The following is a 112,194-nucleotide window of genomic DNA, read 5'->3' as shown; positions in this document are numbered from 1 at the left end:
CCTGGCCGATGCGCAGGGCTTCCTCGAGGTGCGGGTTGCCGGCCAGGATGAAGGTGGAAAAGCCGGCGTCCCGGTATTCGGCCAGCCGTTCGGCGACGTTCTGGTGGCTGCCCACCAGGCCGATGGCCGGCCCCGGCTTGGCCTTGCCGAAGCCGGCCCAGAGGTTGGCGCCGATGACCAGGTCGTCGAAGCGCTCGCTATTCTGATGGTAGGCGCTCTGGCGCGCAGCGCCGACCGAGTCGGAGCCGCTGGCGAAGTGCCGGATGGCGGCGCTGGTGTTGGCGTCGATGCGTTCGTACTGGCGGCGCAGCTCGCTCCAGGCGGCTTCCTCGGTTTCCCGGGCGAACAGGTCGATGCGGATGCCGAAACGTATCGTGCGCCCCTGCTTGTCGGCCAGTTCGCGCACGCGCTCGATGTGCGGGCGCAGCTTGTCGATCGGTTCGGCCCAGTTCAGGTACACATCGGCATGCCGCGCCGCCACCTCCAGGGCCGGCTCGGAGAAGCCGGAGAAGTACACGGCGGGTTTGCGTTCGTGGGCCAGGCCCGCTGGCAGCGAACCGTTCTCCAGTTGGTAGATGTCGCCCTGGTAGCTGAACTGTTCGTTGTTCCACAGGCCATCGATGATGTCGAGGAACTCGCCGGTGCGCTGGTAGCGCTTGTCGTGCTCGAGGAAGTCGCCGTTGGCGCGCTGGCTGGCCGGGTTGCCGCCGGTGATGATGTTCCAGTCCAGGCGCCCATGGCTCAGGTGCTGGAGGATGGCCGCCTGCTGCGCGACATAGGCCGGCAGGGTCCAGGTGGCCTGGAACGCGACCAGGAACCTGATCCGCCGGGTTTCCCGGGCCAGCGCGGCGGCGGCGATCCAGGGCTCGGGGCCGGTGGGCAGCAGGGCGCCCTGGAAGCCGGCCAGCTCGGCGGCCTTGGCCACCTGGGCGATGTAGTCGATATAGGTGAAGCCGTCGGGCTCGCCGTTGGCCAGCCGCCCCGGGGCGATATTGCCGGGGCGGTGGCGGGGGGCGCCGCGGTTGTTCTTGTCGGTGGCGAGGTGGGGGCCGTCGCTCCCCAGGGGTAGGCGCCAGAAGAATTCGGTACTCATTGGGTCAGTGCTCCAGTGGCTGCGTCGATATGCCGTTGCCGGTTGACAGTACTTGAGCAAGCCCTGTGCCGAAAGACGCAAAGCCAGCCATGGCGCGGCTTGCGGCCTGGCGGGCGGCGCTCGCGCGGTGGTGGCTGCTGGCTCAGCAACACCCGCCCAGCAATCTCTGCTGGGGCGGCAGCAGGATTTGCGCGGCAGGCTCGGGCTTTTACCTGGGTTTTCTACAAGCCATTGAAGGGAAAGGGTTTTCAGCGATGGCTCAAGTCTTGCTGGAGCGTCGTCAGTGCCATGCCAGAAGCCTGGCCAGACCCTTTCCAGACAGGAGACATGCCATGACCGCCAGCCTTACCAGCCAGCAGCTCGTTCATCTCGACCAGGCCAGGCGCGATTTCGCCAAGGCCACCCGGGTGCTCAAGGAAACCCGCACACTGACCGCCACCAACACCTTCCAGGCCTACCTGCGGGTGCCGGACAGCGACCTGGTGATCGCCCTGCACGCGCCCGGCCCCTGGGCCGACGACCAGGAAATCCGCGCCGTGGTCGCCAGCTACGATGGCCGGGTGGTGCTGGACGAAACCGTCGACAACGGCTCGCCGCTCAGCGGCAGCAAGGTCGGCGGCAACGGCCAGCGCTATGCGCAAGTGTTCCGCCGGCGGCCCGAGGTCAATGTGGTGATCCATGTGCATACGCCCTACCTGGGCGGCTGGGCCAGTGCCCACCGGGTGTTGCCGATCCGCTATGCCGCCTCGCAACGGGTGACCCTGGCCCGCGAGTTGCCGATCTATATCGACCGCCGCCAGCCGGAGTCCGCCTTCATCGTGGAGAAGATCGAGGAGAACCCGCATACCCCGGCCATTCTCGAAGCCAACGGCGGGGCGACCTTCTGGGGCCAAGGCATCCTGCAGGCCGCCAAGCTGATCCTGCTGGTCGAGGAGGGCGCCTACTTCCAGGGGCTGGCCGAGATATTCGGCGGTTCCAGGGAGTTCGGCCCCGGCGTGCTGGAGCAGCAATGGAAGATGACCGGCCTCTGGGAGCAGGGCCAGAAGCTGCTGGAAGCGGCGGCCTGAACCTCTGCCGCTGGCGCCAGGCGGTGCCAGCGGCAAGGCAGGTCGCTGTTCACGATCTCGCCGGCCAACGCCGCCGCAGGGGGCGCCATGCGGCACCGGTAAGCGATGCGATATCGCCCCCGGTGCGCACGGCGCAGTCTACGTGGGTTGCGCTTGCGGCATCTTCCCGCTAACCGTCTTTCGAGGACGTTGCACGCCATGCTCCTCAGGTCGGCTTGCGCAACAGCGGCAACACCTCTTCGCCGACCCGGTAGGCTTCTTCCTGGTGTGGCGCGCCCCCCCAGCAGGAAGCTCTGGATGCCGGCGGCGGCGTAGGCTTGCAGGCGTTCGGCGACCCATGCGTAGCTGCCCACCAGGGTCGCCGTGGCATCGCCCGGGCCGAGTGCGTGCCACAGGTCGTAGTCATCGGGCCGGCCTTGCCAGCCGGTCAGTTCGGCGGCGCGGGCGATCTGCTGGAGATAGTCGAGGTAATCGTGCTGGCGGGAGACGCAGGCCTCCTCGCCACGTTTGCGCGGCAGTGCGTCGGCATAGCGCGCGTCCAGATGGTTGGGCAGGTGCCAGAGGTACTCGGCCATTGTGCGGTGCTCCCGTTGGGGCCGTTGGCGGTGGAGGCGGCGCCTCCGTCACCCAGGCCAGAGCAGGGAAAGTGCCAGGCTCCGTGTCGGGGCCGGAAAGCGCCGGGGATCTTGATCGTGGCATCACCCCGGCGCGCACGGCGCCCGCTTGCACAAGGTTTCCGTCAGGCCGGCCTGGCCTCCGCGACCACTGGATCGGCCTCCCGGCGCAGCCCCAGCGGCAGCAGCAACAACGGCAGCAGGTTGGCGACCAACAGCGCGGCGAAGAACGGCAGCTTCGACGGCAGGGCGAACAGCGGGAACAGCAGTACCGGGCCGAGGAACATTGACAGGTAGAGCGCCTGTTCGGCGATGCCGCCGGCGCCCATCACATCGCCATGGCGGCTCATCTTCGGAATGCTGGTGAACACCCAGGCGACCACGAAGCTGCTGAAGAAGCCCTGCACGATCTTGATCGCCACCGCCGCGGCAGTACCGATGCCGGGCAGGAAGAAGATGATCTCCAGGCTGACGCCGACCACGGCCCCGGCAATCACGCTGAGCGGGCCGATGCGCGGCAGGTTGAGGATAAAGCCGGCGAACAGCCCGGCCAGCACGCTGGAGAGGATGCCCAGGGTGGAGATCACGCCGATGGTCGCCGGTGCCACGCCGAGCTGGCGGATCAGGTAGTCGGGGACGATCGCCACCAGGCCGAGGGCCACGGTCAGCGGCGCGCCGACCGCCAGGGCCAGGCGCAGCACCGACGGATCGGTGTAGATATCGAATACCCGCGACAGCGGCTTGCGTTCGCTGCGGCTGGCCAGGTTCACCGAGGGCAGCAGCGGCGTGGCCAGCAGCAGCGCCAGCAGCACCACCGCATGGCCGCTGAAGGCGACGCGCCACTGGCCGTTGCCGATATAGGGCGAGACGGCGAAGATCGCGATGGCGCCACCCAGCGGCGAGGCTACCGACCAGAACGCCAGGGCGCTGGTGCGGCGCTTGCCCTGGGTGGTGTGGATCAGCAGCGCCAGCGCCGCCAGCACCACGCTGATATAGCCGGCGCCTTCGATCACCCGCAGTGCCAGCAGGCCGGCGAAGCTCTGGCTGTGGCTGGCGAGGTAGCTGCAACTGGCGGCCAGCAGCAGGCCGAAGACGATGGCCCGGCGCTCGCCGACCCGCGCCACGGCCCAGTTGACCAGCGGCGAGGCGAGGGCGGCGACGATGGCCACCGCCGACACCACCCAACTGGCCTGGGCCGGGGTGACATCGAAGGCGGCGGCGATATCGGCGACCAGCAGGATGGTCTTGCCGTGGCAGGCCGCGATGATCACGGCGAAGGCCAGGGTGAGTAGCACGGATGGCCAGCTTCCGGCACGCATGGGGAAATCCTCTTGGGGTCAGGGAAAGGCGGCGCTATCAGCGCCGTGCCACATTGATTACTTGCAGTTCGCTGAAGGCCTCGTAGCCGCGCTGGCCGCCCTCGTAGCCGAGGCCGCTCCACTTGTGGCCGCCCTTGGGCGCGCCGGGGTGGATGTCGAGGTGCTGGTTGACCCAGGCCAGGCCGGCCTCCAGGCGCGCGGCGATGGCCGCGCCGCGCGTTTCGTCGCGGCTCCAGACCGAGGCGCCGAGCCCGTAGTGGCTGGCGTTGGCCTGGGCGATGGCGTCCTCGACATCGCGGAACGGGATGACCGGCAGCAGCGGGCCGAACTGCTCCTCGTCGACCAGCGCCACCCCGGCGCCAATGCCGCTGACGATGGTCGGCGGGTAGAAATGCCCGGGGCCTTCCAGGCGCTGGCCGCCGCTGTGGATGCGCGCGCCATTGGCGCGTGCATCGGCGACCAGCGCCTCGACCCGTTCCAGTTGCTGGCGGTTGGTCAGTGGGCCGAGTTCCGTCTGCGCGTCGAGGCCATGGCCGAGGCGGGTACGCCCGGCCCGCTCGGCGAGCGCCGCGACCAGCCGCTCGAACAGGCTTTCATGCACGTACAGGCGCTTGATCGCGAAGCACACCTGACCGCTGTTCCAGAAGGCGCCCCAGAACAGCGGCTCGACGATGGCGTCGAGATCGGCGTCTTCCAGTACCAGCGCGGCGTCATTGCCGCCCAGTTCCAGGGTCAGCCGCTTGAAGTCGTCGGCGCCGCCGGCGTACAGGCGCTTGCCGGTGGCCACGCTGCCGGTGAAGGTGATATGGCGCACGCGGGGGTGGCGGGCCAGCCGCTCGCCGACCTCGCCGGCGCCGGCGACCACGTTGAGCACCCCGGCGGGGAATACATCCTTGAGCAGCCGCGCCAGCAGCAGGGTCGACAGCGGGGTGTGCTCCGAGGGCTTGGCCACCAGGGCGTTGCCGGCGTGCAGCGCCGGTGCCAGCTTCAGCGCCAGCAGGATCAGCGGCACGTTCCACGGGGTGATCGCCGCGACCACCCCGAGTGGCCGCTGGACGATACGCACCAGGCGCTCGCCGTCGTCGCGCAATACCTGCTCGGGCGCCTGTGGCAGGCCGGCATAGTGCTCGAAGGTGGCGGCGACGCCGGCGACCTCGCCCTGAGTGAAGTGCAGCGGGCGGCCCTGCTCGCGGGTGATCAGCTCGGCCAGCTCGGCGGCATGCTCGCGCACCACGGCGGCGGCCTGGCGTAGCGCGGCGCGGCGGCTATCGGCAGCGGCGGCCCAGGCCGGCTGGGCGCGGGCGGCGGCCTGCACGGCCTGCTCGAGCTGGGCCTGGCTGGCGCGGGCGGCCTCGCCGACCGATTGCCCGTTGGCCGGGTCGAGCACTTCGTCGTAGTGTTCGGCGTCTTGCAGGGCGCCGTCGATCAACAGTGGGTAGCGGGACATGCTGGGCTCCTCAGGCGCCGGCGAGGATGGCGTCGGCGATCTTCTCGGCGAGCATCAGGGTCGGCAGGTTGGTGTTGGCGGTGGGGATCACCGGCATGATCGAGGCATCGGCGACCCGCAGGCCCTCGACGCCGTATACCCGGCCAGCCGGGTCGACCACCGCCAGCGGGTCGTCGGCGCGGCCGATGCGGCAGGTGCCGCTGGGGTGCCAGACGCCGCCGACCTGCTCGCGCAGGTAACGCTCCAGCGCCGCCTCGTCGGCCAGCAGTTCGGCCAGCGCCGGGCCGCCGGGTTGTGGCACGGCGAAGGGCGTCAGCCGCAGCTCGAGGCGGTAGCGTGCCAGGCGCGGGTGCTGGAACAGCCGCTCGATGGTTCGCAGCGCGACCTGGATGCGCTGGATGTCGCGACGCTCCGAGAGCAGGTTGAAGTCCACCCGGGGCGGGCTGCCCGGGTCGCTGTCGCGCAGGCGCAGGCGGCCATGGGAACTGGGCTTGTTCAGCCACAGCAGGGCATGTGCGACGCCGCGTTCGGCATCGGCGCCGATCGCCAGGTAAAGGTCGGACGGCGTATCCGCATCGACCCCCGAGGACAGGCGGATGCCCAACTGGTGGGAACTGCCCGGCTCGCTCAGGCGGGCATCCTCGGCGGCTTCCCGGCCCAGGGTCGCCAGTGTGCCGATCGAGGTGTGTTCCCAGAGATTCTCGCCGACGCCCGGGCGGTCGGCCACCACCTCGATACCCAGGTCGCGCAGGTGCGCGGCCGGGCCTATGCCGGCCCGCAGCAGCAGCGCGGGCGATTGCAGCGCACCGGCGCTGAGCAGGGTTTCGCCGGCTTCCACTAGCAGGCGCCGGCCGTCGCGCAACACCTCGACGCCGCTGATGCGGGTGCCGTCGCGGCGCAGGCCGAGGACCCGGGTGCCGCTCCAGACCGTCAGGTTGCCGCGGGCGCGCACCGCCGCGTCCAGGTAGCCGCGTGCGGCGGAGACGCGCTGGCCGTGTTCGAGGTTGACCGTCGGCGGGAAGTAGCCGTCCTCGAACACGCCATTCTGGTCACCGATATCGCGCAGCCCTTCGGCTTCCAGCGCGGAGATCACCGAGCGGGTGAACGGGTTCCATTGCGAACGCTTGACCCGGCTGATGGGAATCGGCCCGTCCTGGCCATGCAGCTCGTTGTCGTAGTCGGTGTCGCGCTCGACCTTGCGGAAGAACGGCAGCACGCCGTTCCAGTCCCAGCCATCGGCGCCCTGGGCGGCCCACTGGTCGTAGTCGCGGGGCAGGCCGCGATTGGCCACCAGCACGTTGATGCTTGAGCCGCCGCCGAGTACCCGCGCCTGTTCCAGGAAGCGTTCCTGGCGCGGCGTACCCTCCGGCTGGGCGCCGTGGAATACCTTCAGCCCTGGCCAGAAGTAGCGCTCGCGCAGTTCCAGGCGCAGGCGGAAGGGGTTGAGGCCGTCGAGGATTTCCGCCGGGGTGTCGTGCGGCGGGGTATCCGGCCCCGCCTCGATCAGCAGCACCCGGCGCGCGGGGTCGGCGGAAAGCCTGCTGGCGAGTACGCTGCCGGCGGTGCCGCCGCCGACGATCAGGTAGTCGTAGCTCATGTTCTGCTCCCTGCCCGGGGTGCTGCCCGGGCGGTGATTCGGATGGTCAGATGTCGATCGAGATGCCGGCGACCAGCGCGCGGGGCGCGCCCTTGTAGTACTGCGGCGCGTCGTAGAAGTCGGCGTCGACCGGGTCGGCGGATACCGAGCCGGAATTCACCCCGGACAGGTACTGCTTGTCGAATACGTTGTTGAGGTTGAGGGTCAGGGTGGCGTTCTTCAGGTAGCCGCCCAGGTTGTTCAGGCGGTAGCCGAGGTTGAGGTCGAAGACCGTGTAGCCGCCGATCTTCTCCTTGTTGGCCAGGTCGCCGTAGAAGCTGCCGGTGTGGCGGCCGAGGAAGTTGGCGTAGAAGGTCCGGTTGTCGTAGCCGACGCCCGCCGAGAGCAGGTTGCGCGGGGTGTCGTAGAGCCGCTTGCCGGAGGTGTCGAGGGTCACGCCGCCGGCGCTGTAGTCGTCGTCCTGGGTTGCGCGCAGCCAGGTCCAGGAGGCGAAGTAGTTGAAGTCGGCGGGCAACTGGCCGTTGACCGCCAGTTCCAGGCCGGTGATGGTGGCGTCGCCGGCGTTGAAGTAGGAGGTCACGCCGCTGACCTGCTCGTAGGCGGCCTGGCGGTCCTTGAACTTGTCATGGAACAGCGCCGCGCTGAGCAGCAGGTCGTCGCTGCTGTAGCGCCAGCCGATTTCCTGGTTCCAGGTGATTTCCGGCTTCTGCTTGGCGCTGCCGTCGATCCGCCCGTAGACCGAGGCCACCGCGGGCACGCGCATGTTGGAGGTGGTGTTGTAGTAGAACTGGTTGCGTTCGTCGCGCTGCCAACTGAGGCTGAGGCTGGGCAGGAAGCGATTGTAGTCGGCGCTGCCACGGAAGCCGCTCAGGCGGTCGTCACCCTTGTTCTCGGTGTGCTGCCAGGCCAGGCCGGCGGTCAGGATCAGGTCCTGGCGGATGTCCCAGGTGTCCTGGAGCCACAGCTTCTGGGTGGTGATCTCGTTGCGCTGGTCGGTGAAATGCACCGGGTTGCCGTTGCCGTCGCGCAGCGGCGTGCTGCCGTCGATGCTGGCCGGTTTGCCGTTGCCCTTGATCTCGATCACGCGCATCTGGTGGCGGCCATGGGTGTAGTCGGTCCACAGGCCGAGCTGCAGGGTATGGGCGTCGTTGAGGACCACGTCCAGGCTGTTGCTCGAGCCGATGCGGTACTGGCTCGGGTAGACGGCCAGCGCGCCGGTCACCAGCGGGTCGATGCTGTCGCCATCGCCGTTGAGGTCGTTGTTCACCGCGTTCTCGTTGACCGGCACCACGGCGACCGCGGCGGTGCCGTCGGTGACGCGCACGAAGTAGGGGTCGATCCTGAGCTGTACGTTATCGCTCAGGTTGAACAAGCCATTGAGGCCGTAGGTCTGGATCTTGAAGTCGGCGCGCGAGGCGGCCGCGCTGTCGCCGGGGATGGTGATGTCCGCGACGCCATTGGTGCCGCCGCCACGGGTGGGGAAGATGTCCCTGGCATGGCCGCTGTCGTAGTCGTTGGCGCGGTACTCGGCCAGGGTCGGGTTCTTGTAGCTGTTGGTGCGCATCAGGAAGCTGGAGAAGATGGCGTTGATGCGGTTGCCGTTGCCCCACTCGTATTGCAGGTTGCCCTCGTAGCGGTTGGAGGACAGTTCGCCGTCGCTGTCGTCCCAGAGTTCGCCGGTGGTCCGCGAGGCCGACAGCCAGGCGGAGAAGCCCTCGTACTCGCCGGTGTTGACCCGGGCGAAGGTGCGCAGCAGGTTGTTGCTGCCGACGTTCTGCTTGACCAGCAGGCCGCTGTCCCTGGTCGGCGCCAGCGACTTGATCTGCACGCTGCCGCCGCTGGCGGTCAGGGTCGGCGCGTTGATCGACGAGGAGCCGTAGAGCACGCTGACCGACTCGTAGTTTTCCGGGTCGCCGAAGAAGTCGGCGTGCGGGGTGAGGAACTGCGGGTCGTTGATCGGCACGCCGTCGCGGGTGAAGCCGATCTGGTCCTGGGAAAAGCCGCGGATGTTCAGGCTGCCTTCGGTGATGCCGGAGGCGTCGCCACCGCTGGAGTGCACGCCGGGCAGGTACTTGAGTGCGCCGGTGACCGCGCTGTCGAGGCCGACGAATTTCTCCAGTTGTGCCTTGCTCAGGGTGCCACGGGACTCGGGGACGACTTCCTTCTTGCTGTCGCCGACATAGGTGTCCTCGGCGGCGTTCTTGCCCTGGATCACTACGGTGTCGAGGGCCGTGTCCTGTCCGGCTGCCTGGAGCGTTCCGGCGGGCAGCGCCAGTGCGCTGGACAGTGCGATGGCCAGGTGCGTCCTGTTGAATTCTGTTCGATATTTCATGATGGTTCCCAGGGTGTTGAAAGCGTTGACGGAATAGACAGAGCAAAGCCTGTGCCAGTGGCTGAAGGCCCCGTGTTTACTGGGTTTCAGCAGGTCATGGCGCTTGTGTCGGGGCCACCTTGCTGCTCCGTCGGCAGCGGTTGCTTGTCGGGTGATGCTGGAGCAGCAATGCGTGCCGTGTGGTCAATGGGCGGCCGGCTGGAAGGGGCCGCAGCATGCAAAACGCCCCTGCTCGAGGGGCGTTGCGCTGTGTGCCGGCGGAGGGGGATCATTCGGCCTGCCAGTAGTCCTGCAGTTGCAACTGGCGCAGGCCCTGCTCGACGAATCCCGGTTCGAGCAAGCGCTCGGCATCCACTTCGCCACGGATCAGCCCGGCCTTGCGGCTGTAGGCGATGGCATCGACATAGTGTTGCCGCAGTGGCTGGTCGTAGAGCGGGCTGAAATGGCTGGACCAGGGCTCGCCTGCCACCTCGCGCTGCAGCACGCTGAGCGGCTGGCCGGACTTCGACAGGTAGCCCTGGTAGGTGTCCTTGTTCTCATCCTGGGCGGCCCAGTGGGCGGCCTTCAGGTACGCGGTGACCACCAGTTGGGTCAGCTCGGGCTGCTGCTCGACGAAGTCGCTGGCGCCCCACAGCTCCGCGCGCATCTTCCAGTCGCGGGGTGCCTGCTTGCTCGACCAGATGATCCTGCCGACCTGCTTGTCCTCCAGCAGGAAGGCGTCGCTGAGGGTGAAGAAGGCATCGACCCGCCCCGCGCTGAGGGCCGCGCCGCCCGCCTGGGGGTTCAGGTTGAAGATGCGGAAGTCCTTGAACCCCAGGTCATGGGCGTCGAGCAGCTTGGCGAACGACAACTCCCACGGGCGGCCGCGATGCAGGGCGATGCGCTTGCCCTTGAGGTCCTCGATCGAGCGCGCCTCGGAGCCCGGCGGTACCACCAGGTAGACATGGTTGCCGCTGCCGCCGGGGGCGATCAGCCGGGTCGATACGCCGGATGCGTTGGCGATGATCGACGGCAGGTCGCCGTAGAGGGCGAAGTCGATGCGCTGGTTGGCGAACTCCTCGTTGACGAAGGTGCCGACCGAGGCGGTGGCGGCCGGTACCCATTGCAGTTCGATACCGCGCTCGGCGAGCTGCCGCTGCAGCCACTGGTCGCGGGCGATCACCTCGGCCGGGCCGTAGAAGGTGGTCTGGCCGGCATTGACGTAGGCCACGGTGGCGATGCGTACGCTCTTGGGCGTTTCGCCGAGCGCCTGGCCGCTGAACAGTACCAGCGACAGCCACGCCACTCGGCGCCAGAACCGTGGAAAAAGGGATGCGGGCATGTAAATGACCTCGTTGGGGCTGGCGGCCCGCGGGCCGCCGCCGTGTAGTCAGAATTCGCTGGTAACGGACAGGCCCAGGGTGCGTGGGTCGCCGAACATCACCCCGGCGCTCTGGAAGCCGCCGGGCAGGGTGTGGTTGCGGTACTCCTTGTCGGTCAGGTTGTTGACGTAGGCGCTGATGCGCGTGGTTTCCCCCGGCAGCTCCCAGGTGACCCGGGCATTGCCCAGGGTGTAGCCGCCGCTGCGCATGCTCCGGGTCTGGTTGTTGGAGAAGAAGTACTGGCGGCTGCGGCTGTTCCAGTCGGTGCCGAGGATCAGCGCGCCGCCGACGTTCAGCGGAATGCGGTAGTCGGCGCCAAGCACCGCCGAGACGTTCGGCGCGCGGACGAACTTGTTGCCGGAGAAGTCGTCGCTGCCCGAGGTGTAGTCGGTGAACTCGGTGTGCAGCAGGCCGACGGCGAAGTTCAGGTGCAGGTTCTCCAGCGGAATGGCCTCCAGCTCGAGCTCGGCGCCGTAGGCCTCGCCCTGGGCGCCGTTGGCCAGGCGCGAGACGGTCTGGTTGTTCACCGCAGTGACGATGTTGAGCTGGATGTCCTTGTAGTCGTAGTAGAAGACGGCGGCATTGGCATTCAGCCGGCCGTCGAACCACTCGGACTTGAGGCCCAACTCATAGGATGTCAGGTATTCCGGGTTCACCGTGGCCACCGTCGCCTGGCTGGTGACCCCGGCGTTGTAGCCGCCGGAGCGGAAGCCGTAGGCATAGCGGAAATACACCCGGGCGTTGTCGGCGAGGCGGTATTCCGGGGTCAGGTCGTAGGTCCAGTCGCTCCAGGTATTGCTGTCGTCCTGGGTCGCGGTGACCACCAGCGGCGTGCCGACGCTGCCGATCTTCCACCAGTCGCCGCCAGTGAAGCCGGCCTCGCCCTGGTTGGCATGGCGGATCAGGTCGATGTCCTTGCGCTCGCGGGTCCAGCGCAGGCCGGCGGTGAGCTTGAAGTCGTCGCTGAAGCGGTAGGTGGCGCTGCCGAACAGGGCGTAGCTTTCGCTCTGGTGGTCATAGCCGAGGTTGTTGTAGCTGCGCGATATGTAGGTGTTGTCCAGGGTGGCGTTGGCGGTGCGCGATTCCAGGTCTTCATGGAAGTAATGGAAGCCGAGCACCCAGTTGAGGCGGTTCTCGCGTGGCGAGGCCAGGCGCAGTTCCTGCGACCACTGCTGGCTGTCGGCATAGTTGTAGCCCCGCTGCAGCTCCAGCGGGGTGTTGTCGCCGTCGCTGAAAGCGTCGCGCTCGAAATGCTCGAAGGCAGTGATCGAGGTCAGCTCCAGCTCGCCGAGTTGCCAGGCCAGGTTGAGGTTGCCGCCGGTCTGCTCGACGTTCACCTTGTACTTGGCGTTGTAGTTGACCTCGCCCTGCCTGGGCTCGACGCGGTAGCCGAACTGGTTGCTGCCATCCGCTCGCAGCCCGTAGTTGACCGTGCTGTAGCCGGCGGTGTCATGGTAGCGGCGCGCGTGCAGGTTGAGGTTGGCTTCCAGCTCGTCGTTGATCCGCGCCAGCAATTGCAGGCGCGCGGCACTGTCCTCGAGGGCGCCCTGGCTGTCGTGGTCGGCCAGGTTCTCGTTGTAGCCGTCGCGGCCCTGGTGGCGGAACGACAGGCGTGCGGCCAGGCGCTCGTCGATCAGCGCATCGCTCAGTGCCCCCTCGACGACCCGCTCGGCATAGCTGCCGAGGCCCGCCTTGAAGTAGCCGGAGCGATCGAAGGTCGGCTTGCGCGAGATGAAATTGATCGCGCCGCCGGTGGTGTTCTTGCCCCACAAGGTGCCCTGCGGGCCGCGCAGCACTTCCACGCGCTCCTGGTCGAACAGCGGGAAGCTGGTGGCGCTGATGTTGGCGATGTAGACATCATCGACATAGATACCCACCGGGCTGACCGTGTTGGCGCCCTGGTCGCCGGTGCCGAGGCCACGGATCCACCAGCGCGGGCGGCCATGGGCCTCGCTGGTGCCGGCCGAGGCATTGGGGATGAACTGGGTCACTTCGTTGGCCGATTGCAATGCGCTGTCACGCACCCTGTCGCCACTCAGTACGGAGATCGAGGAAGGGACTTCCTGCAGGGTCTCTTCGCGCTTTTGCGCGGTGACCGTGATCTTGCTCAGGGTCGGGTTGCCGGTGTCCTCCGCGCTCGAACGGGTGTCTGTCGTTTCGCTGGCATGCACCATCGGCAGGGCGATGCCGGCCAGTCCGCCGAGGGACCAGGCGATCGCGATGGAAAGGGTGTGAGGTTTCAACATATTGCCCCCAATGCGGCGTGATTCGAGCCAGGTCTGCCGGCCTGGCCCGTGGCTGTCGTGTCGTAGGCGACTCGTGCTGGTGAGGTCGCAGCAGGGGCTATCGCAACAACCGTACCGGGTCGCTGGAGAGGGCGATATAAAGGCTCAATCAATTGAAAGTAATGGGTTTTTATTTATTGGATGGCTCTTTTGAACGTACCGTGGCTACTGCTCTGGCAGCAGTGGCTGCTGTTGGCGTGCTGCTCTGGAAGCAATGAACTATTTATATTTATATTGAATATGCAAATAAACATTTAAGATTTTTTTTATATATGCAGATCGGGCACTATGGCGCTCTCCAGGCTTCACACGGGTTCGCCGATATGTCTCTGATCACCCACCCCCAGGCCCGCGAACTGACCAAGTCGGTACGCGCTACCGTGCTGGTGTTCAAGGACCCGCGCTCGCAGGAATTGCTCAACCGTATCGAACGGCTGGCGCCCAGCGAGGCGAATGCGCTGATCATGGGCGAGACTGGGACCGGCAAGGAACTGGTGGCGCGCCATGTGCACCACCTGAGCCGTCGTCACCAGGCGCCGTTCGTCGCTGTGAACTGCGGCGCCTTTCCGGAGAGCCTGGTGGAGAGCGAGCTGTTCGGCCACGAGAAAGGCTCTTTCACTGGCGCTACCAGCAACAAGGTGGGCTGGTTCGAGGCGGCCAATGGCGGCACCCTGTTCCTCGACGAAATCGGCGACCTGCCGTTGTCCATGCAGGTCAAGCTGCTGCGGGTGCTGCAGGAGCGCGAAGTGGTGCGGCTGGGCTCGCGTACGCCGATTCCGATCGACGTGCGGGTGGTGGCGGCGACCAACGTCAACCTGGCCGATGCGGTGGTGGCGGGGAATTTCCGCGAGGACCTGTTCTACCGCCTGCATGTCGCCACCATTCGCCTGCCACCGTTGCGCGAGCGCCCCGGCGATATCCTGCCGCTGGCCGAGTTCTTCGTGAACGAGCATTGCCAGCGCCTGGGCTACCAGCGTGCCAGCCTCAGCGCCGAGGCCGAGCGCAAGCTGTTGATGCACAACTGGCCGGGCAATATCCGCGAGCTGGAGAACGCCATCCACCATGCGCTGCTGGTATGCCGCCACCAGTTGGTGCAGCCGTCCGACCTGCAACTGGCGGAAATGCGTTCCAGCTCTGCCAGCCCGCGGCTCGATACGCCGGTCCAGGCTATTGGCGCGGCACAAGAGGTGAGCCTGGAGGCGGCGCTGAATGCGCTGTACGAGCGGAACCTGCCGGACCTCTACGAGCATATCGAGGAAGTCCTGTTTCGCACGGCCTACCGCTTCTGCCATGGCAACCAGTTGCAGACCGGGCGCCTGCTCGGCATCAGCCGCAATATCGTGCGGGCGCGGTTGGAGAAGATCGGCGAGCTTTAAGAAGCCGTTCACGATCCTGTGAGCCGGAACCACCATCGTAGGGGGCGCCATGCGCGCCGATTTCACCGCTCAGGTGCGCATGGCGCACCCCTATGGGCTTGTGACTGCCGCCGGTAGCGCCGGCGGCAGTCGCGCTTCAGAGGATATCGCTGTTGAAGCGCCCTTCGGCAGCCAGTTTGCGCAGCGGCTCGCGCAGGCTGGGCTGTTCGCGTTTGCGCAGGTCTTCCGGCAGGGTGTCCGGGCTGGCCAGGTGGCCGATGGCGACGGCGGCCTGGAACTCGTAGTCCTCCGGGACCTCCAGGGCAACACGTGCCCGCGCACCGTCGAAACCGCCCATGGCATGGCTCACCAGGCCGTCGTGGGCAGCCTGGTGAGCCAGGTTGGCCCAGGCCGCGCCAGTGTCGAAGGCGTGGCTGGGGAAGGGCGCCGGCTGTTCCTTGCCGGGGGCGACGAAGCTGCGCTTGGACAGCACGAACAGCAGTGCCGAGGCGTTGGCGGCCCAGCGCTGGTTGAAGGGCAGCAGCAGGTCGAGGAAGGTGTCCCATTCGGCGCTACCGCGCAGCGCGTAGAGGAAGCGCCAGGGCTGTGCGTTGTACGCCGAAGGCGCCCAGCGCGCCGCTTCCAGCAGGCTGTCGAGCTGCTGGCGGGTGATCGGCTCGCCGCTGAAGGCGCGTGGCGACCAGCGTTCGGCGAACAGCGGGTTGATCGGGTGTTCGGGTTGACGAGTGCTCATGAAAACTCCTGGTTCTGCCTTGAGGCAGGTTGGGCAATGGGGCCATGTCAGGCGTGGCGTATGGAATGCCCGCTGTCTGTCAGCTGGGTACTTTCAAGCCGCGTTCCACCGCCGGGCGGGCGAGGAAGGCGTCGAGGGCGCGGCGCACGTTGCCGAAGGCGTCGAAGCCTACCAGCCCGCCGGCTTCGTAGAAGCCGACCAGGTTGCGCACCCAGGGGAATATGGCGATATCGGCGATGCTGTAGTCGGCGCCCAGCACCCACTCGCGGCCTTGCAACTGGCGGTCCAGCACGCCGAGCAGGCGGCTGGATTCGGCGGCGTAGCGCTCGAGCGGGCGCTTGTCCTCGATCGCCTTGCCGGCGAACTTATGGAAGAAGCCGAGCTGGCCGAACATCGGGCCGATGCCGCCCATCTGGAACATCAGCCACTGCAGCGCCTGGTAGCGTTGCGCTGCGTCTCCGGGCAGCAACTGGCCGCTCTTTTCCGCCAGGTAGACCAGGATCGCGCCGGACTCGAACAGCGCCAGCGGCTGGCCGTCCGGGCCGTTGGGGTCGAGGATCGCCGGGATCTTGTTGTTCGGGCTGACCGAGAGGAATTCGGGGGTGAACTGGTCGCGCGTGTCGAAGCTGACCTTGTGCGCCTCGTAGGGCAGGCCGATCTCTTCGAGCATGATCGAGACCTTGACCCCGTTGGGCGTCGGCAGGGAATACAGTTGCAGGCGTTCAGGATGTTGCGCGGGCCATTTGCGCGTGACGAGGAAGGGCTCTAGGGCGGTCATTTAGAATCCTGTGGAACAAGGCAGGGAAGCGTCGAGATTAACCGAAAGTGGCGGGTTTGGGCGCGTGGGGCGAGCTGCTTTAGCGGCTTATTGCGCTATATCGTGATGCGCCTCGAGAAAAGCGCTGGAGTCTGGAAAGCCGAACGAAAGAGGCCGGGTTACCTCGTGCGTCTGGTCCGGCCTCCCTGTGCTGCCGGGTGCGCCGCGCGCACCGGTTGCATCGCCGTCCAGGGGCGGCGCGGCGCACCCTACAGCAGGACCAGCACCAGCGGTAGGCTCAGCGCCGCCAGCAGGGTCTGCAGGGTGATGATGCCGGCCATCAACTGGCTGTCACCGCCGAGCTGGCGTGTCAGTACATAGGCGGTGGGCGCGGTGGGCAGGGCGAAGAACAGCACCAGTACCGTGCTTTCCATGGCCGGCAGGGCCAGCAGGCGCGCCACGCCGTAGGCCAGGGCCGGGACGGCGAGCAGGCGCAGTGCGCAGTTCCAGCCGAGGGCTGGCACTTCGCCATGCAACTGCCGGGGCTGCAGTGCCGCGCCGACGCAGAGCAGCCCCAGTGGCAGGCTGGCGGCGGCCAGCAAGGCGAGCAGGCGCTCGCTACCGCCGGGCAGGCCCAGCCCTGACAGGTTGATCGCCGCACCAGCCAGGCAAGCGAGGATCAGCGGGTTCTTCAGCATCGGCAGCAACAGGCTGCGAGCGCTGGCTCCATGCTCGGCCAGCAGCGCCCAGACCGACATGGCGTTGACGATGGGGATCATCAGCGCCAGCATCAGTGCCGCCAGGGCCAGGCCATCCGGGCCGTACAGGCTGCCCAGCGTCGCCAGCCCGAGGTAGGTGTTGAAACGCAGGATGCCTTGGGCTATGGCGCCGAAACGGGCCGCCGGCCAGGCGAATAGCCGGCGCGCCAGCAGCAGCGCCAGCCACAGCAGGCCCAGCCCCAGCACCACGGCCAGCGCCAGGCGCGGCAGCGCCGGGTTGTCCAGCGGCGCGCTGGCCAGGTTGCTCAACAGCAGCGCCGGGAACAGGACGAAATAGTTGAGGCGTTCGGCGCCGGGCCAGAAGGCCTCGTTGGGAAAGCCGGCACGGCGCAGCAGGTAGCCGGCGACGATCAGGGCGAACAGCGGCCACAGCGCCAGCAGCAGGGCGATCATGGCGATCAGCGGCGCGGCAGCGGGCGGGTGCGTCCGCTGCCGTCGATGGCGACGAACACGAACACCGCCTCGGTCACCTTGCGCCACTCCTGGGAGACGGGATCTTCACTCCAGACTTCGACCAGCATCTGGATCGAGCTGCGGCCCACTTCCAGCGTCTGGGTATAGAAGGACAACTGCGCACCCACGGCCACCGGCACCATGAAGGCCATGCGCTCGATGGAGACGGTCGCCACCCGGCCTGCCGCGGCCCGGCTGGCCATGGCGGTGCCGGCCAGGTCCATCTGCGCGACCAGCCAGCCGCCGTAGATGTCGCCGAAGCCGTTGGTCTCGCGCGGCAGCGCGGTGATTTGCAGGGCGAGGTCGCCCTGCGGGATCGGGTCTTCCTGTTCGTAATCTTTCATCGTCGACTCGGAGCGCAATTGTTTTTGTGGTCTGCCATCCTGTGGGCCGTCATTATCGCGACGGCAAAAATTGCGCCCGGCAATTTCTTGTGGCGCAAACCCGCGTGGTGGCGGAACTGGCGAGTACAGCGACGAGACTGGCGCAGATGGCGGGCTTTTGCAATTACCCAGGGCGACTGCGCTATAGCGTTATTCACTGGAAAGGGGCTTCGACAAAAGCGCTGGGCTGGAAAGCTGGACGAAAAGGCCGAAAGCGCTTGACCGGTTTTTGGCGCTGACGTGCACACTGTCCAGGCTCCAGGCTCCAGGCTCCAGGCTCCAGGCTCCAGGCTGTAACTGGATTGTCACATTCGATTCATAGAGTGTTCATACGGTCTGCCGATACTGGCCACCGTTCCACCAACACTTCCCAAGTACATCCCTGCCAGGAGCAAGGTATGAAACTGAATCGTTTGATGGCGGCCCTGACCTTCGTTGCCGCTGGTGTAGGCACTGCCGCCAGCGCTGTGGCGGCGGTCGATCCTGCACTGCACAGCTATGAGAAGACCTCCGGCGTATCAGGCAACCTCTCCAGCGTCGGTTCCGACTCGCTGGCCAACCTGATGACCCTGTGGGCTGAAGAGTTCAAGCGCAGCTACCCGAACGTCAATATCCAGATTCAGGCCGCCGGTTCTTCCACCGCGCCGCCCGCTCTGACCGAGGGTACCGCCAACCTGGGCCCGATGAGCCGTCCGATGAAGGACAACGAGATCCAGGCCTTCGAAGAGAAGTATGGCTACAAGCCGACCGCCGTACCGGTGGCGATCGATGCCCTGGCGGTGTTCGTGCACAAGGACAACCCGATCAAGAGCCTGGACATCGAGCAGGTCGACGCGATCTTCTCCAGCACCCGTCTGTGCGGTGGCGCCAAGGACCTCAAGACCTGGGGCGACCTGGGCCTGACCGGCGAGTGGGCGGCCAAGCCGATCCAGTTGTTCGGTCGCAACTCGGTATCCGGTACCTACGGTTACTTCAAGGAAGAAGCCCTGTGTAAAGGTGACTTCAAGTCCAACGTCAACGAGCAGCCGGGTTCGGCTTCCGTGGTGCAGTCGATCTCCAGTACCCTGAACGCCATCGGTTATTCGGGCATTGGCTACCGCACCTCCAGTGTTCGCGCCGTTCCCCTGTCCAAGGGTGGCGAGGCCTTCGAGGCCAGCGAAGAAAACGCCCTGGCCGGCAAGTTCCCGCTGGCGCGCTTCTTCTACGTCTACGTCAACAAGGCGCCGAACAAGGCTCTGAGCCCGCTGGACGCCGAGTTCGTCAAGCTGGTGCTGTCCAAGCAAGGCCAGGACGTGGTGGTCAAGGATGGTTACATCCCGCTGCCGAAGAAAGTCGTCGACAAGGCGCTGAAAGACCTGGGTCTCTGATTCCATAGGAGTCAGGCCGCACGCCCGCCACGCATCCAGCGCTGGCGGGCGTCTTCGTTTCGGTGTTCTGTAATTTATTTGTCACATGGCCGCTATAGGCTTTGGCCGGAGCCGCTTACGCCCGTGCGATGGTGCGTGGGCCGTTTTCGGACAGTATCCCGGAGGGCCGTATGGCCCACCCTGGCAGGAATGAAATAACGCCATGACCGCTCACTCGAAATTGCAACGGCTGGACTTCAATACCCCAGCCCTGCAGCGCAAGCGTCGCCTGCGCGCCCTCAAGGATCACCTGGCGCGCTGGTATGTCTCCATCGGGGGGCTGGCCGTGCTGGCGGCTATTACCCTGATATTCTTCTATCTGGCGAGCGTGGTGCTGCCGATGTTCCAGGGCGCTAGCCTGGAGCGGCAGGATGCACGGCAACCGGCCTGGCTGGCCGAGGCCGGCGAACCGCTGTTGCTGGCGATGGAGGAGCAGAACCAGGTGGCATTGCGCCTCGGGCGTGATGGCCATATCCAGTTCTTCGACACCGACTCCGGGCGCGCGCTGTCGAAGGTGGCGTTGCCGCTGCCGGAAGGCAGCCAGGTGGTTTCCATCGGCCAGGATGTACCGGGTAGCCGCCGCGTGGTGCTGGGCCTGAGCAATGGCCAGGCACTGGTGCTGGAGCATCACTACCGGATCAGCTACCCGGACAACAAGCGCCTGATCGAACCCCAGGTGACCTATCCCTTCGGTGGCCAGCCGGTCAGCCTGGATGAACAGGGGCGCCCGCTGGAGCATGTGGCGGTCAGCCAGAACGGCTCGACCCTGCTGCTGGCGGCTTCCACCGGCAATCAACTGCATGCCGTGCGTATTTCCAGTACGGAAAACCTGCTGACCGGCGAAAGCAGCCAGGAGCAGAGCGAACTGGCGCTGCCGCAACTGTCCGAGCCGATCAAGGTGCTGTTGGTCGATCCGCGGCAGATGTGGCTGTACGCGATCAGCGGCCAGGCCAGCGCGGATGTCTTCGACTTGCGCCAGCAGCAGCTCAACGGGCGCTACAAGCTGGCCAGCGGCCAGGCCGAAGTGACCAGCGTGACTTCGCTGCTCGGTGGTATCTCGCTGCTGGTCGGCGATTCCAAGGGCGGTATCGGCCAGTGGTTCATGGTGCGCGATGAGCATGGCCAGTCGGAGCTGCGCAACGTCCGCAACTTCAGCCTGGGCGACAGCCCGGTCACCCAGATCCTGCCGGAAGAGCGGCGCAAGGGCTTTCTGGCGCTGGATGCCAGTGGCACCGTCGGCATCTTCCACAGCACCGCGCACCGCACCCTGCTCAAGGAGTCGGTGGCCGAGGGCACGGCCATCGCCGCATTGTCGCCGCGTGCCAACCGCCTGCTGGTGGAGAGCGCTGGCAAGCTGCAGGGCCTGGTGATCGACAACCCGCACCCGGAGATTTCCTGGAGCGCGCTGTGGGGCAAGGTCTGGTACGAGAGCTATCCCGAACCTGACTACGTCTGGCAGTCGACTTCCGCCAACACCGACTTCGAGCCCAAGCTGAGCCTCGCGCCGCTGGCCTTCGGTACGCTCAAGGCGGCCTTCTACGCGATGTTGCTGGCGGCACCGCTGGCGATCTGCGCGGCCATCTACACCGCCTACTTCATGGCGCCGCGCCTGCGCAGCAAGGTCAAGCCGGTGATCGAGCTGATGGAAGCGCTGCCGACGGTGATCCTCGGCTTCTTCGCCGGCCTGTTCCTCGCGCCGTTCCTCGAGAGCCACCTGCCGGGTATCTTCAGCCTGCTGTTGCTGATGCCGGTGGGCATCATCGCCGCCGCCTATGGCTGGAGCCGCCTGCCGGAAAGCCTGCGACTGCGCGTGCCGGACGGCTGGGAAGCGGCCCTGCTGATCCCGGTGGTGCTGCTGGTCGGCTACGGTTCGCTGGCGGTCAGCGGCTATCTGGAGAACTGGTTCTTCGGCGGCGACATGCGCCTGTGGCTGACCAACGAGATGGGCATCCCCTTCGACCAGCGCAACGCCCTGGTGGTCGGCCTGGCGATGGGCTTCGCGGTGATCCCGACCATCTACTCGATCGCCGAGGATGCGGTATTCAGCGTGCCCAGGAGCCTGACCCTGGGCTCCCTGGCCCTCGGTGCCACGCCCTGGCAGACCATGACGCGGGTGGTGATCCTCACCGCCAGCCCGGGCATCTTCTCGGCACTGATGATCGGCATGGGCCGTGCGGTGGGCGAAACCATGATCGTGCTGATGGCCACCGGCAACACGCCGATCATGGAGGCCAATATCTTCCAGGGGCTGCGCACCCTGGCGGCCAACGTGGCGGTGGAAATGCCCGAGTCGGAGGTTGGCAGCAGCCACTATCGCGTGCTGTTCCTGGCGGCGTTGGTGCTGCTCATGTTCACCTTCGTCATGAACACCCTGGCCGAACTGATCCGCCAACGGTTGCGGGGCAAGTATGCAAGCCTGTAATTGCCAAGGCGCAGCCGTCAGCGGCTGCCGGAAGATTTCGAACAAAGGTGTAAATCCGTGAAAAAGGATTCCCTCAAAGGCTGGTTCAATAGCGGTTCGCCGTGGATCTGGATGAACGCGGGCGCGGTGTCCGTCGCCGTGATCATGACCATCGGGCTGCTGGCGGTGATCGCCGTGCGCGGGCTCGGGCACTTCTGGCCGGCGGATGTGATCGTCGCCGACTACCAGGTGCCGGGCAGCGAGTCGCGCCTGCTGGCCGGTGAAGTGGTACAACTCGAGGAAGTGCCGCGTGCGCGGCTGGCGGCCTCCGGCCTGCCGGTGAACGCCGAGGGTGGCGAGTTCATGACCCGCGAGCTGCTCAAGGTGGGCAACCGCGAGGTCTACGGCGCCGACTTCACCTGGGTGGTCGGCGAGTGGCTGAGCAACCCGCGCACGCCGAAGGACCTGATCGCGGTCGAGCGCCGCGAGTGGGGCAACTTCTATGGCTTCCTGGTCAACGTCAAGGAAGACGGCAAGCTGGTGGCCGAAGGCGAGGGTGCCTGGAACGAGCTGCAGAAGCGCATCGCGCGCGTCGACGAGCTGCATGGCAATATCGCGCAACTGGAGAAGGTCGACATCGGCCGCATCAACCACGGTCTCGAACGCCTGCGCTTGAAGACCCGCAAGCTGGAGCTGGATGGTCGCCTCGACGCCCAGGCCCAGGCGGAGCTGGACGCCGAGCGCGATGGCTGGCATGCCGAGTACGAAGTGCTGGAGGCCGAACTGACGGCGCTCTACCAGACCTTCAACCGCGACAGCATGACTGTGCGCACCGCCGATGGGCATGAGCTGGAAGTCAGCCTGGGCAAGGTGGTGCGGGCCTTCCAGCCCAACGCCATGTCGGTGCCGCAGAAGCTCGGTTTCTATTTCGCCAAGCTGTGGGAATTCGTCAGCGACGAGCCGCGTGAGGCCAACACCGAAGGCGGTATCTTCCCGGCGATCTTCGGTACCGTGCTGATGACCCTGATCATGGCGGTGATCGTCACCCCGTTCGGCGTGATCGCGGCGGTCTACCTGCGCGAATATGCCAAGCAGGGTTTCCTCACCCGGGTGATCCGCATCGCCGTGAACAACCTGGCCGGCGTGCCGTCGATCGTCTACGGCGTGTTCGGCCTGGGCTTCTTCGTCTATGTGCTGGGCGGTTCCATCGACCGCCTGTTCTTCCCCGAGGCCGCGCCGGCGCCGACCTTCGGTACGCCGGGCCTGATGTGGGCCTCGCTGACCCTGGCGATCCTCACCCTGCCGGTGGTGATCGTCGCTACCGAGGAAGGCCTGGCGCGTATTCCGCGGATGATCCGCGAAGGCTCCCTGGCCCTCGGCGCGACCAAGTCGGAAACGCTGTGGAAGGTGGTGCTGCCGATGGCCAGCCCGGCGATGATGACCGGCCTGATCCTGGCGGTGGCGCGCGCCGCCGGCGAGGTGGCGCCGCTGATGCTGGTGGGCGTGGTCAAGCTGGCACCGGCGCTGCCGCTGAACGGCAACTATCCTTACCTGCACCTGGACCAGAAGATCATGCACCTGGGCTTCCACATCTACGATGTCGGCTTCCAGAGCCCCAACGTCGAGGCGGCGCGCCCACTGGTCTATGCCACCGCACTGTTGCTGGTACTGGTAATCGCCTTGCTCAACTTCAGCGCCATCTACATCCGTAACCACCTGCGCGAGAAATACAAGGCGCTTGACCATTAACAGCCGATAAAGGCGCTGGAGGCTGAAGGCCGGACGAATGTCGCTTTTCGTTCAGCCTCCAGCGTTCAGCCTCCAGCGATTCGAGGAAACAAGCCATGCAGCAAGAAGTTCACTCCCATACCCACGCCATCGACATCTCTGCCCTGGGGCGCGACAAGCGCACCCTCGATCTGGCCAATGAAACGGTGGCCATCGAAGTGCCCGGCCTGAGCCTGTTCTACGGTCAGAAGCAGGCGCTGTACGATGTCAGCATGAATATCCCGAAACAGCGCGTGACCGCGTTCATCGGCCCGTCCGGTTGCGGCAAGTCGACCCTGCTGCGCTGCTTCAACCGCATGAACGACCTGGTCGACGGTTGTCGCATCGAAGGCGCCATAAACCTCGATGGGCACAACATCTACCGCAAGGGCGAGGATGTCGCCGACCTGCGCCGCCGTGTCGGCATGGTGTTCCAGAAGCCCAACCCGTTCCCCAAGAGCATCTACGAGAACGTCATCTACGGCCTGCGCATCCAGGGCATCAAGCAGAAGCGTGTGCTCGACGAGGCCGTCGAGTGGGCGCTCAAGGGCGCGGCGCTGTGGGACGAAGTGAAGGACCGCCTGCACGAGTCGGCGCTCGGCCTGTCCGGCGGCCAGCAACAGCGTCTGGTGATCGCCCGGACCATCGCCGTGCAGCCGGAAGTGCTGCTGCTCGACGAACCCAGCTCGGCACTCGATCCGATCAGTTCGTTGAAGGTCGAAGAGTTGATCTACGAACTGAAGTCCAAGTACACCATCGTCATCGTCACCCACAACATGCAGCAGGCGGCGCGGGTTTCCGACTACACCGCCTTCATGTACATGGGCAAACTGATCGAGTATGGCGACACCGACACGCTGTTCACCAACCCGGCCAAGAAGCAGACCGAAGACTACATCACCGGGCGCTACGGCTAAAAAAGCCGATAAAAACGACAACGGCGCTGAAGGCTGGACGGAAGAGCTCCTACGTCCAGACTTCAGCCTTCAGCCTTCAGCGGCTTTTCAGGAGTTTCTGATGAACAAAGACAGCCATACCCAACATATTTCCCAGCAGTTCAACACCGAGCTGGAAGAGGTTCGCAGCCGCCTGCTGGCGATGGGCGGCCTGGTGGAAAAGCAGGTCAACGATGCCGTCACCGCCCTGATCGAGGCCGACTCCGGCCTGGCCCAGCAGGTGCGCGAGGTCGATGATCAGATCAACCAGATGGAACGCAATATCGACGAGGAGTGCATCCGTATTCTCGCCCGTCGCCAGCCGGCGGCCTCCGACCTGCGGCTGATCATCAGCGTCTCCAAGTCGGTGATCGACCTCGAGCGCATTGGCGACGAGGCTTCCAAGATCGCTCGCCGCGCCATCCAGTTGTGCGAAGAGGGCGAGGCGCCGCGTGGTTATGTGGAAGTCCGTCATATCGGCGACCAGGTGCGCAAGATGGTGCAGGAAGCGCTGGATGCCTTCGCCCGTTTCGACGCCGACCTGGCGCTGTCGGTGGCGCAGTACGACAAGACCATCGACCGCGAGTACAAGACCGCCCTGCGCGAACTGGTCACCTACATGATGGAAGACCCGCGGGCGATCTCCCGGGTGCTGAACGTGATCTGGGTGCTGCGCTCGCTGGAACGCATCGGCGACCACGCGCGCAATATCTCGGAGCTGGTGATCTACCTGGTGCGAGGCACCGACGTTCGCCACCTGGGCCTGGCGCGGATGAAGGAAGAAGTGCAGGGCAAGAGCGAGGGCGAGGCGTAACCGGCGGGCATCGGCCCGCTGGTCTTGCGAGCATCCAGTGAAACCCGATTGATTGCGCTGGCGTGTCCATGCGCACGGGTTTCACCAGCCCTCCAGCCCTTTCCCACCAGCCGCCCGAGTCGCTCGGGCGTCAGAGAATCCGCAGCGGCCAGGAGACGATCAGGCGCAACTGGTCCACGTCCACATCGGACTGCCCGGAGATGCGGTGCGTCGCCTGGCGCAGGTGGAAGGTCAGGTCCTTGGCCTTGCCGGCCTGCACAACGTAGCGCGCCTCGATATCCCGTTCCCAGTGCTTCTCATCGTCGCCATAGTAGGCATAGGGCGTTCCCGCCCGCAGGGTGCCGCCGTCGATATCACTGCCACGGATATAGCGCGCCATGAACGACAGGCCTGGTACGCCGAGAGTGCTCAGGTCGAGGTCATAGCGAATGCGCCAGGAGCGCTCGTTGGGGCCGTTGAAGTCGGCGTACTGCGAAGAGTTGGCCAGGTAGATCGAGTCGTGGAAGCCGCCGCCGCCGAGGCCCAGGTAGTCGAAGGGCTGGTCGCCGTGGATGCGCTGGTGCGCCAGGGTCAGCTTGTGCGCGCCGAAGCGGTAGGCGGCGGCCAGCGACCAGGCGGTGACCTGGATATCGCCGGCCAGTGCGCGGCCTTGGTCGAGGCTGCGGTAGAGGTTGAAGTCGAGGTTCAGCCCGCGTCCTCCATCCAACTCGATGTCGTAGTTGCCGTTCAGGTAGTACTGCCGCCACAGGTCTTCGTAGCGCGAGGCGTAGAGCGTCACGCCGAGGTTGGGGCGCAGCGAGTGGCTGGCGCCGATGAAGTCGACATCGCCACCCTCCACGCCGGCGTAGGCGGCACGGAAACCGCCATCGTGGTGTGTGCGGTTGAAGTCACGGGCGGCGGTGAAGTGGCCGGCTTCCAGGTCGATGCCGGGAATGTCCTGGCTGCTCAGCAGGAAGCCGGTGGCGGTGGCCGGTATCAGGCGGGCGTCGGCCAGCGCCAGCACCGGGTTATAGGGGCGCAGCTCGCCGTATTTCAGTTCCGTGCCGGACACGCGCAGTTTCAACGCGGCGCCTGCCGTGCTGGCTTCGCCACGTGAACTACCGTCGCTGTCGGGCACCAGCAGGCCGGTGTCGGCGCGGTCGCGCTGGCTGTCGAGCTTGAAGGCGGCGTAGGCGTGGGCCTCCAGGCCGAAACCGACGGTGCCCCGGGTGTAGCCGGAGCTGTAGGCCAACTGGAAGCCCTGGCCCCATTCGCGCTTGTCGGCGGCGCCCTTGTGGCCGTCGTGGTCCCAGTAGACGTTGCGCGACAGCAGGTTCAGGCTGCTGTCCTCGATAAAACCTTGCGCGGCGGCCAGCGTCGGCAGGGCCAGAGCGGACAGCAGAAACAGGGTGTTGGCGTGTTTTCTGGACATGAGTGTTCCCCCATTCCGGGCCATGCCCGGAATTTCCAATGGTCATATGAAGAGTGAGTGGCGCTCCCCGAGGCGGTTGGCCGCTTCGTCATGGGGCGCGGAGCGATCAGCCGCGTAGGGTTCATATAGGGTGCGCCGTGCGTACCTGGACGGCGCGACAGCGGGGCCTATGGCGAACCCTGCGGTTTGTCTCAGAGCTGTTGTTCCCCGTGCCAGGGCACCAGCTTCTTCTGTAGCGCACGCAGGCCGATTTCCATGCTGGCGGCGATCAGCGCGATGATCAGGATGCCCAGCAGCACCACGTCGGTGGCCAGGTATTGCGCCGCCGACTGCACCATGAAGCCCAGCCCGCGGGTGGCCGCCACCAGCTCCGAGGCGACCAGCGTGGACCAGCCGACACCGAGCCCGATGCGCACCCCGGTGAGAATGTCCGGCAGGGCGCTGGGCAGTACCACGTGGCGGATCAGTTGCCAGCCGCTGGCGCCCAGCGAGCGCGCCACGCGCAGCTTCACCGGATCGACGCTGCGTACGCCGTTGGCGGTGGAGATGGCGATCGGAGCGAAGATCGCCAGGTAGATCAGCAGCACCTTGGACAGTTCGCCGATACCGAACCAGATGACGATCAGCGGCAGGTAGGCCAGCGGCGGGATCGGCCGGTAGAACTCGATCAGCGGGTCGAGGATGCCCTGGGCGATGCGGTTGCGGCCGATGGCGATGCCGACCGGGATCGCCACCAGCAGCGCCAGGAGCAGTGCCACGCCGATGCGTGCCAGGCTGGTGCCCAGGTGCTGCCAGAGGGTGGCGTCCAGGTAGCCGCGGGTGGCGAGCTGCCAGAACTTGTCCAGCACCGCTTGCGGCGAGGGCAGGAACAGCTCCGGCACCACTTCCAGCCAGGTCACCAGCCACCAGGCCAGCAGCAGGCCGAGCAGCGTCAGGGCGCCGATCTGGCGGGTGCCCAGGCGCCATTTGCCACGGCGTGGCGGCGGCGCTTCGGCGGGGTTGGCGATGTTCTGCAGCGACTGGCTCATGCGGCGCTCTCCTGCTGGTGGCGGGCGAAGACCCGTTCGAGTATCCGCTCGCGGCGGGCGATGAAATCGGGTGCCGATTTCACCTGGCGGGCGGTTTCGCCGGCGGCATAGCGGCGGCTGAAATCCAGCTCCAGGCGGTCGACGATACGTCCGGGATTGGCTGCCAGCAGCAACAGGTCGGTGGCGAGGAACACCGCTTCCTCGATGTCGTGGGTGATCAGCAGGATCGGTTTGCCGGTGCGCTGCCAGACGTTCAGCAGCAACTCCTGCATCTGTTCGCGGGTGAAGGCGTCGAGGGCGCCGAAGGCTTCGTCGAGCAGCAGTACGCGTGGGTCGGCGGCCAGCGCCCGGGCAATGCCGACGCGCTGGCGCTGCCCGCCCGAGAGCTGCCAGACCTGGCGCCGCTCGAAACCGGCCAGGCCGACCAGCGCCAGCAGTTCGGCGGCCCGCTGCTCGCGCTCGCTACGCGCCACCCCGGCCAGCTCCAGGCCGAAGGCGACATTGCCCAGCACGTCCTGCCAGGGCAGCAGGGCATCGCCCTGGAACACCACGCCACGGTCGGCGCCGGGGCCGCGGATCGGCTCGCCGTCCAGGGTGATCTCGCCGGCAGTGGGCTCGACGAAGCCGGCGATCAGGTTGAGCAGCGTGGTCTTGCCGCTACCGGATGGCCCGAGGGCGACCAGCAACTGCCCGGGGACCAGTTCCAGCGAAACGTTTTCCAGTACCGGCAGGCCCTGCTCCTGGTAGGAGGCGCTGACCTGGCGCAGCTTCAATCGAGCCATGGACGGAGCCTCCTGGTCATTGCGCCGCGCGCACGGCGTCGCTGCTGACGAATTCGGCATAGCTGGGGCGTACGCGATCGACCCGGCCCTGTTCCTTGAGGAATTCTGCGGTGGCGGCGATGGCCTTGGCGGTGCCGCCGCCGAGCCAGGCTTCGGACAACTGCTCGTCACGGTTGGGGAAAGCCGAGCCGGCCAGCAGTTCGGGCACGTCCGCCGGCTCGGCGCCGGTCAGCCGGGCGATGCTGGCGACCTGCGGCGAGGCGGCGTCCCAGGCGGCGGGGTTTGCGTTGTAGTCGGCGAAGGACTTCAGCGTGACCTCGGCGAAGCGTGCCAGCACCTCGGGGTGTTTCTCGGCGAAGTCCTTGCGCGCCACCCACACCTCGAAGGTCGGCGCGCCCCAGCGCCCCACTTCGGCGGCATCGGTGAGCACCTTGCCGTCCTTCTTGATCTCGCCCAGGGCCGGCGACCAGACGAAGGCGCCGTCGATGTCGCCGCGTTTCCAGGCGGCGGAAATCTCGGCCGGCTGCAGGTTGACGATCTTCACCTTGGAGGCGTCCAGGCCCCAGTGCTTGATGGCTCCGAGCAGGCTGTAGTGGGAGGTGGAGACGAACGGCGTGGCGATGGTCTTGCCGAGCAGGTCCTGCGGGTCATTGATGCCGCTGCCGTTGCGCACCACCAGCGCTTCGGCGGAGTCGATGCGCGCGGCGACCAGGAAGGTCACCAGCGGCAGCCCGCGCGAGGTGGCGGCGGCCAGCGGGCTGGAGCCCAGGTTGCCGATCTGCAGGTGACCGGAAGCCAGCGCGGTGACCACCTCCGGACCGCTGTTGAAGCGACGCCAGTCGAGTTTCTCGCCGATGGCTTTCTCATAGGCGCCTTCGGCCTGTGGCACCTTGGCCGGGTCGATGCCGGTCTGGTAGCCGATGACGATATCGGCGGCCTGGACCTGCAGGGCCGTGGCGGTCAGGGCCAGGGCGAGGCCCAGGCGGCGGAAGATCCGTGAAGCTGGTTTCATGCAAGTATTCCTCGATGGCTGCAATGCCGTCGACTGGAACGGCATGGGCGGGATTATTGGAACGGCTGGGTTGTAATGCGCCGGCAGTCCGGTGAGGGGATGATAGAAACAGGCATTGCGTTATAAAAATATTATTTATGAATTAGCTTATTCGCTGGATATTAATTGTTTTTATTTCGGGCAGCATGAAGACCAGAATTAACGACGTGCCGTTATCCGGTTGTAAATGGGGTTCGGGATTGAAAATTCAGTGTGAGGTTTTTCGAATTTCCCCTTTTCCGTTTATTGTCGTGGAAGTGTCTCGTTATTGCCTGCAAGTCCGTCGATGGATTGACCGCAGGATGGGGCGAGCCGCCAGGCGATGCCCTCCGGCGGCCCCGGGATGATGGCTATCGCTATTGCGCCCAGGCGGTCGATCATTCCGGCAGCGGATAACGGGCGCGTCGCTCCAGGTCATCCAGGTGCATATGGTTGCGCATATATTGCTGTGACGCATCGCTATGTGCCTGGTGGTCCCATGAATGCAACTTGCCCTGGTTCAATGCCGCGTTCACCAGACGCCTGCGCCGCTGGCTGGCAAGTACTTCGGAAGTTATGCCGGATATATTCCAGCGTTGTTGCGCTTCGTCGATAAAGTCTTGAACGATTGCCTGGCAATCCGAATTCGATGCGAGGTTTTCACTTTCCTCCGGGTCATTCTCCAGGTCGAACAGCATCAGCGGGTCCTGACGGCTGTAGATGAACTTGTAGCGACCGCGACGGATCATCATCAGCGGGCTTTGCGTGCCTTCGCCCATATATTCGCCGAATACTTCGTCATGGCCGCTTTCACCGCGCAGGTGCGGTAGCAGGGAGCGGCCATCGAGGGGCAGTTGCGGATGGGTTTCGCCGCCGGCCAGTTCCACCAGGGTCGGCAGCAGATCGGCGGTGGATACGCTGGCGCCGACCCGGCGCGCGGCGAAACGCCGTGGCGCGCTGATCAGCATCGGCACCCGCGCGGCCATCTCGAACCAGTTCATCTTGTACCAGAGGCCTCGCTCGCCGAGCATGTCGCCGTGGTCGCCGGAGAACACCACCAGGGTGTCCTCGGCGAGGTCGCAGTCCTCCAGGGCCTTCAGCAGCAGGCCGATATTGTCGTCGACATAGCTGCAGGCGCCGAAATAGGCGCGGCGAGCGGCGCGGATGCGTTCCTCGGGCAGTTCCCGCTGCCACAGGTCGATGACCTTGAGCAGACGCTGTGAGTGCGGGTCCTGCTCGGCCTGGGGGATGACCTGGCGCGGCAGCGGGATGTCCTCGTCGCGGTAGCGGTCCCAGTATTCCCGGGAAATGCTGTAGGGGTCGTGGGGATGGGTCAGCGAGACAGTCAGGCAGAAGGGGCGCGGGTCATTGCCGCGCACATGGTCGAACAGGTACTGGCGCGCCTTGAACATCACTTCTTCATCGAAGTCGAGCTGGTTGGTGCGCACGCAGGGGCCTGCCTGCAGCACCGACGACATATTGTGGTACCAGCTCGGGCGCACCTCGGGTTCATCCCAGTCGACCGTCCAGCCGAAGTCCGCCGGGTAGATGTCGCTGGTCAGGCGTTCTTCGTAGCCGTGCAACTGGTCCGGGCCGCAGAAATGCATCTTGCCCGATAGCGCGGTGCGGTAGCCGAGCCGGCGCAGGTAGTGGGCGTAGGTCGGCGTGTCGGCGGCCAGTTCGGCGGCGTTGTCGTAGCCGCCGATGCGGCTGGGCAATTGCCCGCTCATCAGGGTGAAGCGCGAGGGCGCGCACAATGGGCTGTTGCAATAGGCGGAATCGAACACCACGGAGCGCTGTGCGAGTGCCATCAGGTGCGGCATCTTCACCGGGGAGTGGGCGTCGTAGAGCGGCAGCATGGGGGCCGCCATCTGGTCGGCCATGATGAAGAGGATGTTCGGGCGCTGCATGTCAGAAGGTCCACGGCTATGCATTGAATCGGGTTAGAGCTTAAAGTTATGACTCTTCCGCGTGAACCTTATGAATGAATATATTTAGGATAAGTCCAGCTTATGCATGAAAAGCCCCGGCGCCCCTCACTGGAGTTGCTGCGCCTGTTCGAGGTGGCGGCCCGGCATGGCAGTTTCACCCTGGCGGCCAGCGAGCTGGGGATCAGCCAGCCGGCCATCAGCCAGCAGGTCCAGCGCCTGGAAAAACAGCTCGGGGTACGCCTGTTCGATCGTATCCACCGTGGCCTGACGCTGACCGAGGATGGCCGCCTGCTGCTGGGCCATGTGCAGTCGGCCCTGGCCCTGCTCGACGAGGGGCTGGAGCTGCTCAGCGCCAACGCCGCCCATGAAACCCTGAACGTGGCCACCGACTTCGCCTTCGCCACCTACCGGCTGATTCCCACGCTGCATCTGTTCCATGCGGCCAATCCGGGGATCAACGTCAACCTGGTGACCGGCTACCGGGGCATGAAGGGCATCGAGACGGATATCGACGTGGCGGTCGCCTTCGGCGATGGCCAGGTGAAGAACGGCGAGAGCCGGCTGCTGTTCAACGAGGAGGTGTTCCCGGTGTGCAGCCCGGCGCTGCGCCAGTCGCTGCAGGGCGAGAGCACGTCGCAGGCGCTGGCCCGCCTGCCGTTGCTGCGCCTGAAGGCCGCCAGCGGCCACCAGTGGTGCGACTGGCCGCAGTTGTTCCGGGCGCTGGGTATCCGCGAGGCGCCGGCCAGCGGGCTATCGAGTTTCGACAACTACCCGTTGCTGATCCAGGCCTCCATCGCCGGCCAGGGCGTGGCCATCGGCTGGCGCTACCTGGTCGATGGCCTGCTGGAGCAGGGGCTGCTGGTGCGGCTGGGCGAGCACAACCATGTCACCTCGTTCGGCTACTACATCGTGCGCCCGGAGCGCAAACGCCGATCACGGCTGGCGCAGCGTTTCATCGACTGGCTGGAAGGGGTGGACAAGGTCGGGCAGGACACTGGCTGAGAACCTGTTCGAAGCCTCACGAACCAAGGCCGCCGAGGGTGCGCCGTGGACAGCGGTTTTTCCGCTCAGGTGCGCATGGCGCACCTTACGGCGATGGCTTGAGGGCGATGCTCAGGCCCAGCGTATGGGTGGCCCCTGGCGCCAGGCGCACCACATCGTCCAGCACGTTCGCCGTTTCGATACAGAGCATGCGCTGCCAGGCGTCCTCGGCGAATTGCGACAGGCGGCGGGACTTGTCGATCCAGGGGTTCCAGAGTACCGCCGAGCGCGAGCCGCTGGCGTGCAGCTCGATGCGCCGCTGCCAGGCCGGGTCGATCAGCGCCAGGCGCTGCGGCAGGTCGAGGTAGATGCGGTCGGTCTCGCCGTCGAAGCGCAGCTCGCCCGACTGCCGGCGTGGCTGCCAGTCTTCCAGGGTCTCGATATAGGGTGTGTCGTCGAGGCCTTGCACGGAAACCCGGTGGATGTCGCCGACGGCGAGGTAGCTGTGCAGCGCCTGGCTCAAGGTGACCGTCGCATCGCCGAGGTTGTGGCTGGTCAGGCGCAGGTGCAGGGCGTCGTCCAGGCGGATCTGCAGGCGCAGTTGCAGTCCAGGGCACTGCGCCAGCGGCGGGCAGTTGAAGTCGAGCACGGCCGTGCCCTGTTCCTCGGCCTGTCGTTCCAGTGTCCAGGGCAGGCCGCGTACCAGGCCATGGGCCGGTGCCGGCAGGGGATGCAGGGCCTGCACGGCCTCGGGGTTGCGCGCCAGGTCGCCGAACCAGGGCCAGCACACCGGGATACCGCCGCGCACCGGTTGCCCGCTGTCGAAGGCGGCCTGCTCGCTGAGCCAGATGACCGGTGCGGCATCGCCCTGGCGGTATTCGAGTACCTGGGCGCCCTGTTCGGCGACCAGCAACAGGCTGTCGCCACGGCGCACTTGCCAGCAGGCGAGCCGGCCCTTCATCACTGGCTGGATGCTCACGGGCATGCCTCAGCGCCCTTGGCAGGCGTCGACCCGCAGCCAGCGTTCGAGCAGCTTGAAGCCCTGCATCAGCACGAAGGCGATCAGCAGGTAGAGGATGCCGGCGGTGAGGAACATTTCCTCGTGCAGGTAGTTGCGCGCGGCAATCTTGCGCGCCGTGCCGGTCAGCTCCAGCAGGGTGACGGTGCTGGCCAGGGCGCTGGCCTTGAGCATCAGGATCACTTCGTTGCTGTAGGCCGGCAGGCCGATGCGCGTCGCCCGGGGCAGGGTGATGTGCCAGAGGGTCTGGCTGCGCGACATGCCCAGGGCGCGGGCCGCCTCGATTTCGCCAGGCGGTACGTTCTGGATGGCGCCGCGCAGGATTTCGGCGATATAGGCGGCGGTGTGCAGGGTCATGGTGATGATCGCGCACCAGTAAGGGTCGCGCAGGTAGGGCCAGGCCATGCTCTGGCGCACCGCCTCGAACTGCGACAGGCCGTAGTAGACCAGGAACAGTTGCACCAGCAGCGGTGTACCACGGAAGAAAAAGATGTAGCCGTAGGGCAGTGCACGCACCGCGAGGTGGCGCGAAGAGCGGGCGATGCCCAATGGCAGGGCGAGAATCAGCCCGGTGACCACCGAGATACCGACCAGTTGCAGGGTCAGCCAGGCGCCATCGAGGAAACTCGGCAGCCAGCGGACGAAGACTTCCCAACTCATGCGGCGCTCCTGGTGAAGCCGCGGCCAGCGCGTTTTTCTAGGAAATACATGCCGATCATGGCGAAGGTGGTCAGCCCCAGGTAGATGAACGCGGCGACGATATAGAAGGTGAAGGGCTCCTTGCTGGCGGTGATGGCGATCTGCGCGTTGCGCATGATCTCTTCCAGGCCGATCACCGATACCAGCGCGGTGTCCTTCATCAGGATCATGAACAGGTTGCCCAGCCCGGGCAGCGCCAGGCGCCACATCTGCGGCAGGATCAAGCGCAGGAAGATATGCCGCCTGCCCAGGCCCAGAGCCAGGCCCGCTTCGCGGTGGCCCTTGGGAATGGCCAGCAGCGCGCCGCGGAATACCTCGGTGGCGTAGGCGCCGAAGCACAGCCCGAGGGCGATGGTGCCGGCGACGAAGGGGCTGAGGGCGAGGTTTTCGATACCGAACACTTCGCCGATGCCGCGTACCAGGCCAATGGTGCCGAGGTAGATCAGCAGCACCCAGAGCAGCTCCGGAACGCCGCGTACGATGGTCGAGTAGGTGCCGCCGATCCAGCGCAGGGCGCTGTACGGCGAGGTCTTGGCGAGCGCGCCGCACAGGCCGAGCAGCAGGCCCAGGGCCAGGGACGCGAGCGCCAGTTGGATGGTGACCCAGGTACCGGCGAGCAGCGCCGGACCGAATCCGTGCAAGTCAGGAATCATGTAGGCTCGAAGACCCGTGCCCGGCCGTGGCCGGGTACGGGTTCAGACAGGTCAGTAGATATCGAACGGGAAGTACTTGTCGTTGATCTTCTTGTAGGTGCCGTCGGCGATGATCTCGGCCAGGGCCTTGTTCAGGCGCTGGCGCAGTTCGTCGTTGTTCTTGCGCACGGCAATGGCGATCTTGTCGTCATCGAACACCGGTTCGCCCTTGAATTCGAAGTTCTTGGCGGCGTCGCTCTTGAGCCATTCCCACTGTACGAAGGTGTCGGCGAGGATGCCGTCGACACGCCCGGTGGCGAGGTCGAGGTAGGCGTTTTCCTGGGTGTCGTAGAGCTTGATGTCGATTACGCCATCGAGGTTGTCTTCCAGCCAGGTGCCGGCGATGGTGGAGCGCTGGGCGCCGATCACCTTGCCTTTCAAGTAGTCCTTGTCGGTCTTGAAGTCCACCGATTTGGGTGCGACGAACTGCAATTTGTTGGTGTAGTAGTGGTCGGTGAAAGCGACCGCCTGGCGGCGCTCCTCGGTGTTCGACATGGAGGCGGCGAGGAAGTCGAACTTGCCGGCGTTCAGCGCCGGGATGATGCCGTCCCAGTCGGAGATGACCACGTCGCATTCGGCTTGCAGTTTCTCGCACAGGGCGTAGGCGATATCCAGGTCGAAGCCGACCGCCTTGCCGCTGGCGTCGATCAGGTTGAAGGGCGGGTAGGCGCCTTCGGTGCCGATGCGCAGTTTCTCGGCGGCGAACGTCTGGCTGGCGATCAGCAGGGAAGCGGCGGCACCGAACAGGATCTTCTTATAGCTTTTCATGCGTTGTAGCTCCATTAGCGATGGCTGGACATGAATTGTTGGCAGCGTGCCGAACGGGGGTTGTCGAAGACCTGGGCGGGCGTACCCTGTTCCTCGACCAGTCCCTGATGGAGAAAGACCACTTCGCTGGACACCTGTTTGGCGAAATTCAGCTCGTGGGTCACCAGCAGCATGGTGCGGCCTTCCTCGGCAAGCGAGCGAATCACAGCAAGCACTTCTTGTACCATTTCCGGATCGAGGGCCGAGGTCGGCTCGTCGAACAGGATCACCCTGGGTTGCATGGCCAGGGTGCGGGCGATGGCGGCGCGCTGTTGCTGGCCACCGGACAACTGGTTGGGGTAGGCGTGGCGCTTGTCGGCGATGCCGACCTTGGCCAGCAGCGCCTCGGCGGTTTCGACGGCCTCGGCGCGGCTCTGGCCGAGCACGCGGCGCGGCGCCTCGATGATGTTGTCGAGCACACTCATGTGCGGCCAGAGGTTGAAGTTCTGGAACACGAAGCCGAGCTTGCTGCGCATGCGGTTGATCTGCCCGGCATCGGCGGCGACCAGCTCCCCGCTCTTGTCGCGCTTGAGCCTGAGCGCCTCGCCGGCCAGGAGGATCTCGCCTTCGTGGGGATTTTCCAGCAGGTTGATGCAGCGCAGGAAAGTGGACTTGCCCGAGCCGGACGAGCCGAGGATGGAAATCACATCGCCATCGTGCGCGGTCAGGGAAACGCCCTTGAGTACTTCGAGATCGCCGTAACGCTTGTGCAGATTGCGGATTTCCAGAGCGGGTATGGCCTCGGCCATGGGGGTACCTCATCGATCGGGCCAAAAGAAATGGCGGACCTTCCTACTGTTTTTTATGACTGGCCACTGCCTCGCCATCCTGGCGAGGCGCAAACCTAGCATGCGCGAAGGCATGCGCCAAGCATGGATAATTCACGCTCAGGGTGATCGCGCTATGCGCTCGAAGAGCCGATAAAAGCGCTGGAGGCTGGACACCAGGACGTAGAAGCCCGGAATGAATGGCTTTTCGTCCAGCCTCCAGCCTCCAGCGAAAGAGCCTGGCGCCGCTTTCCACAACGGCTGATGTATCCTTGGGGTCTAGTTACTCCACCACAGCCATGGCCCGGGAGAGAGACATGCAGAGCTTGTTCGCGGAAATAAAACCTTATGCCCGGCATGAGCTGGCGGTGGAAGATCCCCATGTCCTGTATGTCGACGAGAGCGGCATGCCCGACGGCCTGCCGGTGCTGTTCGTGCATGGCGGTCCGGGCGGTGGCTGCGATGCGTCGAGCCGGCGCTTCTTCGATCCGACTCTCTACCGTATCGTCACCTTCGACCAGCGTGGCTGCGGGCGTTCGACGCCGCATGCCAGTCTCGAGAACAACACCACCGCGCACCTGATCGCGGATATGGAGCGTATCCGCGAACACCTGGGTATCGAGCAGTGGGTACTGTTCGGTGGTTCCTGGGGCTCCACCCTGTCGCTGGCCTATGCCCAGGCCCATCCCGGGCGGGTACTGGGGCTGGTGCTGCGTGGCATCTTCCTGTGCCGGCCACAGGAGTTCCAGTGGTTCTACCAGGAGGGCGCCAGCCGGTTGTTCCCCGACTACTGGGAGGACTACCTGGCGCCGATTGCCGAAGAGGAGCGCGGCGACCTGATGCGGGCCTTCTACCAGCGCCTGACCGGCAGCGACCAGATCGCCCAGTTGCACGCGGCCAAGGCCTGGTCCGGCTGGGAGGGGCGTACCGCGACCCTGCGCCCCAACCCGCAGTTGGTCGACAGCTTCACCGATGCCCATCGGGCGTTGTCGATGGCGCGCATCGAGTGCCACTACTTCGTCAACGACGCCTTCCTCGAGGCCGACCAGTTGCTGCGCGACATGCCGAAGATCGCCCACCTGCCGGGCATCATCGTGCATGGCCGCTATGACGTCATCTGCCCGCTGGACAATGCCTGGGCGCTGCACCGGGCCTGGCCCGGCAGCGAGTTGCAGATCATCCGCGATGCCGGCCATTCCGCTTCCGAGCCGGGCATCACCGATGCGCTGGTACGTGCCACCCAGGACCTGGCCCTGCGCCTGCTCGGGCTACCGCCGAAGGACGCCTGATGAAGGGGTTGATACAGCGTGTGAGCCATGCACGGGTCGAGGTCGATGGCGAAGTCGTCGGGGAGATCGGGCAGGGGCTGCTGGTGCTGGTGGGCGTCGAGCGCGGGGATGACAAGGCCAGGGCCGACAAGCTGCTGCGCAAATCGCTCGATTACCGGGTGTTCGGCGATGAGCAGGGCCGCATGAACCTTTCCCTGAAGGATGTCGCTGGCGGCCTGCTGCTGGTGTCCCAGTTCACCCTGGCCGCCGATACCCGTAGCGGCCTGCGCCCGGGCTTCTCCAGTGCGGCGCCGCCGGCGCTGGGCGAGGAGCTCTATGACTACCTGGTCGAGCAGGCCCGCGGCCAGCACGAGCGGGTCGCCTGTGGGCGTTTCGGCGCGAATATGCAGGTGCATTTGCTCAACGATGGTCCGGTGACTTTCTTGCTGGAAACCTAGAACACTCGCACCAGTGGTTTTGCGGCGCTGCTCAGAACTGCCGCTCCAGCTTCAGGCTGACCGAATTGCGCTCGTGGGAGTAGAGCCAGTCGACATTGCTTGCGACCTTGTTGTACTTGAGGGTCAGGCTGGGGGTTATACCGTACAGGGCCAGACGCTGGGCGTTCAGGATAAAGGTATAGCTCTGTTCGTCATCCTCGCGCCGCGCTTCCAGCAAGGCGCTGTAGATATCATGGGAACGCCGGCGGTAAGCGGCGAACAGGATGGCGCTGAAGCCGGACTCGAACTCCTTGGCCAGGCCTAGCCGCACGCCCTTTTGCAGGTAGGCGTTGGCCTTGTCCTCGCTGTTGCGGTCGGTGATATCCAGGCCGCCGAAGAGTGTCCAGCCCCTGGGCAGGGATTGCCAGAGGGTGGCGTAGAGCGAACTCGCATCGCCGTCGTTATGGGCATAAGCCTCCTGGCGGTATTTCATTTCCTTGTAGTCGCCTTCCAGCCTGAGCATGCGCGTAGGCGACAGGTAGTGCTGCCATTCGCCTCGAATACCCCAGGCGCCATACATGGCGGCATTGCCATAGGTGTTGAACTCGAAGGAGGGCGCCAGGGAGTACTGGTTGCGGGCGTTCTGGTAGCTGTAGCCGACATTGCTGATCAGCGTGCTCTCGTTGTACTGCTTGTGGTCCTTGTAGGACTGGCCGTAGACCAGCGAGCGTATGAACAGCCCATGATGGCCCCGCAGGGCGATGCGCTTGTTCAGCGTGCCCTCGAAGTCCAGCCCCGTGGCCGAGACTGCCTCGGGCAGCTTGCGCTCCAGGCGGAGAATGCCCTCGTCGGTGACGAACTCGAACACCTGGCGGTCTTCCGACGACAGGTTGAGGTTGTCGCTCCAGGTCGGCCCGATGGCGATGGAGCCTTGCCAGGCTTCGCGCCGGTCCAGGGCTTCGATGAAGCTGTCGACGCTGCGGCTGACGCCCATGGCGCGAGCATCGGATGGGTCGAAGCGGGCGCTGATGTGCTGGAATGCCTCGGATGACTCTCGGTCCTTGCGATTCTCGAACAGGACTCTCGCCAGCTCCAGTTGCCCCGGCAGGAAGTCGTCCTGCAAGGCCAGCAGGTGGCGGTAATGCCCCTCGGCCAGTCCCAGGTCGCCTGCCGCGCGCGCCAGCCCGCCCCTGGCATAGGCCGCCAGCATCGGATCGTAGCCGGGCAGGGCGACATAGGCGTCGAGAAAGTGTGCCACCAGCGGCCATTGCTGATGCCGGATGGAAAGGTAGAGTGCGCTGCCCAGGTCATCCAGGTTGTCGCCGACGCTGTAGGTCTGGCCGTCGATGGTCAGTGTGGACAAGTGGGAAGGCGGCTGGACTTCGTCCTTGAGCAATTCCCGCTCCTGCTGGCTGGCACGGTATTCGATGCTCTGGTTCAGGCGCAGGTGGGTGTCCTGGTCGGCCAGTACGCAAGCGGAGGGCGGGAGCGCTGCGATAAGGCTGCCGAGGCAGAGCCCGGGCAGGCGGGTACGGGTTGGTCGCTTCATCTGTGAAGTATTCGATCTTGCCTGATGGACACTGGCCGGCAGGGCGGCAGAGGCCATGTTCCTTGACGGGAAGAAGCGGGAGCCACCGGGGGGCCCCGCTTCACTGGATGCACTGCATTCGCCGGGACGCGTTCCGCTATTTGATCGTCCCGCCAAAGGCAGTGTCATATTGGCGGAGTTCCATGGGGAATTTTATGAATCCTGCCAGGCTCTCCTGATTGTTGAAGAACTTCCCGTTTATAACGCCGTCCCACGCCACCATATAGCCGGAGACATAGGCGAACGCCTTGGTCGCTCCGCTGGTTCCGCTGGCTATGCTGGCATCGTTATTGATATTGACCGTACCGATATTGATGGCGTAGCTGAAGGTCGGTGTATACAGGTTGCCGGTCATCTTCTTGCTGGTGAAATCCGCCGTGAACTCGCCAATCATCAAACCCTGGGACTGATAGTTGCTGATGCCACGCATATCGTATTTGACGGTTCCGGTCTTGGTCAGCGATGTGTCGCCATCACGGCCTATATAGTAGACGGCATGATTTCCGGTGGCGACATTGTTATTGTTGGTCCATTCGCCGAAGAATACGTCCTGTCCGGATATCTGGGCGAAGTTGAAGTAGCCGATCGAGTATGGAGAGCCTACTGGCGTCAGGGTAGTAAGTTTCGAGATGGGGCCGGCCGTAATGTTAGTGGTGGACCCCAGGGTCTGCAGGGTGGAAAAGCTGGCTTTCTGCACGAGACTTGTATAAGACGTACTGACGCCAATTCCGGGTCCGGACATGGGGGGTAAGCCATCGACAAAAGTGGCGGGTCCCACTTCTATGCTGGCGTTGTAGCTTTCGTCTCCAACAATTGCCGCATTGGCGCTGCCGCTGATGGCAAGAAGCGCAATAATTCTTTTCGAAGAGCTGAATGCTTTCATGTTTGCTCGCCTTGTGTATGAAGTGTGTTGTGTTGCGGTCGCTTCCTTGTTTTATCACCTCCCTGTGTGTTTTCTAGAAATTTATCGTCAGTCCAAGCTTGAGCGTGCGACCAGGTGCGGCGACCATTGACCTGCTGATGGGGTCTATATAGTAAATATTGGTAAGGTTGGTACCTGTCAGTTCAATACTGATTCTTTCGGACAACTTATAGTCCAGATAGGCGTCGTACAGGGTCATTCCTGCCCATTGCAAAGGTCTGTTCGAGAAGGCGTTACCTTGGTCGACTATTGATTCGGATAGTGTGTAGAAGTTTTCGTATTCCTGCTTGTAGTAATAGCTCACCTTCCCACCTACTTCCAGTCGCTCATTCATAAAGCGACGACCCAGAAGCCAGCTTATGCTGTATCGAGGTAGGGATTGGGTTGCCAGGTAGCCGCCAGGGAAACCATTGTCCACACAGTCCGGTACCGATCCGCCAATGGGGTCAGCAAGAATGGCGGAATGCTCGTCACAGACTTCATTTTCTATCGTGTAGGCCGCACCGATATCCGTGAAGAATCCGCCATTATCGTAGCGCCCTTGGAACTCTATGCCACGGATGGTCTGCTTTTCTATATTGTTGAGTACAAGGCTTGTGTCCCGCTCTATCAAGTCCTTCGTTATATGGTGGTAATAGCTGACTTTGATATCCGCGTATTTTTCCGCTTTCAGCCAATGGGTAAGATTATGAACGTAGGAAATTTCATAGTCATAGGCGTGTTCTGGTTTCAATCTGTCGATATAGGGATTTATATAGGCAGAGAAGCCCATGGTGCTTTCGAACATACTGGGATAGCGTAGCGCCTGGCTGTGGCGAAAATACAGCCGGCTATCCGTGGAGAGGTCCACGGCCAAGGATAGAGCGGGTGTCCAGCCACGATCTTTTTGCTTTCTGACTTTGGCAGGCTTCAGTGTTTCTCCAGCCAGTCCGCTGATAGTGCATGTTTGCTGCTTTTCATCGCCGATAAGTTCCAATCCGTCGAGTGTTCCGTTCACACACGGGTTATTGGCTCGGCTATAGCGTCCACTTCCATCGTGGTACCAAATGTCCTTGTATTGGACGACCTCGCTTTCAGTGCGTGGCAACGCGCTTATTATTTCTTCTATGGCTGCCTGCCTTTGTTCTTCGGTGAAGGCGAGCATGTCCCAGAACCAGCGGACACTCTCTATTGCCGAGTCCAACTTGCCTTGCCACTCCTGTTCGGAAAGCGTCCTCGTTTCTCTTGACGTATAGGAAACCTGCCGTCCGGAAAACAGGGATTTGCTCAGGAGGTTTCCCATTTTTTGCTGTTGCTGCAGATAGTCGTCGAAGGCCCAGTAGGATGAGTACCTTCCGCCAATCTCGACTGTCAGTGGCTGCACGGGGCGCCACTTGAAATTGTAGTTGATTTCGTATTCTTCCCTGGTGCCGGCGCGCGGTGGCATGAGGTCGCTATCGCTATCACGGGATGCACGGTCCCCGGAGTCCAGCTTCTCATGCTGGAAACTGCCGCCGAGGATCAGGTCGAGGTTGTCGTGCAGGGTAAAGCGGTTGCTCAGGGTCAGGCCGTAGCGATCGTTTTCCGAGTTGGATAGCGCGGAATTCCAGAGAATGGGGTCGTTCTCCGTGGCGGCGTTCGGGAAGCCACCGCGGGTGTAGGTGTCGCTGCGGGTATGGGTCATCCAGAGGTTCGCGTGCAGGTCCAGCCAGGGGTTGCCGTCCGGGCTCAGGTTGTACTCGAGGTTATAGGCCTGGCTGTCCACCCGGCTCAGGGGCCATTGCACGTGGCCTCTGTTATCGGCGTATTCGAGCAGGGGCGGCATGATCTCGCCATACAGGGAATAGGTATCACGGATGCCAAGACGTATATCCTGGTCGTCGCTGATGATCAGTTTTCCCTTCAGCAGCCAGGACTCCATCTTGCTGGAGGTATTGAGCACTTCCTCCCCGGGCTTCCAGTACAGGGCCATGCTGGTGGCATAGCTGTCTGCCGGTCGATCCGGGTCGGTGGCCGGCTGCGAGTAGAAGCCGGACTTGCGCTTGCCGGCGAAATGGTTGCCTTTTTCCCTGTAGGCGTAGGCCCCAAGCAGTTCGAAACGCTCCTGCCGGCTGGCCAGTGCCAGACGATAGGCCTGGTCGTCGCTGGACAGCAGCTTGTTGTGGCTGCTCGACCTGGGCGTAATGCGCAAGCTGGGGTCGTTCCAGGGGGCTGTCGGCGACTCCCCGGGCGCGAGGAAGCCCGGTATGTCCTGGTAGTTCTGTCCTGTCAGCAGTTTCGGCAGGCGTGCCTGCACCGAGTTGTTGCTCTGCTCCATGCGCAGTTCACCGCCCGATGCCTGGCCTTCGCCGAGGATATCGTCCACCTCGAGCGTGCGCATCACCACGGCTCCGCCCACGCCACTGCGAATGTCCCTTTCGATGGCTGGCCCCTTGATGACCTGGATGCTGCTCAGCAGGTTGGGATCTATGTAGCTCCTGTTGTTGGCGCCGTTGTAGCCACGGTAGGCCGTCAGCGCCTGTTCGGTGCCGTCGATCGTCAGTGGCACGCGCCCGGGTCCCTGGATACCGCGAATGTTCGGGTCGATTGCCCCGCTGTTGCGTGGGTCGCCGCTGTAGATGTTGGGCATGCCCTTGAACACATCCGCCGGCGCCGAGCCCTTGTTGCGATCTATCTGACGTTTATCGGCATAGACACTGGAGTAATTGCTGTCGTAGACGGCGTTGTGTCCTGCTTCATGTCGATGGAGCGCTGGAGTGTATCCGGCCTCGATGGCCAGCGGCATGAGTGTCAGCTTTTCTTGCTCGGTTGCATCGCCAGGCGGGATGATCCGGATCACCGGGCGCTCCGCTCCACCCGAGATGTGGTACTGGATATCCCGGCCGGCCAGCAGCCGTCGCAGCGCTTCCTCGAGTGCCAGGGTTCCCGCTACCGCGTTGCCGGATAGCCCGCTGAGCCCCGCGGTGTTCATGTAGATCTCCACATTGGCCTGTTGCGCCAGCTGCATCAGCGCACGGTCGAGAGGGAGGGGCGGTATGTCGAAGTCGTAGCGCAGGCTCGAACTGGCCTGCCCTGCTTCTGCATTGGGGATGGGCAGCAGCATGCCTGTACCCGGAAATACGAGTGCGACCAGCATGGCCAGCAGTGCGCTACCAAGCGGGCGCCTGGAAGGCGGATGGATGTCTTTCCCGTTTGATTGCATCGAATGCCGCATCCTTCCCCCTGGATGATTCAAATTCGATGGCTTCATTCCTGATGGGAATGCTTCTCCAGATCAAGTAGATCGAATTTGAATATTAAAACTTTAGTTCATGCCTTGGCATGTTGGAAAGAGAGCGGATGCTGAGGAGCGTGGTCCAGGCGCTATTTAGGCACTCACCAACAAGGGGCATGCAAGGTACTTGCCGGATCGGCTACGCATGGCGCTCAAGGGGGTGGGGTGAAGCGGCCGTTCTTTGCCTGCTCTTTCATTCGAGAAAGGCCGGCAGCGATGCCGGGGGCCGCGGCAGGTTTTCCCGCAAGCACCTGCCGAGTGCTGCCCGGACGGGATGACGATCCTGCTGCTCCGGCCAGACGAAATAGTAACTGTCGCCAGTTCCGACGGCATTGGCGAGCGGCATCACCAGTTGGCCGTTGTCGAGTTCGCGGGCGACCAGGGACAGGTCGCCGATGGAAATGCCATGCCCCTGGGCGGCGGCGTTGATTCCCAGTTCCAGGGTGTCGAACAGCGGCCCCGTGTGGCAGCGGTGGGGATCCGTGATGCCCTGGCGCTGCAGCCAGCGTATCCAGTCGCGGCGGTCGGGGGAACTGTGGATGAGCTCGCTGGCCAGCAGCCTTTCCATGTTCCACTCCCCTTCGGCGCGGAACGCCGGGGTACAGACGGGGACCAGCCATTCCTTGAACAACTCCTGCGCCTGCCAGCCCGCCGGGAAGTTGCCGTCACTCAGCAGCAGGGCGCAGTCGAACGGTTCGTTGCGGAAATCGACGTGGTCTTCGTCCATCCAGACGCTCGACAGTTGTACCCGTTTGCCCTGGTTCTCGGCATGGAACCTGCCGAGGACGGGAAGTAGCCAGCGCATGCTCAGGGTCGACGGGGCTTTCAGGCGCAGGCTGCCGCGCTGTTGCAGCGTGGCCGCGCAGGCCGCCTCGATCAGGCTGAAGCCCCGCTCCAGCTCCTGTGCCAGGTGGTGACCGGCCAGGGTGAGTTCCAGTCGTGCGCCGTGACGAATGAACAGCGGGCGCTCGAAGTGTCGCTCCAGGGTTTTCACATGACGGCTGATGGCGCTCTGGGTCAGGTACAGGCTGTGCGCCGCCGCGGTAAAGGAGCCGTGCCGTGCCGCCGCCTCGAACGCGCGCAGTGCATACAGCGGGGGAAGGGCCTGGCTCATGTGGATAGCTCTATGAGTAATACTCATGGGTGGTCGGCAAACTTTCCATTACCGCTCGCCGGGGGTCAAGGGAATAATCCGTGCGCCATGATGCCCGGAGAGAGTGATGATTGCCCTGTACCTGACGTTCGCCGCTGCCGTTGCACTGCTGATCGCATCGCCGGGGCCGGTGGCCATGCTGGTGGTGCACGATGCGCGATACGCCTGGCCATTCTGGACCATCGCCGGCGGGGTGGTGGCGGCCCTGGTACTGATGGGGCTGGCATTGTCGTCGCTGCACCTGGCGCTGGATTTCGATGCGCGGCTGCTGGACTGGGGGCGCGTACTCGGCGGGTTGTACCTGCTCTGGCTCGGCTTCGCCTGCAAGCCCGGGGGGCAAGGCGCGCCGCAGGCCGCGGAGCCGTCGGCGGCCCGGCGCTTCTGGCGCGGGCTGGGCGTGGGGTTGTCGAACCCGAAGGATATCCTGTTCTTCCTCGCCTTCCTGCCGGGCTTTATCCTGCCAGCCGCTCCCTTGCTGCCACAGGCGCTGCTGCTGATGCTGATCTGGGCCTTGCTGGATATCTCGATCATGGCCGCCTATGGCAGTTTCGCCCGGCGCTGGCTGTCGCGGCGCTTCCTGATCGGCACCTTGCCGCGCTATTGCCTGCTGGCGCTGGGGGCGTTTTCGGTCATGATGGGCGTCATGGCGCTGTAGCAGGCTACGGGCGGAATGCCCGTACCTAACGGGTGCGCCGTGCGCACCCTACACAAGCTGGAAAGCGGCATCGTCGCTGGAAATGAATCGATCCGAGCAGAAACACCGCAAGAAGATTATGCAAGGCTATCAGAACAGCCGCGCCAACAAGGCCGTGACGGCGGTTTCCACCCGCAGGATACGCTCGCCCAGTTGTACGGGGGCCAGGCCCGCTTCGGCCAGCTTGTCCACTTCGTAGGGTATCCAGCCGCCTTCCGGGCCGATGGCCAGGGTCACGGGTTGCGCCAGGGCGCGTGGGCAGGCGCCATGGTCGCCGGGGTGGGCGACCAGGCCGAGGCTGCCGCTGGCCAGTTGCGGCAGGCGATCCTCGACGAAGGGTTTGAAGCGCTTCTCGATGATCACTTCCGGTAGCTGTGTGTCGCGCGCCTGCTCCAGGCCGAGGATCAGTTGCTCGCGAATTTCAGCGGGGTGCAGGAAGGGCGTCTGCCAGAAGCTCTTTTCCACCCGGTAGCTGTTGAGCAGCACCAAGCGGGGCACGCCCATGCTGGCCACCGTCTGCAGGATGCGTTTGAGCATCTTCGGCCTGGGCAGCGCCAGCAGCAGGGTGAGCGGCAGTTTGGCCGGTGGCGGCTGGTCGAGCCGGACCTGCAGCTCCGCTTCCGCGGCTTCCAGGCGCAGCAGCCGGGCCTGCCCCATCAGCCCGTCGATGCGGCCGACACGCAGGCTGTCGCCACTCTGCGCCTGGTGCACCTCATGCAGGTGCACCAGGCGCCGGTCGCGCACGATGGCGCGGTCGGCAGCGACGAAGTCGCTGTCTTCCAGCAGCAGCAGGTTCAAGGCAGGGGTGCGGGCGGTTGGTCGCCACTGTGGTCGTCTTCCGCCTGGTCTTCGCCATCCTGTTCGCCACGGCGCTTGCGGATCAGGCTACCGGCCAGGATGCCCAGCTCGAACAGCAGCCACATCGGCACCGCCAGCAGGGTCTGGGAGAAGATGTCCGGTGGCGTCAGCACCATGCCGACGACGAAGCAGCCGATGATCACGTAGGGGCGAATCTTGCGCAGGTAGGCGACATCGACCACGCCGATCCAGATCAGCAGCACCACCGCCACCGGAATCTCGAAGGCGACGCCGAAGGCGAAGAACAGCGTCATCACAAAGTCGAGGTAGCTGCTGATGTCGGTCATCATCGACACTCCCTCCGGCGTCACGCTGGCGAAGAAGTGGAAGATGATCGGGAACACCAGGAAGTAGGCGAAGGCCATGCCGGCGTAGAACAGCAGGATGCTGGAGACCAGCAGCGGGATGGCGATGCGCCGCTCGTGCTTGTACAGCCCCGGGGCGATGAACCCCCAGATCTGGTGCAGGATCACCGGCATGGCGAGGAACAGCGCCACCACCATGGTCAGCTTGAACGGGGTGAGGAAGGGCGAGGCCACGTCAGTGGCGATCATCGTCGCGCCTTCCGGCAGGTACTGGCGCAACGGCGCCGAGACCAGGGTGTAGATATCCTGGGCGAAATAGAACAGCCCGGCGAAGATCAGGAAGATCGCGGCGACACAGCGCAACAGGCGCGTGCGCAGCTCGGCAAGGTGCGAAACCAGGGGCATTTCCTGGTCGCGGTCGGGGTTCGGTTCGCTCATGGGGCTCGGGGTGGTTGCGGCGTTTCGGTGGTGTTCGCGCTGGCGGGCTGCGCTTGCGTGTCCTGTGCCGCTGGTTCGACCGCGGGCTCGGCGGGCTTGACGCCCGCTTGCGGGTCGAGCGCGGCGGTGGTCACCTCCGGCGAACTTTCGGTCGGCTTGTTCGGCGCCAGCGGGTTGAGCGAGTCCAGGCCCTGCTTGAGCTCGCGCTCCAGCGAGAGGATGTTCTCGTTGTGCAGTTGCCGGCGGATCTCGTCGGCCCCCAGCTCGCGCTCCATGTCCTGCTTGATGCTGTTGAAGCTGCGCTTCAGGCGACCGATCCAGAGGCCGGCGGTGCGCGCGGCACCGGGCAGCCGATCGGGACCGAGCACCAGCAGGGCGACCAGGCTGATCAGCAGTATTTCACCGAAGCTGATTCCGAACATGGGTCAGTCCTTGCGCGCAGGCTCTTCGACTTTCTGTGCCTGGGCGTCGATGGTATGCGGCTGTTGCGCGTCGAGGGGCTGTTCGCGCTTTTCCTGGGCGGCCTTCTCGGCTTCCTCGTCGGTGTTCATCGCCTTGCGGAAGCCCTTGATCGACTCGCCGAGGTCGGAGCCGAGGTTTTTCAGTTTCTTGGTACCGAATACCAGCACCACGACGATCAGCAGTACGACCCAGTGTTTCCAGTCAAAAATACCCATTGTGCGAATTCTCCAGGTTATTGGTCGGATTGGCCGCGCGCGGCCTTTTCCGCATGGCCCGACAGGCCGAAGCGGCGTTCCAGTTCAGCGAGGACCGATCGCGGGTGCTGGCCAAGGGCGGCGAGCATGACCATGCTGTGAAACCACAGGTCGGCGGTTTCGTAGATCAGGTCGCTGCTGTCGCCGCTGACGGCGGCATCCTTGGCGGCAAGAATGGTCTCGACCGATTCTTCGCCAACCTTTTCCAGAATCTTGTTCAGTCCCTTGTGATAGAGGCTGGCCACGTAGGAGGTCTCTGCGGCAGCGCCCTTGCGGGCTTCCAGCACTTCGGCCAGACGATCGAGGGTGTCACTCATGCTTGTGCTCCGCATAGATGGCGTGCGGGTCCTTGAGGACCGGGTCGACGATTTTCCAGTCGCCATTCTCGAAGACACGGTAGAAACAGCTCTCGCGACCGGTATGGCAGGCGATGCCGCCCAGTTGCTCGACCAGCAGCACGACCACGTCGGCGTCGCAGTCCAGAAGCAGTTCATGCAGTTTCTGCACATGCCCCGATTCCTCGCCCTTGCGCCAGAGCCTGCCGCGCGAGCGCGACCAGTAGATGGCACGCTGTTCCCGGGCGGTCAGTTGCAGGGACTCGCGGTTCATCCAGGCCATCATCAGGATGCGGCCTGTCTTGTAGTCCTGGGCGATCGCCGGCACCAGGCCGTCTTCGTTCCAGTTGATCTGTTCCAGCCAGCTCATCGGTTCCTCCACTCGGTGGCGCAAGTGTGCCAGTCCTGCCGGGCGCTGGCTATCGGCGTACGACGATGTAGGTTCCCGCCGCCAGCATCAGCCAAGCCGGCCACAGCGCCAGGTCGAGCGGATCGTCGAGGCCGCCGGCCAGCAGTAGCGCCCCAGCGGCCAGCAGGGCCGCACCGATCAGGCGCAGCGGCCAGCCGCGCTGGCGTTCGCGCCAGGGTACGGGGGCATTGCGCGTATGCGGGTTGGACAGGCGTTCGAGCAGGTCGCGGCTCATGCTGGCCAGGTGCGGCAACTGCTCGATCTGCGACTGTACGTTCTTCAGCACCTGGCGCGGGCTCATGCGCTGGCGCATCCAGCGTTCCAGGTAGGGCTGGCCGGTGGTCCACAGGTCCAGTTGCGGGTACAGCTCGCGGCCCAGGCCCTCGATGTTGAGCAGGGTCTTCTGCAACAGCACCAGTTGCGGCTGTACCTCCATATTGAAGCGCCGCGCCACCTGGAACAGGCGCACCAGCAACTGGCCGAAGGAGATGTCCTTCAGCGGCTTCTCGAAGATCGGCTCGCAGACGGTGCGGATCGCCGCCTCGAATTCGTTGACCTTGGTCTGCGCCGGCACCCAGCCGGAGTCGATGTGCAGTTGCGCGACCTTGCGGTAGTCGCGCTTGAAGAAGGCCATCAGGTTGCGCGCCAGGTAGTCCTGGTCTTCCGGCGTCAGGCTGCCGACGATGCCACAGTCCACCGCGATGTACTGCGGGTTCCAGGGCTGCTCGCGGCTGACGAAGATATTGCCGGGGTGCATGTCGGCGTGGAAGAAGCTGTCGCGGAACACCTGGGTGAAGAAGATTTCCACGCCGCGCTCGGCCAGCGCGCGCATATCGGTGTTCTGTGCCGCCAGCGCCGCCATGTCGGTGACCGGGATGCCATAGATGCGCTCCATCACCAGCACCTGCGGGCGGCAGTAGTCCCAGTGCACCTGGGGCACGTAGAGCAGGTCCGAGCCCTCGAAGTTGCGCTTGAGCTGGCTGGAGTTGGCCGCCTCGCGCAGCAGGTCGAGTTCGTCGTAGATGGTGCGCGCGTAGTCTTCCACCACCTCGATCAGGTGCAGGCGGCGCGCCTCGATGGAGGCGCGTTCGGCCGTGCGCGCCAGTAGCAGCAGCCAGGCGATGTCCTGCTGGATGATCGGCTTGAGGTTGGGGCGGATTACCTTGACCACCACTTCCTCGCCGCTGTGCAGGCGTGCCGCATGCACCTGGGCGACAGACGCGGAAGCCAGTGGCTGTTCTTCGAAACGGGCGAACAACTGGCCAACCGGCGCCCCCAGTTGCTGCTCGATCAGCGCCTTGGCGCGGGCCGGCTCGAACGGCGGCACCTTGTCCTGCAGCAGCGCCAGTTCGTCGGCGATGTCCGCCGGCAGCAGGTCGCGGCGGGTCGAGAGCAACTGGCCGAACTTGATGAAGATCGGCCCCAGGCCTTCCAGTGCCAGGCGCAGGCGTGCACCACGGCTCAACTCGCTGGGGCGGCGTGGCAGCCAGCGCCAGGGCAGCAGGTAGCTGCTGGTTCGTAGCCACCAGGGCATGGGCAGGTCGAGGATGATGTCATCCAGGCGGTAGCGGATAACCACCAGCAGGATGCGCAACAGACGACGGATGGCGGCGAACAGCTTCATGCTTGTGGGTCTGTATTCAGGTTGCGGTTGATGCGCTCGACCCGGGCATCGAGGCGGTCGAGGGCAAGCTTCAGCTCATCGAGCTGGTTGAAGCGGCTTTCGGCTTCGTTGCGACCTACCAGGGTGCGCGACTCTTCGGCCAGGTAGTCGGCCAGGTTCTGCCGTAGCGTATCGAAGCTCTGCCCGGCCCACGCGGCCTGGCTGCGCAGGCCGCTGCCGATCCATTGCGTGGCGAGCGGGCCGATCCACTGGCTGAGCGGGTATTCCCAGTCGAGTTCGAGGTCCTGGAGGATGGCCGATAGGGTCATCAGCAGGCCGCTGTCGCCCTCGATGGTGACATCCGGGCCATGCAGCAGCGCATTCTTGTCCCGTTCCAGGGCCAGCTTCAGCAGGGTCGCCGTGGGCGCGTTCAAGCGGCAATCGGCGGGCGCCTCCCAGTGTTCGGCGAGGCACAGCCCCTGCTCGTCGGCCAGCAGGAACAGCGTCCACTGCGGTGCCGAGGCGCGTACCTCGATCACCTTGCCGGCCAGCCTGGCCAGGCGTGGCAGGGCCGTCGCGTCCAGGCGCAGGGCCTGCTCGATGACGCGTTCGGCACTGGCCAGCAGGGCGCTGCGCAGCATCAGGGCTTGATGCCCCGGTGCAGGGCGACGATGCCGCCGGTCATGTTGTGGTAGGTGACGTTCTCGAAACCGGCTTCGCTCATCATGCCCTTGAGGGTTTCCTGGTCCGGGTGCATGCGGATCGACTCGGCCAGGTAGCGGTAGCTCTCGGCATCCTTGGTCACCAGCTTGCCGACCAGCGGCATGACGTTGAACGAATAGGCGTCGTAGGCCTTGGACAGCAGGGCGCTGGACGGCTTGGAGAACTCCAGCACCAGCAGCCGGCCACCGGGCTTGAGCACGCGCAGCATGGAGCGGATGGCCTGGTCCTTGTGCGTCACGTTGCGCAGGCCGAAGGCGATGGTCACCACGTCGAAGTGATTGTCCGGGAAGGGCAGCTTCTCGGCGTCGGCCTGGACGAACTCGATATTGCCGGCCACGCCCTTGTCCAGCAGGCGGTCACGGCCGACCTTGAGCATCGAGGCGTTGATGTCGGCCAGCACCACCTGGCCGCTCGGCCCGACGATGCGCGAGAACTGCCGCGCCAGGTCGCCGGTGCCGCCGGCGATGTCCAGTATGCGGTTGCCATGCCGGGCGCCGGACAGCTCGATGGTGAAGCGCTTCCACAAGCGGTGCATGCCGCCGGAGAGCAGGTCGTTCATCAGGTCGTACTTGGCCGCGACGGAGTGGAATACCTCGGCCACCTTTTCCGCTTTCCGGCTCTCCGGCACGCTCTGGTAGCCGAAATGGGTGGAAGGTTCTGCGTCGTGTTCTTTGCGGGGATCGGTCATGTCACTGTCGCCGGAAGAGTTTCACGGCATTCTAAACCGAAAAGTACCGGCAGGCCCCAAGGCATTTGTATGCGGCCAGCCCGTATTTGCTGGCTGGCGCGCGGGCTCGCCGCACCGGCCGGCTGGCCGGGGAGCACTTGCTGGCCGGGCTCGCGGCAAATATCGAGGTGACTATGGAAAGGACTGTCGGCGCTGTGCCTGAATCATCCGCGGGAATTTCAGTTTCGCGGGCTGTTTCTTGCTGGCGCCGCCGAGAGTAGCTGTGCGGATGCCTGGTGATGGGGCGGGGCCTTCGCCACCAGGGATGGCGGCGAAGAGCTACAGGGATGTATTCACGCGTGCCCCGTCCCGCCACCTGGTATTCGCACAGAAACGTGGATCCCGAGGGACGAAGATGTGTGCATGCGTTAGCCCGCTAGGGGATAAGGGCCCAAGCAGCCGCTTTTCCCCGCAAGCCGTACAAACATGTCGAAAGGCATGGTTCTCAGAGACTCAGGTCGAGTACCACGCGGCCATTGATCTGGCCTTTGTGCATGCGCCCGAAGATTTCGTTGATGTTCTCCAGGCTGTCGCTGCTGACGGTCGCCTTGACCTTGCCTTCACCGGCGAAGTCCAGGGCTTCCTGCAGGTCGAGGCGGGTACCGACGATGGAGCCGCGCACCGTGGTGCCGTTGAGCACCATGTCGAAGATCGACAGCGAGAAGTCTCCCGGTGGCAGGCCGTTGAGGGCGATGGTGCCGCCGCGCCGGGTCATGCCCATGGCTTGCTGGAAGGCGATCGGCGATACTGCCGTGACCAGTGCGCCGTGGGCGCCGCCGATTTCCTTCTTCAGGTAGGCCGCGGGGTCGGTGTTGCGTGCGTTGACCACCACCTCGGCACCGAGCCGGGTGGCCAGGGCCAGTTTGTCGTCGTCCACATCCACCGCCGCCACGTTCAGGCCCATGGCCTTGGCGTATTGCACGGCCACGTGGCCGAGGCCGCCGATACCGGAGATCACCACCCACTGGCCGGGCCGTGTGTCGGTCATCTTCAGGCCCTTGTAGACGGTGACGCCGGCACAGAGGATTGGCGCGATTTCGATGAAATCGACGTTGTCCGGCAGGCGGCCGACGTAGCCGGCATCGGCCAGGGCATATTCGGCGAAGCCGCCGTTGACCGAGTAGCCACCATTCTGCTGGCTCTCGCAAAGCGTTTCCCAACCGCCCAGGCAATGCTCGCAATGGCCACAGGCGGAGTACAGCCAGGGAATGCCGACACGATCGCCTTCCTTGACGTGGGTGACGCCACTGCCGACCGCTACCACATGGCCGACGCCTTCATGGCCGGGGATGAACGGTGGGTTGGGCTTTACCGGCCAGTCGCCCTCGATGGCATGCAGGTCGGTGTGGCAGACGCCGCAGGCGGCGATCTTGACCAGCAGCTCGCCCGGGCCGGGGCGTGGTATCTGTACTTCCTCGATCTGCAGCGGTTGTCCGAATTTCCGTAGTACCGCGGCTTTCATGGTGGTTTCCATGTGACGACTCCCAGGGTGGTGGTTCGAGACGAGGGTTCGAGCGGCCAGAGGCCAATATTGGGACTATAGACGCGATTGGATTGCGTTTGCAGCTTTTAAAAATATGGATACAGTCTCGCAGGGGGTTGTCGCATTGGCCCCGTATCGGCCGAGGTAGAGCGCTTCCGGCTTTCCCGGGCGCAGTGGCAGGAGCTTGCGCCGCAGTAGATACGGACGGGTGGCGAGGGGGAGCCGATGGTCTCCCCCGGGTGGTGGCGACAGCCTGCGCCGGCTCAGCCCTCGATTTCCACCAGTACTTCGCCGGGCGTGACGCGGTCGCCCTTGGCCACATGCACGGCCTTGACGGTGCCCCCGATGGGCGCCTGGACCTCGCTTTCCATCTTCATCGCCTCGGTGACCAGCACCGGCTGGCCGGCTTTGACGCTGTCGCCGACCTGCACCAGCACATCGACGATATTGCCTGGCATGCTGGTGCTGACATCACCCGGTGCGCTGGCCTGTTTGCGTTTGTCGCCGGCACCGCCGACGAAGTCGTTGAGCGGCTCGACCACCACCTCTTCCGGTACGCCGTCGATGGAGATATAGAAGTTGCGCTTGCCCTCGCCCTTGATGCCGACGCCGGTGATATCGACCCGGTAGCTCTCGCCATGCACGTCGATGACGAACTCGGTCGCCACGCCCTGGCCGGCGGCTGGCTGTGCCTGGCCGTCGGGAATGGGCAGCAGCGCTTCCGGAACCAGCGTGCCGGCTTCGCGTTCTTCGAGGAACTTGCGCCCGATATCGGGGAACATGGCGTAGGTCAGTACGTCTTCTTCCGACTTGGCCAGGCCGCCGATTTCCGTGCGCAGTTTGTCCAGCTCCGGCGGAATCAGGTCGGCGGGGCGCACCTCGATGATTTCCTCGCCGCCGATGGCCTGCAGTTGCAGCTTCTTGTCGATCTTGCCCGGTGCCTTGCCGTAGCGGCCTTGCAGGTAGTATTTCACTTCGGTGGTGATGGTCTTGTAGCGCTCGCCGGCGAGCACGTTGAACACCGCCTGGGTGCCGACGATCTGCGAGGTGGGGGTGACCAGCGGCGGGAAGCCGAGGTCTTCGCGCACCCGCGGGATCTCGGCGAAGACTTCGTTGATGCGGTTCAGGGCGCCCTGTTCCTTCAACTGGTTGGCCAGGTTGGACATCATGCCGCCTGGCACCTGGTTGACCTGCACGCGGGTGTCCACAGCGGTGAACTCGCTTTCGAACTGGTGGTACTTCTTGCGGATGGCATAGAAGTACAGGCCGATTTCCTGCAGCAGTTCCAGGTCCAGGCCGGTGTCGTACTCGGTGCCGCGCAGCGCCGCGACCATCGACTCGGTGCCGGGGTGGCTGGTGCCCCAGGCGAAGCTGGAAATGGCGGTGTCGATATGCCCGGCGCCGTTCTCGATGGCCTTGAGCTGGCACATGCTGGCGACACCGGCGGTGTCGTGGGAGTGGATGAACACCGGCAAGCCGATTTCCGCCTTCAGGGCGCGCACCAGGTCACCGGTGGCGTAGGGGGTGAGCAGGCCGGCCATGTCCTTGATGGCGATGGAGTCGACGCCCAGGTCGCGCATGGTCCGCGCCTGTTTGACGAACGCCTCGACGGTGTGCACCGGGCTGGTGGTGTAGCAGATGGTGCCCTGGGCATGCTTGCCGCTTTTCTTCACCGCGCGGATGGCGGTTTCCAGGTTGCGCACGTCGTTCATCGCATCGAAGATGCGGAATACGTCGATGCCTTTTTCGGCGGCCTTGGCGACGAAGGCTTCCACCACGTCGTCGCTGTAGTGGCGGTAACCGAGCAGGTTCTGCCCGCGCAGCAGCATCTGCAGGCGGGTGTTGGGCAAGGCTTCGCGCAGCTTGCGCAGGCGTTCCCAGGGGTCTTCCTTGAGGAAGCGTACACAGGCGTCGAAGGTTGCGCCGCCCCAGACTTCCAGCGACCAGTAGCCGACGCGGTCGAGTTTGTCGCAGATCGGCAGCATGTCTTCCAGGCGCATGCGGGTGGCGATCAGCGACTGGTGGGCATCACGCAGGATGGTGTCGGTGACGGCGATTTTTTGGTGGCTCATTGGAATTCTCCCTTGGAGCGGCAAGCTTCAAGCTTCAAGCCGCAAGTCAAAGCCGATCCGCTTCTACTTGCCGCTTGAGGCTTGAAGCTTGCCACTGCTTTAAAGGCCGGCATGCGCGGCGATGGCGACGGCGATGGCCAGGGCCAGTTCGCCCGGCTTGCGTTTGATCGAGTAGTTCAGCAGTTGCGGATGTTCATCGACGAAGCTGGTATTGAAGCGGCCGCTACGGAAGTCCGAGTTGGCGAGGATCTGCTGGTAGTAGGTGGCCGTGGTCTTGACCCCCTGCACGCGCATGTCGTCCAGTGCACGGGAGCCCCGTGCCAGGGCCTCTTCCCAGGTCAGCGCCCAGACCACCAGCTTCAGGCACATGGAGTCGTAGTAGGGCGGAATGGTGTAGCCGGTGTAGATCGCCGTGTCGGTGCGCACGCCGGGGCCGCCGGGGGCGTAGTAGCGGGTGATCTTGCCGAAGCAGGGCAGGAAGTTGTTGCGCGGGTCCTCGGCGTTGATACGGAACTGCAGCGAGTAGCCACGGTACTGGATGTCTTCCTGCTTGACCGACAGCTCCAGGCCCGAGGCGATGCGGATCTGCTCGCGGACGATGTCGATGCCGGTGATTTCCTCGGTGATGGTGTGCTCCACCTGTACCCGGGTGTTCATCTCCATGAAGTACACCTCGCCATCGGCGAGCAGAAATTCCACGGTGCCGGCGTTTTCGTAGCCGACCGCCTGGGCCGCGCGGACCGCCAGGTCGCCGACGTAGGCGCGCTGCTCGGGGGTGAGCTGCGGGCTGGGAGCGATCTCGATGAGCTTCTGGTTGCGGCGCTGGATCGAGCAGTCCCGCTCGTACAGGTGCACGGTGTTGCCGAAGCTGTCGGCGAGTATCTGCGCTTCTATGTGCTTGGGATTGACGATGCACTTTTCCAGGAATACTTCGGCGGAGCCGAACGCTTTGGTCGCCTCGGAAATCACCCGTGGGTAGGCCTGCTCCAGCTCATCACGGCTGTTGCAGCGGCGGATACCGCGGCCGCCGCCGCCGGAGGTGGCCTTGAGCATCACCGGGTAGCCGATGCGATCACCTTCGCGCAGCGCCTCGGCGAGGTCGGCGACATTGCCTTCGGTGCCGGGCGTGACCGGCACGCCGGCCTTGATCATGCTGCGACGGGCTTCGGTCTTGTCGCCCATGCGACGGATCACTTCGGCGGACGGGCCGACGAAGCGGACCCCGCGTTCGGCGCAGATTTCCGCCAGCTCGGCGTTTTCGGAAAGAAAGCCATAGCCCGGATGCAAGGCATCGCAACCGCTTTCCACTGCCAGGTTGACCAGCTTGCGTGGGTTCAGGTAACCGGCCAGCGGGTCTTCACCGATGCAGTGGGCCTCGTCGGCACGCTTGACGTGCAGGGCATGACGGTCCGCTTCTGAGTAGACCGCCACCGAGCGCACACCCATCTCGGCGCAGGCACGCACGATACGGACGGCGATTTCCCCTCGGTTGGCGATCAGCAGCTTCTTGATCACGTTGTCGTCCTCGGATCAGTGAGCGGGTGACCCGTACTTCGGGCCGATGGTTCATACGCCGGGTTGGCGTCGGGTTTTTACCCTACTCCCGAGGGGCTGATTATAGAAAATGAATAATTGTTTGATTATGGATAAGTAAAAACTTATATATTCGCGAATCCCGCTTGCCAGAGGGCCTGTGGGGGTATCGAAAAGAGGTGTGAAGATGCGGAAAAGCCTGATGCGCATTACCTTGCGGCAGTTGCAGGTATTCCGCGCCGTGTGTGAAAGCCGCTCCTACAGCCGTGCCGCCGAGCAGATGGCGCTGACCCAGCCGGCCGTCAGCCTGCAGATCCGCCAATTGGAAGAGTTGATCGGCCAGCCGCTGTTCGAATACGTGGGCAAGAAGCTCTACCTGACCGAGGCCGCCGAGGCGCTGCTGCGGGCCAGCGGCGATATCTTCGACCGGCTGGAAAGCCTGGATATGCAGCTCTCGGACCTGCAGGGTTCATTGCAGGGGCAGCTCGACCTGTGCGTGGAGTCCAGTGCGAAATATTTCATTCCACATCTGTTCGCCGCGTTTCGCCGCAGATACCCCGATGTCAGCCTGAACCTGACGGTGGTCAATCATGCCCAGGCGGTGCGCCGGCTGAGCCTGAGCCGTGACGACCTGCTGATCATGAGCCAGGTGCCGCAGGACATGGCGCTGGAGTTCATGCCCTTCCTCAATAACCCGATCGTGGCGGTGGCTTCGCTGGAGCACCCGTTGTGCGATGAGGGAGAGCTGCATTTGCAGGATCTGACCGCTTACCCATTGCTGGTCCGCGAGAAAGGCTCGGGCACGCGCCGTGCCTGCGAGGAATACTGTCACCAGCAGCGTGCGCATTTTCCCCAGACACTGGAGATCGGCTCGCTGGACGCCCAGCGCGAGGCGGTGGCCGCCGGCCTCGGGCTGGCATTGTTGCCGCGTCACGCGGTGCACCTGGAACTGCGCCATGGCCTGTTGCGCGAGTTGCCGGTCGCCGAACTGCCGTTGTACCGCAGTTGGTGTGTCGTGCATGTGCGAGGCAAGCGCCTGAGTCCGGTGGCCCAGGCGTTCTTCGGTTTCATCCGCGAAGAGCGCGCGCAGATCAGTGCACTGGCTACGCGCTTTTCCGGTACTGCCCGGTTGCCTGAGGCAGGAATTCCGACTTGAAAATATCATCGAAATCGCTGATCTCACGGCTCAACCGTTGCCGCTCGCAATAGTCTTCGATGGCCCGGCGGAACCGCATGCGTTGCAGGTCTTCCTGTTGGCGGCGGGTCCGGCGGTCATGGGCGAATGATTGGGACTGGCTGGTGGACATGGAATGTTCTCCGCAATGAAGAGCTTCCACTGTGGCGGTGGGGTATGACCGGCTGATGACAGGTTTTTTGCAGATCGGTGCAGAGTCTTCCCGTTTCGGCACCGTTCATCGCAAGTCTTTGTCGACAGCCAGGTAGCGTGCCATCCCGGCTACCCCTGCGGGCCGTCGTTGTTGCGGCGTCAAAAATTGCGCCTGGCAATTTTTTGAGAGTAGATTGCGGTTTTTATGTGTCGTGGCGTACAGAATGGCGCCCATGGTTTTCCCTTTTCCTTCATTTTCGAGTCCATTTCCAGTGAATATCCGTACCTCCCTGGCCGGCCTGTTGTTGTGCTGCGTGGCTGCAGCGTCCCCCGTTTGCATGGCGGCGCCCGCGCCGGTGCCCCAGGAGCTGGCGTCTTCCAGTGCGCTTCTGGTGGACCTGAGCAGTGGCAAGGTGCTCTACGCCAGCCAGCCTGACCTGGTGGTGCCGATCGCTTCGGTGACCAAGCTGATGACGGCGATGGTGGCGCTGGATGCCGGCTTGCCGCTCGATGAGCAACTGCCGGTCACCATCCGCGATGCCAGGGAAATGCAGGGCGTGTTTTCACGGGTGCGGATCGGTAGCGAGATCAGCCGGCGCGACATGCTGCTGCTGACGCTGATGTCTTCCGAAAACCGTGCGGCGGCCAGCCTGGCCCACCATTATCCCGGTGGCTACGATGCCTTTATCGCGGCGATGAATGCCAAGGCGCGCGCACTGGGCATGAGTCAGACGCGCTATGTCGAACCGACCGGGCTGTCCAGTCGCAACGTCTCCAGCGCCAATGATCTGGTGCGCCTGCTCGGGGCGTCACGGCAATATCCGCTGATCGAGCAGCTCAGCACCAGCGATGAAAAGACCGTGGCCTTCCGCAAGCCCAACTACACACTGGGCTTTCGCAACACCAATGGCCTGGTGCGCAAGGCGGACTGGAACATTCAACTGACCAAGACCGGTTTCACCAACGATGCCGGGCATTGCCTGGTGATGCGCACCGTGATGGGCGGCAAGCCGGTGGCGTTCGTGGTGTTGGACGCCTTTGGCAAATACACCCATATGGCCGATGCCAATCGCCTGAAAAAGTGGGTGGAAACCGGCAAGGTGACGCCAGTGCCCGTCGCGGCCCTGAGCTACAAGAAGCAGCGGCAGCAACAGCGAGCGCAGCAGATGAGTGCATCGGCGGGCAAGCTGGCCCCATGATGGAGCCCCATGCCAGCGGCGCGCCGGGTGCTGTGTGGGCCGTGGCGTTGGCGCATTAATTGCGTGTTCGGGTCGCCCTGCTCAGATTTTTCTTGATCTAAGCCGGAATTTAGTTATTCACTAAAAAACTTAGAATCATGCCTTGCAAGGTGTCCGGCACGGATATTGGGGGCAGTCATAAGTCGGAAGCGGAATTTCCGTAGAGTGCCATTCGCACCGGATGACGACTCGTCGCTTGCGAGTGCATGCGGCGCACCCTACAACGGCTTCAAGCTTATGGCTGCTTTACCCGGCAAGCCTGGCCGCCAGAGGAAACCTGATGGAACACAATATTTCACTCATCACCACCCTGGCCGGGGGGTTCGGCCTGGCGCTGGTCTTCGGCTTCATTGCCGAGAAGCTGAAGCTGCCAGCGCTGATCGGCTACCTCTGCGCCGGTATCCTGCTTGGCCCGTCGACGCCGGGCTTCGTCGCGGATATCGAGCTGGCTTCGCAGCTTTCCGAGATCGGTGTGATGCTGCTGATGTTCGGGGTCGGCCTGCACTTTTCCCTGAACGATCTGCTGGCGGTGAAGAAGATCGCCGTGCCCGGCGCGGTGGTGCAGATGGGCCTGGCGACGGCCCTGGGCCTGGGTATCGCCATGTGGTGGGGCTGGAGCTTCGGTGCGGGGCTGATCTTCGGTCTTTCATTGTCCTGCGCCAGTACCGTGGTGCTGCTCAAGGCGCTCGAATCCAGGGGCATTCTCGACTCGATGAATGGCCGTATCGCGGTCGGCTGGCTGGTGGTGGAGGACCTGGCGACGGTGCTGGTGCTGGTGTTGCTGCCGCCGCTGGCCGGCGTACTGGGTGGCAACGTGCAGCCGGAAGCCGAAGCGCATCCGCTGTGGTACACCCTGGGCAAGACCCTGTTGCTGGTGGCCGGCTTCGTCGTGGTGATGCTGGTGGCCGGTCGGCGCCTGCTGCCCTGGCTGCTGCTGCAGGTGGCCAAGACCGGTTCGCGCGAGCTGTTCACCCTGTCGGTGATCGCCGCGGCCATCAGTATCGCCTATGGCGCGGCGGCGCTGTTCCATGTGTCCTTCGCGCTCGGCGCCTTCTTCGCCGGCATGGTGATGCGCGAGTCCGACCTCAGCCACCGGGCGGCGGAGGAATCCCTGCCGTTGCGCGATGCGTTCGCGGTGCTGTTCTTCGTTTCGGTCGGCATGCTGTTCGACCCGCTGGTGTTGATCGAGGAGCCGCTGCATGTGCTGGCGGTGGTCGGCATCATCGTGGTCGGCAAGACCCTGGCGGCCGCCGTGCTGGTGCTGGCGCTGCGCTATCCGCTGAACACCTCGCTGACCGTGGCGGCGAGCCTGGCGCAGATCGGCGAGTTCTCCTTCATCCTGGCCGGCCTGGGCATTTCCCTGGGACTGATGCCGCAGGAAGGCCTCAGCCTGGTGCTGGCGGGGGCGCTGATCTCGATTGCACTCAACCCGGCGGTATTCGGCCTGATCAAGCCCTTCAAGGAACTGGCGCTGCGCCGCTCCTCCTTCGCACGCAAGCTGGAACAGCGTGAAGACCACCTTGCGGTACTGCCGATGAGCACCGAGCGCAAGTATCTGCAAGGCCAGGTCGTGGTGGTCGGCTATGGCCGCGTGGGGCGCCGCATCACGCGCACCCTGAGCGAGAACAATATCCCCTTCGTGGTGGTCGAGCAGAATCGTGAACGCGTCGAGCGCATCCGCGCCGAGGGCATCCCGGCGGTCAGCGGTGACTCCGCGGCGCCGGAAACGCTGATCCAGGCGCACATCGCCGATGCGGCGATGCTGGTGATCGCCACGCCCGACCCGATGAACGTGCTGCCGATGGTGGAAACGGCGCGGGCGCTGAACCCGGATATCGAAGTCGTCATCCGTACCCACAGTCCCGATGCGGTGGAAATCTTCCGCAAGGAAGGGCTTGGCCAGGTGTTCTTCGACGAAGAGGAACTGGCACGCGGCATGAAGGCGCATATCCTGTCCAAGTTCGCTCCCGCCGGGGTTTCCGAGCCGCACGGGCACGCCCATCACTGAACCGTCCGCCGGAGCAATTCGCTTGCCGAGTGTCACTCGCTTCATGGCATTATGCCTGCAGGGCTGATTCGTAATGATAGGAGGCCTGATGTCAGCGGAGTGCGGCGATGCAGGCCCCGGCGGGGCGGTGGCGGAGCGGCTGGTCGTCCTGGGTGATGACTGCGCCTCCCTGGCGCTGCTTGCGGATTCCGCCCTTTCGGCTATGCCAGGGCTGGTGCTGGTGCGCAGCCTCGGCCTGGAGCAGTTACCGCTACCAGTCGGCGGTGGCGATATCCTGCTGGCGTCGCTTGGCTGGATGGAAGGCTTGGCACCGCCTCTGCGCGATGAGCTGTCGCGCCATGGGCGAGCCTGCGCACTGTGGATAGCCTTCAGCGGTGCCGACAGCCGTGTCGCGCAGCAGCTTCACTGGCAGGCACGGGGCGTCGCCTGTTGCTTTCCGCAGCCACGCAGCGTGCAGGAAATGACGCTTCTGGTCAGCGCGCTGCGCTCCCGGGGAGGCGCCGGCTCCGGTGACCAGGCGTTGCGCGATAGCGAGGCGCGCTACCGCTTCTTCCTGGACAACGTCGAGGAAGGCGTGGTGGTCTGCGAACGGGGCATCATCGTCGATGCCAGCGACCGCTGGCTGGAGCTGTTCCGCTGCCGTCGCGAGCAGGGCATCGGCCAGCCGGTGATGGACTTCACCGGGCCGGCGGCGGTGCCGATGGCCCTGCAACTGATTGACGAGAAATGGTCCGAGCCCTACGAATCGGAGATGCTCAGGAAGGACGGCAGTACCTTTCCGGCCATCGTGCGCGGCCGTGACCAGCAGTTCGGCGGCCGCGAATTGCGCCTGACCACCATTCTCGACATCACCCGGCAGAAGGAGACCGAGCGGGCGCTCAAGGTAGCCAAGGCCGAGGCCGAGCGCGCCAACCACGCCAAGTCCGAATTCCTCTCCAGCATGAGCCATGAGTTGCGCACGCCAATGAACGCCATACTCGGTTTCGCGCAGATCATGGAGTTCGACGAAGCACTCGGCGCCGACCATCTCGACAACGTTCACGAGATACTCAAGGCCGGCCACCACCTGCTCGGCTTGATCAACGAAGTGCTCGACCTGGCGCGTATCGAGTCGGGCAACGTGTCGATGTCGATCGAGGCGGTGGACCTGTCGGGGCTGGTGCGCGAGTGCCGGCAACTGGTGCAGCCGCTGGCGGAGAGCCGCAATATCGCCCTGTGCCTGGATATGCCGCAGCAGGTCATCGTCAGTGCCGATCATATGCGCCTCAAGCAGGCGCTGCTGAACCTGCTGTCGAACGCCATCAAGTACAACCGCGAGGGCGGTGAGGTGCGCCTCGAGCTGGAGCATGTCGGGCAATGGCTGAATTTCGCCGTGGTCGACACTGGCGAGGGTATCGGCGCCGAGCGGCTGGGCGAGCTGTTCCAGCCGTTCAACAGGCTTGGCGCCGAGCGTGGCGTGGTGGAAGGCACCGGCATTGGCCTGATCATCACCCGCAAGCTGATCGAAGCCATGGGCGGGCGCATCGGCGTGCGAAGCGAGCCCGGCCGTGGCAGCCGTTTCTGGATCGAGCTGCCGCTGTCGCTGTCCCGTCAGCCGCTGGAACAGGCCATGGCCGCCGCGAAGGCCAGCCCGCTGGCGGAGATGGTCGGGCAGGGGCGGCACTATATCCTCTACATCGACGACAACCCGGTGAACCTCAAGCTGGTGACGCAGATACTCGACAAGCTGCGGCATATCAATCTGGTGACCATGCATGCGCCGGAAATGGGTATCGAGTTCGCACTCGCGCACCTTCCCGACCTGATCCTGCTGGACATCAACCTGCCCGGCATGGACGGCTATCGGGTGCTGGAGGTGTTCAAATCGTACCCACAACTGCGGCAGGTGCCGGTGATCGCCGTCTCGGCCAATGCCATGCCGCGCGATATCGATCGCGGCATGGCGGCGGGATTTTCCGACTACCTGACCAAGCCGCTCGATATTGGCCGTTTCCTGGCCAGTATCGACGGCTACCTGCGACCTGACGGAGCGAGAGGCAGGCAATGATGCGAGCACATGACGAGTCACGCATTCTTATCGTCGATGATGAGCCGGCCAACCTCAAGCTGCTGGAGAAGTTGCTGGCCAGCGAGGGTTACTACCGGCTCGACAGCGTCCAGGACCCGCGCCATGTGGTGCGTCACTACCTGGATGCCCGTCCGGACCTGATCCTGCTCGACATCAATATGCCGTACCTGGACGGCTACCAGGTCATGGCACAACTACGGGCGCTGCATGACCCGCTGTTGCCACCGGTCATCATCCTGACCGCCGAGCATGGCCGTGACCGCCTGCTCAAGGCGTTGGCCAGCGGCGCCAGGGACTACATCAGCAAGCCGTTCGACCGTAGCGAACTGCTCATGCGGGTGCGCAACCTGCTCGACGCCCATCTCGCCCAGCGCCTGCTGCATGAACAGAAGGAAGTGCTCGAAGGCATGGTGCGGCTGCGCACCCGGGAACTGCTCGAGACCCGCCTACAGGTCGTGCGGCGGCTTGGCCGCGCGGCCGAATACCGTGATAACGAGACTGGCCGGCACATCATCCGCATGAGCCGCACCAGCGCGTTGCTGGCGCATCACCTGGGCTGGAGTGAGGGCGAGATCGAGCTGATGCTGCACGCCAGCCCGATGCATGACCTCGGCAAGATCGGCATTCCCGACGCGATCCTGCTCAAGCCCGGCCCGCTCGATGCCGACGAGTGGGCGATCATGCGCCAGCATCCGGTCATCGGCGCGGAACTGCTCGCCGGCGACGACTCCAGGCTGATGACCCTGGCGCGCGAGATCGCCCTGAGCCACCACGAGAAATGGGATGGCAGCGGCTACCCACGGGGCCTGGCCGGCGAGCACATTCCCCAGTCAGGGCGCATCGCCGCTGTGGCCGACGTATTCGATGCCCTGGTTTCGGTTCGCCCCTACAAGCCGGCCTGGCCCCGCGAGGAGGCGATTGCCTATCTCCAGCAACTGGCCGGCAAGCACCTCGACCCACGGGTGGTGGAGGTCTTCATGCGGCACCTGCCCGAGGTCCTGGCGATCCAGGACAGGTATCGCGATCCGCTGGAAGGCGCCTGAGTCGTCTCGTGCGCCCTTTCCTGCCGCAGGGTGCGCCATGCGTACCGGCTTCCCCGCCTTGAGGATTAAGGCGGGTTCTCAGATCCAGCCCAGCCAGCGCCACCAGGTCGCGGCGAACAGCAGCATCAGCAGGTAGCCGGCCAGGGTCAGCCAGATACCGGTACGCAGGAACTGCTTGGAGGTGAAGGTATCGGTGGCGATACACACCATGTTCTGCGGCGCGTTGATCGGCAGCAGGAAGCCGAAGCTCATGACGAAGCCCAGCAGCATGCTCATGCCCAGCGGCTTGATATCGCCGCCCAGGTGCTGCAACAGCGCGATCATGATCGGCAGCATGGCCGAGGTCAGCGCGGTGGCGCTGGCGAAGCCCAGGTGGATCAGGATCAGGAACAGCCCGAGCACGGCGAACACCCAGAACGGCGACATGCCTTCCATTCCGAGATGAATCACCATCAGCTTGGCCAGCCAGCCGCCGGCGCCGGTGGACAGCACGGCGGTGCCGAGGCTGATGCCCACGCCGAAGACGATCACCGTGCCCCATGGGATGCGCGCCTGGGCTTCCTTCCAGCCCATGACACCGATGCCTGGCATCATCAGCAGCGCCAGGCCGACCATGGTGGTGGACGCGGTATCGAAGCTGTGCAACTTGCCCTCGGTGGCCCAGAACGCCAGCAGGGTCAGGCTGATGGCCAGCAGGCGGCGTTCGTTGCCGGTCATCGGTCCGAGTTCCGACAGGGCCTTGCGCACCGCTTCCTTGCCGCCTTCGATGCGATCCATCTCGGGCGGCATGACCTTGAGGACCACCCAGTAGAGGATGCCGGACATCACCAGGCTCCAGGGCGCACCGGCGATCAGCCAGTCCATCCATGTCACCGACTCGCCGAGCAGCTTCTGCATGAAGCCGACGCTGAGCAGGTTCTGCGCCGCCGAAGTCTGGATGCCGACGTTCCAGATGCTGGTGGCCTGCGCCACCAGGATCATGATGCCGCCAGCGAATGCCGAGCGCTTGTCGACGCCGAAGGCGGCGATGATGCCCATCATGATCGGCACCATGCAGGCCACCCGTGCCGTGGCGCTGGGCACGATGAAACTGAGCAGGATGGTCACCACCGTGGCACCGATCAGCACCCGGTGGGTGCTGGCGCCGACCTTGGACAGGGTGGCCAGGGCGATACGCTTGTCCAGGCCGGTATGGGTCATGGCGGCTGCGATGAAAAGGGCCGAGGCCACCAGCGCCAGGGCAGAGTTGGCGAAGCCGGCCAGGCCCATGGCCAGGGCGTCCTTGGTGCCGATCAACTGGGTCGGGTCGGCGATCTTCGGCGCGCTGCCGAGCAGGAACGCCATCAGCGCCATGATGATGATGGCGCTGACCTCGTAGGACACCGATTCGCTGATCCAGACGATCACCGCGAAGGCGAGGATCGCCAGCATGCGCTGGCCGGCCACCGGCAGGTCGCTCTGCTCGGGCAGCAGCAGGATGGCGACCGCCGCCAGCAGGCCGACCAGCAGCCCCCAGGGCAGGCGTAACACAAGGGGTTTGGCTGTATTCGCTGTATTCATGGGCAAGGCTCACACAAGGCAAAAGTCGACTCTAGCGGGTTGTCCACAGAGTGCCATTGAGATAGATCAGCAATCGCTCTGGCCCATACCTTGAGTCGCGTGGCGCTGAGGGTACTCCAGGTCAGTGGGGGTAGATGACAGGCGTACGAGCTTGCCGAAGTTCTCAATGAGAGAAATTTACCTGTCCGTTTTTCTTCGGACGTGAAGTTTGTTGCAGGACTGTGAACGGGCTCACGGAAATGCATGATGGTTCTCGTTAGAGTTCGTTCGATCCGCCATCGTCCGGGATATCCCGTATGCCCAACGCGCCCCTACTCGACCCTAAACTCGACCTGGTTTTCAAGAGACTCTTCACCGATTTGCCCGATTCGCTGCTGGACTTGATCAACGCTGTGCGCAGTGACCAGCCGCCCGTCGTCGATGTGCAGATACTCAATCCACAGATATTGCCCGAGGACCTGACCGGCAAGTTCATTGTCCTCGATATCCTCGCCCGCGATGTGCATGGGCAACTGTTCAATATCGAGATGCAGGCACGCAATCACGATGGCTGGCCATCACGCGTGGTTTATTACCTGGCGCGCAACCTGGGCCGCCAGTTGCAAGCTGGCGATGACTACAGCCAGTTGCAGCCAGTGATCGGCATCCACTTGATGGATTTCGAACTATTCGACGACGAGCGGGCCTGCTGGCAATTCGAACTGTGCGACCGTCGCCGGCCCTCGGTGGTTTTCGACCGCAGCCTGCAGTTGTATCTGGTCGAGCTGCCCAAGGCCGACCGTCTGCATTCCCAAGCGGGTGGCGCTCTGGCAGACTGGATCGCCTACCTCGAGCACTGGCAGGAGGAAAGTGTCATGCAAGAGATCGAACGCCCCGCCATCCGTAAGGCCCACCAGCAGTTGCAGGCGTTGTCCGGCGACGAACTGGTCCGCCACCAGGCGCTGGTCCGCGAACGCGCCCTGTATGCCGAACGAACCGTCGTAGCTGCCGCCGAAGCGAGAGGCAAGGCAGAGGGCAAGACGGAAGGCTTGCGTAGTGCACTATATAACCTCCTGCAACTCAAGTTCGGTGCCTTGCCCATGGCCATCGAGCAGCGTCTGATGACTGCCTGCGAAGATGAGTTGACGGGCTGGATTGGCCGGGTCCTGTCTGCCGAGACACTGGAGCAGGTGTTCGAGGGCGGAGAAGTCGCTCCGAAACGGTAGGATGGGCCGAGGCGCGTAGCGACGATACCCTCCGATCGGTGCCGATGGGTATCGCTTTGTGCTCAACCTATCCTATGTATGGATTCCCCAGCGAGGCCATCGCGTTAAGGGTTGAGGATCGGTTGCGGTTCGTTCCTTCGGTGGTAGCGCTATTTTTCAGTGAGGTGCCAGTGATGCTGGTTGCCTCCAGTGTCAGCCCCTTGTCGCGCATGATCAGGGTAAAGCTGCCATTGCCCAGCTCGACCGCCTGCAGGTCGCTACCGGCCAGTAACTGTTGCAGGCCCTGTTGCAGGCTGTGGTTGCCTTGCAGGCCCGGGCTGCGCTGCTGGTTGGCAGTACCGGGCTGGAAGGAGATGTTGCTGCCGGTGATGCTGGCGAAGTGGGCGATGGCCGCTTCCAGTGGCCCGACTGGGATATCGAAGCGGTACCGGGCGCTGTCATCCTGTGCCCAGGCAGGGCTGGTGGCCAGGCTGGTGGCGAGGACGGTGCCGCTCATGGCGCCGATCAGGGCGAGGTGGATGGCGGCGGGCAGGCGCCGTTTTCTGGGGCTGTGGTCGTTCATGGGTTCTCCGGATGACAGTTGGCTTGCTGGGCGCTGTGTGCGCCTCTAACTACCAAGTCGAACGAGAATCGAAATCGACAACGCCCTGGACGATTATTTTCTGTCCGACCGGGCTGGCCGGTGCATGGCCTGGCGAATCTGCGGGTAGATCGGTAGCGGCGATCATGGTTTCGTCCATTGCCCGGGTGCCGCTTCCACCCGGGTCCAGTAGCGGCTGAAGCGGCGGATACGGATCGGCAGGGTATGGCTCAGGTTGTCGAGTACGGTATCGCTGTCCGCCAACTGGAAGGCGCCGGAAATACGCAGCTCGGCCACTTCCGGGGCGTAGCCCAGGTAGCCGGGGCGATGGCGGGACAGTTCGTCGAGGAAGTCGCCCAGGCGCCAGTCGCTGGCGATCAGTTGGCCGTGTGTCCAGGCGTCGCGGTGGGCCGGGAGGGGTTCGACGGGGTGGCTGTACTGGCGGTCGAAGCGCAGGCGCTGGCCTGTTTCGACACGGATGGCATATCCGCTACCTGCCGGGCGCGCCTCGACCGCGTGTTGCAACACATCCAGGGGTGGTCAGGCCGTCCTCGCTGCGCACCAGGAAGCGCGTGCCGAGGGCGCGCAGGGTGCCTTGCGGGGTCTGGACGAGGAAGGGCCGGCCGGCCGGGTCCGTGGCGGTTTCGATGCAGATTTCCCCGCTATGCAGGTACAGCTCGCGCAGGCTGGCGCTGTAGCGCAGGTCGAGGGCGCTGGCGCTGTTCAGTTGCAGCCGGCTGCCATCTTCCAACTGCCGTTGCAGGCGCTGGCCCACGCCGGTGTGCAGGTCGGCCAGGCGCCGTTGTACCGGGGGGCTGTAGACGCCCAGGCTGGCCGCGCCGCCGGTGGCCAGCAGCAAGGCCAGGATCTTGAGTGTGGCGCGGCGTTTCTCGCGGGCGCTGTCCAGGGCGGGGCGGGCGATCGCGGGAGGCAGGTTGCCCAGTTTGTCCTGCAGCTTTTTCACCCGTTCCCAGGCTTGCCGGTGCCGTGGGTCGCTGTGCAGCCATCGTTCATGGGCCTGCCGGGTCCGCGGGTCGGGCGATTGCAGGTACAGCTCGACATACCACTGCGCGGCGCTTTCCAGGATCTTCAGGTTGGCGGCCATGTCAGTCTTCGATCAGCAGCAGGCAGCGGGCCATGGCGCGTACGAAATGCTTGCGCACGGTATTGGTGGAAATGCCCAGGCGCTGGCCGATGCTGACGAAGCTCATGCCGTCGAGCTGGGCCATCAGGAAGATTTCGCGCCCGCGCGGGCCCAGTTCATCGAGCATGCCATCGATTTCCAGCAGGGCCTCGATGACCAGGCTATGGTTCTCCGGCGAAGGCTGGAGCGTTTCGGGATGGCTGGCCAGCGCTTCCAGGTAGGCCCGCTCCAGCGCCCGGCGGCGGAAGCGGTCGATCAGCAGGCTGCGGGCGATGCTCGACAAGTAGGCGTGCGGTTCGCGCAACTCGATGGCCTTGCGCCTGAGCAGCACTTGCAGAAAGGTGTCGTGGGTCAGGTCCGCCGCCTGCTCCGAGCAGTCCATGCGCTTGCGTATCCAGCTTCGCAGCCAGTCGTTGTGCTGCTCGTAGAGCTGCTGGAGGGCTCGCTGCTGAGAAGGATCGGGCTGGGGCATGGGGTTCTGGTCAGGTGGTTAAATGATAATTAATATCACTTCTGGCGCGGCGTCGGCAACCGGAGGGGGTACATGCCGGGTCGTTATCGGCGGGAAAGGTGCTTCGATAAATGCGCTGGACGAAAAGCGCGAGCTAGCCTGTACTCCTCGTCCAGCGTCCAGCCTCTGCAGAGCGGTCTCTGCGGCTCGTCGAACCATGTAGCGCGATGGCCTCGCTTTGCTCAGGCCTGCTGTTTCAGCGTCCTGACCCCGTCGGCGGTGCCGAGCAGCAGCAGGTCGGCGGGGCGGGCGGCGAACAGGCCGTTGCAGACCACGCCGACGATCGCGTTGATCTGCGCTTCCAGTTCCGGTGCGAAGCCGATCGACAGGTTGTGCACGTCGAGGATGACGTTGCCGTTGTCGGTCACCACGCCTTCGCGATAGACCGGGTCGCCGCCTAGTCGTACCAACTGTCGGGCGACATGGCTGCGCGCCATGGGGATGACTTCCACCGGCAGCGGGAAGGCGCCGAGGCGCTCGACCAGCTTGCTGCCATCGGCGATGCAGATGAAGGTCCTGGCCACTGCGGCGACGATCTTCTCGCGGGTCAGCGCTGCGCCGCCGCCCTTGATCAGTTCCAGGTGGGCATTGGCTTCGTCGGCGCCATCGACATAGAACTCCAGCTCGCTCACCGAGTTCAGGTCGTAGACCGGGATGCCGTGCTTTTTCAGACGCTCCGCGGTCGCTTCGGAGCTGGCCACCGCGCCATCGAAGAAGCCCTTGTGCCGGGCCAGCAGTTCGATGAAGAAATTGGCGGTCGAGCCGGTGCCCACGCCGATGATGCTCTTGTCATGCAGTTGCGGGCGGATATGGTCGACGGCGGCCTGGGCGACGGCCTGCTTGAGCTGGTCCTGGGTCATTGGGGGGTCCGGTGGGTTGGGGAATGTCCCGGTCGATTATACCCCCGTCCCGGGGTTTCATCAGGGCGGTCGCGCTATGTGCTCAAAGAGCCGACAAAAGCGCTGGAGGCTGGACAGTTGGACGTAGAAGCCCTGGTTTGAGAACACGAACGGTTTTTCGTCCAGCCTCCAGCGCTTTTATCGCGCCCCGAGGGGGCGCATCGCTGGTCCTGATGTTTGCCGCGGAGTAGACTCGATGGCTTCCCGTGATGCCCCAAGACCCAGCCAATGCTCGAGAACTACGTCAAGAAAATCCTCACCTCGCGCGTCTACGACGTGGCCGAGGAAACCCCCTTGCAGCCAGCCCGCCAGCTTTCCGAACGCCTGGGCAACCAGATCCTGCTCAAGCGCGAAGACCTGCAGCCGGTGTTCTCCTTCAAGATTCGAGGCGCCTACAACAAACTGGCGCAACTGAGCGCCGAGGAGCGTGCGCGGGGGGTGGTCACGGCATCGGCCGGCAACCATGCCCAGGGCGTCGCTCTGGCCGCGAAACAGTTGGGCGTCAAGGCGATCATCGTCATGCCGCGCACCACGCCGGAACTGAAGGTCCAGGGCGTGCGGGCGCGTGGCGGCAAGGCGGTGCTGCATGGCGATGCCTTTCCCGAGGCGCTGGCGCATTCGCTGAAGCTGGTCGAGGAAAAGGGCTACGTCTATATCCACCCCTATGACGATCCCGATGTGATCGCCGGGCAGGGCACGGTGGCGATGGAAATCCTGCGCCAGCACCAGGGGCCGATCGACGCGATATTCGTACCGGTTGGCGGTGGCGGGCTGGTGGCGGGCATCGCCGCCTACGTCAAGTACCTGCACCCGGAAACGCGGGTGATCGGTGTCGAACCGGATGACTCCAACTGCCTGCAGGTAGCGCTGGCCAACGGCGAACGCACGGTGCTGGAGCAGGTCGGGCTGTTCGCCGACGGCGTGGCCGTGGCGCAGATCGGCGAGCATACCTTCGAGGTCTGCCGCCGTTACGTCGATGAGGTGATCACGGTCAGCACCGATGAAATCTGCGCGGCGATCAAGGACATCTACGACGATACCCGCTCGATCACCGAGCCTGCCGGCGCCCTGGCCGTTGCCGGTATCAAGAAATACGTGGAGCGCGATGGCGTGCAGGGCCAGGTGCTGGTGGGGATCGACTCGGGCGCCAATATCAATTTCGACCGCCTGCGTCATGTGGCCGAGCGTTCCGAGCTGGGCGAGCGGCGCGAGGCGATCATCGCCGTGACCATCGCCGAGCAGCCCGGTAGCTTCAAGGCATTCTGCGAAGCCATCGGCAAGCGGCAGATCACCGAGTTCAACTATCGCTACCACAGCGGCAAGGAGGCCAGCATCTTCGTCGGCGTGCAGACGCACCCGGAGAACGATCCGCGCGAGGCCCTGCTGGACAGCCTGCGGCAGCAGGGCTTCCCGGTGCTCGACCTGACCGATAACGAACTGGCCAAGTTGCACATCCGCCATATGGTCGGCGGGCATGCCTCGCAGGTGAATGATGAGCGGGTGTTGCGCTTCGAGTTTCCCGAGCGCCCGGGAGCCCTGTTCAACTTTCTCAACAAGCTTGGCGGGCGCTGGAACATCTCCATGTTCCACTACCGCAACCATGGCGCTGCGGATGGCCGCGTGGTGGCCGGCCTGCAGGTGCCGGAGGATGAACTGCCGCTGCTGGCGGCGGCACTGGAAAAGATTGGTTACCGCTATTGGGATGAAACCGACAACCCAGCCTATAAGCTGTTTCTTGGCTAACCTCGATCACCCGGAGCGAATATGGAATATTACCTGGCAATCAGGATCTTTCACGGCGCCGCTGGCGTCCTGCTGGTGCTGGGCGTGTTCGCCCATATCCTGATGTTCTGGAAGGCTGCGCGGCGTGGCGAACCGGAGCTGCTGCAGCGCCGCTTGCGGCGGACACGGCTGGCCTCGCTGCCGGCAATGACGCTGGTGGCGCTGGCATTACCGTTCAGCGGCTGGTGGATGGCGCACCTGGCGAACTGGCCGCTGGGGCAACTGTGGCTGCTGCTGAGCAACCTGCTGTTCGTCCTGCTGATTCCGCTGGTGCTGTTGCTGGCGGGGCGCTTGAGCGCCTGGGAAGCCCTGGGCAATGGCGCCGTGCCGGCGCAACTGCCACGCACGGCTGCCGTGTATGGGGTGCTGATTCTGCTGCTGTTGCTGGCGATCATGGGGCTGATGGGCGCCAAGCCGCTTTGAAGGAAAACTCGGCGGCAAGCTGCAAGAAAGCGCTTGACAGGATTTTTGGAGCGCCTTTCACACTGGCTTGCAGCTTGCAGCTTGCAGCTTGCAGCTTGCAGCTTGCAGCTTGCAGCTTGCGCGTCAGCGCAGACTTATCACCTTCCACCCCCTGCTCCTGGCCTCGGCTTCCAGCTTCGGGTCGGGGTCGACGGCTACTGGGTGGTGGACGCGACCAAGCAGCGGCAGGTCGTTCCATGAGTCGCTGTAGAAGTGGCTGCCCTCCAGGCCGTGCTCGTTCTCTGCCAGCCAGCGCTCCAGGCGCGTGACCTTGCCCGCCTGGAAACAGGGCACATCCGTCACGCGGCCGGTATAGCGCCCGTCCCGCATTTCGCATTCGGTGGCCAGCAGTGTGTCGACGCCCAGGCGCGCGGCGATGGGGGCGGTGATGAAGCGATTGGTGGCGGTAATGATGACGACCCGGTCGCCGGCCTCCCGGTGCTGCCGCAGCAGTTCTTCGCCCCTGGGCAGGATGATCGGTTCGATGCAATCGCGCATGAAGTCGTCGTGCCATTGTTCGAGCTGCGCCAGCTCGTGGCGACTGAGGATTTCCTGGCAGAAGTCCTGATAGGCCAGCACGTCCAGCCGCCCGGCCAGGTAGTCCTGGTAGAAGGCATCGTTGCGTGCCCGGTATTCCCGTGCATCGACGATACCGCGTCGGCACAGGTAGTCACCCCAGGCGTGGTCGCTGTCGCCGGCCAGAAGGGTATTGTCGAGATCGAATAGTGCCAGGCGCACGGCGGGCTCCTCGGATTGGCATGTCGGAAGGGGCCAGCATAGCCGAATGTGCCGTGGCTGGCAGGCTGTTTGCCGTGCATGGCGCGATAGCCCTGCCTTGCCCGTTCAGCACGCTTCCGGCTGGCGGCCTTTTTATGGAACAATGCTGCGACATGCGTTCTTGAGGTTTTCTGCCGTGATCGATTCCGATGGTTTCCGCCCGAATGTCGGCATCATCCTGGCCAATGATGCCGGGCAGTTGCTGTGGGCGCGGCGGATAAACCAGGATGCCTGGCAGTTTCCCCAGGGGGGTATCAACCCCCGTGAAACCCCGGAAGAAGCATTGTTCCGCGAGCTCAACGAAGAAGTCGGCCTGGAGCGGCAGGATGTGAAGATCCTCGCCTGCACGCGCGGCTGGCTGCGTTACCGTCTGCCGCAAAGGCTGGTACGTACCCATAGCCAGCCGCTGTGCATCGGGCAGAAACAGAAGTGGTTTCTGCTACGCCTGCTCTGCGATGATCAGCGGGTCCGCATGGACCTGACCGGCAAGCCTGAGTTCGATGACTGGCGCTGGGTGAGCTACTGGTACCCGCTGGGACAAGTCGTTACCTTCAAGCGCGAGGTTTATCGCCGCGCTTTAAAAGAATTGGCCCCGCGCCTCTGAGGTGCGGGTCGGACGGGAGAAAGCCCCTGAGCATGCTCGGCACGCTACGCAAGATTGTCCAGGAAGTGAACGCTGCCCCTGATCTGAAGGCGGCATTGGGCATCATTGTGCTGAGGGTCAAGGAGGCCATGGGCAGCCAGGTCTGCTCGGTCTATCTACTCGACCCGGAATCGGGGCGCTTCGTGCTGATGGCCACCGAGGGCCTGAACAAGCGTGCCATCGGCAAGGTCAGCATGGCGCCCGACGAGGGCCTGGTGGGGCTGGTCAGCACCCGCGAGGAGCCGCTAAACCTGGAGCACGCCTCCGAACACCCGCGCTATCGCTACTTCGCCGAGACTGGCGAGGAGCGTTATGCCTCCTTTCTTGGTGCGCCGATCATCCACCATCGCCGGGTCATGGGGGTGCTGGTCATCCAGCAGAAGGAGCGCCGCCAGTTCGACGAGGGGGAGGAGGCCTTCCTCGTCACCATGAGCGCGCAGCTGGCCGGCGTGATCGCCCACGCCGAGGCGACCGGCTCGATCCGCGGCCTCGGTCGCGAGGGCAAGGGGATACAGGAGACGCGTTTCCTGGGTATCGCCGGTGCGCCGGGGGCTGCCATCGGCACCGCGCTGGTGGTGCTGCCGCCGGCCGACCTGGACGTGGTGCCGGACAAGTCGGTGGAGAACATCGAGGCGGAACTGGCACTGTTCGAGGCGGCGCTGGAGGCCGTGCGGGCCGATATGCGGGCGCTGTCCAAGCGCCTGGCCGGGCAGATGCGCAAGGAAGAGCGGGCGCTGTTCGATGTCTACCTGATGATGCTCGACGAATCCGCGCTGGCCGGTGAAGTGGTCAAGGTCATTCGCACCGGCCAGTGGGCGCAGGGCGCCTTGCGGCGGGTGGTGAGCGGGCACGTCAGGCGTTTCGAACTGATGGACGATGCCTACCTGCGCGAGCGGGCCTCCGATGTGCGCGATATCGGCCGGCGCCTGCTGGGCTATCTGCAGCAGGCCCACCAGCAGGCGCTGACCTATCCCGACAACACCATCCTGGTCAGCGAGGAACTGACGCCGGCCATGCTCGGCGAAGTGCCCGATGGCAAGCTGGTGGGAATGGTTTCGGTGCTGGGTTCGAGCAATTCGCACGTCGCCATCCTGGCCCGGGCCATGGGTATTCCCACGGTGATGGGGGCGGTCGACCTGCCGTACTCCAAGCTCGATGGTATCGGGCTGATCATCGATGGCAGCCGTGGCGAGATCATCACCAATCCCGGCAAGGTGCTGTGCGAGAAATATGCGGTGGTCATCGAGCAGGACCGCGAGTTGTCCCGCGGCCTCGATGTGCTGCGCGAACTGCCCTGCGAAACCACCGATGGCCTGCGCATTCCCCTCTGGGTCAATACCGGTCTGCTGGCCGATGTGGTGCGGGCGCAGGAGCGGGGCGCCGAAGGAGTGGGCCTGTATCGCACGGAAGTGCCCTTCATGATCAAGGAGCGCTTCCCCAGCGAGAAGGAGCAACTGGCGATCTACCGCGAGCAGTTGCAGGCTTTCCACCCGCTGCCGGTGACCATGCGCAGCCTGGATATCGGTGGCGACAAGTCCCTGCCGTACTTCCCCATCCAGGAGGAAAACCCCTTCCTCGGCTGGCGTGGTATCCGTGTGACGCTGGACCATCCGGAAATCTTCCTGTTGCAGACACGGGCCATGCTCAAGTCCAGCGAAGGCCTCAACAACCTGCGCATCCTGCTGCCGATGATCTCCGGCACGCGCGAGCTGGAGGAAGCGCTGCACCTGATTCAGCGCGCCTGGAACGAGGTGCGCGACGAGGGCACCGATGTGCGCATGCCGCCCGTCGGGGTGATGATCGAGGTGCCGGCGGCGGTCTACCAGACCCGTGAGCTGGCGCGGATGGTGGACTTCATCTCGGTCGGCTCCAACGACTTGACCCAGTATCTGCTGGCGGTGGATCGCAACAATCCCAGGGTCGCCGACCTGTACGATTACCTGCACCCGGCGGTGCTGGAGGCGTTGTTGCGGGTGGTCACGGATGCGCATGCCGAAGGCCGGCCGGTCAGCATCTGTGGCGAAATGGCGGGCGATCCGGCGGCGGCGCTGCTATTGCTGGCGATGGGCTTCGACAGCCTGTCGATGAACGCCACCAACCTGCCCAGGGTGAAATGGATGGTGCGCCAGATCAGCTCGCAGGTAGCCCGCGAATTGCTGGACAAGGTAATGCAACTGGAAAGCCCGCAGGCGATCCGCAGTACGCTGCAAGAAACCTTGCGTTCGCTTGGTCTGGATCGACTGATCAATCCTTCCGCCGCGGTCTGAGCGCCTGCTCGCGATCTCCCCGGACGAGAGGGAGGGCGGGCTCCAAGGGCAGTATCGTCGTGCGATTGCCCTGGCCCTGTCGCAGTTTTTCTCCGCTCGGATGCCGCACTTTTCGTTACCATGCGCGTTTCGTCCCGCTGTCATGTGGGCCGGTCGGTATTCGTTTGAGGAGAGTCCAATGCTGCCTTACCCGCAGATCGATCCTGTGGCGGTATCCCTGGGGCCGCTACAGATCCACTGGTATGGCCTGATGTATCTGGTCGGTATCGGCGGTGCCTGGTTCCTGGCGGCCCGGCGTCTGCAAGCCTTCGATCCGGGCTGGAGCCGGGAGAAACTGTCCGACCTGGTGTTCTGGGTCGCCATGGGGGTGATCGTCGGCGGGCGTCTCGGTTATGTGCTGTTCTACGACCTGAGCGCCTACCTGAACGATCCCAGCCTGATCCTGCAGGTCTGGAAGGGCGGTATGTCCTTCCATGGCGGTTTGCTGGGGGTGTTGTTGTGCACATGGGTTTTTGCCCGGCGCAATGGCAAAGGCTTCTTCCAGTTGATGGACTTCATCGCGCCGCTGGTGCCTATCGGGCTGGGCGCCGGGCGCATCGGCAACTTCATCAACGCCGAGCTCTGGGGCAAGGCCAGCGATGTGCCCTGGGCCATGGTGTTCCCGACCGATCCGCAGCAACTGGCGCGCCATCCCTCGCAGCTCTATCAGTTCGCGCTGGAGGGTGTCGCCCTGTTCGCCATCCTCTGGTTCTACTCGCGCAAGCCCCGTCCGACCATGGCGGTTTCCGGCCTGTTCGGCGTGTGCTACGGGGTTTTTCGTTTCATCGTCGAATTCGTGCGGGTGCCGGATGCCCAGCTTGGCTATCTGGCCTGGGGCTGGCTGACCATGGGGCAAGTGCTGTGCCTGCCGATGATCCTGGGCGGGCTGGCATTGATGGTCTATGCCTACCGCCGTGATGCGGTGCCGGGAGGTGCACGGTGAAGCAGTATCTCGAGCTGATGCGTCATGTGCGCGAGCACGGTACCTTCAAGAGCGATCGCACCGGGACTGGCACCTACAGCGTGTTCGGCTACCAGATGCGCTTCGACCTGGCGGACGGCTTTCCCCTGGTGACCACCAAGAAGTGCCACCTGCGCTCGATCATTCACGAACTGCTGTGGTTCCTGCAAGGCGACACCAATATCGGCTACCTGAAGGACAACGGCGTCAGCATCTGGGACGAGTGGGCCGACGAGAACGGCGATCTCGGCCCGGTCTACGGCTACCAGTGGCGTAGCTGGCCGGCGCCGAATGGCGAGTCCATCGACCAGATCGGCAGGCTGATCGAGATGATCCGGCGCAATCCGGATTCGCGTCGTCTGATCGTATCGGCCTGGAACCCGGCGCTGGTCGAGCAGATGGCGCTACCGCCCTGCCATGCGCTGTTCCAGTTCTATGTGGCCGACGGGCGTATCAGTTGCCAGCTCTACCAGCGTTCGGCGGATATCTTCCTCGGGGTGCCCTTCAATATCGCCAGCTATGCGTTGCTGACGATGATGGTGGCCCAGGTCTGCGGGCTGCGGCCGGGTGAGTTCATCTGGACCGGTGGTGACTGTCATCTGTATGCCAATCATTTGCAGCAGGCTGACCTGCAGTTGTCGCGAGAGCCGCTACCACTGCCGCGTATGTGGTTGAATCCGGAGGTCGGCGAACTGCTGGAGTTTCGTTTCGAGGACTTCGAACTGCTTGACTACCAGGCTTATCCGCATATCAAGGCGCCCGTCGCGGTTTGATGGACCGAACCGAACCGTCTTGTCGATGTCATCGTTTTGTCATTCCATTGGTGTAGGATGGAGCGAAGGGATATTACGGGAGGGGTCGAAATGCGCAGGGTTGTGTTCAATCAGAAGGGGGGGGTTGGCAAGTCCAGTATCGCCTGCAATCTGGCGGCAGTCAGTGCTTCCCAGGGATACCGCACTTTGCTGGTGGACCTGGATGCGCAAGCCAATTCCACCCACTACCTGACCGGCCTGACGGGGGATGACATCCCTGTCGGCATTGCGGACTTCTTCAAGCTGATACTGTCCACCAGTCCGGCGGCGAAGAAGGCGCGTCCTACCATCCACGAGACTGCGATCGACAACCTGCACCTGATCAGCGCCTCGGCGGAACTGGCCGATCTGCAGCCCAAGCTCGAGGCGAAGCACAAGATCAACAAGTTGCGCAAACTGCTCGACAGCCTGACCGAAGAGTACGAGCGGATTTACATAGATACGCCACCAGCGCTCAACTTCTATACGGTTTCCGCGCTGATCGCCGCGGACCGCTGCCTGATCCCCTTCGATTGCGATGCTTTCTCCCGCCAGGCGCTGTACGGGCTGCTGGCGGAGATCGAGGAACTCAAGGAGGACCACAACGAGGATCTGCGGGTCGAGGGCATCGTGGTCAACCAGTTCCAGCCGCGTGCGGCGCTGCCGCAGCAGATGATCGATGAACTGATCGCCGAAGGCCTGCCGGTGCTGCCGGTGCACCTGATGAGTTCGGTGCGGATGCGTGAGTCGCACCAGGCCAGCGTTCCACTGATCCAGTTCGATCCCAAGCACAAGCTTACCCAGCAGTTCGTCGAGCTGCATGACCTGCTGGACGAGGCATCCTGAGCCCGAGGCGCATGGGGTGCGCCGCGCACCTCGGAAAGCTCTTCGCTATCATCTGGCGGTGAGCACGGTCGCCCTGGCCCTGAAGCGGCCTGTCGCCGCAGCCTCAGCTTCCGGTCGGTTGCGCCGTTATCGGTTCGGAGACGCTGTCGGGTTTGCGGAATACATAGAACAGGTTGGGTTCGCTGACCATGTAGATCGCGCCGTCACTGCCCATGGTCACGCCCTCTGCCTGGGGGATGGACTGCTTCAGGCCGTGCTGCCCCATCAGCAGCGACAGTGTGCCAAGCGCCCGTCCCTGGCGGTCCAGCTCCAGCAGTACCCGTGACTCGTCCGACAGGGCCAGCAGGTGGCCGGTTCGTTCATCGAATTGCAGGCTGGACAGGTCGCGCATCAGCAGGCTGCGGTCACGCATTTCGTCCAGTTCCATGCTCAGCGCGTCATTGAAGGGTCCACCGCTATATCCGTGGACTTCGATGATGCGCATCGGGTCGCGCTCCTGGCCTACGAACAGGCGCTGGCCGGCGATATCGTAGGCCAGCCCCTCGAAGCCCTTGTTGCCAACCTCGCGACGGCTCAGGTCGAGCATCGGCAGGTGGCTGACATCCAGCTTCAGGGTATCGTCGTCAAGTTGCACCCTGACCAGCTTCTGGCGCCGCTCATCGGCGATCACATAACGATTCAGGCCGACGTATTCGACGGCTTCGGGGTCCTCGAGGCCAACCAGGGGGATACGCCGCAGTACATCACCGTACAGCGACAGCTCGATCAGCTCGGGGTTGCGGTTGGTAACGGTGAACAGGCTGTTGCGATCCGGATCGAAGGTCAGGGCCGAGACTTGGTCGATGCCTTCCAGGCGATGCCCCTCGATGACCACCCGGTAGTCGGCGAGGCGGATGGAATCATCCGATAGCGGCGCGATGCTCTGCCGTGTGCCGAGCCAAAGGCGTTCGAAGGCGCGATGCTGCTGCCCCAGATAGATCACGGCTGTCGCCAGGACGGCGCACATGCCCAACAAACCCACACGCACAGCTATACGACGCATGTTCCAGACACTCCCGCACAATAGGCCGCCAGCATAGTACGGGAAGATGAACCCAAGCTTAATGAATTTCGTTATCGACTTTGTTCAAGGCCGGGGCGGGGCGCGACGCCTGCCGTAGGAGCGGACTTGGCCGCGAGGCTTTCATGGCGGGGCGCCCCATTCGCGGGCAGGCCCGTTCCTGCGGGCCCGCGTGGCGCCCCCCCCCCCTCGGCTTGCGGGAATTCAGCGTGCCTGTGTTTCCACATGAGAGTGCCCGACCAGCTCCAGCACTATCTTGTCACCAGCCAGCAGCGGGCCTACGCCGGCGGGGGTGCCGGTGGAGATGACATCGCCCGGCTGCAGGCTGAAGTGCCCGGCGATGTGCTGGATCAGCGGCAGGATCGGGTTGAGCATGTCGCGGCTGTTGCCATCCTGGCGTACTTCTCCATTGATGCTCAGGCGAATGCCGATGTCGGCCAGGTCGTCGATGTTGTCGCCGGAAACGAAGGGCGCCAGCACGTAGGCGCCATCGAAGGATTTCGCCAGTTCCCAGGGGTAGCCTTTTTCCTTCAGGCTGGCCTGGACATCACGCAGGGTCAGGTCGAGGGATGGCGCGAAACCGGAAATGGCATCCAGCACCTCTTCCGCAGAGGGTTTGTGCGACAGCGGCTTGCCGATCAGTACGGCGATCTCGGCTTCGTAGTGGACGCTGCCGCGATCCTGCGGAATGGCGAAGCCACCCTCGCTGGGCACGGTGCAACTGCCCGGCTTGATGAACAGCAGGGGTTCGCTCGGGACTTCGTTGTTCAACTCCCTGGCGTGCTCGGCGTAGTTGCGGCCCACGCAGACCACCTTGCCCAGCGGGTAGTGGATCGGTGTGCCATCGACGTACTGGTGCTGGTAGCTCATCTGCGAATCTCCACGGTGGCGGGTTGGTTTTACAGGGCGAATATCTTGCCGGGGTTCATGATGCCATTCGGGTCGAAGGTGGCCTTGATGGCTTTCATATAGGCGATCTCGGCCTCCGAGCGGCTGTAGCCCAGGTAATCACGTTTGGTCATGCCGACGCCATGCTCGGCGGAAATCGAGCCGTTGTACTTCTGCACGGTCTCGAATACCCACTTGTTGACCCTGGCGCAACGGGCGAAGAAGGTGTCCTTGTCCAGATCGTCGGGCTTGAGGATGTTCAGGTGCAGGTTGCCGTCGCCGATATGGCCGAACCATACCACTTCCAGGTCCGGGTAGTTCTCTTCGACGATGGCGTCTATGTCGCGCAGGAAGGCCGGAACCCGGGATACGGTGACCGAGATGTCGTTCTTGTAGGGTGTCCAGTGCGAGATGGTTTCCGAGATGTACTCGCGCAGTTTCCACAGGTTCTGCAACTGCTGGGCGCTCTGGCTCATCACCCCGTCCAGGACCCAGCCCTGCTCCACGCAATGCTCGAACAGCGCCAGGGCGTTCTCGGCGATTTCCTCGCTGGTGGCTTCGAATTCCAGCAATGCGTAGAAAGGGCATTCGCTTTCGAACGGCGCCGGTACGTCGCCGCGTGCCAGTACCTTGGCCAGGGCCTTGTCGGAGAAGAATTCGAAGGCGGTCAGGTCCAGCTTGCTCTGGAAGGCATGCAGCACCGGCATGATCGATTCGAAGTCGGCGGTGCCGAGCACCATTGCGGTGAGGTTCTTCGGCTGGCGTTCGAGGCGCATGGTCGCCTCGACCACGAAGCCCAGGGTGCCTTCGGCACCGATGAAGAGCTGGCGCAGATCATAGCCGGTGGCGTTCTTGATCAGGTCCCTGTTCAGTTCCAGTACATCGCCCTTGCCGGTGACCACCTTCAGGCCGGCGACCCAGTTGCGGGTCATGCCGTAGCGAATGACCTTGATCCCACCGGCATTGGTGCCGATGTTGCCGCCGATCTGGCTGGAGCCGGCGGAGGCGAAATCGACCGGGTAGTACAGCCCCTGTTCCTCGGCGAAGTTCTGCAACTGCTCGGTGACCACGCCGGGCTGGCAGACCACGGTGCGGTCATAGGGGTTGAAATCGAGAATCCGGTTCATGTAGTCGAACGACACCACCACTTCGCCGCTGGCCGCCACCGCCGCCGCCGACAGGCCGGTGCGTCCGCCCGACGGGACCAGTGCCACCTGGTGCGCGTTGGCCCAGCGTACGATGGCCTGTACCTGCTCGACGGTGCGGGGGAACACGATGGCGCTGGGCGCCGGGGCGAAATGCTTGGTCCAGTCCTTGCCATAGGTTTCCAGGTCGGCGGCGTCGGTCAGCACCTTGCCAGGCTCGACCAGGGTTTTCAGCTCATCGATCAGGGCGGCGTCGGTCATCGGCGGAACTCTCATGAAATTCATTGTCACCCTGAGCCGTTCTCAGCTCGGGGATGGGGCGTTTCGGGGGCGCGTATGCTAGCATATGCGCCCTCTTGACACGTGCCTCGGCAGACTTCCCGACACTGGTATCCAGCCGGTCCGGCCAGCCTTCGCTGAACACTTCGTTCCTTCGGCCCAAAGGTTTTCATGCAGATGAGCAAGACCTCTCTCGACAAGAGCAAGATCAAATTCCTTCTTCTCGAAGGTGTCCACCAGTCCGCCGTGGACACACTCAAGGCTGCCGGTTACACCAATATCGAGTACCTCACCGGTTCGTTGCCCGAAGCCGAACTGAAGGAAAGGATCGCCGATGTGCATTTCATCGGTATTCGTTCGCGTACCCAGCTCACCGAGGAAGTCTTCGATGCGGCGAAGAGGTTGATCGCCGTCGGCTGTTTCTGCATCGGTACCAACCAGGTCAACCTGGATGCGGCGCGCGAGCGCGGTATCGCCGTGTTCAACGCACCGTATTCCAACACCCGCTCCGTGGCCGAGCTGGTGCTGGCCGAGGCCATCCTGCTGCTGCGCGGCGTGCCCGAGAAGAACGCCGTCAGCCACCGTGGCGGCTGGCAGAAGACCGCCAAGGACTCCTACGAGATCCGCGGCAAGAAGCTTGGCATCATCGGCTACGGCTCCATCGGTACCCAGTTGTCGGTACTGGCCGAGGCCCTGGGCATGCAGGTCTATTTCTATGACGTGGTCACCAAGCTGCCGCTGGGCAACGCCACGCAGATCCACAGCCTGACCGAGCTGCTCGGCCTGGCCGACATCGTCACCCTGCACGTGCCGGAAACCGCCGCCACCAAATGGATGATCGGCGAAAAAGAAATCCGCGCCATGAAGAAGGGCGCGATCCTGCTCAACGCCGCCCGCGGCACCGTGGTTGAAATCGACGCCCTGGCCGCGGCGATCAGGGACAAGCACCTCAATGGCGCCGCCATCGATGTGTTCCCGGTGGAGCCGCGTGCCAATGGCGAGGAGTTCGTCAGCCCGCTGCGTGGCCTGGACAACGTTATCCTCACCCCGCATGTCGGCGGCTCGACCATGGAGGCCCAGGCCAACATCGGCCTGGAAGTCGCCGAGAAGCTGGTCAAGTACAGCGACAACGGCACTTCGGTATCCTCGGTCAACTTCCCGGAAGTGGCGTTGCCATCCCACCCTGGCAAGCATCGCCTGTTGCACATCCACGAGAACATCCCGGGCGTGCTGAGCGAGATCAACAAGGTGTTCGCCGAGAATGGCATCAACATCTCCGGCCAGTACCTGCAGACCAACGAGAAGGTCGGCTACGTCGTCATCGATGTCGATGCCGCCTACTCCGATCTGGCGTTGAGCAAGCTGCAGCATGTCAAGGGCACCATTCGCAGCCGCGTGCTGTTCTGACCGGCAGGTGGTAGTGCAGGGGGAGGCTTCGGCCTCCCCTTGTCGTTATGGCGCTGTTTTCCGGTCGGGTCTGCGGCCTGTGGCGACGCACTGGAGCCTGCCGCGGGCGGCTCTGTCTATGATGTGCGGCTTTCGGGCCGTAATGGATGAAACGACGCGATGCCGGGTCTGCTTGGTCTATTCTTCTCGGCTTTTCTCGCCGCGACCCTGCTGCCGCTGCAATCGGAAGCGGTGCTGGTGGCCCTGTTGTTGGGCGAGCGGTTTTCTCCCTGGACGCTGCTGGCCGTGGCGACCCTGGGCAATGTGCTGGGCTCGCTGGTCAACTGGGGGCTGGGGCGCTCCGTCGAGCGCTGGCGGCATCGGCGCTGGTTCCCCGCCGATGACCGGCAATTGGAGCGGGCGCGTCGGGCCTATCGGCGTTATGGGCGTTGGTCGCTGCTGTTGAGCTGGGTGCCGGTGATCGGCGATCCTCTGACCCTGGTGGCCGGTATCCTGCGCGAACCCTGGTGGAGCTTCCTGCTGCTGGTCACCCTGGCCAAGGGATTGCGCTACCTGGTGCTGGCGGCCGCCACCCTGGGTTGGCAGGGCTGACGAATACGACGGTTCTTGTCCTGGAGCAAAACGCTATCATGCACAAACCATAAGATACCCCGCTTCGACAGCTTTAGCGGGGAAAGGAGATCTGCATGTTCACCCCTGGCCAACTCACCCTCCATTACCTGCCACTGTTACCTGGCGAGGTCGCCTACGACCTTACACTGGCTTACGAAATCCGTCAGGACGAGCATCGGGAAACCTTCGTGCATTTCGATATGTCCGGTGAGATCGCAGGCAAGCATTTCCAGGAGTCTTTCGAGCTGCCGCGTGACCTGGCCTTCAACTTCGCCAGTAATGCCACGCGCATTGCCATCAAGCATGGCCTGCCGCCTTCGGCGGTGCATCCGGTTCGTTCGCACCGCCAGTACGACCTGATGTTCGCCGATATCCGCCAGAAGCTGAATGCACATCCTGGCGAGCCGATCAGGTCGGAGTATCTCTGAGCATAGGCGGTCGCAGGGCTTCAGGTCCTTAGAAGCTGTTCACGATCTGTTGCGCGTCGGGCCTGCTGCGTTAAAAACAGACCCGGAATGCCTATTTACCCCTTGCAAACTCCACTTCCTCGCCTGTTTTTGCCTTGCAGACCCTAGCTCGCGAGATCGTGAACAGCGTCTTAGAGGCCGCTTTGCGCCTTGACTGCGTCTTCGTGCAGGGACTCGTTCAGTTGATCGACGACGATCGCCCAGGATGCATCGCTGCCGATCTGTTCGCTGAGGAACTGGCGCTGGGCGTCGCTCCAGTAGGGGGCTTCGGTGATGCCGATGTCCGTGGGCAACTGGTGGCTCTTGATGAATTGCGCAATGGCCACCTCGTCGGCATCCAGGCCGAGTTGCAGGAACAGGTTGGTCATGCGTGGAATGGCGTTGCTCATGGATTACCTCCGGTCGGTGTTCGAATACTCCATTGATGGTCCATTCAATACCACAATAGGTTCCATCCTTCATCTTTCCATGGGCTTTGCGCAGGCTGGACAAAGCCTTCGATAAAAGCGCTGCAGGGCTTCTGTGTCCCGCTGTCCAGCCTCCAGCGCTTTTATCGGCTCTTTTGGGCGCATGGCGCGATCTACCCTCGCCGGGGACGGATGAAAAAAAGGGCGGCCCCCGCTTGGAGGCCGCCCTGAAAGGCAGAACCACATCGGTCAGATGGCCGGCCCCATCACGTATTCCGGCAGGAAGGTGGCGATATCCGGGAACAGGCACATGATGAAGATCGCCAGTGCCATCACCAGCACATAGGGCAGGGCGCCCCAGAGGATTTCCCGGGTCGGGATATCCGGTGCGATGCCGTTGATGACGAACAGGTTCAGGCCCACTGGCGGGGTGATCAGGCCGATCTCCATGTTGATGGTCAGGATCACTGCGAACCAGTAGGGGTCGAAGCCGGCCTGGGTGACGATGGGGAACAGCAGCGGCGCGGTCATCACGATCACCGCGACCGGCGGCAGGAACAGCCCGGCGACCAGCAGGAACACGTTGATCAGGCCCATCAGCACCCAGCGGTTCACTTCCAGGCTGGCGATCACTTCGGCTACCGACTGGGTGATGTACAGCGAGGACAGGGCGAAGGCGAAGAGTTCCGCCGAAGCCATGATCATCATGATCATGACGCTTTCACGCATGCCCGCACCGAAGATGCCGCTCAGGCTGCGCACCTTGAACAGGCGGTAGATCAGTACCACCACCACCAGCGTCAGCATGGCGCCCGCGCCAGCCGCTTCCGACGGCGTGGCGACGCCACCGTAGAGCACATAGAGGATGGCGACGATGATCAGCATCAGCGGCAGCACCTTGGGCAGCACCGCGAGCTTGTCGCGCAGGGTGTAGACCACGCCGGAGGCGTTGAAGCGATAGCCCTTGCGCCTGGCGTCGATCACTGCCCAGCACATGAACATGGCGGTCAGCATCAGGCCCGGGATGACTCCGGCCAGGAACAGGCGGCCGATGGAAGTCTCGGTGGCGATACCGTAGACGATCATGGTCACCGATGGCGGCAGCAGGATGCCGAGGGTGCCTCCGGCGGCGATGGAGCCGGTGGCCACCGAGGCCGGATAGCCACGGTTGATCATTTCCGGGATGCCCATCTTGCCGATGGCGGCACAGGTCGCCGGGCTGGAACCGGTCATGCCGGAGAACACCGCACAGGCGCCGATGTTGGACAGCACCAGGCCCCCGGGGACCTTGTACATCCAGCGATCCAGGGCGCGATAGAGGTCGGCGCCGGCTGGTGTGCCGGCGACGAAGGCGCCCATCAGCACGAACATCGGGATGGAGACGAAGGCCAGGTTGCCGATACCGGCGAACATGGTTTCGGCGACGATACCGATGACATCGAAGCCCATCGCCAGGAACAGGCCACCCATGGCCGCCAGGCCGAGGGCGAAGGCAATCGGCATGCCGGTGCCAAGGAACAGGAACAGCGCGCAGATCAGCAGCACGCCTGCCATGGTCGGGCTCATAGTGCTTCTCCTTTTGGAAGAATCAATTTGATGATTTCCACCAGGTACTGCAGGCACAGCAGGCAGAAGCCCACGGCCATCGGCATGGCCGGAATCCACAGCGGGATCGCGGCGATGGTCGGTGTGGTCCAGCCGCCTTCCCAGGCTTCATGGACGTAGATGACACTGCCGATACTCATCAGCACGCAGAACAGCAGGCCGAGCAGGGAACCGGCCAGTTTCAGCCAGCGACGGCTATTGCTGGCGAGCATCAGCTCCAGCACGTCGACTCCGACGTGGCCTCTTTTCATCAGCACATAGGGGGCACCGATGAAGATCGCCGCGGTGGCCGCGAACACCACCACTTCGGTCTGCCAGATGGTCGGGGCCTTGAATACATAGCGCATGAAGATCATCTGGCACATGACCACCATGGCGGTGAGCAGCAGGATGGCCGCGCTGACGCCACCCATGCGAGAGAGCGTCTCGATGGCGAGAATGAAGCGTCTGGACATAGGAACTCCTTTGGAACTCTGTCGCCCTTTGCGGGCGCCGTAGGGCGCGGGCAGGCCACGGATACGGGCCTGCCCAGGGGATCATTGAACCGCGAGGGCCTTGTCCAGCAGTTCCTTGCCACCCTTGACGCGTTCGGAGAACACCTTGTATGCGGAGTCGCGGGCGATTTCCATCCAGGCGTCATGCTGTTCCTTGCTCAGCGTAACCACTTCCACACCGGCCTTGGTGAAGGTCTCGGTCATGCGCTTCTCGCCTTTCGGGCCTTCCTCGGCGAAGTAGGTCTCGGCCTTGCGCGCACCGCGCAGCAGGGCTTCCTTCTGCGCCTCGTCGAGACGATCGAAGGACTTCTTGGAGATCAGCACCGGCTCGTACATGAACCACAGTGCATGGTCGCCGGGGGCGGTCATGCACTTGACCTGCTCGTACAGGCGGTAGGAGACGAAGCTGTCGTTGGAGGTATTGGCGGCGTCCAGCACGCCGGTCTGCATCCCGGTGTAGATCTCCGAAGAGGGCATCGAGGAAATAGAGGCGCCGGCACTGGCCAGCATCTGCTCGAAGGCCGGGCCGGCAGCGCGGATCACCTGGCCCTTGATGGTGCCCGGGTCGGTGATGCAGCGGCTCTTGGAGGCGAAGCCACCGGCCAGCCAGGCGTCGGCCAGGATGATCGCGCCATTCCTCTCCGCGATGGCGTGGATTTCCTTGATGAAGTCGGATTCGTTCAGGCGCTGGGCGTGTTCGTAGTTGCGCACCAGTCCCGGCATCAGGGTGGCCGAGAACTGCGGTACGCGGCCCGAGGCGTAGTCCAGCGGCAGGGCGGTCATGTCGAGCTGGCCGCGGGTCATCGCGCCCCATTGCTCGTTGGCCTTGTACAGCGAAGAGGCGGGGAATATCTGCAGTTTCAGGCCGACGTTGGCTTCTTCCACTTCGCGGGCGATGATCTGCACCATTTCATCCCGTGGGTCGCCGGAGTTTCCCGGAAACTGGTGCGAGACACGCAGGGTGGTCTGGGCGAGGGCGGTGGTACTGGCGGCAAGCAGCATGGCTGCCGCGGAATAACGAAGCAGGGGGCGCATGGGCATTCTCCTGGGGAACACATCAGAACCACGCCTGGCGGTTCATAGTTGTTTTTATTAACGGGTCACCGGGTATTTTTTGTTATTGCGCGGGCAAGAGCGACCGGGCTGAGTGTCAAGCTAGCCGCTGGGCATTTTCAGATCAATTAAGTCGCTCCAGTAACCATTAGCTTGAAGTTAATGTTCGTCATGGCCAGCACGCCTTGATTCGCCGTTCGGTAAGCCTGCTCATGCTCTGGCGCCGCGGTGGGCGGACTGGTACATCCGGCACTCGGCCACCAGCGCCAGCAGGTTGGGGTCGCGCTCCTTGGCCTTGAGGAACACCACACCGATCCGTTGCTGCAGGCGGTAGCGGGCCTGCATGGGGATCAGCCTTATGCGGTTCTCGTAGACTGCCGCGATGCGCCCTGGCAACAGAGCATAGCCGACCCCCGAACTGACCATGCTCAGCAGGGTGAAGATATCGTTCACCTGCATGGCCACCTTCGGTTCGAAACCGGCCTGCTGGAATACCCGCTGGCTGTCGCGGTGGGTGGCGAAGCCCTGGCCGAGGGTGATGAAGGTCGAGTCGCGCAGGTCGGCCAGGTCAACTTCCTGTTCGCCACTGAAGGGCGAGTCGGCCGGGACGGCGAGGAACATATCATCGGAAAACAGCAGCAGGTGCTCACAGTCGCTGTCGTTGATGTTGTCGTCCAGGGCAATCAGGATGGCATCCAGTTCCATGTTTTTCAGACGATAGAACAGGTCGACGTTGGAGCCTAGGGTGAGCTCGATGTTCAGCTCGCTGCGGCGCAGCTTGAGGCCCATGATCAGTTGCGGCACGGTGCGCACTGTCAGCGAGTAGAGTGCGCCGAGCTTGAAGCGCTCGGCGGAGAAGCCCGCGGCCTCGCGGGTCAGGCGTACGCTTTCGAGCACGTCGCGCACCAGCTTCTGTGCCCTTTCTTCCAGGACGTAGGCGCTTTCCAGCGGGATCAGGTTGCGTCCTTCATGTTTGAACAGCGGGCAGCGCAGGGCGCTTTCCAGCGAGTGGATGGCGCGGTGTACGCTGACGTTGCTGGTTTCCAGTTCGTCGGCGGCGCGGGCCAGGTTGCCGGTGCGCATGAAGGCCAGGAATATTTCCAGTTTCTTCAGGGTCAGCTCGTCGTCGATCAGCATGGCGTACCTCATCGGCAAGGCGCCCGACTATAGCAAAGCCTGTCTGCCTGGCCGGGGGCGCACTGTCACTCTCAGGGCGATCGCATAAGCGCTCACTTCCGCGCCCGGGCAGGCATATGCCCTGCGTCAGGAGACAGTGCGACTGGATTGGCAATCAAGTCTGCGTTTCATCGTACGCCGCTGGCGGAGGCCTGGTCCCGTGGTGTCGCGAACCCCGCCAGTCCCGCTACGAAACACGCATGAACCCATCGCTCATATGAATGAGGGGGCGCTCTTCGCCGACATCCCTGTCGGCGAAGGTTTCGTAGCGGGGGGCCGGGCTCGCAGCGAATACCGAGGCGACAATGGAAAGAACCGCCGGTGCCGTACTGGATCACCTGGAGGGCTTTTCGGTTTCACCAGATGTTTCCCACAGGCACCGCCGAAAGTGGCACAGGGACGGTGATCTCGGGATCGCACTGTGCGTTCTATAGCCAGCCCCCAGACACACTATTGCCAATCCAGCCGCAACGGCGCGCGCACGATTACCCGGCTCCCACGGCCATGGACCGGGGTTTGCTGCGATCGCCCCGCGGCCACTCTCTGCGGTGCTTCTGCGCACAGCGGTATTGGCCGCCAGCGATGGAGTATCCCTGGCCGCGCCGGCAAACCATCCCCTGGTCGCCTGCTATAGTGCGCCCCTTTTTTCTTGCCGGGAGAGTCGCAATGGCCAGGATCGTCGTCGAACGCAGTCATGCCCTGGGGCTCGACGCTGCGCGGGAAAAGGCCCAGCAACTGGCCGAGCGCCTGCGCCTCGAGTACGGCGTGAACTACCAGTGGCAGGGCGATGTGCTGGAAGTCAGGCGCAGCGGTGCCGATGGCCGTATCGAAGTCGGCGAGGACAATGTCCGGGTGCAGCTCGAACTGGGCATCCTGCTGTCCGCCATGGGCAGCAGCATCCAGGGCCAGATCGAGAAGGCCCTGGACAAGGTGCTGCAGGCCTGAAGACGCCTCTTTGAAAGAACGCTGATCAGGCGGCCATAGGGTGCGCCGCGCGCACCTGAACGATCGACGCCGTGATCCCTGGCGCGCACGGCGCACCCTGCAGGCGTCCGGCATGACACGAGTGTCACTGGTCGCGTTCGATGGCGAAGCCGGCCCAGCTCTGCCGGGTCGGCATGACTTCCAGACGGTTGATGTTGATATGCGCCGGTAGCGTGGCGACGTAGAAGATCTGCTCGGCGATGTCCTCGGCGCTCAAAGGGACGGTGCCCTGGTAGAGCGCGTCCGAGGCGCCCTGGTCGCCCTTGGTGCGCACCAGGGTGAATTCGGTTTCCGCCATGCCGGGGGCGATATCGGTGACGCGCACTCCGGTACCGGCCAGGTCGCAGCGCAGGTTGTAGCTGAACTGTTTGACGAAGGCCTTGCTGGCGCCGTACACGTGGCTGCCACGGTAGGGCCACTGCCCGGCGATGGAGCCGATATTGACGATGCTGGCGCCCTCGCCACTTTCGATCAGCGTCGGCAGCAGGGCATGGGTGACGTTCACCAGGCCCTTGATATTGGTGTCGATCATGGTGTGCCAGTCGTTCAGGTCGACCTCCTGGGCCGGCTCCGGGGCCAGCGCCAGGCCGGCGTTGTTGACCAGGCAGGTGATGGCGCGGAAACCTTGCGGCAAGGCTTCTACCACCGCCTTGACCGCCTCGGCATCGCGCACGTCGAGGATGGCGGTGTGCACCGGCACCAGCGCCCGCAGTTCTTGCGCGAGCGCTTGCAGGCGCTTTTCACGGCGCCCGCTGAGTACCAGCGCCCAACCCGCCTGGGCGAAGCGGCGGGCGCTGGCACGGCCAAAGCCGGAGGTGGCGCCGGTGATAAAGGCAATCTTGCTGTTCATGTGTTCCTCAATCTCGATAACGGGGGCAATGGCCGAAGCGTTGCAACTGCATTTCCTGCAGGCGGCTCAGGGTACGCCGGAACGGGAAGGCCAGGTAACCCTCGCGATAGAGCTGCTCGAGCGGTACCTCCGCCTCCAGGTAGAGCGGGATCTGCCGGTCGTAGCATTCGTCGACCAGGGCGATGAAGCGCCGTACGCCGTTGTCGTTGACTGACAGCGCCGGCAGTTGCCGGTCGCCAGCGGCCACGCGCTCGACGCCATCCTCGGTGCCACGGGCGATGCGCCCTTCGCGTTGCGGGCTGCCCAGGGCGGGGATGTCCCCCAGCAGGATGGCCTGGAAGCGGTCGCACAGGGCGATGTAGTCCACGGCGGAAAAGGGCTGTTCGCACAGCTCTGCATAGCGGCACCAGAGCGCTTTCTCCCCACGCCGCACCACCGATAGCTGGCGGTGACCCAGCGGCAATGCCTCGTCGCTGGCGGGGCGATGGCCGTTCAGTTGGGTGAAGACTTCGCCAAGGACGCTGGGCTGGCCTGCTTGCCGTGTCCAGAAGCGCTGGTGCGCACGGCCGGGATGCAGGCGATGGTCCTGGCCACCATCCACGGCGACCACTCGAGTGAAGCGCTCCAGTGCGTCCACCGCCGGCAGGAAGCGCTCCCTGTTGTAGCCCTCAGCGTAGAGCTGCCGTGGCGGCTGGTTGGAAGTGGCGACCAGCACCACACCCTGTTCGAACATGGCTTGCAGCAGTCGTCCGAGCAGCATGGCGTCGCCGATGTCGCTGACGAACAGTTCGTCGAAGCAAAGCACCCGGGTGTCCTCGGCCAGCTCCCGAGCCAGTGCCAGCAACGGGTCGGCGGTGCCGGTGAGCTGGAACAGGCGGCGATGCACCCAGTGCATGAAATGGTGAAAGTGCTGGCGCCGCGAAGGCACATCCAGACTGCGCTGGAAGCTGTCCATCAGCCAGGTCTTGCCACGCCCGACCGGCCCCCACAGGTAGACGCCCGTTGTCGCATCGGGCGATGGGCCATGCAGTGCGTCATGGCACGCCTGCAATGCCTGGGCGGCCTGGTGCTGGGCTTCGTCCGGATGGAAGTCACCCTGCTTGATGGCCGCTCGGTAGGCTGCCAGGGGCGGCGGGCCGAGGTACGTTCTCATTTGGCTATATTCCCACCTTGGGCTGCTAGAGTGGTGCCAGGCCTTACTCTAGGACGAGGATCGCATGAACCTGTCTCTGCTCAACCGTTATGCCTTTTTCGTTTTCTGCGTGCTCTTCACCCTGGCCAGCCTGGTGTTCCTCGACCAGGCCTGGTTCTGGCCCGCAACCGCACTGACCGGGCTGCTCAGCCTGGTCGGCATCGCCGACCTGTTGCAGACCCGGCGCGCGGTGCGGCGCAACTACCCGATCCTGGGGAATATCCGCTACCTGTTCGAAAGCATCCGCCCGGAGATCCGCCAATACCTGATCGAGGGGGACGACGATCGCCTGCCATTCTCCCGCGCCCAGCGCTCGCTGGTCTATGCCAGGGCCAAGAACGAGGGCGCCGACAAGCCATTCGGCACCCTGAGCGATGTCTACCTCAGCGGTTTCGAGTTCATCAGCCACTCCATGCGTCCGGCGCCGGTGGCAGATACCGCCGGCTTTCGCGTGCAGATAGGCGGGCCGCAGTGCAGCCAGCCCTATTCCGCCTCGCTGTTCAATATCTCCGCCATGAGCTTCGGCTCGCTCAGCGCCAATGCCATCCGCTCGCTCAACCAGGGGGCGAAGCTGGGCAACTTCTACCACGACACCGGCGAGGGCAGCATCAGCGCCTATCATCGCGAGCCGGGGGGCGACCTGGTGTGGGAATTGGGCAGCGGCTATTTCGGTTGTCGCACGGAGGATGGCCGCTTCGATCCCGAACGCTTCGCCGCCCAGGCCAGCCTGCCCCAGGTGAAGATGATCGAGATCAAGCTGAGCCAGGGGGCCAAGCCCGGCCACGGCGGCATCCTGCCCCAGCACAAGATCACCGCGGAGATCGCCCATACCCGTGGTATCTCGATGGACCAGGACTGCGTATCCCCCGCCAGTCACAGTGCCTTTTCCACGCCGATCGAGCTGCTGCAGTTCATCGACCGCCTGCGCACGCTGTCCGGCGGCAAGCCGGTCGGCTTCAAGCTCTGCCTCGGGCATCCCTGGGAGTTCATGGGGGTCGCCAAGGCCATGTTGAAGACCGGTATCCTGCCCGATTTCATCGTCATCGACGGCAAGGAGGGCGGCACCGGCGCCGCGCCGCTGGAATTCACCGACCACCTCGGGGTGCCGCTGCGCGAGGGCCTGCTGTTCGTGCACAACACCCTGGTGGGCATCAACCTGCGCGACAAGATCAAGTTGGGGGCCAGCGGCAAGATCATCAGTGCCTTCGACATCGCCTGCGTGCTGGCCATCGGCGCCGACTGGGCCAATTCCGCGCGGGGCTTCATGTTCGCCATCGGCTGCATCCAGTCGCAATCCTGCCACACCAACAAATGCCCGACCGGCGTCGCCACCCAGGACCCGTTGCGCCAGCGTGCCCTGGTGGTCGAGGACAAGGCGCAGCGGGTCTGCAACTTCCACCGCAACACGCTCAAGGCGCTGGCCGAGATGCTCGCCGCCGCCGGCCTGGAGCATCCGTCGCAGATTGATGCCAGGCATCTGGTGCAGCGGTTGTCGGCCAGCGAAATCAAACTGTTTTCGCAGCAGCACGTCTTCCTCGAGCCGGGAGAGTTGCTGAGTGGCCGGATCGCTGGCGAGTTCTACGAGCGCATGTGGCGCATGGCCCAGGCCGAAGGCTTCGAGCCGGCAGCGGCCTGAGAAGCTGTCCACGATCTGCCGCGTGTCGGCCCAGCGGCGTTGAAAACAGGCCCGGCAAGCCGCTTGCGGCCAACGCGCTTCAGTGCGGCCCGCAGGGGCCAGCCTTCGGTTGTTACTTCCTTTGGGCGTTGCGCCTTGCAGGGCTCCAGCTCGCGCGATCGTGAACAGGTTCTGACGCCTGGAGGTTCGGCACATCCGGGCAGTCCATGTAGACTCCCGGGATCGAGGCGCTCGCCCGGCGCCGTGGGAAGGATTCGCTACATGCATCTGGATACCGCGAGCGGATGGTTCAATGGCATCAGGCACTGCCCTTCGCCCAATTTCAACCAGCGCCAGGCGGGGGAGATTTCCCTGCTGGTGATCCACAACATCAGCCTGCCGCCGGGTTGCTTCGGCACGGGCAAGGTGCAGGCGTTTTTCCAGAACTGCCTGCCGACGCAGGAGCACCCGTTCTATGCGACGATCATCGACCTGCGCGTTTCGGCGCACTTCCTGATCGAGCGCGACGGTGTCGTCACCCAGTTCGTCTCCTGCCTGGAGCGGGCCTGGCATGCTGGTGTGTCATGTTTCGACGGGCGGGAGGCGTGCAATGACTTTTCCATCGGTATCGAACTGGAAGGCACCGATGATGAGCCCTTCAGCGAAGCGCAATACCGGGCGCTGATCGAACTGGCGAAGACGTTGCAGCGGCATTATCCGGCCATCACGGCCGAACGGGTCTGTGGCCATAGCGACATAGCGCCAGGGCGCAAGACCGATCCGGGTCCGGCCTTCGACTGGCAGCGCCTGGAGCGGGCCGGAGTGGTCCGGCGCAACGATGATCATGGGAAAGGGAGGGCATCATGAGTTTTCTGGTGGTAATGCTGGTATTGCTGGTCGAGAAGCTGACGGGCTGGCGCGAGCACATTCAGCAGGACGGGCCCTGGCTCGGAGCCTTGCGACGTATCGAGGGCAATCCTCGCCTGGCGGCATCGCCCTGGTTGGCGCTGGCACTGCTGGTGGGGCTGCCGGGCCTGCTGCTGGGGCTGCTGTTGCTGGCCCTGGCGCCACTGGCCTATGGCTGGCTGAACCTGCCGCTGCATGTACTGGTGCTGCTCTACGCCATGGGCCGTGGCCACACCAAGCGTGAACTGGGGCCGTTCCGCGATGCCTGGCGGCGCGGCGACCAGGAAGCGGCGGCGCTGGTCGCCGAGCGCGATCTTGGCCTGAGCGGGGAAACCCCCGGGCGCTTGCTGGAGGAGGTACAGGGCTATCTGTTATGGAAAGGCTACCAGGGCTTCTTCGCGGTGATTTTCTGGTACCTCCTGCTGGGGCCGGTGGCGGCGCTGGTCTATCGCCTGCTGGCCTTGCTGGTCGAGCATTCGCAGCAGGCGAGCTGGCGCGAGCTGGCGGGTCGGGTTCGACATGCCTTCGACTGGCTGGCGGTACGGGCCTTGCTGGCGAGCTTTGCGCTGGTCGGCAATTTCGTCGAGGTCAACCGCGCCAGCCTGCATGAGGTGCTGGGCTGGGACACGCCGGCGCGCCAGCTACTGGCCGAGGTCGGTCCGAAGGCCGCCGACCTGCCCAAGGCCACTGACGAGGAAACCGGCAATGCGCGCCTGGACGCCCTGGCCGAGCTGCTGGTGCGCAGCCGGCTGCTCTGGTATGCGTTGATCGCCGCCTGGACCCTCTGGGGGTAAGGGCAGCGGCAAGCTGCAAGTAAGGGCGCTTACGCCTGGGGGAGTGGCGTACGCTTGCTTGCAGCCTATGCCTTGTCGCTTGCTGCTTCTCCCAGTTCCCGGGTCAGTTGGCCGGCGTCGACGGTCCGGCACTGGCTGGCGTTCTGGCCCGACCAGAGCGGTGTGAAGTCGTCCAGGCCCAGGCTTTCGGCGCGTGCGCGCAGGGGCGTGATGGCATTGCTGGCCAGTGGGAAGGCCGGCGTGTCGGGCAGCGGGCCGATTTCGCGGATAAGCCGGTTGACGATACCGCGCGCGGGGCGGCCGCTGAAGGCGCAGGTCACCACCGTATGCCGTGCCCGTGGGTCTTGCAGGGCCTTGCGGTGCAGCTCGCTGGCCAGGCTCTGTGGCGTGGCGAGGTAGGCGGTGCCGACCTGCACGGCTGCCGCGCCGAGTACCCGGGCAGCCCTGGCCGTGCGGGCATCGACGATACCGCCCGCGGCGATCACCGGCAGCTCCAGCGCGTCGGCCAACTGTGGCAGCAGGGCGAAGGTACCGAGTTGCGTGGACAGGTCGCTCTCCAGGAACATGCCACGGTGCCCGCCGGCTTCCAGGCCCTGGGCGATCACCGCATCCACACCGCGTTCCTGCAGCCACAGGCCCTCGGCCAGGGTGGTGGCGCTGGCGATGATCTTCGCGCCACTGCGGCGCACCCGCTCCAGCAGCTCTTGCGCGGGTAGGCCGAAGTGGAAGCTGACCACTGCGGGCCGGTGTTTTTCGATGATCTGCGCCATCGCCGCATCGAACGGCTGGCGGCTTGGGCCACGGGCGATCTGCGCCGGATCGACCTGCAACTCCCGGTAGAAGCCTGCCAGGCGCTCGCGCCAGCGCTGTTCGCGCGCATCGTCGATTGGCGGGGGTTGATGACAGAAGAAGTTGACGTTGCAGGGCCGCTCCGTCAGTGCCCTGTAGGCGCTCAATTGCTCGTCGAGCCGGGCCGCGTCGAGCATCCCGGCGGGAATCGCACCCAGCCCCCCGGCCTGGCTGACGGCCACGGCCAGCCGGTGGTCCTGTGCCCCGGCCATGGGGGCCTGGAGTATCGGGTAAGGGATATCGAAGAGATGCTCGAGCGTCATAGCTGTGCTCCTGTCGGAAGGTGTCGGGGAATCGACCATGTCCAGAACCATGCCCAGAGCAGCGCCGCGACACCGAGCGTGAAACTCTGCGTCAGGCTGCCGCCATGGGCGATCCACAGTCCGGCCAGCCAGGGGCCGGCCAGTTGGGTGCCGCCATAGAGCGCGATCAGCGCAGCGGAGAGGCGTGCTCCCTGGTGAGGTTGCAGTGTGCGCCCCAGGCGTTGGGTCAGCAGGACGCTGCCGATGAACGTGCCGCCAACCAGTACGGCGCAGAGCGTGATACCGACAGTGCCCGGCCAGAGCAGCGGCGCGGCGCTGCCGACGGCCTGGAGAATATAACTGGCGACCAACGCCCGGCGGTCGCCATAGCGTGCGCCCAGGGCATTCCACAGTGGTATCGAGAACAGGCAGGCAAGGGCGGCCCATTGCCAGGCGCCGGTGATCAGGCGGTGCCCTTCGGGCAGTTGCTGTTGCGCCAGGGTCGGCAGAAAGGTCATCGGCAGGATGTAGCCCAGGCCCGCCCCGGCGTAGGCCAGGAACAGCCGGCTGCTGGTGGCGTCGAACAGCCGGCCATGGGCCGCCTGCGGCGGTGCGGCCTCGGCTTCGCGCAGGTGCAGGCGCCGCAGCAGGAGCACACTCAGTACGCTCAGTGGCAGCGCCACCAGCGCCATGGGCCACCAGCGCTGTGCGCCATGCAGCCGCTGGGCCGGAGCGTCCGCCAGCCAGCCGGTCAGCAGCAGCCCCGCGGCGAAGCCCAGGTAGACCAGGCCACTGAGGTGCGCCTGCTTGCGCTGGGCCAGCCATTCGAGGACCAGGGCTGGCGCCAGGACGAATACCAGGCCGTTGCTGATGCCGTTGAGCAGGCGCAGTAGCAGCAGGAAGTCGTAATCGTTGGCGAAGCCCTGGGCGATGGTCACCAGGGTATTGGCCAGCAGGCTGAGCGGCACCGCCAGGCGTAGCCGCGCCGGTGTGTAGAGCGCCACCGCCGCGAGGGCACCGAGCAGATAGCCGATATAGTTCCAGGTCGCCAGGCGTGCGCCCTGTTGCAGGTCGAACAACCCATCGGCGAGAAAGTAGGGCAACAGCGGTGTGTAGGCGAAGCGTCCGATGGCATGGGCCGCCACCAGCGCGGTGGTGCCGCCGAGCAGAGCCAGCAGGATCGAGCGTGAAATCATGGGGATCACTCTTCTTGTTGTTGTCTGCCGGCAGACTACTGCTTGCCAGTCATGGACTGCGAGTGAAAAATACTGACTAGCCCTTTCACTTTCAGTGAGGTTTTCGATGTCTGCCTGGGAACGCCTGAACCCGCAGTTGCTGCGGCATTTCCTGGCGGTCAGTCGTTGTGGATCGTTGACAGCGGCAGCCGACCAGTTGCATTGCGTCCCCTCGAATGTCTCGGCGCGCCTGCGCCAGTTGGAGGGGCAACTGGGTGTGAGGTTGTTCCAGCGCCAGGCCCAGCGCCTGCACCTGACGCCAGCCGGCGAGCGGCTGTTGCCCTATGCCGAGCAACTCGACCGACTGTGCCAGCAGGCCTGGCACAGTGTGCAGGATGACCTGTGGTCGGGCACCCTGCGTCTCGGGGCGATGGAAACCTGTGCCGCGGTGCGCCTGCCAGAGGTGCTGGCGACTTTCCATCGCGATGCCCCGCGTGTGCAATTGCAACTGAAGACCGGCACCAGTGGCGATATGCTCGCGGAAGTGCTGGCCGGGCGGCTGGATGCCGCGCTGATCGGCGGGCCGTACCAGCACCCGGCATTGCGCACCGAAGCCATCTGGCCGGAGCGGCTGGCGCTGGTGCTGGCGGTTGGAGCCCGGGTGGAGCAGGTACTGGAGTACCCGGTCACGCTGATCGGTTTTCCGGGCGGCTGCCACTACCAGCAACGCCTGGAGCGTTGGAGCGAAGAACGAGGGCTGCGGGTGACTGCGCGCCAGAGCTATGGGTCGCTGGATGCGATCTTCGCCAGCATCGCCGCCGGCATGGGCATCGGAATGCTGCCACTGTTCCTGCGCCAGAGTCATCCACGTGGGCCGCTGGTGGCGTGGCAGGAGTTGCCGGCCGAGTTGGCCGACGCGCCGACCCTGCTGGTACGCCGCCAGGACGCCGTGCAGCATCCGGCGCTGGAGCACCTGCTCGAACTGCTGCGTGCCCGGCGCTACGCGAACGGCTGACAGGTCGTTGAAAAACGCAAGCGAGGCAGCCAGCGCAAGGCCAAACCAGGTGAAAAGCGGAGTTTACAACTGTAAATGAGCATTTTTAGCCTGGTCTTAACGCGGCGATGGCAACGCAGGTAGTTTTTCGACGACCTGCTAAACTTCGCGACCTCCGAGGAGCCCTGTACCAATGAATTATCGCCACGCCTTCCATGCCGGCAACCATGCCGACGTGTTCAAGCACCTGGTCCTGACCCGCCTGTTCGCCATGCTGGCGCGCAAGGATGCGCCCTATGCCTACCTCGACAGCCACGCCGGGATCGGCCTGTACGACCTGGCCGGCGACCAGGCCAGCCGCACCGGGGAATGGTCGCAGGGCATCGGCAGGCTGTGGCAGGCCGAGGGCATGCCGGCGGTGTTCGCGGATTACCTGGGCGTGATACGCCAGCTCAATGCCGATGGAGCGTTGCGCTACTACCCCGGCTCGCCCGAGCTGGCGCGGCAACTGAGCCGCCCGCAGGATCGCCTGCACCTGAATGAAAAGCACCCCGAGGACGGGCAACTGCTCAAGGACAACATGGCCGGCGACCGGCGTGTCGCCGTGCACCGGGGGGAGGGCTGGCATGTGCCGCGTGCCTTGTTGCCGACCCGGGAGAAGCGTGTGCTCATGTTGATCGACCCGCCCTTCGAGCAGGCCGATGAGTTGAGCCGTTGTGTCACGGCGCTACAGGAGGCCATCGGTCGCATGCGCCAGGCCATCGTCGTGATCTGGTACCCGATCAAGGATGAACGCCAGCTCAAGCGCTTCTATCAGGATCTTGCCCGCAGCGGCGCGCCCAAATTGCTGCGCGCCGAGCTGTATGTGCACCCGACTGATGATGCCTCGCGCCTGAGCGGCTCTGGCCTGGCCATCAGCAACCCGCCCTGGGGGCTGGAGGACACCCTGCGCGAGGTGCTGCCCTGGCTGGCCGAGCACCTGGCCCAGAGCCAGGGCGGCTGGCGCCTGGACTGGTTGATCGGGGAGGGCTGAAACAGCAGTTGCAAGCTACGAGCGGCAAGTCGATATTCATTGCCTTGCGGTTGTTCGCAGGGGCGAGAAACCGTCTTGAAGCTTGCCGCTGCTTCTACACCCTGAACTGGTTGATCAGCCGCCGCTGCTGCTCGGCCAGTTGTGTCAGCTCGCGGCTGGCCTGGCTGGCTTCGTCGGCACCGCCAGCGACTTCAGCCGCGACCTGGCCGATGGTGGTGACATTGCGGTTGATGTCCTCGGCCACCGCGCTCTGCTCCTCCGCCGCGCTGGCGATCTGTGTATTCATGTCGTTGATCACGGAAACCGCCTGGGTGATCGCCTCCAGCACCTGGGCCGCGTCGGTGGCCTGGCGGACACTGTCATTGGTGCGCTCCTGGCTCTGCTCCATGACCTGTACCACGTCGCGCGTACCGCTCTGCAACTGCTCGATCATCGACTGGATTTCCGAGGTCGCCTGCTGGGTCTTCTGTGCCAGGTTGCGCACCTCGTCGGCCACCACGGCGAAGCCTCGGCCTTGCTCCCCGGCGCGGGCCGCCTCGATGGCGGCATTGAGCGCCAGCAGGTTGGTCTGTTCGGCGATGGCGCGGATGGAGGTGAGGATGGCGTTGATATTCTCGCTGTCGCGCGCCAGCGCCTGCACCACGCCGACCGCCCGGCTTATCTCGCTGGCCAGCGCGCTGATGGAATTCGAAGTGCTCTGCACCACACGTTTGCCGTCGTTAGCCGAGGCGTCGGCATGATTGGCGGCTTCGGCGGCGTGCGCGGCATTACGTGCGACATCCTGGGCGGTGGCGCTCATTTCCTGCACGGCGGTGGCGACCTGGTCGATCTCGGCCATCTGCTTCTGTACGCCCTGGTTGGTGCGGATGGCAATGTGCGCAGTGTGTTCGGAGGAATCGCTGACCTGCTGCACGGAGCCGACCACGTTGCGGATCATCGCCTGCAGTTTGTCGAGGAAGGTATTGAAGCCCTTGGCGATCTGCCCCAGCTCGTCCGGGCGGTCGACCTGCAGGCGCTTGGTCAGGTCGCCGTCGCCCTGGGCGATATCGTCGAGCATCGTGACCATCTGCCGCAGCGGGCGGGCGATGCCATAACCGACGAACCAGACGACCAGCAGGCCGGCGCCGGCGATCAGCAGGCCGATCAGGGTCATGCTGGCGATATCGGTTTCATGCTGGCTGCGCAGGGCTTCCTGCAACGCATGCAGTTCGGCATAGACGGCGCTTTCCGGCAACTGCAGCACCAGCGTCCAGCGGGTCTGGGTTTCGCCGATGGTGAAGGGTAGCAGCAGTTGCAGCAGGCCGGACTCCGCGTCGCTGGAGAAGTGTGGCTGGCCGCTCTGCAGGCGGCTCAGGTCGCCCAGCTTCGGCAGTACCTGGGCGCTGGGTTCGCCGAGCTTGGCGGCATCCGCCGTATAGGCGACCAGGCGTCCGTTGCTGGAAATCAGCGCCATCTCGCCCGCGCCTTCGTAGAGTTGCCGGTTGGATTGCTGCAGCAGGTCCTGGATGAAGTCGACGGCGAGGTCGGCGCCAACGATGCCGCGGAAATTGCCGTCGACCAGTATGGGCACGTTGAAGGATGACAGCATGACCATTTTCCCGCCCATTTCATAAGCGGCTGGGTCGACGATACAGGTCTTGCGGGTTTCCCGTGGGCACAGGTAGTACTCGCCCGCCCGCACCCCGGTGGGCAGCAGTTCCTGGTTCTCCATGTCCGAGCCGAGAGCCTCCACCATTGGCTTGCCATTCTCATCCCGGTACCACCAGGGCATGAAGCGGCCCGTCTCGTCGTAGCCGTTGGCGGTCAGCCCCGCATATGCGGCATCGTTATTGTCGAAGGCGTTGGGTTCCCAGCCGATATAGGCGTCGATCAGCTTGGGGTTCTGCACCAGAACATTGCGCAACATGGCCGCCAGGTCATCGCGACCGCTGTTTATGGCCGGGTTGCCGTACCTGTCCTCTTCCCCCATCAGGCTGTTGATATGCGCCAGGTTCTGCGCGATAGCCAGCGGAAATTCGAGCTCGCGCTGGATCTCGCTCACTTCGCGCTGGGCCAGGGTGACCAGGCGTTGCTCCAGCGTCTGCTCGAGCAATGAGCGTGTGCTGTTCTGGACTGCGGTCTGGGTGCGTGAGCCCGAAAATAGTGCATAGAGCACCAATGCTATGACGACTGCCAAGACACTGGCGCCAGCTAGAGCCGCAACCGAAAACTGAATGGACTTGAAGCGCATGGGAGCTCCGGATTTCAAGATATGTCGGTTTATCGACCGGCACGGGTTAAAGCATTAGAGCCGTTGACGTTTCTTTACGGTCACATCGCAGCATGGATTCGTCTTGGTATACCAGACCAGGCCGAATGGCTCTACGCCAGCATTAACCATGCCGTGTAACTCGGCGTCCAATCTTACCCGCGGATAACGACATGGCACGATCGCCCTGGCAATCTTTCCGAATGCTGGTTTCAATGCGCAGGCTTCTGTTAGGGTCCGTTGCGTTGCATTTGCAACGCCGGATTCGCCAGGGACTGGCTGCCATCGGAGCATGTCCCTGCCTGGAGTCGGTTCACGATCACATATGAGGCCATGCCATGCGCGATATCTTCTTCTTCGACACGATGATCACCCCGAAGATCATCACCTTCATCTACTGGCTCGGCCTGCTGAGCGTGCTGCTGGGCGGTCTGGGCGCGATGTTCAGCGACAGCTTCTTCACCGGCCTGGGCGTGCTGGTATTCGGTGCGATCGGGATGCGCATCTGGTGCGAATTGCTGATCGTACTGTTCAAGATCAACGAGAACCTGCAGAAGGTCGCCAACCGCGAGTGATCGCCGGGTGGCACCCGGGTTGGTGGCCACCAGTCACCCTGCTATGCTCGCCGCCATGACTACTCGACTCCCCCTGAGCCTGATCGTGGCGGTCGCCGACAACGGCGTGATCGGCCGCGACAACCGCATGCCCTGGCACCTGCCGGCGGAACTGCAATACTTCAAGCGCGTGACCCTCGGCAAACCCGTGCTGATGGGCCGCAAGACCTGGGATTCGCTCGGTCGCCCGCTACCGGGCCGCCTCAACCTGGTGATCAGCCGCCAGCCCGGCCTGAGCCTGCCGGGTGCCGAATGTTTCGGCAGCCTGGATGCGGCACTGCAGCGTGCCGACGCCTGGGCCCTGGAGCAGGGCGCCAGCGAACTGATGGTGATCGGTGGCGCGCAACTGTTCGCCGATGCCCTGCCGCGCGCCAAACGCCTGTATCTCACCCGTGTGGCCCTGGAGCCCGAGGGCGATGTGTTCCTGCCCGAGTGGCACGACGACCACTGGCGGCTGCTGTCGCGCAAGCAACATCCCGCCGAGGAAGGCCGCCCGGCCTATGCCTGCGAGGTGTGGGAGCGCGGCTGAATATGGCCATGCGCTCCTGAGCGGAGAAGCCGGTGCGCAGGGCGCACCCTTGTATCTACGAGTCTTTCGCCTGGGGCAGGAACCAGTTCAGCAGCAACGCACAGATGCCGCCGGTGGCGACCCCGGACTCGAGCACGTCGCGCAATGCCCCTGGCATATGTTCGAGGAACTCCGGCACCTGGGTGACGCCCAGCCCCAGCGCCAGCGACACTGCGATGATCAGCAGGGCGCGACGATCCAGCTCGATGCCGGCGAGGATATTGATACCCGCCGCCGCCACCGCGCCGAACATCACCATCGCCGCGCCACCGAGTACCGGCTCCGGCACCGCCTGGATCACCCCGGCAACAGCCGGGAACAGGCCCAGTACGACCAGTATGGCGGCGATCCACAGGCCGATATGGCGGCTGGCGACGCCGGTCAACTGGATGACGCCATTGTTCTGCGCGAACACCGAGCTGGGGAAGGTGTTGAACACCCCGGCCAGCAACGAATTCACACCATTGACCAGCACCCCGCCCTTGATGCGCCGCATCCACAGCGGGCCTTCCACCGGCTGGCGGGAAATCTTGCTGGTGGCGGTGATATCGCCGATCGCTTCCAGCGAAGTCACCAGGTAGATCACCAGCATCGGAATGAACAGCGCCCAGGAGAAGCCCAGGCCGAAATGCAGTGGTGTCGGCACCTGAAACAATGGTGCTTGGTGCATGCCGGCGAAATCCAGCCGCCCCATCCAGGCCGCCAGCCCGTAGCCGACGCCCAAGGCGATGACGATGGCGCAACTGCGCACCCACACCAGCGGGATACGGTTGAGCAGGATGATCAGCCCCAGCACAGTGCCCGACAGCAGCAGGTTCTCGCCGTTGGCGAAAGTGCCCTGGGCCATGGCGCCGTAGCCGCCGCCCATGCTGACAAGGCCGACCTTGATCAGCGTCAGGCCGATCATCAGCACCACGATACCGGTCACCAGCGGCGTGATCAGGCGCTTGACGAAGGGCAGCACCCGGGACACGCCGATCTCGATGAAGGAACCCGCGATCACCACGCCGAAGATCGCCGCCATCACCGCTTCCACCGGCGTGCCCTGGCTGACCATCAGCGTCCCACCGGCGATCAGTGGCCCGACGAAATTGAAACTGGTGCCCTGCACGATCAACAGCCCCGCACCCAGCGGGCCGAAGCGCCGGCACTGCACATAGGTGGCGATGCCGGACACCACCAGCGACATCGACACGATCATATTGGTATCGCGGGTGGAAACCCCGAGCGCCTGGCAGATCAACAGGCCCGGCGTGACGATGGGGACGATGATCGCCAGCAGATGCTGCAGTGCGGCCAGCAGGGCGAGCCACGGCCTGGGCCGGTCTTCCAGGCCGTAGACCAGTTCGTCGGGCCGGGTCTCGGCAGTGCTTGGCGGCTTCATCGGCAGGCTCCGGGAAAAAGAGCGCAATTCTACGGAGGCCCAGCGGCCACCGCGAGTGTTAGGCTGCCGGAAACTCACAGGAAGGGTTCCGGAAATGATATCGCTACCCCGTTCGCTGCTGTTGTCCCCCATCCTCCTGCTCTGCACGGCCATACAGGCCGCACCGCAGAGCTGTGCCGACAAGGAGCGCGCGATCCTCGGCCAGCTAGAGGAAGCCAGGGCGCACGGCAACGAGGGCCGCACCCACGGCCTGGAAAAGGCCCTGCGCGCCGTGCGCGAGCACTGTACCGAAGAAGGCCTGCGGCAAGAGCGCCAGGCCGACTACGAGGCGGCGCAGGCCGAAGTCCAGGAACGCCAGGCCGACCTGCGTGAAGCCCAGCAGGGCGGCGACCCCGGCAAGATCGAGAAAAGGACTCGCAAGCTGGAAGAGGCTGTCCGGGAGCTGGAGGCACTGGAGCGGCAATAAGGCCCGCCGTGGCCGGTATAGCCATCATCAGTTTCTTTGCCGGCTACATGGCAGTGAAGGGTACGTCCACTGGGGTTGGGGTGATGGGTGATTTCTGAGCTGCCTACACGGCAGTGAAGTGAGAATCACCAGTTGCGCCACCCAGGTGACATTTCTGAGCTGCCTACACGGCAGTGAAGCGGAGCTGGGTGGGGGTGACAGTCAGGGTGCTTTTCTGAGCTGCCTACACGGCAGTGAAGACTGGTCTATGACGACAAGGAGCGGCGTGTGTTTTCTGAGCTGCCTACACGGCAGTGAAGGAAGCACTCAATGGCTTCTTCGTCTTCAAATATTTCTGAGCTGCCTACACGGCAGTGAAGAAGATCAAACCAATCCTCAAGTCAGGCCCGCATTTCTGAGCTGCCTACACGGCAGTGAAGTTACCACGCGCTGCGAGGCACCAGCAGGCGTATTTCTGAGCTGCCTACACGGCAGTGAAGAGATGACGAGAACGCCCCGGCCGACGTCCTCTTTTCTGAGCTGCCTACACGGCAGTGAAGATGGCAACTGACGTGCTGTTCTCCGGGCGGATTTTCTGAGCTGCCTACACGGCAGTGAAGAAGATATCGCGACATTGGTTTTCGGCCATACTTTTCTGAGCTGCCTACACGGCAGTGAAGCGCCGCGCTCGAACTGCCACAGCCCTCGGGCGTTTCTGAGCTGCCTACACGGCAGTGAAGTAGCCAGTTTCCTCAATAACTATCCGTTTCCAAAGAGAAAAAGCCATTTTCCACAGGCTTTACCCTTTTTCTGAAGCCGCTTGTAACTGCTTGATTTTACAAGGGCTCCAGCGTTGCCTGAAAAAAGGGTCAGAACCAGGGGATGGTGCTGGTGGCGCTTAGGCCGTAACTGCCGAAGGGGCCGGGGGTTGGGATGTCGATTAACGGGCCATGGCGGATAAACAGTCGAAAGGGTTGCCCGTTGCCATTGCTGCGAAGGATCACGAAGGGTAGGTCGCAGCGTTTGGCGGCGCTGTCCGGGATGCGCTGGCGGGCTTCTTCCTCGCTGATGTCGTGACGCTTGGCAAGGCGTCGGCGGGCGCGCTCCGGGTTGCTGTCCACCTGCACACGGCTGACGTGGCGATAACGCACCCCTGCCGGCACCGGGGCCAACTCGCCCAGGCGCACGTGGTCGCGCATGCCCGTGAGCCAGTTCAGCGCCAGCAGGCGATCCAGCGCCTCGGCCGTGCCGTGCAGGCGCAGGTGGTCGCCCAGCCCGTGGCGAGCCTGCTCGAACGCCGGAAAGCTCAGGCCGACATCATTGCGGCGCAGGTCATGCAGGCCACGGTGCAACTTGGCGAACAGCGCGTTCATCAACTGCGCCTGGGGGAACTCGGGATCGGGCAGCAGTTTCAGGTCGATGTAGTGATTCATGGCTCAGCCCTTGTCGGAATCGCCGAATACGCCGCCACGGATCAGAGTGGCGATGACGAAGTGTTGCTGGTCGAGTTCGGGAGCCTTGTCCTTCAGCACCCAGGTATCCAGCAGGGAGTAGAAGTCCAGCTTCTGCTTGGGTTGGCGGTAGGCCTTGCCTTGGGTGGTGACCGAGCCGTAGGGCTCCACCGCGATCGGGCCGTTGATGGAGGCTTCCGGATACCAGGTGTCGATGCTGCGCAGGGCGTTGCCGATCTTTTGCGAGTGGATGCCGGCGATGCCATCCACCTGATAGAGGGTCTTGCTCTTGTCGCCTCGGCCGCGGTCGAGGATCAGTTCCTGGGAGGGGAAGACTTCCTGGCCGTTGCCCAGGCGCACGAATGCACTGATGCGCAGCAGGACATGGCGTTCACCGGCCAGGCCGGAGGCGATCAGGGCGTTCAGTTGCTCCAGGGCGGTGGCCGCCGCTGCGCCGCTCGGTGCCTGGAAGTCGCGCAGCGACAGGTCGAAGGCGTCGAAGCGCCATTCCTTCTGGGCCTTGCCATCGGCCAGGTGGGCGATGCGTACCTCGATCTGCTCGGCGCCGATACGGTTGCGCCACAGGAAACGGCCGCTGGCCAGGTTGTGGGCATAGCGCCGGGCCAGCTCGCCGAAGCCGTTGGCCGCCACGTAGCCCTGCACCGTGGCGAGCAGTTTCTGCCGGTAGTCGGCGTCGTTGCAGGCCGAGGGCTGACCGGTGCCGGCCAGTACGCGCAGGGTGAAGCCGACACTGAGGGTATCGGCGTCGGCTGGCAGGGCGGCGACGTCTACGGTCTGCAGGTTGGGGTTCTCGATGGCGGCGTCCAGCTTGGCCGGATCCTGGTCCTTGGTTTTCAGGCGATTGGAGATGGTGCCGCGCACGGACTTCTCGCGAACGACGACGGGGCTCCAGTCGCTGGCGCTGTCACGCTGGTTCCAGTCGCCAGCGAAGAACAGCGCGTCGGAAGGATCGAGCTTGCGCTCGAAGGCGAGGACGGAGGCGGTCTTGAGGTCTTTGGACATGATGAAATTCCTTGTAGTGATCAGTCGAAGTCGAATTCATGCACCGGCGTCGGCCGGTAGTCGTTGCGGCAGCGGTACAGGCCGTCATCGGGCTGGCTGTCGGTATACCAGAGCAGTTGTCGCGCACTGTGCAGACGGTGCGGGCTGAGCCATTGGGCGATGCCATAGAGGCTCTCGACGAAACGGAAGGGGGTCTGGCTATCGCGGGCATTGATCACGCTGCCGGGGTCCTGCAGGGCGCCCAGAGCGCCGTAGCCCAGCGGGATGGGCACGATCCAGCCGAGGTCCTGGCGGTCGTGCTGCCATTCGCCCTGGCCGTTCTCCTTTGCGGCCTGCCAATGCCAGTTGATCCGCGCCAGGGACAGCCAGGCATCCAGCCGGGTGGCCTCGGCTTGCGTGGCCAGCAGTGCCTGATGGCGCTGTTCGAGCAGGTCCGGCCGTTCCACCAGGGCAAAGCCCGGTAGCAGGCGCAGCTTGAGCCGGTCGAACAGCCTTTGCTGGCCCTCGGCATCGCCGGTCAGGCTCACCACATAGGGGCGTTGCCTACTGCGCGGGGCCGAGGACTCGACCAGGCTGCCGCCGGCAATGCGCATCTGCCCGAGCTGCTCGCGCACCCGCGCGGCGATGCCTGGGGCGCTCTGTTCGTCCTGTAGCGCCTGGCTGCGCACGGCGAAGACCAGGCTGATGTCCAGATGGATACGCCCTTCTTCGACGATGGCCGCCGTGCCGCCGGTCTTGTCCACGGGATTGCGGGTCAGGCGGAAGGCGTTGACGAAGCCGCCGTCGGTGATCTGTTCCTGGTGCTGATGGGCGATCACGCCAACGGCATTGAATTGCAGGTCCAGTCCGCTCGCCCCGGTCTTGCGTTCCAGCGCCCACATCAGGCCGAGAAAGGCGGTGATCGAGGGGAAGCCGTGGGTCAGCGGGCTGGAGATGGCGTTGGCGTTCTGTACCCGCAAACGCGGCAGCACCAGCAGGTGTTCGAAGTGCGGGCACTCAGCCATGCGTCACCTCCACACCCGTGGGCCGTGCGCGGCGCTGCATGGGCGCGGGCCACTCGGCGTCGATCAGCGCCTGGCGCGCCCAGTGCGCGTGCTCGGCATCGCCCACCGGCAACTTGTGTTGCAGCAGGATGGCGTTGAGCCAGTTGCCGAAGCGGTGGGCCACTTCGTCCGGCCAGTCCTTCCACTCGAAGGCGGCGATGAAATCTTCGTCCTCTTGCCGAACACCTTCTTCCTCCCGCAGTGGCAAGTCCGTGCGCTCAGGGTCGAGCCAGATTCTTTCGCACAGTGGCAGGCGGCAGTCCGCATCGCGGCTCCAGCCCGCTTGGAACAATTGCCGGCTGGCCAGGCCGAAGGCGGCCAGCGATTGGCCCAGGGCACGTTCGATACGTTCGCGCTTGGTGCGGGTATCAAAGGTCGGCTCGGGGTTGCTGGTCAGCAGGGCCAGCAAGGTTTCCAGCAGTTCGTTGACGCCTTCGTAGCGACGAAAGCGTTCCAGAGCCGAGTCGATGAACAGGAACTGCCGGGGGCGATCCTGGTTCCACCGTGGTGGCAGCGAAGCCAGCAGGTAGTTGAGTCCGCCGCGCTCGCTGTTCAACTGGCTGATGTTTTGCGGCTTGGTGCCGCCGAGCTTGCGCACCACCAGGTTGCGGTAGTCGCGGTAGGCACCTTCGTTGGGCTTCTTGTCGCGCCTGGCCTGGCGGACTTCCTTGCTGGCCTCGCCGAAGCGGGCGTCGTTGATCTCCTGGTGCACGGCATGGGCCAGGCTGCTGGAGAACAGCGGTTGCAGCAGGTGGTAGCCGCTGTCGTCGGCCGGCTCGCCGGAAACGCTCCAGTAGACCTGCTTGGCCAGGCCATGGGAGGCCAGGGTATCGGCGGCGCGGGTCAGCCCCTTGAAGGCAGCGGCCCATTGGCTGGCGGTGCCCGGGTCTTCGTGCAGGGCGGCGAGCAGGTCGCCGTCGTCGGCCTCCAGCCAGTCGAGCAGGCGTCGGCCCTCGACCTCCAGCTTGAGAAACTTGTAGACATCCAGGGCGGCGGCGTTGCCGACGATATCGGTTTCGTAATGCTTGCCCAGCAGGTGACTGCCGATTTCACTGCGCGATGGCAATGCCCGCGGGTCGATATACAGGCTGCTGCCGCGGGCATCGGGATGGGTGGCCTTGAGCACATGGGTGACCGCCTGGATCTGCGCGACCCGTCGCGCGGCATCCGCCAGCCAGGTGGCGTAGTCGTACTTGCCCGCAGTCAGGGTGGCGGCTTCTGCGTCCAGGCCCTTGAGCTTGGTATCGCGCCGTTCATTGATAAAGGTGGCGATGGTTTGGCGGAAGCGCTGTGTTCGTTCTTCAGCATCTGGCATGGGCGGCTCCTGTTCGTGTCATCGAGAATCCCTCTTCGTATTCCTGGTTTCATTTCTTCTTCGCAAACCCCAGCAGCGGGTGATAGCGCCAGCCCTGCGTACTGTCCGGCACGCTGACCGTGGTAAAGCGCTGGGCGCACAGATCCAGCGGCAGGCGCTGGGCTTCGGCCTGTTCGGCCAGCAGTTCCAGCAGGTCGTCCTGGCCCCAGGGGCCGATCCTCGGGCCGAATTCCAGGCGCAGGTGCTCCACCAGGCTTTCGGCGGCGGTGTAGATCGCCGGCTTGCCGCGCTGGGCTTGTTCATGGATACGGTGGATCAGCAGGCGCTCCTGGTCTTCGTCGGGGAGGAACAGCAATTCGCTCTCGCGGCCCGGATCGTCGCGGAACGGTTGCTGCTGCGGCAGCGCCCAGGTCAGGGAGGCGCGGGGGAATTGCCAGGCGCAGGCGGCGTCGAGATCGAAGCCGTCGGGTTTGGCGAAGCGCGATGTGGCTGTCGACGCGGAGCGGGGCTTGGGCAGCATCCGCTCGGCCAGGCGGGCATGTTCCAGGTCGACCAGGCTGCGCTTGGCTTGCCAGTCCTGCGCCGGGCGCGGCTGGATGCGCGGGGTGGCGCCGATAGTGCGGTATTCGTCTGGGTGCAGCAGTTTGCCGAGGCGGTGGCTGGTGAGGCGGAATGGCGCATCCGCCAGGCCGCGTTCATCCTCGAAACCGGGCCGTACGAAGGCCGCCAGTGGCTGGCCGTCGCGTCCCCTGGCCGGGGAAAAGTGGCGCAGGTTGGTATCGAAGATCAGGATGTTCGGCGTCTGGCAGGGTTGGTTGCGGTGCCGCTGCACGCGCCCGGCGAGCTGGATCAGCGAGCGCATCGACGAAGGCTCGACCACCGCCCAGTCGTAGTCATGGTCGCGGCCGACCTCGGTGACCGGCGAGCCGAGCACCACGAACAGGTGATTGTGCTCGGGCGTCGCGTCGATGGCCTGGCGTATTTCCGCCCGGTCGTAGACGGCCTCGGCCTTGCGCCGATCGAGGCTGGTATCGAGGCGCTGCTCGATGGCCGAACGCAACAGCAATGGGAAGCGCGCATGGTAGACGCACAGGTGGATGCGGTGCTCTTCCGGCGCGCCCAGGCGCAGCAGTTCCTGGGCGACTTCGAACAGCGGCTCGATATTGGCCATGCGCACCAGGCCGAAGCTGATCCGCTTGCCGCTGTGCGGGCAGGGTTCGGCATGGCGCTTGTGCGCCTCGACGATGGCCGCGCGCACTTCGGCGGCGAAGGCGCGGCGCACCGCCGGCTCCTGCTGCGCCTCGATGCGCAGCGGCAGCAACTCGCCGCAGCGCCTCGCGCCATCACGTTCGCTGGCACGGGTCAGCGCCTGTACCCGACTTTGTACGAAGCGCGCATGCTCGCCGGCGAAGCCTCGGGCCTCGGCGCAGCTCGCTCGTTGCACGCCGAACTCATCCAGCCACAGGCAGGGGATGTCCAGCGGGCCATCCTGCCCGCCGTGCAGGCCGCGATTGCGCTGGTAGTGCAGACGGCCGGCGCGGTAGGCCTGGAACATGCCGTCCACCAGGGACGGCGGCAGGGTAGCCGAGGACAGCAGCACGCGGCTGCCGAGCAGCCCGGCCCAATGCACCAGGCGGGTCAGCGCTGGCAGGTCGGCGAGGTCGAAGTCGTCCAGTTCATCCAGTACCAGGTCGCTGCTCATCAGCCGCAGCATCGGCGCGATCTGCCGTCCGGCGCGCTGGGCCTCGGTGGCCGGCATCAGGTGGTCGATGGTGCAGACCAGCATGGGGGCGCAGAGCAGGGCGCGGATGCGTTCGTCGTGCATCGCCCGGGCCAGCAGCGGATGGTCGGCGGGCTGGCCCTCGTAGAGCACATGGCTGTCTTCTTCGAGCAATTGCTGGATCGAGGCCGAGCCGGTGCTTTCGGCCCGGGCCTGGTGATACTCGAAGAGCGCCCGGCTGGCGCTGCCGCCGACGCGGATCGCCAGCTCATCCTCGCCCAGGTGCAGGTCTTCGCGGTAACTGCGCCCGGTCTGCAGGGTCAGGGTACGCAGGCCCAGGGCGAAGGTGGCGCGCAGGCCGTGCTGCGGGTCGGCCAGGTTGTACAGGACGCGGGCATTGGCCAGGGTCTTGCCGCAGCCGGT

General features: G+C 64.4%; 100 protein-coding genes and 1 CRISPR repeat array (2 of these 101 running past the window's edge). Of the genes, 36 read left to right on the top strand and 64 right to left on the bottom strand.

Translation table 11 applies throughout. The features are described from left to right. On the bottom strand, window positions 1-1,093 hold the 5' portion of the coding sequence (locus DNJ95_RS01240) for an LLM class flavin-dependent oxidoreductase (protein WP_131182907.1). 74 nt of this gene lie to the left of the window's left edge; only the first 1,093 of its 1,167 coding nucleotides appear in the window; it begins with the start codon at window positions 1,091-1,093; its stop codon lies beyond the left edge, outside the window. Window positions 1,094-1,425: 332 nt separating this feature from the next. Between DNJ95_RS01240 and DNJ95_RS01235 the strand changes: the two genes are divergently transcribed. Continuing rightward, window positions 1,426-2,160, top strand: a complete 735-nt coding sequence (locus tag DNJ95_RS01235) for a class II aldolase/adducin family protein (RefSeq protein ID WP_131182906.1) — start codon at window positions 1,426-1,428, stop codon at window positions 2,158-2,160. A 739-nt stretch (window positions 2,161-2,899) separates the two neighbouring features. Here DNJ95_RS01235 and DNJ95_RS01230 read toward each other — a convergent pair. The 6 genes from DNJ95_RS01230 to DNJ95_RS01205 form a co-directional block, all read right to left on the bottom strand. Continuing rightward, window positions 2,900-4,093, bottom strand: a complete 1,194-nt coding sequence (locus tag DNJ95_RS01230) for an MFS transporter (RefSeq protein ID WP_131182905.1) — start codon at window positions 4,091-4,093, stop codon at window positions 2,900-2,902. Between the two features lie 37 nt (window positions 4,094-4,130). After that, entirely contained in the window at window positions 4,131-5,540 is a 1,410-nt protein-coding gene (locus tag DNJ95_RS01225; protein ID WP_131182904.1) for an aldehyde dehydrogenase family protein, read from the bottom strand. Between the two features lie 10 nt (window positions 5,541-5,550). Continuing rightward, a complete protein-coding gene (locus tag DNJ95_RS01220; RefSeq protein WP_131182903.1) occupies window positions 5,551-7,137 on the bottom strand; it encodes a GMC family oxidoreductase in 1,587 nt (528 codons plus the stop codon). 46 nt (window positions 7,138-7,183) lie between these two features. Then, a complete protein-coding gene (locus tag DNJ95_RS01215) occupies window positions 7,184-9,469 on the bottom strand; it encodes a TonB-dependent receptor family protein (RefSeq protein ID WP_131182902.1) in 2,286 nt (761 codons plus the stop codon). Window positions 9,470-9,737: 268 nt separating this feature from the next. Next, the gene (locus DNJ95_RS01210) at window positions 9,738-10,790 is read right to left on the bottom strand and encodes an ABC transporter substrate-binding protein (protein WP_131182901.1); all 1,053 of its coding nucleotides are present in this window, start codon (window positions 10,788-10,790) and stop codon (window positions 9,738-9,740) included. A 48-nt stretch (window positions 10,791-10,838) separates the two neighbouring features. Beyond that, the gene (locus DNJ95_RS01205; protein ID WP_131182900.1) at window positions 10,839-13,076 is read right to left on the bottom strand and encodes a TonB-dependent receptor; all 2,238 of its coding nucleotides are present in this window, start codon (window positions 13,074-13,076) and stop codon (window positions 10,839-10,841) included. 362 nt (window positions 13,077-13,438) lie between these two features. Between DNJ95_RS01205 and DNJ95_RS01200 the strand changes: the two genes are divergently transcribed. Continuing rightward, a complete protein-coding gene (locus DNJ95_RS01200) occupies window positions 13,439-14,491 on the top strand; it encodes a sigma-54 interaction domain-containing protein (protein ID WP_131182899.1) in 1,053 nt (350 codons plus the stop codon). Window positions 14,492-14,627: 136 nt separating this feature from the next. Here DNJ95_RS01200 and DNJ95_RS01195 read toward each other — a convergent pair whose 3' ends face one another. The 4 genes from DNJ95_RS01195 to DNJ95_RS01180 all read right to left on the bottom strand — a co-directional run bounded on the left by DNJ95_RS01195 (window position 14,628) and on the right by DNJ95_RS01180 (window position 17,557). After that, window positions 14,628-15,224: a nitroreductase family protein gene (locus DNJ95_RS01195; protein ID WP_131182898.1), complete on the bottom strand. Its 597-nt coding sequence runs from the start codon at window positions 15,222-15,224 to the stop codon at window positions 14,628-14,630. A gap of 79 nt (window positions 15,225-15,303) precedes the next feature. Then, window positions 15,304-16,002 carry a glutathione S-transferase N-terminal domain-containing protein gene (locus tag DNJ95_RS01190; RefSeq protein ID WP_131182897.1) on the bottom strand — a complete coding sequence of 233 codons (699 nt, stop codon included), beginning with the start codon at window positions 16,000-16,002 and terminating at the stop codon, window positions 15,304-15,306. A gap of 248 nt (window positions 16,003-16,250) precedes the next feature. Next, window positions 16,251-17,153: an AEC family transporter gene (locus tag DNJ95_RS01185; protein ID WP_131182896.1), complete on the bottom strand. Its 903-nt coding sequence runs from the start codon at window positions 17,151-17,153 to the stop codon at window positions 16,251-16,253. 5 nt (window positions 17,154-17,158) lie between these two features. After that, window positions 17,159-17,557: an acyl-CoA thioesterase gene (locus tag DNJ95_RS01180; protein WP_131182895.1), complete on the bottom strand. Its 399-nt coding sequence runs from the start codon at window positions 17,555-17,557 to the stop codon at window positions 17,159-17,161. Between the two features lie 437 nt (window positions 17,558-17,994). Here DNJ95_RS01180 and DNJ95_RS01175 point away from each other — a divergent pair, with 437 nt between their 5' ends. The 5 genes from DNJ95_RS01175 (at window position 17,995) to phoU (ending at window position 24,919) form a co-directional block, all read left to right on the top strand. Continuing rightward, window positions 17,995-18,963 (top strand): phosphate ABC transporter substrate-binding protein PstS family protein, encoded by a 969-nt coding sequence (locus DNJ95_RS01175; protein ID WP_131182894.1) that lies wholly within the window; start codon window positions 17,995-17,997, stop codon window positions 18,961-18,963. A 202-nt stretch (window positions 18,964-19,165) separates the two neighbouring features. Then, window positions 19,166-21,424 carry an ABC transporter permease subunit gene (locus tag DNJ95_RS01170; RefSeq protein ID WP_131182893.1) on the top strand — a complete coding sequence of 753 codons (2,259 nt, stop codon included), beginning with the start codon at window positions 19,166-19,168 and terminating at the stop codon, window positions 21,422-21,424. A 57-nt stretch (window positions 21,425-21,481) separates the two neighbouring features. After that, the gene (gene pstA / locus DNJ95_RS01165; RefSeq protein WP_131182892.1) at window positions 21,482-23,152 is read left to right on the top strand and encodes a phosphate ABC transporter permease PstA; all 1,671 of its coding nucleotides are present in this window, start codon (window positions 21,482-21,484) and stop codon (window positions 23,150-23,152) included. A 95-nt stretch (window positions 23,153-23,247) separates the two neighbouring features. Next, the gene (gene pstB / locus DNJ95_RS01160; protein WP_131182891.1) at window positions 23,248-24,087 is read left to right on the top strand and encodes a phosphate ABC transporter ATP-binding protein PstB; all 840 of its coding nucleotides are present in this window, start codon (window positions 23,248-23,250) and stop codon (window positions 24,085-24,087) included. A 97-nt stretch (window positions 24,088-24,184) separates the two neighbouring features. After that, complete coding sequence (gene phoU, locus DNJ95_RS01155; protein WP_131182987.1) at window positions 24,185-24,919, top strand: phosphate signaling complex protein PhoU; 735 nt, start codon at window positions 24,185-24,187, stop codon at window positions 24,917-24,919. 130 nt (window positions 24,920-25,049) lie between these two features. Here phoU and DNJ95_RS01150 read toward each other — a convergent pair whose 3' ends face one another. The 5 genes from DNJ95_RS01150 to betC all read right to left on the bottom strand — a co-directional run bounded on the left by DNJ95_RS01150 (window position 25,050) and on the right by betC (window position 31,080). Then, complete coding sequence (locus DNJ95_RS01150; RefSeq protein ID WP_131182890.1) at window positions 25,050-26,330, bottom strand: OprD family porin; 1,281 nt, start codon at window positions 26,328-26,330, stop codon at window positions 25,050-25,052. A 191-nt stretch (window positions 26,331-26,521) separates the two neighbouring features. Then, complete coding sequence (gene tauC / locus DNJ95_RS01145; RefSeq protein WP_131182889.1) at window positions 26,522-27,358, bottom strand: taurine ABC transporter permease TauC; 837 nt, start codon at window positions 27,356-27,358, stop codon at window positions 26,522-26,524. Then, window positions 27,355-28,140 carry a taurine ABC transporter ATP-binding subunit gene (gene tauB, locus DNJ95_RS01140; RefSeq protein ID WP_131182888.1) on the bottom strand — a complete coding sequence of 262 codons (786 nt, stop codon included), beginning with the start codon at window positions 28,138-28,140 and terminating at the stop codon, window positions 27,355-27,357. The genes tauC and tauB overlap by 4 nt, the downstream gene beginning before the upstream one ends. Window positions 28,141-28,156: 16 nt before the next feature. Further along, on the bottom strand, window positions 28,157-29,152 hold the full coding sequence (gene tauA / locus DNJ95_RS01135; protein ID WP_131182887.1) for a taurine ABC transporter substrate-binding protein: 996 nt from the start codon (window positions 29,150-29,152) through the stop codon (window positions 28,157-28,159). A gap of 416 nt (window positions 29,153-29,568) precedes the next feature. Beyond that, window positions 29,569-31,080, bottom strand: coding sequence for a choline-sulfatase (gene betC, locus DNJ95_RS01130; protein WP_131182886.1), 1,512 nt, complete (start codon window positions 31,078-31,080; stop codon window positions 29,569-29,571). Window positions 31,081-31,182: 102 nt separating this feature from the next. On the opposite strand from betC, the gene DNJ95_RS01125 reads away from it, so the two are divergent. Then, window positions 31,183-32,103: a choline sulfate utilization transcriptional regulator gene (locus tag DNJ95_RS01125; protein WP_131182885.1), complete on the top strand. Its 921-nt coding sequence runs from the start codon at window positions 31,183-31,185 to the stop codon at window positions 32,101-32,103. 85 nt (window positions 32,104-32,188) lie between these two features. On the opposite strand, the gene DNJ95_RS01120 is transcribed toward DNJ95_RS01125, so the two are convergent. Genes DNJ95_RS01120 through DNJ95_RS01100 form a run of 5 tightly spaced genes read right to left on the bottom strand, consistent with a single transcriptional unit; the run spans window position 32,189 to window position 36,047 of the window. After that, entirely contained in the window at window positions 32,189-33,067 is an 879-nt protein-coding gene (locus tag DNJ95_RS01120; RefSeq protein ID WP_131182884.1) for a D-hexose-6-phosphate mutarotase, read from the bottom strand. A gap of 3 nt (window positions 33,068-33,070) precedes the next feature. Beyond that, window positions 33,071-33,760 (bottom strand): ABC transporter permease, encoded by a 690-nt coding sequence (locus DNJ95_RS01115; protein ID WP_131182883.1) that lies wholly within the window; start codon window positions 33,758-33,760, stop codon window positions 33,071-33,073. Beyond that, window positions 33,757-34,452: an ABC transporter permease gene (locus DNJ95_RS01110; RefSeq protein WP_131182882.1), complete on the bottom strand. Its 696-nt coding sequence runs from the start codon at window positions 34,450-34,452 to the stop codon at window positions 33,757-33,759. The genes DNJ95_RS01115 and DNJ95_RS01110 overlap by 4 nt, the downstream gene beginning before the upstream one ends. Window positions 34,453-34,503: 51 nt before the next feature. Continuing rightward, window positions 34,504-35,259, bottom strand: a complete 756-nt coding sequence (locus DNJ95_RS01105; protein ID WP_131182881.1) for an ABC transporter substrate-binding protein — start codon at window positions 35,257-35,259, stop codon at window positions 34,504-34,506. A 14-nt stretch (window positions 35,260-35,273) separates the two neighbouring features. Then, window positions 35,274-36,047 (bottom strand): ABC transporter ATP-binding protein, encoded by a 774-nt coding sequence (locus DNJ95_RS01100; RefSeq protein WP_131182880.1) that lies wholly within the window; start codon window positions 36,045-36,047, stop codon window positions 35,274-35,276. A gap of 335 nt (window positions 36,048-36,382) precedes the next feature. On the opposite strand from DNJ95_RS01100, the gene pip reads away from it, so the two are divergent. Both pip and dtd read left to right on the top strand, forming a co-directional pair. Beyond that, on the top strand, window positions 36,383-37,354 hold the full coding sequence (pip, locus tag DNJ95_RS01095) for a prolyl aminopeptidase (RefSeq protein ID WP_131182879.1): 972 nt from the start codon (window positions 36,383-36,385) through the stop codon (window positions 37,352-37,354). Continuing rightward, a complete protein-coding gene (gene dtd, locus DNJ95_RS01090) occupies window positions 37,354-37,791 on the top strand; it encodes a D-aminoacyl-tRNA deacylase (protein ID WP_131182878.1) in 438 nt (145 codons plus the stop codon). Before pip ends, dtd begins: the two co-directional genes overlap by 1 nt. Window positions 37,792-37,822: 31 nt before the next feature. On the opposite strand, the gene DNJ95_RS01085 is transcribed toward dtd, so the two are convergent. The 4 genes from DNJ95_RS01085 to DNJ95_RS01070 form a co-directional block, all read right to left on the bottom strand. Beyond that, window positions 37,823-39,319, bottom strand: coding sequence for a surface lipoprotein assembly modifier (locus DNJ95_RS01085; RefSeq protein WP_131182877.1), 1,497 nt, complete (start codon window positions 39,317-39,319; stop codon window positions 37,823-37,825). A gap of 136 nt (window positions 39,320-39,455) precedes the next feature. Beyond that, window positions 39,456-40,241 carry a Slam-dependent surface lipoprotein gene (locus tag DNJ95_RS01080; protein ID WP_131182876.1) on the bottom strand — a complete coding sequence of 262 codons (786 nt, stop codon included), beginning with the start codon at window positions 40,239-40,241 and terminating at the stop codon, window positions 39,456-39,458. A gap of 73 nt (window positions 40,242-40,314) precedes the next feature. Beyond that, window positions 40,315-43,461 (bottom strand): TonB-dependent receptor, encoded by a 3,147-nt coding sequence (locus tag DNJ95_RS01075; protein ID WP_165491552.1) that lies wholly within the window; start codon window positions 43,459-43,461, stop codon window positions 40,315-40,317. 265 nt (window positions 43,462-43,726) lie between these two features. Continuing rightward, window positions 43,727-44,647, bottom strand: coding sequence for a LysR substrate-binding domain-containing protein (locus tag DNJ95_RS01070; RefSeq protein ID WP_131182874.1), 921 nt, complete (start codon window positions 44,645-44,647; stop codon window positions 43,727-43,729). A 106-nt stretch (window positions 44,648-44,753) separates the two neighbouring features. On the opposite strand from DNJ95_RS01070, the gene DNJ95_RS01065 reads away from it, so the two are divergent. Then, window positions 44,754-45,341 (top strand): LysE family transporter, encoded by a 588-nt coding sequence (locus DNJ95_RS01065; protein ID WP_131182873.1) that lies wholly within the window; start codon window positions 44,754-44,756, stop codon window positions 45,339-45,341. Window positions 45,342-45,470: 129 nt separating this feature from the next. Here DNJ95_RS01065 and DNJ95_RS01060 read toward each other — a convergent pair whose 3' ends face one another. The 12 genes from DNJ95_RS01060 to DNJ95_RS01005 form a co-directional block, all read right to left on the bottom strand. Continuing rightward, on the bottom strand, window positions 45,471-46,178 hold the full coding sequence (locus DNJ95_RS01060) for a 16S rRNA (uracil(1498)-N(3))-methyltransferase (protein ID WP_131182872.1): 708 nt from the start codon (window positions 46,176-46,178) through the stop codon (window positions 45,471-45,473). Further along, the gene (gene tatC, locus DNJ95_RS01055) at window positions 46,175-46,981 is read right to left on the bottom strand and encodes a twin-arginine translocase subunit TatC (protein ID WP_131182871.1); all 807 of its coding nucleotides are present in this window, start codon (window positions 46,979-46,981) and stop codon (window positions 46,175-46,177) included. Before tatC ends, DNJ95_RS01060 begins: the two co-directional genes overlap by 4 nt. Beyond that, entirely contained in the window at window positions 46,978-47,403 is a 426-nt protein-coding gene (gene tatB / locus DNJ95_RS01050) for a Sec-independent protein translocase protein TatB (RefSeq protein ID WP_131182870.1), read from the bottom strand. Before tatB ends, tatC begins: the two co-directional genes overlap by 4 nt. A gap of 3 nt (window positions 47,404-47,406) precedes the next feature. After that, entirely contained in the window at window positions 47,407-47,658 is a 252-nt protein-coding gene (locus tag DNJ95_RS01045; RefSeq protein ID WP_131182869.1) for a twin-arginine translocase TatA/TatE family subunit, read from the bottom strand. A 17-nt stretch (window positions 47,659-47,675) separates the two neighbouring features. Continuing rightward, on the bottom strand, window positions 47,676-48,014 hold the full coding sequence (locus DNJ95_RS01040; protein WP_131182868.1) for a phosphoribosyl-ATP diphosphatase: 339 nt from the start codon (window positions 48,012-48,014) through the stop codon (window positions 47,676-47,678). After that, entirely contained in the window at window positions 48,007-48,402 is a 396-nt protein-coding gene (gene hisI / locus DNJ95_RS01035; RefSeq protein WP_131182867.1) for a phosphoribosyl-AMP cyclohydrolase, read from the bottom strand. Before hisI ends, DNJ95_RS01040 begins: the two co-directional genes overlap by 8 nt. Before the next feature lie 49 nt (window positions 48,403-48,451). Then, the gene (gene ubiB / locus DNJ95_RS01030; RefSeq protein ID WP_131182866.1) at window positions 48,452-50,065 is read right to left on the bottom strand and encodes a ubiquinone biosynthesis regulatory protein kinase UbiB; all 1,614 of its coding nucleotides are present in this window, start codon (window positions 50,063-50,065) and stop codon (window positions 48,452-48,454) included. After that, window positions 50,062-50,685 (bottom strand): ubiquinone biosynthesis accessory factor UbiJ, encoded by a 624-nt coding sequence (locus DNJ95_RS01025; RefSeq protein WP_131182865.1) that lies wholly within the window; start codon window positions 50,683-50,685, stop codon window positions 50,062-50,064. The genes ubiB and DNJ95_RS01025 overlap by 4 nt, the downstream gene beginning before the upstream one ends. After that, window positions 50,685-51,455: a bifunctional demethylmenaquinone methyltransferase/2-methoxy-6-polyprenyl-1,4-benzoquinol methylase UbiE gene (gene ubiE / locus DNJ95_RS01020; RefSeq protein WP_131182864.1), complete on the bottom strand. Its 771-nt coding sequence runs from the start codon at window positions 51,453-51,455 to the stop codon at window positions 50,685-50,687. Before ubiE ends, DNJ95_RS01025 begins: the two co-directional genes overlap by 1 nt. Window positions 51,456-51,939: 484 nt before the next feature. Further along, window positions 51,940-52,968, bottom strand: coding sequence for an alcohol dehydrogenase AdhP (adhP, locus tag DNJ95_RS01015; protein WP_131182863.1), 1,029 nt, complete (start codon window positions 52,966-52,968; stop codon window positions 51,940-51,942). A gap of 272 nt (window positions 52,969-53,240) precedes the next feature. Then, complete coding sequence (gene oadA, locus DNJ95_RS01010; RefSeq protein ID WP_131182862.1) at window positions 53,241-55,049, bottom strand: sodium-extruding oxaloacetate decarboxylase subunit alpha; 1,809 nt, start codon at window positions 55,047-55,049, stop codon at window positions 53,241-53,243. A 99-nt stretch (window positions 55,050-55,148) separates the two neighbouring features. Beyond that, on the bottom strand, window positions 55,149-56,564 hold the full coding sequence (locus DNJ95_RS01005; RefSeq protein ID WP_131182861.1) for an acetyl-CoA carboxylase biotin carboxylase subunit: 1,416 nt from the start codon (window positions 56,562-56,564) through the stop codon (window positions 55,149-55,151). A 205-nt stretch (window positions 56,565-56,769) separates the two neighbouring features. Here DNJ95_RS01005 and DNJ95_RS01000 point away from each other — a divergent pair, with 205 nt between their 5' ends. Then, a complete protein-coding gene (locus DNJ95_RS01000) occupies window positions 56,770-57,738 on the top strand; it encodes a LysR family transcriptional regulator (protein ID WP_131182860.1) in 969 nt (322 codons plus the stop codon). Here the strand turns inward: DNJ95_RS01000 and DNJ95_RS19390 are convergent. Next, a complete protein-coding gene (locus DNJ95_RS19390) occupies window positions 57,686-57,889 on the bottom strand; it encodes a PA3496 family putative envelope integrity protein (protein ID WP_131182859.1) in 204 nt (67 codons plus the stop codon). The two genes, DNJ95_RS01000 and DNJ95_RS19390, sit on opposite strands and share 53 nt — an antisense overlap. Window positions 57,890-58,181: 292 nt before the next feature. Here DNJ95_RS19390 and pbpG point away from each other — a divergent pair, with 292 nt between their 5' ends. The 4 genes from pbpG (at window position 58,182) to DNJ95_RS00975 (ending at window position 64,266) form a co-directional block, all read left to right on the top strand. Further along, entirely contained in the window at window positions 58,182-59,108 is a 927-nt protein-coding gene (pbpG, locus tag DNJ95_RS00990) for a D-alanyl-D-alanine endopeptidase (protein ID WP_131182858.1), read from the top strand. A 319-nt stretch (window positions 59,109-59,427) separates the two neighbouring features. Continuing rightward, a complete protein-coding gene (locus tag DNJ95_RS00985) occupies window positions 59,428-61,155 on the top strand; it encodes a cation:proton antiporter domain-containing protein (RefSeq protein WP_131182857.1) in 1,728 nt (575 codons plus the stop codon). An 88-nt stretch (window positions 61,156-61,243) separates the two neighbouring features. After that, window positions 61,244-63,202, top strand: a complete 1,959-nt coding sequence (locus tag DNJ95_RS00980; protein WP_165491553.1) for a hybrid sensor histidine kinase/response regulator — start codon at window positions 61,244-61,246, stop codon at window positions 63,200-63,202. After that, the gene (locus DNJ95_RS00975) at window positions 63,199-64,266 is read left to right on the top strand and encodes an HD domain-containing phosphohydrolase (RefSeq protein ID WP_131182855.1); all 1,068 of its coding nucleotides are present in this window, start codon (window positions 63,199-63,201) and stop codon (window positions 64,264-64,266) included. The genes DNJ95_RS00980 and DNJ95_RS00975 overlap by 4 nt, the downstream gene beginning before the upstream one ends. Window positions 64,267-64,344: 78 nt before the next feature. On the opposite strand, the gene DNJ95_RS00970 is transcribed toward DNJ95_RS00975, so the two are convergent. After that, on the bottom strand, window positions 64,345-65,826 hold the full coding sequence (locus tag DNJ95_RS00970; protein WP_131182854.1) for a DASS family sodium-coupled anion symporter: 1,482 nt from the start codon (window positions 65,824-65,826) through the stop codon (window positions 64,345-64,347). Between the two features lie 296 nt (window positions 65,827-66,122). Here DNJ95_RS00970 and DNJ95_RS00965 point away from each other — a divergent pair, with 296 nt between their 5' ends. Then, the gene (locus DNJ95_RS00965) at window positions 66,123-67,031 is read left to right on the top strand and encodes an Rpn family recombination-promoting nuclease/putative transposase (RefSeq protein WP_131182853.1); all 909 of its coding nucleotides are present in this window, start codon (window positions 66,123-66,125) and stop codon (window positions 67,029-67,031) included. Window positions 67,032-67,098: 67 nt separating this feature from the next. Here DNJ95_RS00965 and DNJ95_RS00960 read toward each other — a convergent pair whose 3' ends face one another. The 5 genes from DNJ95_RS00960 to rpiA all read right to left on the bottom strand — a co-directional run bounded on the left by DNJ95_RS00960 (window position 67,099) and on the right by rpiA (window position 70,126). Continuing rightward, window positions 67,099-67,593, bottom strand: coding sequence for a secretin and TonB N-terminal domain-containing protein (locus DNJ95_RS00960; protein ID WP_131182852.1), 495 nt, complete (start codon window positions 67,591-67,593; stop codon window positions 67,099-67,101). A 162-nt stretch (window positions 67,594-67,755) separates the two neighbouring features. Then, window positions 67,756-68,136: a FecR family protein gene (locus DNJ95_RS19385; RefSeq protein WP_242671864.1), complete on the bottom strand. Its 381-nt coding sequence runs from the start codon at window positions 68,134-68,136 to the stop codon at window positions 67,756-67,758. Continuing rightward, window positions 68,102-68,716 (bottom strand): FecR domain-containing protein, encoded by a 615-nt coding sequence (locus DNJ95_RS19380; RefSeq protein WP_242671865.1) that lies wholly within the window; start codon window positions 68,714-68,716, stop codon window positions 68,102-68,104. Before DNJ95_RS19380 ends, DNJ95_RS19385 begins: the two co-directional genes overlap by 35 nt. A 1-nt stretch (window position 68,717) precedes the next feature. Further along, on the bottom strand, window positions 68,718-69,227 hold the full coding sequence (locus DNJ95_RS00950) for a sigma-70 family RNA polymerase sigma factor (RefSeq protein WP_131182851.1): 510 nt from the start codon (window positions 69,225-69,227) through the stop codon (window positions 68,718-68,720). A 221-nt stretch (window positions 69,228-69,448) separates the two neighbouring features. Beyond that, window positions 69,449-70,126, bottom strand: coding sequence for a ribose-5-phosphate isomerase RpiA (gene rpiA, locus DNJ95_RS00945; RefSeq protein WP_131182850.1), 678 nt, complete (start codon window positions 70,124-70,126; stop codon window positions 69,449-69,451). A gap of 267 nt (window positions 70,127-70,393) precedes the next feature. On the opposite strand from rpiA, the gene ilvA reads away from it, so the two are divergent. Together ilvA and DNJ95_RS00935 are read left to right on the top strand one after the other, a co-directional pair. Beyond that, entirely contained in the window at window positions 70,394-71,908 is a 1,515-nt protein-coding gene (gene ilvA, locus DNJ95_RS00940) for a threonine ammonia-lyase, biosynthetic (RefSeq protein WP_131182849.1), read from the top strand. Window positions 71,909-71,929: 21 nt separating this feature from the next. Beyond that, window positions 71,930-72,370 (top strand): DUF2269 family protein, encoded by a 441-nt coding sequence (locus DNJ95_RS00935; protein WP_131182848.1) that lies wholly within the window; start codon window positions 71,930-71,932, stop codon window positions 72,368-72,370. Window positions 72,371-72,493: 123 nt separating this feature from the next. On the opposite strand, the gene DNJ95_RS00930 is transcribed toward DNJ95_RS00935, so the two are convergent. Then, window positions 72,494-73,147 carry a histidinol-phosphatase gene (locus DNJ95_RS00930; protein ID WP_131182847.1) on the bottom strand — a complete coding sequence of 218 codons (654 nt, stop codon included), beginning with the start codon at window positions 73,145-73,147 and terminating at the stop codon, window positions 72,494-72,496. 175 nt (window positions 73,148-73,322) lie between these two features. On the opposite strand from DNJ95_RS00930, the gene DNJ95_RS00925 reads away from it, so the two are divergent. The 5 genes from DNJ95_RS00925 (at window position 73,323) to DNJ95_RS00905 (ending at window position 78,733) form a co-directional block, all read left to right on the top strand. Then, window positions 73,323-73,790, top strand: coding sequence for an RNA pyrophosphohydrolase (locus tag DNJ95_RS00925; protein ID WP_181953361.1), 468 nt, complete (start codon window positions 73,323-73,325; stop codon window positions 73,788-73,790). 32 nt (window positions 73,791-73,822) lie between these two features. Beyond that, window positions 73,823-76,096 carry a phosphoenolpyruvate--protein phosphotransferase gene (gene ptsP / locus DNJ95_RS00920; RefSeq protein ID WP_131182846.1) on the top strand — a complete coding sequence of 758 codons (2,274 nt, stop codon included), beginning with the start codon at window positions 73,823-73,825 and terminating at the stop codon, window positions 76,094-76,096. Window positions 76,097-76,274: 178 nt separating this feature from the next. Continuing rightward, window positions 76,275-77,078: a prolipoprotein diacylglyceryl transferase gene (gene lgt / locus DNJ95_RS00915; protein WP_131182845.1), complete on the top strand. Its 804-nt coding sequence runs from the start codon at window positions 76,275-76,277 to the stop codon at window positions 77,076-77,078. Then, the gene (locus tag DNJ95_RS00910; protein WP_131182844.1) at window positions 77,075-77,869 is read left to right on the top strand and encodes a thymidylate synthase; all 795 of its coding nucleotides are present in this window, start codon (window positions 77,075-77,077) and stop codon (window positions 77,867-77,869) included. Before lgt ends, DNJ95_RS00910 begins: the two co-directional genes overlap by 4 nt. A gap of 90 nt (window positions 77,870-77,959) precedes the next feature. Then, the gene (locus DNJ95_RS00905; protein ID WP_131182843.1) at window positions 77,960-78,733 is read left to right on the top strand and encodes a ParA family protein; all 774 of its coding nucleotides are present in this window, start codon (window positions 77,960-77,962) and stop codon (window positions 78,731-78,733) included. A gap of 103 nt (window positions 78,734-78,836) precedes the next feature. On the opposite strand, the gene DNJ95_RS00900 is transcribed toward DNJ95_RS00905, so the two are convergent. The 3 genes from DNJ95_RS00900 to DNJ95_RS00890 all read right to left on the bottom strand — a co-directional run bounded on the left by DNJ95_RS00900 (window position 78,837) and on the right by DNJ95_RS00890 (window position 82,087). Further along, window positions 78,837-79,775 (bottom strand): SdiA-regulated domain-containing protein, encoded by a 939-nt coding sequence (locus tag DNJ95_RS00900; RefSeq protein ID WP_131182842.1) that lies wholly within the window; start codon window positions 79,773-79,775, stop codon window positions 78,837-78,839. 222 nt (window positions 79,776-79,997) lie between these two features. Then, window positions 79,998-80,663 (bottom strand): fumarylacetoacetate hydrolase family protein, encoded by a 666-nt coding sequence (locus tag DNJ95_RS00895; protein WP_131182841.1) that lies wholly within the window; start codon window positions 80,661-80,663, stop codon window positions 79,998-80,000. A 29-nt stretch (window positions 80,664-80,692) separates the two neighbouring features. Continuing rightward, window positions 80,693-82,087, bottom strand: coding sequence for an FAD-binding oxidoreductase (locus DNJ95_RS00890; protein ID WP_131182840.1), 1,395 nt, complete (start codon window positions 82,085-82,087; stop codon window positions 80,693-80,695). Window positions 82,088-82,282: 195 nt separating this feature from the next. Here DNJ95_RS00890 and serA point away from each other — a divergent pair, with 195 nt between their 5' ends. From serA to DNJ95_RS00875, 3 genes are all read left to right on the top strand, one after another. Then, window positions 82,283-83,512: a phosphoglycerate dehydrogenase gene (gene serA, locus DNJ95_RS00885; protein WP_131182839.1), complete on the top strand. Its 1,230-nt coding sequence runs from the start codon at window positions 82,283-82,285 to the stop codon at window positions 83,510-83,512. Window positions 83,513-83,671: 159 nt separating this feature from the next. Continuing rightward, on the top strand, window positions 83,672-84,103 hold the full coding sequence (locus DNJ95_RS00880) for a YqaA family protein (protein WP_131182838.1): 432 nt from the start codon (window positions 83,672-83,674) through the stop codon (window positions 84,101-84,103). 95 nt (window positions 84,104-84,198) lie between these two features. Further along, window positions 84,199-84,552: a DUF5064 family protein gene (locus tag DNJ95_RS00875; RefSeq protein WP_131182837.1), complete on the top strand. Its 354-nt coding sequence runs from the start codon at window positions 84,199-84,201 to the stop codon at window positions 84,550-84,552. Window positions 84,553-84,722: 170 nt separating this feature from the next. Here the strand turns inward: DNJ95_RS00875 and DNJ95_RS00870 are convergent, their stop codons facing one another. From DNJ95_RS00870 to DNJ95_RS00850, 5 genes are all read right to left on the bottom strand, one after another. Beyond that, the gene (locus tag DNJ95_RS00870) at window positions 84,723-84,980 is read right to left on the bottom strand and encodes a DUF2789 domain-containing protein (RefSeq protein WP_131182836.1); all 258 of its coding nucleotides are present in this window, start codon (window positions 84,978-84,980) and stop codon (window positions 84,723-84,725) included. Between the two features lie 267 nt (window positions 84,981-85,247). Then, complete coding sequence (locus DNJ95_RS00865) at window positions 85,248-86,564, bottom strand: TRAP transporter large permease (RefSeq protein ID WP_131182835.1); 1,317 nt, start codon at window positions 86,562-86,564, stop codon at window positions 85,248-85,250. After that, window positions 86,561-87,058, bottom strand: coding sequence for a TRAP transporter small permease subunit (locus DNJ95_RS00860; RefSeq protein ID WP_131182834.1), 498 nt, complete (start codon window positions 87,056-87,058; stop codon window positions 86,561-86,563). Before DNJ95_RS00860 ends, DNJ95_RS00865 begins: the two co-directional genes overlap by 4 nt. An 81-nt stretch (window positions 87,059-87,139) precedes the next feature. Next, a complete protein-coding gene (locus tag DNJ95_RS00855) occupies window positions 87,140-88,132 on the bottom strand; it encodes a TRAP transporter substrate-binding protein (RefSeq protein WP_131182833.1) in 993 nt (330 codons plus the stop codon). A gap of 228 nt (window positions 88,133-88,360) precedes the next feature. Further along, complete coding sequence (locus DNJ95_RS00850) at window positions 88,361-89,287, bottom strand: LysR family transcriptional regulator (RefSeq protein ID WP_131182832.1); 927 nt, start codon at window positions 89,285-89,287, stop codon at window positions 88,361-88,363. A 705-nt stretch (window positions 89,288-89,992) separates the two neighbouring features. On the opposite strand from DNJ95_RS00850, the gene DNJ95_RS00845 reads away from it, so the two are divergent. Further along, complete coding sequence (locus tag DNJ95_RS00845; RefSeq protein WP_131182831.1) at window positions 89,993-90,271, top strand: polyhydroxyalkanoic acid system family protein; 279 nt, start codon at window positions 89,993-89,995, stop codon at window positions 90,269-90,271. 124 nt (window positions 90,272-90,395) lie between these two features. Here the strand turns inward: DNJ95_RS00845 and DNJ95_RS00840 are convergent, their stop codons facing one another. Then, window positions 90,396-91,160: an SDR family NAD(P)-dependent oxidoreductase gene (locus DNJ95_RS00840; protein WP_131182830.1), complete on the bottom strand. Its 765-nt coding sequence runs from the start codon at window positions 91,158-91,160 to the stop codon at window positions 90,396-90,398. A 7-nt stretch (window positions 91,161-91,167) separates the two neighbouring features. Further along, window positions 91,168-92,313, bottom strand: coding sequence for a cell division protein ZapE (gene zapE / locus DNJ95_RS00835; protein WP_131182829.1), 1,146 nt, complete (start codon window positions 92,311-92,313; stop codon window positions 91,168-91,170). A gap of 64 nt (window positions 92,314-92,377) precedes the next feature. Here zapE and DNJ95_RS00830 point away from each other — a divergent pair, with 64 nt between their 5' ends. The 3 genes from DNJ95_RS00830 to ampE all read left to right on the top strand — a co-directional run bounded on the left by DNJ95_RS00830 (window position 92,378) and on the right by ampE (window position 95,667). Continuing rightward, window positions 92,378-93,988, top strand: coding sequence for an FMN-binding glutamate synthase family protein (locus DNJ95_RS00830; protein ID WP_131182828.1), 1,611 nt, complete (start codon window positions 92,378-92,380; stop codon window positions 93,986-93,988). A 261-nt stretch (window positions 93,989-94,249) separates the two neighbouring features. Then, entirely contained in the window at window positions 94,250-94,834 is a 585-nt protein-coding gene (gene ampD / locus DNJ95_RS00825) for a 1,6-anhydro-N-acetylmuramyl-L-alanine amidase AmpD (RefSeq protein ID WP_131182827.1), read from the top strand. After that, window positions 94,831-95,667 (top strand): regulatory signaling modulator protein AmpE, encoded by an 837-nt coding sequence (gene ampE, locus DNJ95_RS00820; protein ID WP_131182826.1) that lies wholly within the window; start codon window positions 94,831-94,833, stop codon window positions 95,665-95,667. Before ampD ends, ampE begins: the two co-directional genes overlap by 4 nt. A 65-nt stretch (window positions 95,668-95,732) precedes the next feature. Here the strand turns inward: ampE and DNJ95_RS00815 are convergent, their stop codons facing one another. After that, the gene (locus DNJ95_RS00815; protein WP_131182825.1) at window positions 95,733-96,779 is read right to left on the bottom strand and encodes an NAD(P)H-dependent flavin oxidoreductase; all 1,047 of its coding nucleotides are present in this window, start codon (window positions 96,777-96,779) and stop codon (window positions 95,733-95,735) included. Next, complete coding sequence (locus DNJ95_RS00810; protein ID WP_131182824.1) at window positions 96,776-97,954, bottom strand: YbfB/YjiJ family MFS transporter; 1,179 nt, start codon at window positions 97,952-97,954, stop codon at window positions 96,776-96,778. Before DNJ95_RS00810 ends, DNJ95_RS00815 begins: the two co-directional genes overlap by 4 nt. A 106-nt stretch (window positions 97,955-98,060) precedes the next feature. On the opposite strand from DNJ95_RS00810, the gene DNJ95_RS00805 reads away from it, so the two are divergent. Beyond that, the gene (locus DNJ95_RS00805; RefSeq protein WP_131182823.1) at window positions 98,061-98,948 is read left to right on the top strand and encodes a LysR substrate-binding domain-containing protein; all 888 of its coding nucleotides are present in this window, start codon (window positions 98,061-98,063) and stop codon (window positions 98,946-98,948) included. Window positions 98,949-99,120: 172 nt separating this feature from the next. Beyond that, on the top strand, window positions 99,121-99,960 hold the full coding sequence (locus tag DNJ95_RS00800) for a 23S rRNA (adenine(2030)-N(6))-methyltransferase RlmJ (RefSeq protein ID WP_131182822.1): 840 nt from the start codon (window positions 99,121-99,123) through the stop codon (window positions 99,958-99,960). A 94-nt stretch (window positions 99,961-100,054) separates the two neighbouring features. Here DNJ95_RS00800 and DNJ95_RS00795 read toward each other — a convergent pair whose 3' ends face one another. Next, the gene (locus DNJ95_RS00795) at window positions 100,055-102,190 is read right to left on the bottom strand and encodes a methyl-accepting chemotaxis protein (protein WP_131182821.1); all 2,136 of its coding nucleotides are present in this window, start codon (window positions 102,188-102,190) and stop codon (window positions 100,055-100,057) included. 356 nt (window positions 102,191-102,546) lie between these two features. Here DNJ95_RS00795 and DNJ95_RS00790 point away from each other — a divergent pair, with 356 nt between their 5' ends. Further along, window positions 102,547-102,783, top strand: a complete 237-nt coding sequence (locus DNJ95_RS00790; protein WP_131182820.1) for a DUF4282 domain-containing protein — start codon at window positions 102,547-102,549, stop codon at window positions 102,781-102,783. A 43-nt stretch (window positions 102,784-102,826) separates the two neighbouring features. Then, on the top strand, window positions 102,827-103,351 hold the full coding sequence (locus tag DNJ95_RS00785) for a dihydrofolate reductase (protein ID WP_131182819.1): 525 nt from the start codon (window positions 102,827-102,829) through the stop codon (window positions 103,349-103,351). A 55-nt stretch (window positions 103,352-103,406) separates the two neighbouring features. Here the strand turns inward: DNJ95_RS00785 and DNJ95_RS00780 are convergent, their stop codons facing one another. After that, window positions 103,407-104,774: a nucleobase:cation symporter-2 family protein gene (locus DNJ95_RS00780; protein ID WP_131182818.1), complete on the bottom strand. Its 1,368-nt coding sequence runs from the start codon at window positions 104,772-104,774 to the stop codon at window positions 103,407-103,409. Window positions 104,775-104,868: 94 nt separating this feature from the next. On the opposite strand from DNJ95_RS00780, the gene DNJ95_RS00775 reads away from it, so the two are divergent. Beyond that, the gene (locus DNJ95_RS00775) at window positions 104,869-105,240 is read left to right on the top strand and encodes a DUF1090 domain-containing protein (RefSeq protein WP_131182817.1); all 372 of its coding nucleotides are present in this window, start codon (window positions 104,869-104,871) and stop codon (window positions 105,238-105,240) included. 31 nt (window positions 105,241-105,271) lie between these two features. Beyond that, a CRISPR array of direct repeats spans window positions 105,272-105,959; the repeat unit is 28 nt; unit sequence TTTCTGAGCTGCCTACACGGCAGTGAAG. A gap of 129 nt (window positions 105,960-106,088) precedes the next feature. On the opposite strand, the gene cas6f is transcribed toward DNJ95_RS00775, so the two are convergent. The 5 genes in view from cas6f to cas3f are tightly spaced (at most 49 nt apart) and all read right to left on the bottom strand, a layout consistent with a single transcriptional unit that may run on beyond the window. Continuing rightward, on the bottom strand, window positions 106,089-106,652 hold the full coding sequence (gene cas6f / locus DNJ95_RS00770; RefSeq protein ID WP_131182816.1) for a type I-F CRISPR-associated endoribonuclease Cas6/Csy4: 564 nt from the start codon (window positions 106,650-106,652) through the stop codon (window positions 106,089-106,091). Window positions 106,653-106,655: 3 nt separating this feature from the next. Continuing rightward, window positions 106,656-107,693, bottom strand: a complete 1,038-nt coding sequence (gene csy3 / locus DNJ95_RS00765) for a type I-F CRISPR-associated protein Csy3 (protein WP_131182815.1) — start codon at window positions 107,691-107,693, stop codon at window positions 106,656-106,658. A 20-nt stretch (window positions 107,694-107,713) separates the two neighbouring features. Continuing rightward, window positions 107,714-108,697 (bottom strand): type I-F CRISPR-associated protein Csy2, encoded by a 984-nt coding sequence (gene csy2 / locus DNJ95_RS00760; RefSeq protein WP_131182814.1) that lies wholly within the window; start codon window positions 108,695-108,697, stop codon window positions 107,714-107,716. Further along, on the bottom strand, window positions 108,690-110,051 hold the full coding sequence (gene csy1 / locus DNJ95_RS00755) for a type I-F CRISPR-associated protein Csy1 (RefSeq protein WP_131182813.1): 1,362 nt from the start codon (window positions 110,049-110,051) through the stop codon (window positions 108,690-108,692). The genes csy2 and csy1 overlap by 8 nt, the downstream gene beginning before the upstream one ends. Window positions 110,052-110,100: 49 nt before the next feature. Further along, on the bottom strand, window positions 110,101-112,194 hold the 3' portion of the coding sequence (gene cas3f, locus DNJ95_RS00750) for a type I-F CRISPR-associated helicase Cas3f (protein WP_131182812.1). The gene runs 1,317 nt beyond the window's last position; 2,094 of the gene's 3,411 nt are visible here — the last part of the coding sequence; the start codon falls outside the window, past its right edge; the stop codon is at window positions 110,101-110,103.

The organism is Stutzerimonas kirkiae (genome assembly GCF_004327335.1).
Lineage (GTDB): Bacteria > Pseudomonadota > Gammaproteobacteria > Pseudomonadales > Pseudomonadaceae > Stutzerimonas > Stutzerimonas kirkiae.
The sequence above is the reverse complement of the archived record's forward strand: the minus strand, read 5'-3'. Positions and strand labels throughout refer to the sequence as shown.

Coding starts and splice junctions, on each gene's coding strand:
- DNJ95_RS00890 (WP_131182840.1), bottom strand. CDS start 82,087: ATGACCGACGCCGCCCTGATCGATGAGCTGAAAACCCTGGTCGAGCCT.
- DNJ95_RS00895 (WP_131182841.1), bottom strand. CDS start 80,663: ATGAGCTACCAGCACCAGTACGTCGATGGCACACCGATCCACTACCCG.
- DNJ95_RS00875 (WP_131182837.1), top strand. CDS start 84,199: ATGTTCACCCCTGGCCAACTCACCCTCCATTACCTGCCACTGTTACCT.
- lgt (WP_131182845.1), top strand. CDS start 76,275: ATGCTGCCTTACCCGCAGATCGATCCTGTGGCGGTATCCCTGGGGCCG.
- serA (WP_131182839.1), top strand. CDS start 82,283: ATGAGCAAGACCTCTCTCGACAAGAGCAAGATCAAATTCCTTCTTCTC.
- DNJ95_RS01220 (WP_131182903.1), bottom strand. CDS start 7,137: ATGAGCTACGACTACCTGATCGTCGGCGGCGGCACCGCCGGCAGCGTA.
- DNJ95_RS01115 (WP_131182883.1), bottom strand. CDS start 33,760: ATGAGTTGGGAAGTCTTCGTCCGCTGGCTGCCGAGTTTCCTCGATGGC.
- ubiB (WP_131182866.1), bottom strand. CDS start 50,065: ATGAAGCTGTTCGCCGCCATCCGTCGTCTGTTGCGCATCCTGCTGGTG.
- ptsP (WP_131182846.1), top strand. CDS start 73,823: ATGCTCGGCACGCTACGCAAGATTGTCCAGGAAGTGAACGCTGCCCCT.
- hisI (WP_131182867.1), bottom strand. CDS start 48,402: ATGAGCTGGCTGGAACAGATCAACTGGAACGAAGACGGCCTGGTGCCG.
- DNJ95_RS00855 (WP_131182833.1), bottom strand. CDS start 88,132: ATGCGCCCCCTGCTTCGTTATTCCGCGGCAGCCATGCTGCTTGCCGCC.
- DNJ95_RS01170 (WP_131182893.1), top strand. CDS start 19,166: ATGACCGCTCACTCGAAATTGCAACGGCTGGACTTCAATACCCCAGCC.
- DNJ95_RS00935 (WP_131182848.1), top strand. CDS start 71,930: ATGGAATATTACCTGGCAATCAGGATCTTTCACGGCGCCGCTGGCGTC.
- rpiA (WP_131182850.1), bottom strand. CDS start 70,126: ATGACCCAGGACCAGCTCAAGCAGGCCGTCGCCCAGGCCGCCGTCGAC.
- DNJ95_RS00865 (WP_131182835.1), bottom strand. CDS start 86,564: ATGAGCCCGACCATGGCAGGCGTGCTGCTGATCTGCGCGCTGTTCCTG.
- DNJ95_RS01085 (WP_131182877.1), bottom strand. CDS start 39,319: ATGAAGCGACCAACCCGTACCCGCCTGCCCGGGCTCTGCCTCGGCAGC.
- DNJ95_RS01205 (WP_131182900.1), bottom strand. CDS start 13,076: ATGTTGAAACCTCACACCCTTTCCATCGCGATCGCCTGGTCCCTCGGC.
- DNJ95_RS01000 (WP_131182860.1), top strand. CDS start 56,770: ATGCGGAAAAGCCTGATGCGCATTACCTTGCGGCAGTTGCAGGTATTC.
- DNJ95_RS19380 (WP_242671865.1), bottom strand. CDS start 68,716: ATGGCCGCCAACCTGAAGATCCTGGAAAGCGCCGCGCAGTGGTATGTC.
- DNJ95_RS00790 (WP_131182820.1), top strand. CDS start 102,547: ATGCGCGATATCTTCTTCTTCGACACGATGATCACCCCGAAGATCATC.
- DNJ95_RS01025 (WP_131182865.1), bottom strand. CDS start 50,685: ATGCTGCGCAGCGCCCTGCTGGCCAGTGCCGAACGCGTCATCGAGCAG.
- DNJ95_RS01215 (WP_131182902.1), bottom strand. CDS start 9,469: ATGAAATATCGAACAGAATTCAACAGGACGCACCTGGCCATCGCACTG.
- betC (WP_131182886.1), bottom strand. CDS start 31,080: ATGCAGCGCCCGAACATCCTCTTCATCATGGCCGACCAGATGGCGGCC.
- DNJ95_RS01100 (WP_131182880.1), bottom strand. CDS start 36,047: ATGGCCGAGGCCATACCCGCTCTGGAAATCCGCAATCTGCACAAGCGT.
- DNJ95_RS01110 (WP_131182882.1), bottom strand. CDS start 34,452: ATGATTCCTGACTTGCACGGATTCGGTCCGGCGCTGCTCGCCGGTACC.
- ampE (WP_131182826.1), top strand. CDS start 94,831: ATGAGTTTTCTGGTGGTAATGCTGGTATTGCTGGTCGAGAAGCTGACG.
- DNJ95_RS00810 (WP_131182824.1), bottom strand. CDS start 97,954: ATGATTTCACGCTCGATCCTGCTGGCTCTGCTCGGCGGCACCACCGCG.
- tauB (WP_131182888.1), bottom strand. CDS start 28,140: ATGGCTCGATTGAAGCTGCGCCAGGTCAGCGCCTCCTACCAGGAGCAG.
- DNJ95_RS01075 (WP_165491552.1), bottom strand. CDS start 43,461: ATGCAATCAAACGGGAAAGACATCCATCCGCCTTCCAGGCGCCCGCTT.
- DNJ95_RS01210 (WP_131182901.1), bottom strand. CDS start 10,790: ATGCCCGCATCCCTTTTTCCACGGTTCTGGCGCCGAGTGGCGTGGCTG.
- DNJ95_RS00800 (WP_131182822.1), top strand. CDS start 99,121: ATGAATTATCGCCACGCCTTCCATGCCGGCAACCATGCCGACGTGTTC.
- DNJ95_RS19390 (WP_131182859.1), bottom strand. CDS start 57,889: ATGTCCACCAGCCAGTCCCAATCATTCGCCCATGACCGCCGGACCCGC.
- DNJ95_RS01175 (WP_131182894.1), top strand. CDS start 17,995: ATGAAACTGAATCGTTTGATGGCGGCCCTGACCTTCGTTGCCGCTGGT.
- csy1 (WP_131182813.1), bottom strand. CDS start 110,051: ATGCCAGATGCTGAAGAACGAACACAGCGCTTCCGCCAAACCATCGCC.
- DNJ95_RS00850 (WP_131182832.1), bottom strand. CDS start 89,287: ATGCTGATCGACGACGAGCTGACCCTGAAGAAACTGGAAATATTCCTG.
- cas6f (WP_131182816.1), bottom strand. CDS start 106,652: ATGAATCACTACATCGACCTGAAACTGCTGCCCGATCCCGAGTTCCCC.
- DNJ95_RS00805 (WP_131182823.1), top strand. CDS start 98,061: ATGTCTGCCTGGGAACGCCTGAACCCGCAGTTGCTGCGGCATTTCCTG.
- DNJ95_RS00970 (WP_131182854.1), bottom strand. CDS start 65,826: ATGAATACAGCGAATACAGCCAAACCCCTTGTGTTACGCCTGCCCTGG.
- tauA (WP_131182887.1), bottom strand. CDS start 29,152: ATGAAACCAGCTTCACGGATCTTCCGCCGCCTGGGCCTCGCCCTGGCC.
- DNJ95_RS01225 (WP_131182904.1), bottom strand. CDS start 5,540: ATGTCCCGCTACCCACTGTTGATCGACGGCGCCCTGCAAGACGCCGAA.
- pstB (WP_131182891.1), top strand. CDS start 23,248: ATGCAGCAAGAAGTTCACTCCCATACCCACGCCATCGACATCTCTGCC.
- DNJ95_RS01185 (WP_131182896.1), bottom strand. CDS start 17,153: ATGATCGCCCTGCTGCTGGCGCTGTGGCCGCTGTTCGCCCTGATCGTC.
- DNJ95_RS00775 (WP_131182817.1), top strand. CDS start 104,869: ATGATATCGCTACCCCGTTCGCTGCTGTTGTCCCCCATCCTCCTGCTC.
- ubiE (WP_131182864.1), bottom strand. CDS start 51,455: ATGACCGATCCCCGCAAAGAACACGACGCAGAACCTTCCACCCATTTC.
- DNJ95_RS00985 (WP_131182857.1), top strand. CDS start 59,428: ATGGAACACAATATTTCACTCATCACCACCCTGGCCGGGGGGTTCGGC.
- DNJ95_RS01180 (WP_131182895.1), bottom strand. CDS start 17,557: ATGAAAGATTACGAACAGGAAGACCCGATCCCGCAGGGCGACCTCGCC.
- DNJ95_RS00900 (WP_131182842.1), bottom strand. CDS start 79,775: ATGCGTCGTATAGCTGTGCGTGTGGGTTTGTTGGGCATGTGCGCCGTC.
- DNJ95_RS00960 (WP_131182852.1), bottom strand. CDS start 67,593: ATGAACGACCACAGCCCCAGAAAACGGCGCCTGCCCGCCGCCATCCAC.
- DNJ95_RS00815 (WP_131182825.1), bottom strand. CDS start 96,779: ATGACGCTCGAGCATCTCTTCGATATCCCTTACCCGATACTCCAGGCC.
- DNJ95_RS01105 (WP_131182881.1), bottom strand. CDS start 35,259: ATGAAAAGCTATAAGAAGATCCTGTTCGGTGCCGCCGCTTCCCTGCTG.
- DNJ95_RS00980 (WP_165491553.1), top strand. CDS start 61,244: ATGTCAGCGGAGTGCGGCGATGCAGGCCCCGGCGGGGCGGTGGCGGAG.
- DNJ95_RS01065 (WP_131182873.1), top strand. CDS start 44,754: ATGATTGCCCTGTACCTGACGTTCGCCGCTGCCGTTGCACTGCTGATC.
- csy3 (WP_131182815.1), bottom strand. CDS start 107,693: ATGTCCAAAGACCTCAAGACCGCCTCCGTCCTCGCCTTCGAGCGCAAG.
- oadA (WP_131182862.1), bottom strand. CDS start 55,049: ATGAGCCACCAAAAAATCGCCGTCACCGACACCATCCTGCGTGATGCC.
- DNJ95_RS01150 (WP_131182890.1), bottom strand. CDS start 26,330: ATGTCCAGAAAACACGCCAACACCCTGTTTCTGCTGTCCGCTCTGGCC.
- DNJ95_RS01120 (WP_131182884.1), bottom strand. CDS start 33,067: ATGCCCGTGAGCATCCAGCCAGTGATGAAGGGCCGGCTCGCCTGCTGG.
- DNJ95_RS01070 (WP_131182874.1), bottom strand. CDS start 44,647: ATGAGCCAGGCCCTTCCCCCGCTGTATGCACTGCGCGCGTTCGAGGCG.
- dtd (WP_131182878.1), top strand. CDS start 37,354: ATGAAGGGGTTGATACAGCGTGTGAGCCATGCACGGGTCGAGGTCGAT.
- DNJ95_RS00950 (WP_131182851.1), bottom strand. CDS start 69,227: ATGCCCCAGCCCGATCCTTCTCAGCAGCGAGCCCTCCAGCAGCTCTAC.
- DNJ95_RS01080 (WP_131182876.1), bottom strand. CDS start 40,241: ATGAAAGCATTCAGCTCTTCGAAAAGAATTATTGCGCTTCTTGCCATC.
- DNJ95_RS00880 (WP_131182838.1), top strand. CDS start 83,672: ATGCCGGGTCTGCTTGGTCTATTCTTCTCGGCTTTTCTCGCCGCGACC.
- DNJ95_RS01230 (WP_131182905.1), bottom strand. CDS start 4,093: ATGCGTGCCGGAAGCTGGCCATCCGTGCTACTCACCCTGGCCTTCGCC.
- tatC (WP_131182871.1), bottom strand. CDS start 46,981: ATGAGCGAACCGAACCCCGACCGCGACCAGGAAATGCCCCTGGTTTCG.
- DNJ95_RS00845 (WP_131182831.1), top strand. CDS start 89,993: ATGGCCAGGATCGTCGTCGAACGCAGTCATGCCCTGGGGCTCGACGCT.
- DNJ95_RS00795 (WP_131182821.1), bottom strand. CDS start 102,190: ATGCGCTTCAAGTCCATTCAGTTTTCGGTTGCGGCTCTAGCTGGCGCC.
- DNJ95_RS00785 (WP_131182819.1), top strand. CDS start 102,827: ATGCTCGCCGCCATGACTACTCGACTCCCCCTGAGCCTGATCGTGGCG.
- csy2 (WP_131182814.1), bottom strand. CDS start 108,697: ATGGCTGAGTGCCCGCACTTCGAACACCTGCTGGTGCTGCCGCGTTTG.
- DNJ95_RS00860 (WP_131182834.1), bottom strand. CDS start 87,058: ATGTCCAGACGCTTCATTCTCGCCATCGAGACGCTCTCTCGCATGGGT.
- tauC (WP_131182889.1), bottom strand. CDS start 27,358: ATGAGCCAGTCGCTGCAGAACATCGCCAACCCCGCCGAAGCGCCGCCG.
- DNJ95_RS00870 (WP_131182836.1), bottom strand. CDS start 84,980: ATGAGCAACGCCATTCCACGCATGACCAACCTGTTCCTGCAACTCGGC.
- DNJ95_RS01190 (WP_131182897.1), bottom strand. CDS start 16,002: ATGACCGCCCTAGAGCCCTTCCTCGTCACGCGCAAATGGCCCGCGCAA.
- pip (WP_131182879.1), top strand. CDS start 36,383: ATGCAGAGCTTGTTCGCGGAAATAAAACCTTATGCCCGGCATGAGCTG.
- DNJ95_RS01125 (WP_131182885.1), top strand. CDS start 31,183: ATGCATGAAAAGCCCCGGCGCCCCTCACTGGAGTTGCTGCGCCTGTTC.
- DNJ95_RS00905 (WP_131182843.1), top strand. CDS start 77,960: ATGCGCAGGGTTGTGTTCAATCAGAAGGGGGGGGTTGGCAAGTCCAGT.
- DNJ95_RS00840 (WP_131182830.1), bottom strand. CDS start 91,160: ATGAACAGCAAGATTGCCTTTATCACCGGCGCCACCTCCGGCTTTGGC.
- adhP (WP_131182863.1), bottom strand. CDS start 52,968: ATGGAAACCACCATGAAAGCCGCGGTACTACGGAAATTCGGACAACCG.
- DNJ95_RS01045 (WP_131182869.1), bottom strand. CDS start 47,658: ATGGGTATTTTTGACTGGAAACACTGGGTCGTACTGCTGATCGTCGTG.
- ampD (WP_131182827.1), top strand. CDS start 94,250: ATGCATCTGGATACCGCGAGCGGATGGTTCAATGGCATCAGGCACTGC.
- DNJ95_RS01195 (WP_131182898.1), bottom strand. CDS start 15,224: ATGAGCACTCGTCAACCCGAACACCCGATCAACCCGCTGTTCGCCGAA.
- DNJ95_RS00830 (WP_131182828.1), top strand. CDS start 92,378: ATGAACCTGTCTCTGCTCAACCGTTATGCCTTTTTCGTTTTCTGCGTG.
- DNJ95_RS00780 (WP_131182818.1), bottom strand. CDS start 104,774: ATGAAGCCGCCAAGCACTGCCGAGACCCGGCCCGACGAACTGGTCTAC.
- DNJ95_RS01040 (WP_131182868.1), bottom strand. CDS start 48,014: ATGAGTGACACCCTCGATCGTCTGGCCGAAGTGCTGGAAGCCCGCAAG.
- ilvA (WP_131182849.1), top strand. CDS start 70,394: ATGCTCGAGAACTACGTCAAGAAAATCCTCACCTCGCGCGTCTACGAC.
- zapE (WP_131182829.1), bottom strand. CDS start 92,313: ATGAGAACGTACCTCGGCCCGCCGCCCCTGGCAGCCTACCGAGCGGCC.
- DNJ95_RS00975 (WP_131182855.1), top strand. CDS start 63,199: ATGATGCGAGCACATGACGAGTCACGCATTCTTATCGTCGATGATGAG.
- DNJ95_RS01235 (WP_131182906.1), top strand. CDS start 1,426: ATGACCGCCAGCCTTACCAGCCAGCAGCTCGTTCATCTCGACCAGGCC.
- DNJ95_RS01200 (WP_131182899.1), top strand. CDS start 13,439: ATGTCTCTGATCACCCACCCCCAGGCCCGCGAACTGACCAAGTCGGTA.
- tatB (WP_131182870.1), bottom strand. CDS start 47,403: ATGTTCGGAATCAGCTTCGGTGAAATACTGCTGATCAGCCTGGTCGCC.
- DNJ95_RS00965 (WP_131182853.1), top strand. CDS start 66,123: ATGCCCAACGCGCCCCTACTCGACCCTAAACTCGACCTGGTTTTCAAG.